The following is a 115,343-nucleotide window of genomic DNA, read 5'->3' as shown; positions in this document are numbered from 1 at the left end:
ATCTACGCTAAAAATCACCTTTATAGGTGGCATAACGACCATCATTATATGGACAAACCTTCATGAAGTATTAGCTTTATCCTTTAAAAGTCCAATGGTTACACTTACAACTGTAGGGAAATTAGTGGCTATTATGGGCATTGCAGCTTCTTTAGTACTGCTTTGTGTATCACTATTAGACTGGCTATATCAAAAACATGATTATGAAAAAAATCTTAAAATGTCCAAGCAAGACATTAAAGATGAATATAAAAATAGTGAAGGTGACCCGCTCATTAAATCCAAGATCAAACAGCGTCAGCGTGAAATGGCGATGCGCCGTATGATGTCAGAGATTCCAAATGCAGATGTTGTCATTACGAACCCGACTCACTATGCAATTGCACTTAAATATGACGAAGATAGTATGGAAGCACCACGTATTGTCGCAAAAGGTACAGACTTTGTTGCACAAAAAATTAAGTTGATTGCAAAAGAGCATGATATCATTATGGTCGAAAATAGGCCATTAGCACGTGCGATGTATGACCAAGTGGATATTGGTGATCAAGTACCAGATGAATTTTTTAAAGCAGTAGCCGAAATACTCGCTTATGTGTATCGTATTAAGCGAAAAATTTAAAACCTTTAGTAGGAGGGACATAAATGAAAGTTCGCGATATAGGGGTTTTAGGTGCGGTTATTTTAATCGTAGCGATGCTCATCATTCCTCTTCCTCCGTGGATGTTAAGTTTCCTCATTGTTATCAATATTACATTAGCATTACTTGTATTGTTAACAGCAATGAGTATGAAGGAAGCATTAGATTTTTCTATTTTCCCATCAGTAATTTTGCTGTTAACACTGTTCCGACTCGGACTAAGTGTTTCGACAACTCGTGCCATTTTAGCAAAAGGTGATGCAGGTTCGGTTGTCGAAACCTTTGGTGATTTCGTAGTAGGAGGGAACATACTTGTTGGTCTCGTTGTATTCTTAATTCTTGTATTAATTCAGTTTATCGTTATTACAAAAGGGGCGGAACGTGTCGCAGAGGTAGCAGCACGTTTCACACTCGATGCGATGCCAGGTAAACAAATGAGTATCGATGCGGATTTAAATGCAGGGGTCATTTCAGAACGTGATGCGCGTGAGCGTCGTGATAAAGTGTCCGGGGAAGCGGATTTTTATGGTGCGATGGATGGTGCGACCAAGTTTGTAAAAGGGGACGCCATCGCCTCAATGGTCATGGTTATTATCAACTTATTATTTGGGATTATTATTGGGGTTGTCCAAATGGGCTTACCGTTTGCAGAAGCGGCAACACATTTCTCAAAATTAACTGTTGGAGATGGAATCGTATCACAAATACCAGCGCTTCTAATTTCAACCGCAACAGGAATTGTTGTTACACGTGCATCTTCTAAAGGTAGCCTTGGTGAAGATATTATGGGACAACTTTTTGCGCAAGCAAAGTTGCTGTATGTTGCAGGTGGTACCATTATTTTACTTGGTTTATTTACACCAATACCAAATTGGATTACGCTACCGATTGGCTTAACTCTTATTTTAGGTGCGTACAGAATGGAACATAAAAAACCAGAAGATGAAGAAGAATTACTTGAAATTGAGGAAGAAGTGGCAACTGACGGCATGAAGAGTCCTGAAAATGTTGTGAATTTATTGAATGTTGATCCAATTGAATTTGAATTTGGTTATGGTTTAATTCCTTTAGTCGATGCTGCACAAGGCGGGGATTTACTTGACCGCGTAGTCATGATTCGTCGTCAGCTAGCGCTAGAGCTAGGAATTGTCATCCCAGTTGTCCGTATTCGTGATAACATTCAGCTTCAACCAAATGAATATCGCATAAAAATTAAAGGGAATGAATTAGCAAAAGGTGAACTTTTACTAGATCACTATTTAGCGATGAGTCCAGGAGACGATGATTCCATTGATGGAATTGAAACGGTTGAACCGTCGTTTGGTTTACCGGCAAAATGGATTACAGACCAAGTAAAAGAGGACGCTGAAATGCTTGGTTATACTGTAGTAGATCCGCCAAGTGTTGTTTCAACACACTTAACCGAAATGATTCGCGCAAATGCATACGAATTATTAGGTCGTCAAGAAACAAAACAATTAATCGATCACTTACGAGAAACACATCCAATCTTAGTAGAAGAGTTAACACCAGCTCCATTATCAACGGGTGAGATTCAAAAAGTATTAGCAAAATTACTACGTGAAAGTGTGTCAGTACGTAACTTACCGATTATTTTTGAAACATTAGCAGACTATGCAAAATTAACGAGTGATACCGATATATTAACTGAGTATGTACGTCAAGCGTTGGCTCGTCAAATTACAGCACAATATAACGGAGACGGATCGTCGTTGAAAGTAATCACTGTTTCAGGTAAAGTCGAGAAAACCATTGCTGATAGTATTCAACAAACAGATCATGGAAATTATTTAGCGATGGATCCGCAAGAATCACAAATGATTTTAGAGTCGATTGCGGCTGAAGTAGAGCGAGTGTCGTTCATGGAGCAATCAGCTATCGTATTATGTTCTCCAGCTGTACGTATGTACTTACGCCAGTTGATAGAACGTTATTTCCCTCAAATACCAGTTTTATCTTATAATGAGTTAGATGCTGCTATTGAAATTCAAAGTGTTGGGGTGGTGAATGTTGATTGAAAATGAAAAAGTATAATGCATCTTCCATACCTGAAGCAATGAAGCTCGTACGTGCTGATTTAGGAGAGGACGCTGTCATTCTAAATTCCAAAGTAGTTGTAACGAAGAAATTTTTCGGACTTATTAAAAAGAAAAGTTTTGAAGTACTAGCAGGTATTGATCGCATAGAGCCGAGTTTTTCGGCTCCTGCCACAGCCCAACCTACATTTAAAATGAAGGAAAATACGAAGTTACAAGAAATCACCAATGCGATGCAAGCTCAAATTCAGCAAAATCATGTGGAGCATAAGACAGTAACTCTAGATGACACAGGGATTCCTAAAGAATTGAAAAAAGAAATTGCGGATTTAAAGTCTTTAATGCAATCGATGCATAAAAAGACTACACAAGCTCAATACCCAGATGAACTCTTACCTTTCATTGAATATTTAAGGCAACAAGAGCTAAGTGAGGAGCTCATCACAACGATTGGTGATGAGCTTTTTACGCATTTTAAAGAAGCATCTGATATAAATTTCTCACAATGCAAACTCATTACAAAAAAAATATTACGCAAAAAACTTGAATTATTGGTATTTAGTGGGTTATCGTATGAACGTAAATACATTAATGTGTTAGGACCTACTGGAGTTGGAAAAACAACAACGATTGCAAAAATGGCTGCTAGAGCCGTATTAGAAAAAAAGAAAAAAGTGGGCTTTATTACCACAGATACGTATCGTATTGCTGCTATTGAACAATTAAAAACTTATGCGGGGCTACTGCAAGCGCCTGTTGAAATCGCCTATAACGCAACAGACTATGAAAGAGCTATTCAAAAACTCTCACATTTAGATTTAGTTTTTATAGATACTGCGGGTCGAAACTATAAAGAAGTAAAATATGTAGATGATTTGCAACGTCTCATCAAGTTTGATGAAGATGCAGAATCCTTTTTAGTACTTTCCATGACAGCCAAAGAGAAAGATATGGTAACAATTATCGATCAATTTCATCAATTACCAATTGAGAAGTTCATTTTCACTAAAATAGATGAAACAAATTCTATTGGCGCAATGATTAATTTAATGATTAAATATAATAAAGGACTTGCTTACTATACAAATGGTCAAGAAGTACCAGAAGATATTGAAGAAGCTGGTTTAGAAGCAGTACTTAATATGTTTTTCCAAGGTGAAGAAAAATGAGAGACCAAGCAGAATCATTGCGCTTGAAAATGCTGAAAACCAAAGGTGATTTAGGAAGATCAATTGCAGTCGTGAGTGGTAAAGGTGGTGTCGGAAAAAGTAATTTTTCTACTAATTTTGCAACGACGTTAGCAAAAAAAGGAAAGAAGGTTGTCCTTGTTGATATGGATATCGGCATGGGGAATATTCATATTTTAATCGGAAAAAGTGTTTCGTATAGTTTAAGAGATTACTTACAAGGTGATAAGTTATTGGATGAAGTGATATTTGAAGGGCCTTCAGGTTTACAGTACATTTCTGGTGGTTCGGGTATGTCGAGCTTATTGGAATGGTCGGAGGACATGTTTAATCGCCTCATCCATGCATTTGAAGAGCTCCAAAAAAACTTCGATTATATTCTATTTGATATGGGTGCTGGTATAACAAATTGGTCGTTGGATTTACTAACGTCTGTAGATGAAATTGTTGTCATTTCGACAGCTGAACCAACGTCTATTACTGATGCCTATTCAATGATGAAATATATTCATCTAAGGGATTCAGATAAACAATTCTATATTCTATGTAATCGTACTTTTTCAAAAGAAGAAGGACTTGAAACACTGAATCGTTTGAAGCTAACGATGAAAAGTTTCCTAGGTAAAGATGTGATTGTATTAGGTTCTTTGCCAGAGGACGCAGTTGTTCGAAAAGCTGTGCGTGAACAAGTACCATTTTCAATCGCTTATCCAGACGCATTAATAACGAAGACGCTCCATTTAATTGTTGCTCGTTTTATTGAGCACCGTGTAGAAGAAGTTCATGCACATGAGCAGACATCAAATAAATTCTTATCTAAACTTAAAAGTATTTTTTCGAAAGGACGTGATTAATTGGACTTCTCAGGTAAAAGCAAACTATTAGTAGTAGATGATTCTGCTTTTATGAGAAAGCTAATTAGTGACTTTTTTGTTGGAAACTTGAAGGTTGAAGTAGTTGGTACGGCGCGAAATGGTAAGGATGCTTTGATGAAAATTAAAAAATTACAGCCAAATGTCGTAACAATGGATATTGAAATGCCTGAATTGAATGGACTGGATGCATTAAATGAAATTATGACAGTTTGTCCAGTGCCGGTAGTAATGCTTTCAAGTACGACGCAGCACGGGGCGGAGAATGCATTGACGGCAATTGAATATGGGGCGGTTGATTTTGTCACAAAACCTAGCGGAACCATTTCACTTGATTTGCATAAAATCCAAGATGAACTTGTTCGTAAAGTTGAACAGGCGGCATTAGTGCCTATCTCCAAATTAAAAAAACCTTCTAGGAAAAAGCAACAAGAACCGACACTAATACTTAATAATAAAAAAATCGAACCTTTCAATAAAGGTAGAATTACATCTTCCGCAATTTCAACTGCTGAAACCAAGAAGCAAAGAGTTGAATGGAGCCGAACAAGTAAAAAAGTAGTACTAATTGGTACATCAACTGGGGGACCTCGTGCCTTACAAGCGGTGATTACGAAAATCCCTAAAAATATTCAAGCACCTATATTAATTGTTCAACATATGCCTGCTGGTTTTACAAAATCATTAGCCACTCGTTTAGATCAATTGAGTGAAATTGTGGTAAAAGAAGCGGAGCAAGGAGATATTTTACAAAATGGTGTTGCGTATATAGCTCCAGGTGGTTACCATTTGAAGTTAAAAAAATTGGGTACCTCTTTTGGGATTGTTCTTGATAATCATGAGTCACCAAGATCAGGACATCGGCCATCCGTAGATGTGATGTTTGAAGATGCTAGCCAATTTAACGAATTTGATAAAATAGCAGTTATTATGACTGGGATGGGTTATGACGGTTCAAAAGGGTTGAAAGTACTAAAAAATTCCGGAAATGTGATGGCTATTGCAGAGTCAGCTGAAACTTGCATAGTGTATGGTATGCCGAAAGCTGCGGTGGAAACGCAACTTGTCGATGAAGTAGCTGATATAGATGATATTGCACAAATTATAATGAAATATTTGCCTTAAAAGGGGTGTCCTCTTATGGAAGTCAATCAATATTTAGAGATGTTTATCGAAGAAAGTAAAGAGCATTTGCAAGCTTGTAGCGAACATTTATTAGAGTTAGAGAAAAATCCTAATGATTTAACGATTGTAGGAGAAATTTTCCGCTCGGCCCATACACTGAAAGGCATGTCAGCGACAATGGGTTATGAAGATTTAGCAGATTTAACACATAAAATGGAGAACGTATTAGATGCGATTCGCAATGAGAAAATCCATGTTACACCTGAAATTTTAGACGTTGTGTTTGAATCTGTTGACCATTTAGAAGATATGGTAATGGGTATTGCAAATGGTGGTGACGGGAAACGTGATGTTTCTTCGACTGTTGCAAAATTGAAGCTTATTGAGTCTGGGGAGTCTGTAATAGCTGAAGTAGCTGCCACTGCAGTCGCTGTTACGCCTGTTGCAAGTGCACTTGAATATGATGGTTTTGAACAAACTGTTATTACGCAATCCTTTGAACAAGATTTCAATGCATTTGAAATTACTGTGCGCTTACGTGAAGATTGCTTATTAAAGGCCGCACGTGTGTACATGGTCTTTGAAATTTTAGAGAAGGACGGAGATGTCATTAAGTCATCGCCAACCGTTGAAAAACTAGAGGACGAACAATTTGATCAACTGTTTTATGTAGCGTTTGTGACGAAAGAGTCTGCAGAAGATATGCAGAAAAAACTTCTGAAAGTTTCAGAAGTAGAGGAAGTAATCGTTGTACCAATCACAATCGAACAATTTAAGTATTCAGAGCGTGAAGAAGAAGTTATAGTAGAGGTTGTTGAAGCTAAAACAGAACATGCTGTAGGTCCTTCAGTATCGACGCCTGCTAAAGCACCTGAGAAAGCTACTCCTGTCAAAGCTGGACCTGTTGGGAATAAAACAATCCGCGTAAATATTGAGCGACTGGATATTTTAATGAACTTATTTGAAGAGCTTGTAATTGATCGTGGTCGATTACAGTCGATTGCTACAGAAGTCAATCACAATGAGCTTAATGAAACAGTTGAACGAATGAGCCGTGTAATGGGTGATCTACAAACAATCATTTTAACGATGCGTATGGTACCAGTAGAAACGGTATTCAACCGCTTCCCGAAAATGATTCGTCAGTTGTCTCGTGATTTAAATAAAAAAATTAATCTAGAAATTATTGGTGCGGAAACAGAGCTTGATCGTACAGTAATTGATGAAATTGGTGATCCGCTTGTTCACTTAATTCGTAATTCTGTAGATCACGGTGTTGAAAATCCTGCTACGCGTTTAGCGAAAGGTAAGCCGGAAGAAGGTACAGTAGTTCTTCGTGCCTACCATAGTGGCAACTATGTCTTTATTGAAATTGAAGATGATGGTGCAGGCATTAATCGTGATAAAGTACTGGAAAAAGCGATTTCTAAAGGTGTTGTGACGCATGAACAATCACTATCCATGTCAGACAAACAAATTAACGAGTTAATTTTAGCTTCTGGCTTCTCTACAGCGGATGTGATTTCGGATGTATCAGGCCGTGGTGTTGGTTTAGACGTTGTGAAAACAACGATTGAATCATTGGGTGGTAATATCTCAATTGAATCTACACAAGATGTAGGCTCTATTTTCTCTATTCAATTACCATTAACATTATCGATTATTTCTGTCATGTTAGTAGAAATCGAAAAAGAGATTTATGCAATTCCATTATCATCGATTATTGAAACATCGATTATTCGTTCTTCAGACATTATGAATGCGCATAACCAAAAAGTGATTGACTTCCGTGGTAAAGTTGTACCGCTTGTATTCTTAGAGGAAATCTTTGAGGTACCTAGTAAAGAGGTTCAGGACGATGAATTCCGCTCAGTGGTTATCGTTCGTAAAGGTGAGAAGCTTGCTGGTTTAGTTGTTGATTCATTCATTGGCCAACAAGAAATTGTGTTGAAATCATTAGGTAACTATTTAACAAATATCTTTGCAATTTCAGGTGCGACAATTTTAGGTAATGGGAAAGTAGCATTAATCGTAGATTGCAATGCACTGATCAAATAAGGCGAATGAATAAGAGAGGTGTTAACCATGACAAACGCAATTGAACAAGAAAGTATTAAAGTGATTGTTTTCCAATTAGCAGATAAAGAATATGCGATCCCTGTGTCACATGTACAAGGAATTGAAAAGTTAATGCATATTACGAGAGTACCGAAAACGGAGAAGTATGTAAAAGGTGTAATTAACTTACGTGGTGTCGTTACACCGATTGTCGATTTACGTGAACGTTTTGAACTACCAATTTCAAAAAATGAAGAGACAACGCGTATCATCATTATTTCTTTAGAAGATATGGAAGTCGGCTTTGTTGTAGATTCAGCAAACGATGTGCTAGACATTGCAGCAAATTCCATTGAACCACAACCAGAAGTAGTCGGCTCATTAGGAGAAGAATTCATTTCCGGCGTGGCAAAATTAGATAAGCGTTTATTGATTTTATTGCATTTAGAGAAGGTATTAAATCCACTAAAGTAGGGATGACATATGGCATATAATCAGAAAATTACGTCACTACATTTAGACGTATTAAAAGAGATTGGGAATATTGGTGCTGCACATGCCGCAACTGCACTTTCCGATTTGCTTGATAAGAAAATCGATATGCGCGTCCCTAAGGTAGAAATGGTGTCATTTAATGACATGATGGAACTTGTAGGGGGATCTGAAAACGTCGTTGTCGGTATTTTCTTACGTATTGAGGGCGATGCGGAAGGTAGTATGTTCTTTATTTTACCAATTGAGCAAGCAAATCGTTTTATTCGACGTCTAATTCATGATGAATCGTTCGACTTTAAAAACCCACCAGTTTCTGAATTAGGTTTATCCGCAATGCAAGAAATGGGTAATATTTTATCAGGTTCATATTTATCAGCGTTGTCGGATTTTACAAATTTGAAAATTTACCCGACAGTGCCGGGCTTAAGTGTAGACATGTTTGGTGCAATCATTAGTATTGGCTTAATCGAATTATCGCATGTTGGTGATAATGTCATCGTAATTAACACATCCATTTTTGAAGACGGAGTTGAAGATCTCGAGACAGTAAGGGGTCATTTCTTCTTATTACCTGATCCAGATTCATTTGAAGCGATTTTTAAAGCTTTGGGAGTTTCATAGTCATATGTTAAACAGTGGACAAGTTATAAAGGTTGGAATTGCACAAATGGATGTAGCAAAATTGCCAAACACGATCAGGACGTCTGGTCTTGGGTCTTGTGTTGGCGTTATCTTATACGATGAGTCGAAAAAAATTGCAGGTTTGATACATGTCATGCTCCCAGATTCTAAACTAGGAAGATTAGAATCGATTAATGTTGCAAAATTTGCCGATACAAGTATTTCTGCAATGATCGATTTATTGAAAATAGAAGGCGTTCAAAAATTCAGACTGAAGGCAAAAATTGCTGGAGGTGCACAAATGTTTCAATTTACGTCAGATAAGGATTCAATGCGTATCGGTCCGCGAAATGTAGAGGCAGTAAAACAAGAATTGAAGCGAAATTCCATTCCTTTAATTGCTGAAGATACAGGCGGCAGCAGTGGTAGAACAATTGAGTTTGATCCTACAACATCGAAATTACATATTCGAACGGTCAACCAAGGGGTGAGTGAAATATAATGTTTGGTTCTATTTTTTATAACTTATGGGCAGCGCTTATAGCGTTTTCAATGTATTTTTTTATCACGTTTCAAAGTTCCCATTTCCCAATTCGAATTTTGATAGGCTCGTTTGTGACGGCCATTCTTGTGTTTCTTGCTATGTTTCCCGTACGTTATCTGGTGTCGTTCATCTTATACACACCTGAAAGTGATGAAAGTCTAATAGATGACGAGCATAATGAAGAAGTACAAGATGAGAGTAATCTTGTAAAAAAACAAGAAAAGCAAGTGACCAATACAACGGTAGAATTCCAAGATGAAAACACAGAAGAGATAGCACAAGTTGTTCGTACAATGATGCATCGAGAAGAAGAACAAGTGAATCTATGATAAGAATGGGTTGTCTCAATTGTATCTTGAGACATCTCTTTTTTTTTGCGGATAAGTACAATGGATTATTTGTTAATATTATGTTTGGTAAGTTATGAAATTATCATCGAATTTTGGTACAATATAGGGAAGAATAGCATCGGTTTTTAAGAGAGGTGGATTCCATGGCACAATTAATTCTAAACGATGAACAAAAAATCTGGAATAGATGGATTAATGACCGTGATCCAGATGCAGGTGATTTACTAATAAAAAAGTATACTTCCCTTGTGTCTTATCACGTGCAAAGAATTGGTGCTAGTTTACCGAAGAATGTTTCGCGAGATGATTTAATGAGCTTAGGCATGTTAGGTCTTTTTGATGCGCTCAATAAATTTGATATTAATCGGGATTTAAAATTTGATACGTATGCTTCTTTCCGAGTTAGAGGCGCTATTATTGATGGATTACGGAAGGAGGATTGGCTTCCAAGATCGGCAAGGGAAAGAGCGAAAAAACTAGATGCACAAATTGAACATTTAGAACAGAAATATATGCGTCATGTTACGCCCGAAGAACTTGCTGAACATATGGAATTACCAGTCGACGAAGTATATCAAACTGTACAAGAGCACTTTTTTTCGAATGTACTATCCATTAATGAACAACAGGACCAGGAAGAAGCTGAAGGGAAGGCATTTGTCATTCGAGATGATACAACAAAGACACCCGAACATGTTGTCGTGAAGTCTGAGTTGCTTGGTGATTTAGCAGCCAATATCCAAAAGTTAAATGATAAAGAGCAACTGGTATTAAGCTTATTTTACACCGAAGAAATGACACTAACTGAAATCGGCGAAATGTTAGAGCTTTCAACTTCACGTATTTCTCAAATACACTCCAAGGCGTTATTAAAGTTGCGCAAATTATTAGCCAATGAAATGATTAATATATAAGTATATAGAGAGAGTCAGTGCCATTGAAGGAGGGATTTCCGTGAGTTTAAAAGGTGTCGAGTTACAAATAGCTATACCAAAAACGTTTGAAGCGGGTAAAATGGCTGATCAGGCTCAGCAACAGGCTTTAGCCCATCAAGCCAATGCAAATGAGGCATTGAAAAAGGAACTAGAGCGCAAGCAAAAAATTGTGAACACCTCAGAAAGTATGGATGAAATCAGTGAAGAAGAAGAGGCCGGTGTTGAGTACATACATGGTACTCGTAAAAAGAAAAAGAATAGTGACGAAAAACCAGAGAAGCAAGCTCAGCATCCGTTTAAAGGAAATTTCGTGGACTTTAGTGGATAGGGGTATAACATGACAACCATATTAATCGTAGTGCTATTTGTATTACAGCTTCTGTCGTTTTTCACCATGATTATTCTGAATACAAAGCTTGCTAAATTCAAAGATTTAGAGAGAAAGCAAGAGCGTTTAATGCGTGAGATGGACGATACAATCAGTGTATATTTAGCGGAGATGAAAGACGAAAATAATCGTCTTATTAGCGAACTGCAGGTAGTACCAAAACCGCAATCTATTATAGTGCAACAGCCGATAGAACCAACTGGCGAAGTTGTTAAGCAGCATAGGGCACAAGAAAAACAACAAGTGAGAACTGAGGTATCTGCTAAAGAGATAAACTTGCAGGATTTTGAAGTTGAGCCACGTGTTTTAGTTCCGAAAAAAACGGCAGCAAACGCCTATAGTCGTCAACAATATGCACCTAATAATACTGTAAACCAAGAAGCCTCTGTCGCGACATTAGATGTAGTGAGTAAAGAAAAGCAAAAAGAGCGTACATTTGAAGAACAAGTCGTACAGTTGTCGAAAGAAGGAAAAACCGTAGAGGAAATCGCCAAGCAACTTCAGAAAGGGAAGACAGAAATCGAACTTTTATTGAAATTCCACAGCTAAAACAGTTGCGGATACGTATGCCCTATGGTATATTAGCAAATGGTGTTATCAATACACACGTATTTTGATGTAGTAAGTGGTGCTCTGATAATCAGAGTAGCTTGTTGCAGACGATAAATGCGGAGGAAAAAAACCAAACATTCTAGGAGGAAATTCACATGTCAGTAATTTCTATGAAACAATTACTTGAAGCTGGTGTACACTTCGGTCACCAAACTCGTCGTTGGAACCCAAAAATGAAGAAATTTATCTTCGTTGAACGTAACGGGATCTACATTATCGATTTACAAAAAACTGTTAAAAAATTAGAGGAAGCTTACGACTTCATGCGTCAAGTTGGTCAAGACGGTGGTAAAGTTCTTTTCGTTGGTACGAAAAAACAAGCACAAGAAGCGATCAAAGATGAAGCAGAACGTTCAGGCAACTACTACATCAACCAACGTTGGTTAGGTGGTACTCTTACTAACTTCGGTACTATTCAAAAACGTGTTGCACGTATGAAAGCTATCGAAAAAATGGAAGAAGAAGGAACTTTCGAAGTTCTTCCTAAAAAAGAAGTAATCCAACTTAAAAAAGAACACGAACGTCTAGTTAAATTCTTAGGCGGTATCCGTGATATGCACAATCTTCCGGACGTTATGTTCGTGGTTGACCCACGCAAAGAACGTATCGCTGTTGCTGAAGCTCGCAAATTAAACATTCCTCTAGTAGGAATTGTTGATACAAACTGTGATCCAGATGAAATTGACTACGTGATCCCTGCAAATGACGATGCTATCCGCGCTGTTAAACTTTTAACTGCTAAAATGGCTGACGCATTAATCGAGTCAAAACAAGGTGAAGAAGAAGCTCCTGCAACTGAAGCAGCTGCTGAGTAATTCACGTTTACAAAAAGGTGATAAGTGGCTCAAACCCCTTATCACCTTTTTTAGAACTTACATCTAATTAATTTTCAACCAACTAAGGAGGAAACACTAAATGGCAAACATTACTGCACAATTAGTAAAAGAATTACGCGAAAAAACTGGCGCTGGTATGATGGATTGTAAAAAAGCGTTAGTACAAACTGAAGGCGACATTGAAGCTGCAATCGACTTCTTACGTGAAAAAGGTCTTTCATCAGCTGCTAAGAAATCTGACCGCATCGCTGCTGAAGGTACAACTTACATTTTAGCTCAAGGTAACGAAGCAATTTTAATCGAAGTAAATGCTGAAACTGACTTTGTAGCTAAAAACGATAAATTCGTAGTATTAGTTGAAGAACTTGCGGCACAATTACTAGCTGCTAAACCAGAATCTGTAGAAGCGGCTCTTGAGCTTGTAAATGCAGAAGGCGTAAAAATTGCTGACCAAATCTCAACTGCTATTGCTACAATCGGTGAAAAAATCAGCCTACGTCGTTTTGAAATTAAAACAAAAACTGATGCAGATGCATTCGGTTCTTACTTACACATGGGTGGGCGTATTGGTGTATTAGTAGTTCTTGAAGGTTCTACTAATGAAGCTGCTGCAAAAGACTTAGCTATGCACATCGCTGCTATTAACCCAACTTACGTTTCTCGTGACGAAGTTTCTGCTGATGAAGTTGAAAAAGAGCGCAAAGTGTTAACTGAACAAGCTCTTAACGAAGGTAAACCAGAAAATATCGTAGCGAAAATGGTAGAAGGCCGTCTGGGTAAATATTTCGAAGACGTTTGCTTACTTGACCAAACTTTCGTTAAAAACCCAGACCAAAAAGTACGTGCTTTCGTAGATGCAACTGGTGGTACTGTAACTGGATTCGTACGTTACGCTGTTGGTGAAGGTATCGAAAAACGTGAAGATAACTTTGCTGAAGAAGTTATGAACCAAGTTAAAGGTAACTAATTAGACTAGTCTAGCCTAATCAAATAATTTCTAGACAAAAAATGGGGAACACAACATAGCGTGTTCCCTATTTTTCAGGAAAAGAATGGGGAATCGAAAGAGTTTAGGATTCGATTTGTCTATTACTAGAAATTATTGTTATATATACTATAATGAATAAAGAGAAGAAATGCTTTTAAATAAATGTCTGACGGAGGTTTACAATGAGTGTGCCACAATATAAACGAGTAGTCATTAAACTAAGTGGTGAAGCGTTGGCTGGAGAAGCTGGCTTTGGTTTATCACCAAAAATTATCAAGTCTGTTGCAGAAGAAGTGAAAGAAGTAGTAGACCTTGATGTAGAAGTTGCTGTTGTTGTAGGTGGCGGTAACATTTGGCGTGGGAAAATCGGTAGCGAGATGGGTATGGACCGCGCAGCAGCGGACTATATGGGAATGCTGGCAACAGTTATGAACTCTCTAGCATTACAAGATGCTCTTGAGAAAATAGGAATTGAAACAAGAGTTCAATCATCTATCGTGATGACGCAAGTAGCTGAACCATATATTCGCCGTAAAGCAGTTCGTCATTTAGAGAAAAAACGTGTTGTGATTTTCGCAGCGGGTACAGGTAACCCATTCTTTTCTACAGATACAACTGCGGCATTACGTGCAGCTGAAATCGATGCAGACGCTATTTTAATGGCAAAAAATAATGTGGATGGTGTCTATTCAGCAGATCCAAGAGTCGATGCGACTGCTGTGAAATACGATACACTCACGTACTTAGACGTTATTCAACAAGGTTTGCAAGTAATGGATTCAACGGCTTCAACTTTATGTATGGATAACGATATTCCGTTAATTGTCTTCTCAATCATGGAACAAGGTAATATTAAACGTGCTGTACTGGGTGAAAAAATTGGAACGGTTGTTAGGAGGAATATATAATGGCTAAACAAGTAATGGAACAAGCTAAGGATAAAATGAATAAAACAATTGCTGCTTTTTCTCGTGAATTAGCATCAATCCGTGCAGGTCGTGCAAACGCATCTTTATTAGATCGTATCACTGTAGATTATTATGGTGCTCCAACACCTATTAACCAAATTGCAGGCGTTGCTGTACCTGAAGCACGTCTTCTAGTTATTACACCTTATGACAAAACCATTTTAGGTGATATCGAAAAAGCGATTATGAAATCAGATATTGGCATTACGCCAACAAATGATGGTACCTTAATTCGTTTAATGATTCCTGCTTTAACTGAAGAGCGTCGTAAAGACCTTGTTAAACAAGTGAAAAAAGAAGCGGAAGAAGCAAAAATTGCTGTACGTAATGTACGTCGTGACGCAAATGACGATCTGAAAAAACTTGAAAAATCTGGTGAAATCACAGAAGATGATCTACGTGGTTACGGTGAAGATATTCAAAAGTTAACAGATGATTTCATCGTTAAAGTAGACCAAGTGGCGAAAGAGAAAGAAAAAGAAATTTTAGACGTGTAAGCAGACGCTCTACAATTCTATGATGGAACTTTTTGATGAGATGAAGACGTCCTATATATTACAGGACGTCTTTTCTTTTTATCTTCATTGGACGCCCGCTGAGTGTTTGTTCTAATATAGAGGATAAACGCATAGTCAATTAAAAGGGAAAAAAAAGACAAAGAGACCTTATGTTTGTTATTATTAATAAGTATACGTCCGATTAGTTGTAGTGGGGGAATTAGTATGTTTAAAAAGCTATTAGGAAAACAAATAAATATAGATACACTATCATTGGAGGAACGTATTGCTCTTTCTAAAAGCGAGCCTATTCCTGCTCATGTAGCGATTATAATGGACGGAAACGGACGTTGGGCAAAAAAACGTGCGATGCCTCGTGTTGCTGGGCATCACGAAGGTATGAAGACAGTACGTAAGGTAACGAGATTTGCATCTGACCTAGGCATTAAAGTGTTAACGGTTTATGCGTTCTCGACAGAAAATTGGAAGCGACCAAAAGCTGAGGTCGATTTTTTAATGCGATTACCGGTTGAGTTTTTGGGCTCTTTCTTGCCGGAAATGATGGAACGCAATGTGCGGGTAGAAATGATTGGTGATCCAACGTTGCTTCCAAAGCATACACAAACTGCATTATTCGAGGCGATGGAAGAAACAAAAAATAATACGGGTCTCATATTAAATTTTGCGTTAAATTATGGTAGTCGCTCCGAAATGGTCAGCGCCATGAAAAATATGATGCAAAAAGTACAGGATGGACTGCTATCGATTGATGAAATTGATGAAGCATGTATGACTTCACATTTAATGACTGCTCATTTACCTGAACCGGACTTATTAATCCGTACAAGTGGTGAAGTAAGACTAAGTAATTTTATGTTATGGCAGCTTGCTTATACTGAATTTTGGTTCACTGATACTTTATGGCCAGATTTTAGCGAGGAGACCTTATTGGAAGCGATTGAGAACTATCAAAAACGTAATCGTCGTTACGGTGGGTTGAAGGGAGAAGAAACAACTTGAAACAACGAATCATTACAGCGATTATTGCAGCGGCCTTATTTATCCCGTTTGTTATTTATGGGAAGGTGCCATTTACATTACTTGTACTAGCAATAGCTGTAGTAGGCTTTTATGAGATACTGAAAATGAAGGGTATTTCTATTTTTTCTATACCTGGTGGGATTGGATTGCTCACACTAGTGTTACTCGTAATCCCGAATAAATGGGCAAATGATGTATTAGACGTTATTGGTTATCCTACGATCTTAATGGTCGTGTATGGCTTGATGATTTTACTGCTTATATATGTCGTGCTAGTGAAGAATAAAATGACATTCGATGAAATAGGCTTTATTTTGTTAGGTGCATTTTACGTCGGTATGGGCTTCCATTACTTAATCGAAATACGTGGCAATGGTCTAGAGTGGGTTGTATACTGCTTGTTAGTCGTATGGACGACGGATTCTGGTGCTTATTTTGTCGGTCGTAAATTTGGAAAGAACAAGCTATGGCCTGAAATTTCACCGAAGAAAACTGTAGAAGGCTTTGTCGGTGGGATTGTGATTGCCGTGATTTTCGCAGTTGGTATGCAAATGATTTATCCATTAATGAATGGCTATGTCTCCCTGATTCTAATTACGATATTTGCCTCTATTATCGGACAAATGGGCGATTTAGTAGAATCGGCGATTAAACGTCATTATGGCGTGAAGGATTCCGGGAATATTTTACCAGGTCACGGTGGGATTTTGGACCGCTTTGATAGTCTATTATTCGTTGTGCCGTTACTACACTTTTTACATCTTTTCAGTAGTTAAGAATCTGCGTATTCATGCCCAAAGAGGGTGGCGTTTTAGTCAAGATACAAAAGGGGACAAATTGTTGTGAAAAAAATTAGTTTATTAGGAGCAACAGGCTCTATTGGGTGGCAAACCTACGATATATTAATACAGCAACCAGAAGCGTTTCAATTGGTTGCCTTTTCTTCAGGGAAAAATATCGAAAAAACACGTGAGATGATTGACGTATTAAAGCCGGAGCTTGTATCTGTGCAGTTTGAGGAAGATGCACGTGCTTTGCAAAAGGTTTATCCGAACACTCACTTTACTTATGGAGCGAAAGGGCTTGTAGAGGTCGCTACACATCCGGATTCAACGGTACTTGTAAATGCCGTACTTGGCAGTGTTGGCTTAGAATCGACATTAGCTGCAATTCGTATGGGTAAAACAATTGCTATTGCAAATAAAGAGACACTTGTTACAGCGGGTCATTTAGTCATGGCTGAGGCGAGAAAATATAATGTGCCCATTTTGCCGGTAGATAGTGAGCATTCAGCGATATTCCAATCAATGAATGGCGAAAATCCAAAAAATATTGAACGTTTGATCATTACAGCTTCTGGTGGTAGTTTCCGTGACAAAACGCGCGATGAATTAAAACATGTAACGGTAGCAGATGCCCTTAATCATCCAAACTGGTCAATGGGTGCGAAAATTACAATCGATTCGGCCACAATGATGAATAAAGGGTTAGAAGTCATTGAAGCGCACGTATTATTTGATATGCCGTATGATAAAATTGATGTGCTTTTGCATAGAGAAAGTATTATTCACTCACTAGTTGAGTATCATGATACAAGTGTCATTGCGCAGCTTGGGACACCAGATATGCGCGTACCGATTCAATATGCACTGAGTTATCCAGATCGTATTCCACTACATAACGGTCAACGTCTTAATTTAGCACAAATTGGTCAACTTCATTTTAAGGAAATGGACTTTGAGCGTTATCCAGCACTGCGTTTAGCTTATGAGGCTGGACGTATGGGTGGAACAATTTTAACAGCAATGAATGCAGCGAATGAAGCGGCAGTTGCGGCATTTTTACAAGGGAAAATAACGTTCCTTGAGATTGATGAAACAATTGAGCGTGTGATGCAGGCACACAGCAATATTTTAGTGCCAGATTTAGAAACGATTTTACATGTTGATAGTGAGACAAGGAAAACAGTATTGGCCATGGTAAAATAACAAAAGAAACGCGTCGTTAACTATTCGCTATTGAAGGTGGGGTATTATGCAAACAGCTATTGCATTTATTTTAATATTTGGCTTGCTCGTCTTCTTCCATGAGCTTGGCCACTTCCTGTTCGCTAAACGTGCAGGGATTATGGTGCGAGAATTTGCCATTGGTATGGGGCCGAAAATTTTCGCCATGACAAAAGGCGAAACGCTTTATACGTTACGTTTGCTACCAATTGGTGGTTATGTACGTATGGCTGGAGAAGATATGGATAGCACGGAATTACAACCAGGCTACCGAGTTGGGCTAATTGTTAATGAGGATAATATGGTTGAAAAAATTATTTTTAACCAAAGTAATAGACAATTACCAGATCTTCTATTTTTAGAAGTGGAACGTGCTGATTTAGAGCGTGATTTGTTTATTGAAGGTTATGACGAAGAAGAACAACTAGTACGCTATCACGTGTCAAGAAATTGCGTTCTTGTAGAAAATGGTAAGGAAACAATCATTGCGCCGTATGATCGTCAATTTAATTCGAAGTCGGTTGGTCAACGTTCAATGACGATCTTTGCAGGACCTTTGTTTAACTTTATTTTAGCATTTTTCATCTATTTGCTTATAGGGTTATTGAACGGGGTACCGACGTATGAGCCGATTATTACAGAAGTTGTGGAAAACGACCCTGCGGCACAGGCGGGAATGCAAGCTGGTGATAGAGTAACAGCGATTGACGGACAAGTTGTTGAAAAATGGCAGGATCTAGCTGGAATTGTGCAAGAAAGCGCAGGCGAAACGATTAATGTAACCGTTGAACGAAGTGGTCAACAGGAAAACTTAACGATGACCGTGAAAGAAATGAAAACGGAAACTGGCGATAAATACGGCCAAATTGGTGTTAAATATGAAAGCCCGCGTGAATTTAATCCGTTAAAGGCTGTTGTCCAAAGTGCACAGAATACGTACGATATGACTATTCGTATATTTGAATTACTAGGTGAGCTAGTTACAGGTCGATTAACGATTGATGCGCTATCAGGACCGGTGGGTATATATAAAACGACTGAGGAAGTTGCGAGTTACGGAATTTTCTATTTAATGAACTTTGCAGCGATGCTAAGCATTAACCTCGGTATTATGAACTTATTACCACTACCAGCACTTGATGGTGGCCGTTTACTATTCTTCGGTTATGAGGCTGTACGAGGCAAACCAATCGATCGACAAAAAGAGGGCATGGTCCATTTTGTGGGGATCGTACTACTGATGATTTTAATGGTAGTTGTAACATGGAACGATATTCAACGATTTTTCTTCTAGTGTAAAATAGCTTTGAGCGTATATGACTCCAATCATTGCGTTCAAAGCTAAATTTGATTATGCTAGAGTATGAACATATATATTGAAAAAGGTGGAACACTTAATGAAGCAAAGTAAAACATTCATCCCGACGCTACGTGAAGTACCTGCTGATGCGGATGTTAAATCACATAAGCAATTACTACGTGCAGGGTTTATCCGTCAAAATGCCAGTGGTATTTATTCATACCTACCACTCGCTAAACGCGTATTAACAAAAATCGAAAATATTATCCGTGAAGAGATGGAAGCTATTAATTCTATTGAATTACTAATGCCTGCATTACAATCGGCAGAGCTATGGCAGGAATCTGGTCGTTGGGAACAATACGGTCCAGAGCTTATGCGTTTAAAAGATCGTAACAATCGTGACTTTGCACTAGGTCCGACACATGAGGAAGTAATTACAACATTAGTACGTGATGAAATTAAATCTTATAAAAAATTACCGTTAACACTATATCAAATCCAAACAAAATTCCGCGATGAAAAACGCCCGCGCTTTGGTTTATTACGTGGCCGTGAATTTATTATGAAAGATGCGTATTCATTCCATGCAACTCGTGAAAGCTTAGACGAAACATATGATGATATGTACCGTGCATATTCAAATATCTTCTCTCGTCTAGGCTTAAACTATCGTGCAGTTATCGCTGACGCTGGTTCGATTGGTGGTAAAGGCACACATGAGTTCATGGTGCTTTCTGAGATTGGTGAAGATACAATTGCTTACTCAGATACTTCAGATTATGCAGCAAATATCGAAATGGCTGAAGTCATCACTGAATATAAAGCGCCTGAAGCTACATTAAAAGCGCTTGAAAAAGTAGCAACGCCAGACCAAAAAACAATTGATGAAGTATCTGCTTTCTTAAATGTTGATGCATCAAACGTTATTAAATCATTAGTATTTGATGTAGATGGCGAATTAGTCGTTGTACTTGCTCGTGGTGATCACGAAATCAATGATATTAAATTGAAAAATGCACTTGAAGCTAGTTCTGTAGAGCTTGCAAGTGAAGCAGCAATTCGCGATTTACTAGGATGTGGAGTAGGTTCAATTGGACCGGTAAAATTACCAGTAGACGTTAAAGTTATAGCAGATAAAGCAATTAAATCGATTAGTAACGGCGTTGCTGGTGCAAACGAAGACGGCTATCACTTTGTAAATGTTAATCCAGAACGTGACTTTGCCGTGAATGATTACTTAGATATTCGTTTCATTCAAGAAGGTGACCCTTCTCCAGATGGGCAAGGTATCATCAAATTTGCAGAAGGTATTGAGGTTGGGCATATTTTCAAACTGGGCACAACTTACTCTGCAAAAATGAATGGGACGTTTTTAGATGAACAAGGAAAAGCACAACCATTCATCATGGGTTGCTATGGTATTGGGGTTTCTCGTATTTTAGCAGCGGTTGCTGAACATTTCCAAGACGAAAATGGCTTCACGTGGCCAACGCAATTAGCACCGTACGATATTCATATTGTGCCTGTTAATACGAAGGACGAAGCACAAGTAGGCTTAGCAGAAGAATTATATGGTTTACTAAAATCTTATCGATATGATGTACTATTAGATGACCGTGTTGAACGTGTAGGGGTTAAATTTGCAGATGCAGATTTAATCGGTTTACCAGTACGTGTAACTGTTGGTAAAAAGGCATCTGAAGGCATTGTTGAAGTGAAAATCCGTCAAACAGGCGAAACATTCGAATGGAAAAAAGAAGAGATAATCGATCACTTAAACGAATTTTTCCGTAAAAACTAATACATGATGGGAGGAAGGTACACATAGAGGTACTTTCCTTTCTTTTTCAATATTGAGCTGGACGCAAAGTTTTCTGTGATGGAAGCGGAGCGACAGGAATGAATATGGATCAAATAGAAAGTAGGTGTCACCCGTTGGAACAGCAACAAGAAGCAAGGCTGAAATTTCAAATGCTCTTGCAGCAGCTAGAGTTAACAGATGATGTCTATATGTCCTTTTTTGAAGGGGGCGAATTATCTCGTTTAACTGTGCACAAAAAAAATAGACTTTGGCATTTTACCATTACACTACGTGATATTTTACCCTTTCCACTTTATCAATTATTCCGCACGCATTTAGCTGAAAAATTCGCAGCCATTGCACAAGTGAATACCACTTTTGAAACGATTGACAAAACAGTGACAGAAGAACTCATTCAAGCGTACTGGTTAACTGTAGTTGAGCAAATTGATGATATGGCACCAACATTAAAAAGTTGCCTTATATCACAAACTCCGGCTTGGAATGGGCAAAAAATAACTCTTTCTTGTATGCAAGAAATGGAGTTGATGATGCTCAAAACGAAGTATGCAGAAAAACTTTCAGCGAGTTATGGGCAATTTGGTTTTCCACCGATTGCCATGGATTTTATTCTACAAGAAGAAACAGAGGAAATGCGTGCGGCCCAAGAAGCCTTCGTTGAGCAAAAACGTATAGAGGAAATTGCACTTGCCCAACAAGCGATGGAGGATTTCCAAAAACGTGAGCAAGAGAAGAAAGAAAATCCAGCGCTTGCATCTCTTGGCGACCGACCGCTCCAGCTTGGTATGCATATTAAAGACGATGAAATTATGGAAATTAAGCGTATCGTAGAAGAAGAGCGTCGTGTTATTATTGAGGGCTTTGTCTTCGATGCGGAAATTAAAGAGCTGAAAAGTGGCCGTTCCTTATTACAAATTAAAATTACCGATTATACAGATTCAATAGTTGTGAAAATGTTCTCTCGTGATAATGATGATGCTACACTCATGCAACATTTGAAAAAAGGTATGTGGGTAAAAGTACGAGGCTCTGTACAAACGGATACGTTTATCCGTGATTTAATCGTTATGGCGAATGACATCAATGAAATTAAAAAAGAAACTCGCCAAGATTTAGCACCCGATGGCGAAAAACGTGTGGAATTGCATCTGCATACACCGATGAGTCAAATGGATGCAGTTACACCAGTTGAGCGACTAGTTGCGCAAGCGGCGAAATGGGGTCATCCAGCTGTTGCAATAACGGATCACGCTGTTGTGCAATCTTTCCCGGACGCGTATGCAGCTGGAAAAAAACATGGTATCAAAGTTATTTATGGCTTAGAAGCGTATTTAGTGAATGATGGTGTTCCAATTGCATATGCCCCGCAGCACCGATCTCTAGAAGAAACAACATATGTAGTATTTGACGTGGAAACGACAGGACTCTCAACGGCGTATGATACGATCATTGAGCTTGCAGCTGTCAAAATTCAAGGCGGGCATGTCATAGATAAATACGAAAGTTTTGCAAATCCACATCATGCCCTTTCAGCGACAACCATTGAATTGACAGGCATTACAGATGATATGGTGCGTAACGCCCCAGAAGTCGAGCAAGTTATCAAGGAATTTCACGCATTTATTGGTGATGCAATAGTAGTTGCGCATAATGCATCGTTTGATATGGGCTTCTTGTACACAGGCTATAGAAAATTTGGCTTAGAAGGTGTCGTTCATCCAGTCATTGATACGTTAGAGCTTGCGCGTTTGCTGCACCCAACGATGAAAAATCACCGTTTAAATACGCTTTGTAAAAAATTCGGTATCGAATTAACGCAACATCACCGAGCTATTTATGATACAGAGGCGACAGGTTATTTACTGCAGCACTTGTTAAAAGAAGCGGATGAAATGGGCATTAAATATCACGATGATTTTAATAAGCACATTGGTGGCGGCGAGGCTTATAAAAAGGCAAGACCGATGCACTGTACAATTCTTGCGGTAAATAACGTCGGCTTGAAAAACTTATTTAAAATTGTAACCCATGCACATACAAAGACATTTTACCGTGTGCCACGTGTTACTCGCTCTACATTGGAAATGTACCGTGAAGGACTAATCATTGGATCTGGCTGTGATAAGGGTGAATTATTTGAAACGATGATGCAAAAATCACCAGAAGAAGCTGAAAAAGTAGCGGCGTTTTATGATTATATTGAGGTACATCCAAAACCAGTATACGCACATTTAATCGAGCGTAATATTGTGCGAGATGAATGGACGATCGAGGATATTATTCGCAAGCTTGTGAAACTTGGGAAGAAACTAGATAAACCTGTTGTTGCAACGGGAAATGTCCATTATTTAGATCCGACTGATGGAATGTTTAGACAAATTTTAGTCGGTTCGCAAGGTGGTGCGAATATTTTAAATAAATCAAAGTTGCCTGAAGTGCATTTTAGAACGACAAACGAAATGCTAGCAGAGTTCGACTTTTTAGGGCCAGATATTGCGAAGGAAATTGTTGTCACAAATACGCAAAAAGTCGCAGCGATGATTGGCGATGTGAAGCCTATCAAAGATGATTTATATACACCGAAAATTGAAGGCTCTGATGATGAGGTTACGAATTTAACGTATGAAATGGCACACCGTATATATGGTGAAGAATTGCCGGAAATAGTTAAGGCACGTATTGAGAAGGAATTGAAGTCGATTTTAGGGCATGGATTCGGGGTAATTTATTTAATTTCGGCGAAACTCGTGAAAAAATCATTAGCGGATGGCTATTTAGTTGGTTCGCGTGGTTCAGTTGGTTCTTCACTTGTGGCTACCTTTATGGAAATTACTGAAGTAAATCCATTGCCACCGCATTACATTTGTCCAAACTGTAAACATGCAGAGTTCTTCGACGACGGTTCGGTTAGTTCTGGCTATGATTTACCAAATAAGGATTGTACGGAATGTGGAACACCTTATAAAAAAGATGGGCAAGATATTCCGTTCGAAACGTTTTTAGGATTTAAAGGGGATAAAGTTCCTGATATCGATTTAAACTTCTCTGGTGAATATCAACCACAAGCCCACAATTATACAAAAGTGCTGTTTGGTGAAGATTACGTATTCCGCGCTGGAACAATCGGTACGGTTGCAGAGAAAACGGCGTATGGCTACGTAAAAGGTTATGCAAATGACCATAATTTACATTTTAGGGGCGCTGAGGTAGACCGTCTAGTGCAGGGGTGTACAGGCGTTAAACGTACTTCAGGGCAGCATCCGGGTGGGATTATCGTAGTGCCGGATTATATGGATATTTTTGATTTCACACCAGTACAATTCCCGGCGGATGCACAGGATTCAGAGTGGCGTACAACACATTTTGATTTCCACTCTATTCACGACAATATCTTAAAACTAGATATTCTTGGGCACGATGATCCGACCGTGATTCGTATGTTGCAGGATTTATCCGGCATTGACCCAAAAACGATACCGACAGATGATCCGTTCGTGATGAAAATTTTTAGTTCACCTGAATCACTTGGTGTGACTGAAAAACAAATCGGCTGTAAAACAGGAACACTTGGTATCCCCGAATTCGGTACGCGCTTTGTGCGCCAAATGTTAGAAGATACGAAGCCTTCGACGTTCTCAGAGCTTGTGCAAATTTCTGGACTCTCACATGGAACCGATGTATGGCTAGGTAATGCACAAGAGCTGATTCACAATGGGACGTGTGTGTTAAAAGAAGTAATTGGCTGTCGTGATGATATTATGGTGTATTTAATTTATCAAGGACTTGAACCATCACTAGCCTTCAAAATTATGGAATCGGTGCGTAAAGGGAAAGGTTTATCAGACGAGTTTGAAGCAGAAATGTTGGCTAATAAAGTACCTGGTTGGTATATCGATTCATGTAAGAAGATAAAATACATGTTCCCGAAAGCCCATGCTGCTGCGTACGTGTTAATGGCCGTGCGTATTGCATGGTTTAAGGTGCATTTCCCGATTCTATATTACGCAGCCTACTTCACGGTCCGTGCAGATGATTTTGATCTAATCGCGATGACTCAAGGTTCACAAATGATTCGTTCTAAAATCGATGAAATCAACATGAAGGGCTTAGATGCATCAACGAAAGAAAAAAATCTACTGACAGTGATGGAACTAGCGCTCGAAATGTGTGAGCGTGGTATGAGCTTCCAAAAAGTCGATTTGTATCGTTCGCAGGCAAGTGAGTTTATTATTGATGGAAACTCATTAATTCCTCCATTTGATGCGATTCCTGGACTTGGTACGAATGTTGCGAAAGCTATTGTAGCTGCGCGTGCAGATGGAGAGTTCTTATCGAAAGAGGATTTACAGCAACGTGGACGTGTGTCAAAAACGCTAATAGAGTATATGGATCAACTTGGCTGTTTAGAGGGCATGCCAGATGCAAATCAGTTATCGCTGTTTTAAGGTGAGTTTTCTTTAATTTACAAGTGGATGAACTTCATAATTAAGGAAGTTTGCAAATTGGTGTAAACTGTGCTATTCTTATAGTAATAATTTGTTGATAGTTTTCCAGCAAAAGAGTGGGGCATTCCCGCTCTTTTCTGTTGTTATATCGTATAAAACAAATTTTTTGAGACTAACAGCTGGTAAGACCGTCAAATTTCACCAAAATAAATGGTGAAATTTGTGTTTTATTGTGCCGGAAATTGAAGAATGTCAGGAGGATACTATGAGCAAAGTACCATCTGTAATTGAAGAACTCGTTACACCAATCGTTGAAGAGTTAAACCTCGAATTAGTGAATGTCGAGTTTGTTAAAGAGGGACGTGACTGGTTTTTACGTGTTTATGTGGATACACCTGAGGGTGGAATTGACATCAGCCAATGCGCTCAAGTTAGTGAACGACTAAGTTTATTATTGGATGAAAAAGATCCAATTACACAAAATTATTATTTAGAAGTATCATCACCAGGCGCAGAGCGCCCATTAAAAAAAGATACAGACTTTGAAAAAGCAATTGGGAAGTTTATATATGTGAAAACATATGAGCCCATTAAGGACATGAAAGAGTTCCTAGGCTACTTAACATCATATGATGAACATACATTAGTAATGGATGTGCGAATTAAAACGCGCAAAATTACAGTAACAATTGAACAAAAAGAAATCGCATTGGCTCGCCTTGCCATTGATTTTTCAGCATAATGCATATTTAGGAGTGAAAATAAAATGAGTAGTGATTTGTTAGATGCGATAACTGCGCTAGAAGAACAAAAGGGAATTTCAAGAGATGTGTTAATTGAAGCTATTGAAGCTGCATTAGTAACAGCTTACAAGCGCAACTTTAACCAAGCTCAAAATGTTCGTGTAGACTTAAACTTGGACAAAGGCTCAATGCGTGTGTTCTCACGTAAAGATGTTGTTGAAGAAGTAGAAGACGACCGCTTACAAATTTCTCTTGAAGATGCTAAAGCTATCAATCCTGCATACGAACTTGAAGATATCGTGGAGCAAGAAGTAACACCTCGTAATTTCGGACGTATCGCTGCACAAACTGCTAAACAAGTCGTAACACAACGCGTACGTGAAGCGGAACGTGGTATAATTTACGAGCAATATGTAGACCGTGAAGACGATATCGTAACAGGTGTTGTAGAGCGTTTAGATGCACGCAATATCTACGTTGGGCTTGGTAAAGTGGAAGCGGCATTACCACAAAATGAACAAATTCAAGGTGAAACGTATAACCCGCACGATCGTATTAAAGTGTATATTACAAAAGTAGAGCGTACGACACGTGGTCCACAAGTAATCGTATCTCGTACACACCCAGGTTTACTTCGTCGTCTATTCGAAATGGAAGTCCCTGAAATTTACGAAGGCATCGTAGAAATTAAATCGATTGCTCGTGAAGCAGGAGACCGTTCTAAAATTTCTGTTTTCGCACATAACGAAGAAATTGATCCAGTGGGTTCATGTGTAGGTGCAAAAGGTGCACGTGTACAATCAATCGTCAACGAATTAAATGGAGAAAAAATCGACATCGTTGAATGGTCAGAAGATCCAGTTGTGTTTGTAGCAAATGCGCTAAGTCCATCTAAAGTATTAGATGTGCAAGTAAACGAAGAAGAAAATTCAACAACTGTTGTCGTGCCAGACTATCAATTATCATTAGCAATTGGTAAACGTGGACAAAATGCTCGTTTAGCGGCGAAACTTACTGGTTGGAAAATCGATATTAAAAGCGAAACAGATGCACGTGAGTTAGGTATTTATCCTTCTACTACAAGTACATTCATACCAGTTAAAGATGAAGAGAGCGACTACGAAGACGTAGCGGTTGACTTATATCAAGACGACGAAGAATAAGTAAGAAAACCAGTGTGAACAGTCTGAAATATGACTGATCCGCCTCTTACGAAGCTTCATAAGGGAAAGGTGATTCTTATGTCGATTAATAGAAAAGTGCCTCTTCGAAAATGTGTAGCAACTGGAGACATGCTACCGAAAAAAGAAATGATTCGTGTTGTTCGTTCGAAAGAGGGCGAAGTAAGCGTAGATGTTACTGGGAAAAAGCCTGGACGTGGCGCTTATGTTTCAAAGTCAGAACAAGCGGTTGACATCGCACGTAAGAAAAATGTTTTAGGGTATCAACTTGATGTGAAAATTCCTGATGAAATCTACGAAGAACTACTGACACTGATCCGTAGGGAGTCGATTTTATGACGAATCAAGCAATATTCAATTTGCTTGGCATTGCAGCGAGAGCACGCAAAGTTATTTCAGGAGAAGAGCTAGTAGTTAGAGAAATCAGGAACGGTAATGCTAAAATAGTACTGCTTGCAAATGATGCTTCTAAAAACTCTAGCAAAAAAATTCAAGATAAATGCACGTATTACAACGTTGAGTATCATGTGATTGGCGATCGTTATGATTTAGGACATGCTACAGGTAAAGAGGCCCGCGTGGCTTTGGCTATTACCGACCAAGGTTTTGCAAGCAAATTGTCTAGTCTACTCAACGAAAAATAATCGGGGGTGAGCGGATGACCAAAATTAGAGTTCATGAATATGCGAAACAAGTGAATAAATCGAGTAAAGAGGTTATTGAAGCACTAAATAAAATTAATGTGAGTGTGACGAATCATATGTCTATGCTAGAAAACGACACTGTGACAAAGTTAAACCAATCATTTAAAAGACCTGCTGAAAAACAAGAGTCTAAACAACCTACTCAAAGAGTTTCACAACAAGCTACTAAAGGGCAACAAAAACCACAGCAACCGGTGAAAAAACAAGAAGGTACTAAGCAACAACCTAATTCGTTTAAGCCTCGTGCTACCAATAACAATCAGCAACAACCGCAACAAAACCAGCAACAAAACCAAAATTCGTCTAACGAAAAATCTAAGAATGTAAAAGGTAATCAAAATAGAAATATGACACAAAATAATAATAACAACAACAATAATAATAACCGTAGAGGCGGCGGTTTCAATCAACGTCCAAAACCAGGGATTCATGGTGGTAAACGCCGTCATCCAAAAACACACCAACCTACATTACCGGTGAGACAAAAAGAATTGCCAGAAAAAATTACTTTTGTCGAATCATTATCTGTAGCAGAATTAGCAAAAAAATTATACCGTGAGCCATCTGAAATCATCAAAAAGTTATTCATGCTTGGTGTAATGGCAACAATAAACCAAGAGCTAGATAAGGATGCAATTGAGTTAATTTGTACAGACTATGGTGTAGAAGTAGAAGAAGAAATCCGTGTAGATATTACGGATTTAGAAACGCACTTCGACCAAACTGAAGAAGTAAACGAAACTGTATTAACAGAACGTCCACCAGTTGTTACGATTATGGGGCACGTTGACCATGGTAAAACAACTTTACTTGACTCTATTCGTCATACAAAAGTTACTGCTGGAGAAGCGGGCGGTATCACACAACATATCGGAGCTTATCAAGTAACAGAAGGCGACAAAAAAATTACGTTCCTAGATACACCTGGACACGCAGCATTCACAACAATGCGTGCACGTGGTGCAAGAATAACGGACTTAACAATTTTAGTTGTAGCGGCTGATGATGGTGTTATGCCACAAACGGTTGAAGCTATTAACCATGCGAAGGCAGCAGAAGTTCCAATTATCGTAGCGGTAAACAAAATGGATAAACCTTCAGCAAACCCTGACCGCGTTATGCAAGAATTAACAGAACATGGTTTAGTACCTGAAGCTTGGGGTGGCGAAACAATTTTCGTACCAATCTCAGCATTAAAAGGTGATGGTATCGATACATTATTAGAAATGGTATTACTTGTAGCTGAAGTTGGAGAGCTAAAAGCAAATCCAAACCGTTTAGCACTTGGTACAGTAATCGAAGCACAGCTTGATAAAGGTCGCGGATCAGTAGCAACACTTTTAGTACAAGATGGTACTTTGAAAGTTGGAGATCCAATCGTAGTCGGACATGCATTTGGTCGCGTACGTGCACTAGTTAATGACAAAGGCCGTCGTGTTAAAGAAGCAGGTCCATCAACGCCTGTAGAAATCACAGGTTTAAATGATGTGCCGCAAGCTGGTGACCGTTTCGTCGTATTCGAAGATGAGAAAACAGCTCGCCAGGTTGGTGAAACACGTGCGATGACAGCGATTCAAGCACAGCGTTCTGAAAAACAACGTGTAACGCTTGATAACTTATTCGAACAAATGAGCCAAGGTGAGATGAAGGAATTAAACTTAATCGTCAAAGCTGACGTACAAGGTACGGTTGAAGCGATGGCTGCTTCACTTATGAAAATCGATGTAGAGGGCGTAAACGTGAAAATTATTCACACTGGTGCTGGAGCGATTACAGAATCAGATATTTCACTTGCAGCTGCCTCTAATGCTATCGTAATCGGCTTTAACGTTCGTCCGGATGTTAATGCGAAGCGTGCAGCAGAAGAAGAAGGCGTAGACATTCGTTTACACCGTGTCATTTATAAAGTAATCGAAGAAATCGAACACGCGATGAAAGGTATGCTTGACCCAGAATTTGTAGAAAAAATTATTGGCCAAGCTGAAGTTCGTCAAACAATTAAAGTATCAAAAGTTGGTACAATTGCTGGATCTTACGTAATTGAAGGTAAAGTAACACGCGATTCTGGCGTACGTGTCATCCGTGACAACGTCGTGATTTTCGAAGGTGAACTTGATACATTAAAACGCTTCAAAGACGAAGTGAAAGAAGTTGCAAGAGGATACGAATGTGGTATTACGATTACGAACTTTAATGACATAAAAGAAGGCGACATTATTGAAGCCTACGTTATGGAAGAAGTTAAACGTGCTTAATGATTGTATACGCAGAGGTTGAATTCATTATTCAAACTGCCCATTCGTTAAAGGAAAAACGCGCTGTACTCCAGCGTATGATTACACGCACTAAGCAGAAATTTAATGTTTCTATCGCGGAAGTCGACCATCAAAATGTATGGCAACGTACGAAATTAGCGCTAGTTGCTGTTTCTTCTTCGAAAGAAGCAGCAGAGCGTGAAATCAATCACGCGCTTCAATTTTTACAGTCGAATCCGTCATGGGAACAGCTTAATGTGTGGCGAGACTATTTATAGGTAGGACGGGGTATCTGCGCTTGTCGCGCAAATATCTGGACAACGAAATTGAGGTGACTAACTATGTCTCTACGCTCAAACCGTGTTGCTGAGCAGATGAAAAAAGAGCTTGGCGAAATTATTAGCCGCAAAATTAAAGACCCGCGTGTTGGCTTTGTAACTGTTACTGGTGTTGATGTAACAGGTGATTTACAACAAGCGACTATTTATATTACGTCTTTAGGTAATGAACGTGAACGTGAGGAAACATTAAAAGCTTTAGTAAAAGCTTCAGGTTTCATCCGTTCAGAAATTGGTTCACGTATACGTTTACGTCGTACACCAGAGTTACTCTTTGAATTTGATTCATCGATTGAATATGGGAACCGAATTGATTCATTATTACGCGATTTACACAAAGAATAAGAAAAATGAAAAGTCTGCCACATGCATGTTCATGCAGGCAGACTTTTTTCTATTACTGAGGAGGAAAAACATGAACGGTATTTTACCACTTTGGAAGGAACGTGGCATGACGAGTCATGATTGCGTTTTTAAATTACGGAAAATTTTACGCACGAAAAAGGTGGGGCATACAGGAACACTTGATCCTGGTGTGGAAGGTGTATTACCTATTTGTATTGGGCAAGCGACTCGGATTGCTGAATACTTAACAGACACGGGGAAAACATATGAAGCAGTTATTTCAATTGGCCGTACGACGACGACAGAGGATGCAGAAGGTGAAACAGTCGAAGAAAACACTACGCATAAGTCATTCACGCGTGCACAGTTGCTTGAAGCACTAGCATCGTTAACAGGAGTGATTTCCCAAACGCCACCAATGTTTTCTGCAGTAAAGGTGAATGGTAAACGTTTATATGAATACGCGCGAAAAGGCGAAACGGTGGAAAGACCAACACGTCAAATAACGATTCACGCACTTGAGTTATTAGATGACGCGGACGTATATGAAGGTGAAGAAATTACGTTTCCTGTGCGCATTGCATGCAGCAAAGGTACGTATATTCGCACGTTAGCTGTTCAAATCGGGGAGGCTCTTGGCTACCCTGCACATATGGCAGAGCTTGTACGTACTGCTTCAGGTACATTTACGAAGGAGAATTGCTATACACTGGCACAAGTGGCAGAACTAATGGAAGCTGAAAACGTCGATGTTTGTATATTACCGGTTGAATACGCACTTTCAGAATATCCGTATATCGAGATTGATGAGTCAAATAAAAAAGAAATTTTAAATGGACAAGTGCTTCCTATCGATGCATTATTAAAGATACATGATAAAATTGTATTTGGGATTCAAGGGAAAGCATTCGCGGTTTATCAGGCCCATCCGACAAAGGAAGGATTCATGAAGCCACATAAAATGTTCCCGACGATAGAGTAGGAGGAATTTTGGTATGGAGGTTATTCATTTAAAATACCCACATCAATTACAACAGCGAGAAAGTATGCAGCCATACTCACTTGCACTTGGCTTTTTTGACGGTGTGCATTTGGGACATCAGGCTGTTATTGCAACAGCGAAGCAAGAGGGAGACAAGCGACAAATTCCGACGGCAGTCATGACATTTGACCCTCATCCTTCATTAGTGCTAGGTGGACGTAATGAAAAAGTTTTTTACATTACTTTATTACAACAAAAGCTTCAGCTATTTGAAGAGCAGGGCGTTGATGCGGTATTTGTTGTACATTTCACATCGGATTTTGCAAAGTTATCACCGGGTGAATTTGTTGATACATTTATTCGTGCGTTAAATATTCAGCACGTTACGGCTGGCTTTGATTTTTCATTTGGTGCGTTTGGTAAAGGTACAATGGAAGATATGCGTACACTAAGCAAGGGCGATTATGGTGTAACTGTGGTCGATAAAAAAGCGGATAATGTAGAAAAAATCAGCTCAACACGTATTCGCAAGCTTCTGCAAGAGGGCGATATGGAAGCAGCACGCATACTACTTGGCAGACCTTTTGAAATAAAAGGCATAGTTATACACGGTGATAAACGTGGTCGTACAATTGGTTTTCCAACAGCCAATGTACAAGCGCTAGAAGGTGTGTTTATTCCTGCAAGCGGTGTATATGCAGTACGTCTAAACGTGCAAAATAATTGGTATGATGGTGTTTGTAATGTAGGCTATAAACCAACATTTAAGGACCCGAATGACAAACAATTATCGATCGAAGTACATATTTTTAACTTCGAGAAAAATATATATGGCGAAGAAGTAAAAGTGGCATGGTATAAACGTATTCGCAGCGAGCAAAAATTTGATGGCATTGAAGCTTTAAAGACGCAAATTGAGCAAGATAAAGAACAAGCAATCCAATATCTCAAGGACTTATCAGCACTTTAATATGATTTAGCAAATGTTTTATGTTACGAAAGAGTAGAGGTAGGTATAAAATCATTGCGGCGAATTGGATTGCTTGCTTGGCTATTCTTTTTATGGTAACATTCATAAGTGCATAAAGTGCTTAACCTTAGCTCGGTGTATCGAGTACTCCAACGTTCACTGTGCTATTGGGGATAAACAATTATTTAGGAGGTCAATACAAATGGCTATTACAAAAGAACGTAAAAACGAATTAATCGCTGAGTACCGTACTCACGAAAGTGACACTGGTTCTCCAGAAGTACAAGTAGCAGTTTTAACAGCTGAAATCAATGCTTTAAATACTCACTTACGTACACACAAAAAAGATTTCCACTCTGAGCGTGGTCTTCTTAAAATGGTAGGTCGTCGTCGTCACTTACTTAAATATCTTCGTGAAACAGACGTACAACGTTACCGTGAATTAATCACTCGTTTAGGCTTACGTCGCTAATTGACAAACAAAAAGCGGGATTATTCCCGCTTTTTCTTTATGCAAAAAAAGATTCCTAAATAAATTGGCAAGTATAATAATCCAATGTATCATTAAATAATGAAATATTTAGCATAGAACAAGCATTTTTGGTACACTTACTATTAATACATACAGATGAGTAAGTGTTTTTTATAATAGAGAGGGGTTCATTGAATGAACGAAAAGAAAGTCTATTCATACGAATGGGCTGGCCGTCCACTAGTTATTGAAGTAGGACAGTTAGCAAAACAAGCAAACGGTGCAGCATTAGTACGTTATGGCGATACATCAGTATTAGCAACAGCGACAATGTCAAAATCACCAAAACCATTAGATTTCTTCCCATTAACAGTAAACTACGAAGAACGTTTATATGCAGCAGGTAAAATTCCTGGAGGCTTTATTAAACGTGAAGGTCGTCCTTCTGAGAATGCGATTTTAACGAGCCGTTTAATCGACCGTCCAATCCGTCCAATGTTCCCAGATGGTTTCCGTAACGAAGTACAAGCTATTTCTATGGTTATGTCAAATGATCCAGATTGTTCAGCAGAGATGGCTGCAATGATTGGTTCATCTTTAGCATTATCTATTTCAGATATTCCATTCGACGGACCAATCGCAGGTGTTCAAGTTGGTTATATCGACGGCGAATTCGTTGTGAACCCAACTGTCGAACAGTCTAAATATTCAACTGTACACTTAACAGTGGCAGGAAATAAAGATGCAATCAACATGGTTGAAGCAGGAGCTTTAGAAGTACCTGAAGAAATTATGCTTGAGGCAATTATGTTTGGTCATGAAGAAATTAAAAAAATGATCGCTTTCCAAGAGCAAATTGTAGCTGAAGTTGGTAAAGAGAAAAAAGAAATTACTTTATTCGAAATCGACGAAGCAATTCAAGCTGATATTAAAGCTGCATGTGAAACAGAAATGCATGACGCAATTCAAACAGTTGAAAAACATGCTCGTGAAGAAGCAATACAAGCTGTAAAAGAACGCATTGTTGCTTCTTATGAAGAACAAGAAGCTGATGATGTAACGATGAAACAAGTCCACACGATTTTAGATAAAATGGTGAAAGACGAAGTACGTCGTCAGATTACAGAAGATAAAATTCGTCCTGATGGTCGTAAATTAGACGAAATTCGTGCACTTTCTTCTGAAACTGGTTTACTACAACGTACACATGGTTCAGCATTATTCACACGTGGTCAAACACAAGCCCTTTCAATTTGTACATTAGGCGCACTTGGCGACGTACAAATTATCGATGGTTTAGGTGTAGAGGAATCTAAACGTTTCATGCACCACTATAACTTCCCGCAATTCTCAGTAGGGGAAACTGGCCCAATTCGTGGACCAGGCCGTCGTGAAATCGGTCACGGTGCTTTAGGCGAACGTGCATTATTAGCAGTTTTACCAGATGAAAATGCATTCCCATATACAATTCGTTGTGTATCTGAAGTGCTTGAATCAAATGGTTCAACGTCTCAAGCATCAATCTGTGCTTCTACTTTAGCAATGATGGATGCAGGTGTACCTTTAAAAGCACCAGTGGCAGGTATTGCAATGGGTCTTATTAAAAAAGGTGAGAATTATTCAATCTTAACAGATATCCAAGGTATGGAAGATCACCTTGGTGATATGGACTTTAAAGTGGCAGGTACAGCTAAAGGTGTAACGGCACTTCAAATGGACATTAAAATCGATGGTTTATCACGCAATATTCTAGAAGAAGCATTAACACAAGCAAAAATTGGTCGTATGCACATTCTAGAATCGATGCTTGCAACACTTGCAGAGCCACGTGAAAAATTATCTGCTTACGCACCAAAAATCCTTATTGTGAAAATCAATCCTGATAAAATCCGTGACGTAATTGGACCAGGTGGTAAACAAATTAACAAAATCATCGAAGAAACTGGCGTAAAAATTGATACAGAACAAGACGGTACAATTTACATTGCTTCTGCAAATGAAGAAATGAATGCTCGTGCTAAACAAATCATCGAGAATATCGTACGTGAAGCAAAAGTAGGTGAATACTACTTAGCAACTGTAAAACGTATTGAAAAATTCGGTGCATTCTGTGAAATCTTCCCTGGTAAAGATGGTTTATTACACATCTCTGAAATCCAAGAAGAGCGTACAAAAGAAGTTGAAGACGTACTAAAACTTGGCGATCAATTACTTGTGAAAGTCATTGAAATCGACAAGCAAGGTCGTGTCAATATATCACGTAAAGTAGTCGTGAAAGAAGAAAAAGAACGCGCTGAGCAAGGTGAATAATTAGCATAAACAAAAGGCTGCGCTTTATACGCAGTCTTTTTTAATGGAAAGAGGGAAGTTATTTGGTACAAGTACACACATGTCAAAATGGCGTGCGAATTGTATCTGAGCAAATTGACCATGTGCGATCAGTTACACTTGGGATTTTTGTGGATGCAGGCTCACGCTACGAATTACCAGAAGAAAATGGGATTACACATTTTATTGAGCATATGCTTTTTAAGGGAACAGCAACACGCTCAGCCCGCCAAATTGCCGAAGCATTTGACCGTATTGGTGGAGAGCTAAATGCCTTCACATCAAAGGAAAATACTTGCTATTACGCAAAAGTATTAGACCATCATGCGGAGCTGGCGGTTACGATTTTAGCAGATATGTTCTTTCACTCTACATTTGCAAAGGAAGAATTAGAGAAGGAACGCCAAGTAGTACTAGAGGAAATATTAATGAGTGAAGATGCGCCAGACGACGATGTCCACGAAAAGTTATGGGAAGTCATGTATCCAAATGATGCACTTGGCCGTCCGATTTTAGGCACACCTGAAACGTTAAAAACATTTACAGCTGATACGATTCGTACGTATATGGCGAAGCATTATGGGCCAAAATCGGTAGTTATCTCGGTAGCAGGTAATATCTCAGCAGAACTACTGGCAACAATTGAGGACTTATTTGGACAGTATGAGGCGTCACCTTTAGCGGTAGTGCCTGTGTTAACGAAGCCCGAATTCAGTCCTGGCGAAATTGTGAAACTGCGTGATACGGAGCAAGCACACCTAGCTATTTCTTACCCTGCAATCGGTGTGAAGGATCCAGATATGTATAGTTTTATTGCACTGAATAATATTATTGGTGGCAATATGAGCTCTCGTTTATTTCAAGAAGTGCGGGAGGAGCGTGGCTTAGCTTATTCAATCTTCTCTTATCAATCTTGCTATGCAGACGTAGGTGCATTTACGATTTATGGTAGCACGAGTCGTGAACAACTGCCACAGCTACAACATACGATTGATGCAACATTGCTGGATATTGTAGCTGGTGGCGTGACGGAAGAAGAGCTTGATAACGCCAAGGAACAACTAAAAGGCAGCTTTGTACTTGGTTTAGAAGGAACGGGGTCACGTATGAACCGTAACGGTACTAATGAACTTGTACATCGCAAACATCGTTCTGTGGACGAGATTTTAGATTCTATAGATGCCATTTCAATGGAATCTGTAGATCGCCTCATTTCAAAAATTTTAAAAGCAGAGCCAGCAATTTCGATTATTGGGCCGAAGCTATAACTAATAAGGGATTATTCACCGAGATCTAGGTGAATAATCCCTTTTTTAGTGAAAATATTTCTCAATTATCTATTGTCTTTCTCAATTAACTCTGATAATATAAGTGATATTGAAAATCATTATCACTTAATTGGAGGCAATTATTAATGAAAAAGTTTGCAGGGGTAGGTCTACTAGCGTTATCGTTAGCGCTTTTTGGCTGTACAGAACAAGAAGAAAAAAGTAAAGATTCAGTTGAAGTAGAATCACAGGAACAAGCAGCAAAGGATCCTGTTGTTGAGACAGATGTATTTAAAGATGGTGTTGATGAAGGGAAATTCCAAGAGGCATTAGCGACATTCCCAGAAACGGTACCAGACAAAATTGTGACAACTTCGGTTCCTTTAACAGAGATGCTTCACTTACTTGACATTGTACCTGTAGGCGTGCCGACATCTACAAATCCAATTCCAACAGACTTTGATGCAATTACTCGTATTGGTTCCCCGATGGCACCAGATTTAGAAGTAATCACAAGCTTACAAACAGAGTTAATTGTTGGTGCATCTTCATTACAAGAAACTCTTGATAAAGCATTAGTAGGAATGAATTTACAAACAGCGTATTTGCCAACGGATTCATATGAAGATTTAAAATTAAGTTTTAAAGTCCTAGGTACATATTTTGGAAAAGAAGAAAAAATGAATGAAATTCTACAAAGTATCGTAGCAAAAGAAAAAGAATTAGAAACACTAGCGCAAGGAAAAGAACTGCCGTCTGTTATGTTGGTTATGGGTACATCTGATTCGTTTATGGTCATGAACGATAAATCATATTTAGGCAGTTTAGTAGAGCGACTGGGTGCAGATAATATTGCGCAGTCCGTATTAAAAACGGAATCAACGTATTCTGCGATTAACTTAGAAGAAATTGTTGTCGCAGATCCAGATATGATTTTTGTTTTGGCATCAGCAGATCATGGAGCGAGTGAAGATAAATTCAAACAAGAAGTTGCTCAAAATAGTGCGTGGACACAATTATCAGCATACAAAAACGATAAAATCTATATGCTTGATTACAGTACTTTTGGCGTAACATCGATTGCCAATGTCGACACAGCATTAACAACAATTGCTGATTACTTCTTTAACGATAATCAGTAGATAAATTCTCCTTATATACGTGATGAGATAAATACGCTTTTATGCAGAGGTGTTTAAACGCAAACTGACTAAAGTTATGCTTCTGACGGATGTCACGGATTTTGAGAGGAGTTAATTATGCAGGCATAATTCAAAATCCGGACGCATTTACGTTAAGGCGTAACTGATATAAAATGAGGAGTTTCATATGATAAGTACAACAAGAAGTCGCACAATTGTCATCATAACGTTTGTGCTAGCGATTATTGCAGCGATTATTGCGATGGGGTTAGGCAGTGTGCACATTTCAATTCCAGATATTTTAAAAACAATTTTTAATGGTCGTGAAGAAGGCGTTTATACAACGATTATTTGGGATATTCGTCTGCCTCGTGTTCTACTAGCACTCATTATTGGTGCGAACATAGCCATATCAGGAGCCCTTTTACAAGCGGTAATGGGCAATCCACTTGCAGATCCTGGGTTAACGGGAGTTACAAGTGGTGCGGCTGCATTTGTGCTAATCATTATGTTAGCAAACCCTGAATATACACATTTAATCCCACTAGCTGCATTTGTCGGTGGGTTACTAGCAGCGGGCATTGTGTATGCCCTTGCTTGGCGTCGTTCGGGCATTTCGCCAATTACGATTATTTTATCTGGGGTGGCGGTTAATGCCTTATGTGGCGGGATTATTGGTTTTCTATCGATCTTATACAGTGACCGTTTGCCATCAGCAGTGCAATGGTTGAATGGTAGTTTAGCTGCAAAAGGGTATGCCTCTTTACAAATGATTTATGTGTATGCCATTATCGGTTGGATATTATCGATTTTTGCTATTCGCAAGGCAAACATCATTCGTTTAGGCGATCAAGTTGCAACGAACTTAGGTGAAAATGTGACACGGATACGTATCACGCTGTCTATTTTAGCCGTATTTTTAGCAGCTATTTCAGTAGCGGCTATCGGTATGATTGGTTTTGTTGGCTTAATTGTTCCGCATATGGCACGTTTACTTGTCGGCTCAGATTATAAATATATGCTGCCGATGAGTATGGCAATGGGAGCGATCATTTTATTGATTGCCGATACAGGTGGTCGTACTTTGTTTGCACCTCTTGATATTCCAGCGGGGATATTAATGGCTGTCATTGGTGGTCCTTACTTTTTATACTTAATGAGAAAGAAGGCGTTTTAATGTTAAAAATTGAACAGCTATCGATTCGTTACGAGCAAAAAGAAGTTGTCCATGATTTTTCATTTGATGTCAAAAAAGGTGAGGTATTATCGATAATCGGACCAAATGGCTCGGGTAAGTCAACTATTTTAAAAGCGGTTGCACGTATGCTTCCTTACAGCGCAGGTACTGTTACGTTTGACGGAGAAAATATGAAAAAATTGTCGTCAAAAGAAATTGCCAAGAAAATGTGTATTTTGAGTCAGCGCAATCAAGCACCTTCAGATATTACAGTTCGTAATTTAGTATCATATGGTCGTTATCCACATAAAAAGTGGTTTGAACGTTTGGATGATGAGGATTATGCAATTGTCGATTGGGCACTTGAAAAAACGCAGCTGACACATTATAGAGATCAGTCCATTGCCGCGTTATCAGGCGGAGAATCACAGCGTGCTTGGATTGCGATGGCATTAGCTCAGAAACCTCAAATATTACTATTAGATGAACCAACAACCTACTTAGATATTGCGCATCAACATGAGGTGTTAGAGCTAGTTCGTGAACTCAACCGTGATACTGGCATGACGGTGGTCATGGTACTCCATGATTTAAATCAAGCTTCAAGTTATAGTGACCGAATTGTTGTTGTAAAAGATGGATACCGCGCAGAAATTGGTACGCCTGAAGATGTCATGACAGAGCATATGATACAATCCATTTATAAAATGGAAGCGGAAATTCAGCATGTCACGTGGGATACAGCCCCGCGGATTCAATTAAAAAATACAGTTAAATGTTAGGAGTTTTCACTATGCAAAAAACAATTGATATGGAACAAATTAGAAAAGATTATGAAACATTTATTCAAGGAAGAAAAAGCTTTTTGCTTAGCTTTGTAGACAAAGAAGGGAATCCATTTAGTAGTTCGGCAGCTTTTGTGCGAGTAAATGGTAAGTTTTATGTTTATGTTAGCCGAATTGCAGAGCATCATCAGCTGCTAGATCAAGCACAAGTTGTAGATGTATTATGTGTAGCAGATCAAGCAGTGACACAGAATCATTTTGCGACAGAGCGCGCACGCTGGCAATGTACGCCTAAGAATTTAGGCAATGAAGGGCATGAGGAAGTGTTTGCAGCATTCGATGAGGTTCATAGCGCGAATATGATGAAACTGTTACGTACACTTGATTTCTCATTATTTGAGCTAACACCAGTAAAAGGACGTTATGTTGTAGGGTTTGGTAAAGCGTTTGACATTGATTTTGCAGAAGATACGTTAACACATGTAGTGATTGACAAGAAATAGAGTATACGATTAACTACATTTTTTAGCATATTTAAAATTTACGCCACGAATCCCTAGAAGTACGGGTTCGTGGCGTATGTTATTTTTAGTAAATATCCTGTTTTTTATAGTGCACAACACATTTTTGAAAGCTTAAAATAACTGGTATGATGCTAAAGCATGTCGGTATAAGAATGATGAAAGGTGGGGGGGACACTAAAGATAAGTAATAATGAATAGGAATGTTAATGGCGAGAATTATAAAAATAACACCAGATGTAGCATAAATTCTAGAATTGCTGTATTTAGGACAATAATGTACATAAAATTGCAAACTTATTAACCAAACCATACTACTAAAAAATGCGAGAAATATAGCAAAATATTCAATGGTGTTATTAGTCGAATTTTGATGTAAAAAATAACTAGGAATAATAGCACTAAAAGCAAGCAAGGACATGCCAGAGCAAAATAGAAAGTCAACGAATAGCTGTGTTTTTTTCGACAGAGGTAATACATTCACAAATACTGTCCACTTACTCTGTTTGTCCTGCTCGTACATGCTCTGAACGAGTAGTAAAAGGAGAGTAGTAGGAACTAATAATAACGAAAAGCTGTTGAAAAAGTGCGCACCAAAGAGTGTGGAGATTATGCAGAGTAGGACTAGTAGCAAAAAGAAGGGTTTTTGTGCTGTCATTCGATGCCAAAGTAAGGCTTTCATCATAAATCCCCCCTTAAAAATCTTTTCGTTTATAAATAATGACCGCTATTACATAAGAAAATATTAAAAGGATGAGCCCGATAATAAGTGCGACATAACTGAAATATTTCACCTCTATGAGCTGAAGTAAAATCCCCCCGATATAATTCTCAAAAAAATCCCCCGACAACAACGCTAAAAAGGAAAAAGTAAGCATAATATAACGTCCGAAAAATGAGCCGAATTGTATGTAAATAGGTAGCATTATTGCTAGGAAACCAAAACCAATCGTAACAACTATACGCAGTGTTAAATATACATCGGTTATAATGACAAAATCAGAAAAATGTGTAATGAAAAATGCTAAGGGCATGGTAATTGTTAAGCCGCCAAGCATGAGCGTAATGCCGAGCAAATATTTACTGCACACAATAGCATTTTTTGTAAGTGGTAACGTATTTGCAAATTGGTCCCAATTGCACTGCTCGTCATAGGTGAGTGTGGCAATGACATGTATAATTGCCATCAATGCTATAAAAGGCAAAAGTAAAGCCCCCTGCTGTATAAAGCCCACTATAAATACAATGAATAAAAATAAAATAATCTGATTTTTTAGTTTATGTTGGGCGATCATTAAATCCTTTACAAATAAGGCAGTCACGTTAAAATCCCACCTTTCACATAAAAGAGCATAACATCTTCAATAGAAGGCTTTTCAAGAATGAACGCTTCGCTCACTTCATATTTGCGAACGAGTATTTCGACTCCGAAAGCCCCGTTACGTTGGCCGACAATGGCATGCTCTGGTAATGCTGATGCCTCTTCTATCGTGCCTTTGAAAATTCCATATTCATGCAGTAATACATCCTTACTTTGACTAAATAAAATTCCCCCATTATGGATAAACGTAATATAATCCGCAATCTTTTCTAAATCACTTGTAATATGTGAAGAGAATAAGATGCTGTGAGTATTATCTTGCATAAACTCTAAAAATAGGTCAAGAATTTCATCACGAATAATTGGATCTAGCCCGCTTGTAGGTTCATCTAAAATGAGTAGCTTTGGATGATGTGAAAGCGCGAGAGCAATGGAAAGCTTCATTTTCATGCCGCGAGAAAGTTCTTTTACTTTTTTCTTTGAAGGCACTTTAAATTGGGTAAGACGTTCAAAGTAGTACGCTGAATCCCAATTTGGAAAAACCTTTGCCATAAATTTGTCGAGCTGCGTGGCATTTAACACTTCTGGTACATGCAAATCATCGAAGACGACACCGATGTCACTTTTTATCTCAAGTTCGTGCTCGATGTGGTCTTTTCCAAATAATAAGATTTCTCCGTGTTTCTTCTTTAGTAAATTGAGCACACATTTTATGGTCGTCGATTTGCCTGCGCCGTTTTCCCCAACAAAACCCATTACTGTTCCTTGCGGCAAAGAAAAGCTAACATTTTTAAGTGCAAATCCCTCGAAACTTTTATGTAAATCATGAATTTCTAAGGCGTTCATTTAGTTATCCTCCTCTAATAGTAATGATAATAACTCCTGCAATTCTTCTTTTGTAATCCCAGCTATTTTTCCTGTTTTTACGGCTTTTTGCAAATGTTCTTCAATTTGGCGTAATAATTCCTCGCGTAAAAAATCCTGATTACGCTCTGTCACAAAGCTTCCTTTTCCTGCAACGGTTTCAATAAAGCCGTCCCGCTCCAAATCGGCATATGCTCGCTTTGTTGTCATGACGCTAATTTTCAATTCTTTTGCAAGTGCACGAATTGAAGGAAGTGTATCGCCAGCTAGCAGTTTATTTGCTAAAATCGCTAATTTTATCTGTGTAGTTATTTGTTCATATATAGGTTTGTCGCTCGCGTTGCTTAAATGAATGTGCATTTTAAAGTATTCAACTCCCGCATTCCAACTGTATATGTACACTATATACAGTTTTTCCTTATTATACAACTAATTTGTCGGTCTAAAGTTGGGCACGAATTGCAAAAAGGTGGCATATATTGGGGTAACGGCATAAGGAGGGAGATGAGGCATGTTACTGTCAGAAATGGTGGATAAAGAATTAATTCAAGTAGAAGGTGGCGTACACTTCGGCATACTGGCACATACGGAATGTCTATTAGACGTGCAAACTGGAAAGATACATGGTTTTGAGATGACAAAAGAGAAAAACCTATTCCAAAAAAAGAAAGTAAAAGTTACTGAAATGATTCCATGGAATGAGATTATTTTAATAGGTGAGGATCGAATTTTATTCAATAAAACAACTACTGTTCAGTCAGAATTTTTAGATTGAGGTGAGCTTTTGGAAAACGAGAAATGGCTTGTCATAGGGGAAGACTCTAGACTCAAAGAATTAGCGACAATGCTGCGAAGTCCTTCACGCACAGTATTCTATAAAAGAACTACTGTATGGAATGAGGAATTAAATAAACTCGTGCTGGAATTCCAGCCGAATAAAATAATTTTACCGATAATCCCGTTAAAAATAGAAGTCGAGCAGTTATACGGGACATCTAGAGTGAAGTTTTATACAGGGCGCCTCACAATGCATTGGAAGCATTTGCTTGAAAAAAATGAAACAAATTGCTATTTGCAGCAAGAGACTTTTATTTGGCAAAATGCGAGGTTAACAGCGGAGGGATTTATCGCCACGTTTTACGGACTCGAGCAAAAATGTATTTACGGACAAAACTTTACAATCGCAGGCTTCGGCCGTACCGCCAAAATGCTCGCTTCTTTACTCGTGAAAATGGGTGCTAATGTGCATATTGTTGCGCGTTCGGTTGTACAGGTGAGCGAAGCAAAAGCTTATGGCTATAAAGCGACAAATTTAGATGATCGAAAATGGTCCATTCATGACAGTATCTTCATTAATACGATTCCTGCAAAATGGGTAACAGAATCGTTTCAAGAGGACGTACCGGCTGTCATGTATGATTTAGCATCAGAACCTGGCTGTTTAGATATAGACTCTGAACAGTTACAGACGTATGTCCTATTGCCGTCATTACCTGGGAAATACTTTGCGCATGATGCTGCTACAATTTTGTGCAAGGCAATAGAGGAGGAAGAAAATTGCTAACGGGGAAAAGGATTGGTTTAGGTATAACAGCTTCGCACTGTACGTATGAAGATGTCGTGCCAAAAATTCAGAATTTTATCGATGCGGGTGCGACTGTTGTACCGATTATTACGCACTCGGTGTTACATGCAGCAACACGTTTTGGGACAGGTGAGGAATGGATTGCGAAAATAGAAGAATTGACAGGTGAAAAGGTCGTTTCTTCCATTAAAGAAGCGGAGCCGTTTGGGCCATCCAATCCATTAGATGCAATGGTCATTGCACCAATGACAGGCAATAGCATTAGTAAATTTGCTAATGCAGCAACTGATAGCCCGGTATTAATGGCAGCGAAGGCGACTTTGCGCAATGGTTCACCGGTTGTGTTAGGCATATCTACAAATGATGCACTTGGTTTAAATGGTCCAAATATTATGAAGCTCATCAACGCAAAGAACATTTATTTTATCCCGTTTGGGCAAGATTCACCGCACGGTAAACCGAACTCATTAATTTCTGATTTTAATCAAATGGTAGAGACTGTACATGCAGCAATTACGCAGAAAAAACAATTACAACCTATGTTGATACAATATTTCAAATAATTCCTCTATTGAACACAATTTTCAGTATTTTTGTGATACAATAGCACACATTATGGAACTTGTATTCAGGGAGAGATGACAGATGACAAAGCAGTTAACAGTTGCGGTTGTAGGGGCAACAGGCGCAGTAGGTTCAAAAATGATGGAGCAATTAATAAAACGTAAATTTCCTATCGGAGAGATTAAGTTTTTAGCTTCTGCACGTTCAGCAGGTAAGCCAATCGAATTTAATGGCAAGACATATACAATTGAAGAAGCTACACCAGAGGCATTTGAGGGTGTAAATATCGCATTATTCTCAGCGGGTGGTTCAGTATCAGCATTACTTGCACCTGAAGCAGCAAAACGTGGAGCAGTAGTAATTGATAATACGAGCCATTTCCGTATGGATCCGACAGTACCACTTGTTGTACCTGAAGTAAACCGTGAAGATCTTGCAAAACATAAAGGAATTATTGCAAATCCTAACTGTTCAACAATCCAAATGGTTGCTGCACTTGAGCCAATCCGTGCAGCATTTGGTTTAACAAAAGTAATAGTATCCACATATCAAGCTGTTTCAGGAGCAGGTATTTCTGCGATTGAAGAATTAAAGGCACAAAGTGAAAACTGGGATGCGGGTAAAAACGTAGAAGCCAATATTCTACCTTCTGGTGGCGACAAACGTCACTATCCAATCGCTCGTAATGTCATTCCACAAATCGATAAATTTACAGACAATGGCTTTACATACGAAGAAATGAAAATGATTAATGAAACGAAAAAAATCATGCACGCACCTGAACTTTCAGTAGCAGCAACTTGTGTACGTGTACCAGTCGTTTCAGGACACTCTGAATCTGTTTATATTGAACTAGAGAACGAAGCGTCAGTGCAAGAAATCTTTGAAGTATTACGCAATGCACCTGGCATTGTATTAGAAGATGATATCTCTACACAAACATACCCAATGCCAATTTACGCTGAAGGGGAAGATGCTACTTTTGTAGGCCGTATTCGACAAGATTTAGACAATAAAAAGGGCTTCCATCTATGGATCGTATCTGACAATTTATTAAAAGGTGCCGCGTTAAATTCTATTCAAATTGCAGAAGCAATGCTTGAGGATAACTTACTATAAGAGGGGTGTTAGGATATGAATATAGGACGAATTGGAACGGCTATGATTACGCCGTTCAAAGAAGATGGTACAATTAACTATCCAGAACTTGAACGTATTATTAATCACTTAATTAATAACGGTACGGACTGTATCGTTGCTTGTGGTACAACATCTGAAAATCCAACGATGACAACAGAAGAGAAAATTGAGGTTGTTCGTTTCACAGTAGAAAAAGCGGCAGGGCGTGTACCTGTAATTGCTGGAACAGGTGATAACGAAACAGCTTATTCGATTGCCATGACACATAAAGCAGAAGAAAACGGCGCTGATGGCATTATGCTTGTAGCCCCGTATTACAATAAGCCAAACCAACGTGGGATTTATGCTCACTTTGAAAAAATTGCGAAAGAAACAAGGCTTCCTGTCATGCTGTACAATGTACCAGGACGTACGGGCATTAACGTTGCATATGAAACATCTGTTGCATTAAGTAAAATCCCAAATATCACATGGATTAAAGAAGCAAGCGGTAATTTAGATCAAATGGGCGATATTATTGAAAATGTTGACGCTGCGGATGATTTCTTGGTGTATAGTGGGGATGACGGTTTAACATTACCACTACTTGCAATTGGGGGTGCTGGTATTATTTCAGTAGCTTCACACGTTGTTGGGAATGATATGCAGTTAATGATAAAAGCGTTTAATGAAGGGAATCATGAGCTAGCAGCAAAAATTCATCGTGCGTTATTACCACTTGTGCGCGCGCTGTTTGCACAGCCTAATCCATCGCCAGTGAAATACGCGATGACAAAGCTAGGCTTTGACACTTTAAATGTACGACTTCCAATGGTAGAAATGACAGATGAAGAAAAAGCAAACTTCGACCAGGTTTGGGATACGTACCAAGAAAAAGCGAAAAACTATAGATAAAGATGAGCCGGAGTTGATAAAAATCAACTCCGATTTTTTATGTTTAGGAAATTATAGATTTTGTTGCTTTGGATATCCAAAGGCGCTGTTTTAATCTAGGACAAAGCGTAACATCCTAAAGGTCGCTGTCAGTTCTCAGGGGCGAAAGTGGTGTAACTTTTATTTTTCCGTTTCGGGCTCGCAAGTAACTGTGGATTACACGATGTGAGTTATTTTGAAAAGCCACATGGATGTGTCGTTTTTGCCAATCGGATGTGAACAAGCGGATTAGCACATTTGTTCATGAAATCTACAACAAAATAGTAACGAAAGAAATAAAATACATGTTTCTAACACGAAACCTATATTTTTAATTTGTGCAAAAGCTCTGCAAACCGTATAATGAAAAATAAGTGGTTGCTGTTCGGGATATTCAACTTTATTCAGCAGATTTTTGTATCGAAAGCAAAGCGGCAGATACATAAATCCCCTATTTGTAAGTAGAGGATGATATGCATAACAAAAAAAACTTTCTATTCAGTGGACGTAAAGGCGTCGGCTGAATAAAGTCGAGCCTCCGGCGAATGTCACAGATTTTGAAAGGTTGAAAAGGGTGTTAGCTTAAGTACGTCGCATACATGCGACAACAGCTAACTGTCCTGCATTATGCAGGCCTAGTACGATTCAAAATCCGGACTAAATTCGCCAAGGCGAATTTTATTAGGAGGAAATAAATTGACAAAAAAGAAAAATGAATTGATTCGTATCATTCCACTTGGTGGTGTGGGCGAAATCGGTAAAGCAATGTACGTAGTAGAAATTGATGAAGAGCTATTCGTTGTAGATAGTGGTTTAATGTTCCCAGAAGACGAAATGCTTGGAATTGATATCGTGATTCCTGATATTACGTATTTAGAGGAAAATAAAGAGCGTGTGAAAGGGATTTTCTTAACACACGGTCATGAAGATGCAATTGGTTCAATTGCGTATGTTTTACAAAAAATAAAAGCGCCAGTTTACGGATCTAAGTTAACAATTGCGCTTGCAAAAGAACATTTAAAAGAATTGCCTGCACCACATCAGGTGAAATTCTTTGAAGTAACAAATCGAAGCCGTATGAATTTCAACTCGACGTATGTGACATTCTTCCATACAACACATAGTATTCCCGACGCATTAGGAGTAGTGTTCCATACATCTGAAGGAGCGATTGTGCATACTGGCGAATTCAAATTCGATCAATCAGCTACAGGTAAATTTAAGCCGGATCTAGCGAAAATGGCACAATTAGGTGAAGAAGGCGTGTTTATTTTACTTTCTGAGTCATGTGAAGCAGAACGTCCAGGCTATACAACATCTGAATTTGTCATTGAAGAACAATTATCAAAAACATTCCATTCTTCTCCAGGACGTATTCTAGTTGCGGTTTATGCATCGAACTTTATACGTATTCAACAAGTGTTTACACAGGCACAAAACTCTTTCCGTAAAGTGGCGATTGTTGGGAAGCCTTTAGAAAAAGCAGTCGATTTAGGTGTGCAATTAGGCTATTTAACAGTGGGCGAAGATACGATTATTCCAATCTCAGATATGCAAAAATATCAAGATGATGAAATTATTATTATCGCAACAGGTAACAAAGGCGAACCACTTGATGCGCTAGAAAAAATCGTGCGTAAGCATCATCGTGATATTAAAGTGAAAAAAGACGATACAGTGCTGATTACATTTACACCATCGCCAGCAATGGAAGTGCAAATGGCAAATACGATGAACCAATTGGCAAAAGCAGGGGCTGAAATTTTAACTTCAAGCAAGAATGTTCACGTTTCAGGGCATGGTAGTCAAGAAGATTTAAAATTAATGTTGAACTTAATGCAACCAAAATACTTTATCCCTGTACAAGGTGAATACCGTATGCTGATTGCACATTCGAAGCTTGCTCAGCAGCTAGGTATGCAAAAGTCGCAAATTTTCATCGCAGATAAAGGTGATATTGTCGAATACAAAAACGGCAAAATGCGTATGAGTGGTCGCGTTCAAGCTGGTAACGTTCTAATCGATGGTATTGGAGTTGGCGATGTTGGTAATATCGTTCTCCGTGACCGTAAACTACTATCCCAAGATGGTATTTTCATTGTCGTTGTAACGTTAAATCGTGCACAAAAGAAAATTGCATCAGGTCCAGAAATTTTATCTCGTGGCTTTGTATATGTACGTGAATCAGAAGCGTTAATGACAGAGGCGTCTGAAATTGCAAGAACAGTTATTGAAAAGTACGTGGGTAAAGACACGTTTGAATGGACAAACATTAAACAAGAAATTCGTGATACATTAAATACGTATCTATTCCAAAAAACAAAGCGCCGCCCAATGATTATCCCTATCATTATGGAGTATTAAAATAAAAGCTCGAAGCATACACTTTAAATAAGAAGTGCAAGGAAAAAGGATTTTCTAACCGATAGTAACGGTGGGGAAATCCTTTTTTTTGAAAGGAAATGGTTCTACATGTTATTATTTCCTACATATATAAGAATGGATTGCAAAAGAAGGTGAAGAGATGGCTAATAGCAGACGAAAGAAAACAACGAAAGGGAAACCAACAAGCGATAAAAAAGAAATGCACCCGCTTATGTACGAAATTTTAGGTGTAGTTTTTATTGCCGCGGCCGTTATAATGATTTTTGAATATGGTATGATTGGGCGGATTTTGCAAACGATGGCGATGTTCCTTTTGGGGAATTTACATTTTGCTGTTCCGTTTATGTTGGTTTTTATCGCTGTATTATTGATGATTGGACGTAAAAAAGTATCATTAAAAGATCGGCTTATTATCGGAATGGTGCTGATTGTTGCAAGTTTAACGATTTTTAGCCATAGCATACTTTTTGAACAACTATCAAAATCGAGTGGACTATTATCTGATTCGGTGCTGAGAGAGTCTTGGCGAATTTTAATCGATACAGATGGTGTGGTCCATCGCAGTAATGCACTTGGTGGAGGTATGGTTGGGGCACTACTCTTTAGTGGGCTTCATGTTTTATTTGAAGCTACAGGAGCAAAGGTTGTTGCATGGGTGATTTTGTTCATCGGTTTAATTTTAGTTACTGGAAAGGCACTTGTACCAATCCTAGCTGAAAAAACACCCACTCTATTTGAGAAATGGCGAAAAAAACGACAAGAAAAGAAAAAAAGCAAGCCAAATAAACCGAAAAATAGTCGACGTACAAGAACGGAAAGCGCAGATGAGGTTGCAGCAGATGATGCACCTATTCCCACCCAACAGGAGGAAGAGTCGCGTGAGCCGATAATTTCTGCTTTTACACAAAATGTTACAAGTCAGTATGAGGACGCGTTTTCTAATCCAACAAGCGGGGAAATGGAAGAAGTAGAGTTAACGGATGATGTACACATTGAAAATACGACAACTGTCGAAAATGCCGATTACCATCTTCCTTCATTCAATCTTTTACAATTGCCACCACAGCACGATCAAAGCGGTGAGTATTCAGTTATTCAAGCTAATGCTAAAAAGCTTGAGCAAACATTGCAAAGCTTTGGTGTAAAGGCGAAGGTTACAGAAGTGCATTTAGGACCAGCTGTTACGAAATATGAAATACTTCCAGATGTCGGTGTGAAAGTAAGCAAGATTGTGAACTTACAAGATGATTTAGCATTGGCACTAGCAGCAAAGGATATTCGGATGGAAGCACCAATTCCAGGGAAATCTGCAATTGGAATTGAAGTACCCAATAGTGAAGTGGCCATTGTGACATTAAGAGAAGTCCTAGAGTCAAAAGAAAGCGGGAAGCAGGATGCATTATTGCAGGTTGCGTTAGGCCGTGATATCACAGGACAAGCAGTACTTGCTGAGCTCAATAAAATGCCACATTTACTTGTAGCAGGTTCGACAGGTAGTGGGAAAAGTGTGTGCATAAACGGCATTGTCGTATCAATACTAATGCGTACAAAGCCACATGAAGTAAAACTCATGATGATTGACCCGAAAATGGTTGAGTTAAATGTCTACAATGGTATTCCACATTTACTTGCTCCTGTTGTGACAGACGCTAGAAAGGCTTCACAAGCACTCAAAAAGGTCGTATCTGAGATGGAACGACGATATGATTTGTTTTCACATACGGGTACACGCAATATTGAAGGTTATAATGCTCATGTGAAAAAGGCTAATGAGGAAACAGCAGAGAAGCACCCGAAAATACCATATATTGTGGTTATTGTCGATGAGTTAGCGGATTTGATGATGGTTGCGTCAAATGATGTAGAAGATTCAATTACACGATTAGCGCAAATGGCTCGAGCTGCTGGAATTCATTTGATTATTGCGACGCAACGACCAAGTGTGGATGTCATTACAGGTGTCATTAAAGCAAATATTCCTTCTCGTATTGCTTTTGCGGTTTCATCTTCAATCGATTCTAGAACGATTTTAGATATGGGCGGAGCAGAGCGACTACTTGGACGTGGAGACATGTTATTTTTACCAGCAGGCGCTTCGAAACCAACACGTGTGCAAGGTGCCTTTGTATCGGATTCGGAAGTTGCAGCGATTGTTGATTTTGTTATAGAACAGCAAATAGCTCAGTATCAAGAAGAGATGATTCCAACAGAGGAGGTGGAAGTATTTGAGGAAACGGATGAATTATTTAATGATGCAGTACAATTAGTTGTGAGTATGCAAACAGCATCAGTGTCGATGCTTCAAAGACGTTTCCGTATCGGATACTCTCGTGCTGCTCGCATTGTCGATCAAATGGAACAGCGCGGAATTGTAGGCCCGCCAGAAGGTAGTAAGCCTCGACAAGTATTAGTGCACGAGTATGATCATTAAAAAGTTGTTTATTAAAAGTAATAATTTTTTGACGTAATGTTCAATATTTGCTAAGAAAAATGCTATTATACAACAGAATTTTGCAAAGCTATTTATTTCACTTTGTAATAATGGTATATTAATGAACGATTAGTAGGAATGTTGTACATCAGATGTCTGATCTCTGATTTTGGTGGTGATTATAAGTGACTATTAAAGCAGATCATCGTCATTTATATCTTCAAGTGATTGATCGTTTGAAATCTGACATTGAAACGGGTGTTTTCACAGAAAATGAAAAATTGCCTTCAGAATTTGAATTATCAAAATTACTTGGAGTCAGTCGAGCGACGCTAAGAGAGGCGCTCCGATTGTTGGAAGAGGAAAATGTCATTGTGCGTCGTCATGGTGTGGGGACTTTTGTTAATCCCAAACCACTATTTACATCGGGCATTGAACATTTATCGAGCATTTCTTCTATGATTGAAACAGCAGGTATGGAACCAGGCTCACGCTTTTTAAAGGCAACTGAAGAAATACCTTCTGAAGAAGATTTAAAACGCTTCCAATGTGATGAAGAAGATAAAATACTCACGATTGAACGTGTTAGAACAGCAGATGGTGAACCGGTAGTGTATTGTATCGATAAACTACCAGCGAGCTCCCTGCCTACTGACTTTGTAAACAATAAAGAAGTTTCACTTTTTTCTGCACTTGAACAATCGGGCAAGATTCATGTTGCATACGCTGTGACCTATATAGATCCAGTAGGGTATCATGAAGTAGCATCACCGATTTTAAATTGTGGTCGTGAGACGGCACTTTTAGTATTAAAGCAACTGCATTACGATGATCACGATCAAGTAGTGCTCTATTCAAAAAATTATTTCCGAGCTGATAAATTCAGCTTCCATGTAGTACGAAAACGGGTGTAGAACATTTCTAGAAATTTCCTGCTAATTACAATATCTTTGGGGGGTACCAAAAATGAGAAAACGTAAATTTGGTTTAGTATTATCATCAGTATTAGCTGCAGGTGCGATTTTAGGTGCTTGTGGTGCGAAAGACGAAGAGCCTGAAAAAGAAAAAGATGACGTTTCAAAAGGCGATACGCCAACAGAAGAAGCATTCTCAATTGCAATGGTAACAGACGTTGGTGGGATAGATGACAAATCATTCAACCAATCTGCCTGGGAAGGTGTTCAAGCTTACGGTAAAGAACATAACCTAACAGAAGGCGACGGCGGTTTTGCCTATTTACAATCAAAAGACCATTCTGATTATGATCCAAACTTAAACGCATTATTACGTCGTGACTTCAACCTAGTTTTTGGTGTTGGCTTTATGATGGCTGATGCTATCGAAGCTATAGCTTTAGATAACCCAGAAGCTAAATTTGCATTAATTGATGCTGAAGCAAAAGCAGATAACGTTGTTTCTGTACTGTTTAAAGAGCAAGAGGGTGCTTTCTTAGCAGGTGTTGCTGCTGCGAAAATGTCTCAATCAGGTAAAATCGGCTTCGTAGGTGGCGTTGATATTCCAGTTATTAACCGTTTCCATGCTGGTTTTGTTGAGGGGGCAAAAGCTGTAAATCCAGATATCGAAATCCAAGTAAAATACACAGGTGCTTTTGATAAAGCAGACCTTGGGAAAATTACTGCAAACAGCATGTACTCTTCAGGTGTAGATGTAATCTTCCATGCTGCTGGTGGAACTGGTAATGGCGTATTCTCTGAAGCAAAAGAACGTAAGAAAAAAGACCCTAACGCAAATGTATGGGTAATCGGTGTTGACGCTGACCAATACGAGGAAGGGAAAATAGATGATACTACAAACATTACTTTAACGTCAATGTTAAAAGGTGTTAATGCAGCAGTAGTTGATATCTCTAATAAAGCTAAAAATGGCGAATTCCCTGGTGGAACAACGATTACTTATGGTTTAGCTGAAGATGGTGTGAAACTTGCTGATTCTCGTGGTGCCATTCCAGAAGATGTACAAGCAGTAATTGATGAATATAAAACGAAAATTGTTAGTGGTGAAATCGTAGTTCCAGAAAAAGTGGAAAAATAGTTCATCTCTGAATCATCATAAGGGCCTTTTGAAGACCCTTATGGTGATTTTTCTAATCTATCGTTATTGTTAGAAAATTTCTAATTCTCTGCATGTATTTAATGGTTGTTTCTATATTACCTATTACATATAAAGCGAGTTTTATATGAGAGTATCGTAAGTTTTAGATAGAGAAAGTAGTAAGTTAGTAGATGAAAGGTTTCAAACGATGACTTTTCATGTATTAATTTTTAATTACAAATAGAGCCTAAGGGAGTGAATATATTGGAATATGTGATTGAGATGCTTGGAATCCGTAAAGAATTCGGTGGTTTCGTAGCAAATAATAATATCACCCTCCAACTGAAAAAAGGCGAAATCCATGCACTGCTTGGTGAAAATGGTGCTGGAAAATCGACTTTAATGAACGTTCTTTTTGGTTTATATCAACCAGAGGGTGGCGAAATTCTTGTTCGTGGGAAAGCTGTAAAAATTACGGACCCGAATGTTGCCAATGATTTAGGAATTGGCATGGTGCATCAACACTTTATGCTCGTGGAAAATTTCACAGTTACAGAAAACATCATTTTAGGTGCAGAGCCTACTAAAATGGGAGTCATCAATATTAAAGATGCGGCGAAGAAAGTAGCAGAGATATCTGAAAAGTATGGTCTTGACGTTGATCCAAATGCAAAAATTGAGGATATAACAGTTGGAATGCAGCAACGTGTAGAAATTTTGAAAACGCTTTATCGTGGTGCAGAGATTTTAATCTTTGACGAGCCGACTTCTTCATTAACGCCACAAGAAATTACGGAACTAATCCAAATTATGAAGCGCCTTATCGCTGAAGGAAAGTCGATTATTTTAATTACGCATAAATTAAAAGAAATCATGGAAGTATCTGACCGTGTGACAATCATCCGTAAAGGAGAAGGTATTGGCACAGTTGTAACGGCTGAAACAAATCCTAATCAATTAGCTGAATTAATGGTTGGACGTCAAGTGGAGTTCAAAACCGTTAAAACGGAAGCGCATCCAACAGAGGAAGTACTGTCAGTCGAAAATTTAGTTGTTACGGATTACCGTAACATTAATAAAGTAAAAGGTTTGAACTTAAACGTTCGTAAAGGCGAAATTGTTGGGATTGCAGGTATCGATGGCAATGGTCAATCAGAATTAATCGAGGCTATTACAGGTCTTCGAAAAGTGAAAAGTGGTACTGTGAAGCTTAATGGCAAGGATATAACGAACATGAAGCCACGTAAGATTACAGAAGAAGGTGTTGGGCATATTCCACAAGACCGTCACAAGCATGGTTTAGTACTGGATTTCCCAATTGGTCACAATATAGCTCTTCAAACGTATTACCAATCACCTATCGCAAAAGGCTTTGTTATGGATTACAAAAAAGTATCTGAAAAAGCACAACAAATCATGAAAGAATTTGATGTGCGTACTGGTAATGGTGAAATGACACCAGCTCGTGCACTTTCGGGTGGTAACCAACAAAAGGCAATCATCGGTCGTGAAATTGACCGTAACCCAGATTTATTAATTGCGGCTCTTCCTACACGGGGTCTTGACGTAGGGGCGATTGAATTTATTCACTCGAGATTAATCGAACAACGAGATAATGGGAAAGCGGTACTCTTAATTTCATTTGAATTAGATGAAGTGATGAATGTCTCTGACCGTATTGCCGTTATTTACGACGGTCAAATTGTAGACGAGTTAAATCCAAAAGAAACGACAGAGCAAGAGCTTGGTTTATTAATGGCTGGGCAAAGTAAAAATAGTAACGCGAAAGTAGCGAAGGAAGGGAACGAATAACATGTCGAATCGTGTCATTAATATACTCGTTCCTATCGTCTCCATCATTATCGGTCTAATTGTAGGAGCTATCGTCATGTTAGTCAGTGGCTATGACCCTGTGCAAGGTTATCTAGCATTATGGACAGGTATTTTTGGAGATTCATATTCAATCGGGAACACAATCCGTCAAATTACACCGTATATATTGGCAGGTCTTGCAGTAGCATTCGCCTTCCGAACAGGATTATTTAACATCGGGGTTGAAGGTCAGCTGATTATAGGTTGGCTAGCAGCCGCATGGGTAGGGTATGCATTTGAACTACCAAAAATTATTCATTTACCATTAGCATTACTTGCTGCGGCAGTAGCAGGTGCATTCTGGGCCTTTATTGCAGGTTTCTTAAAAGCGAAATTTAAAGTTCATGAAGTAATCGCGACAATTATGTTAAACTACACAGCGCTTTATATTGCGAATGCTGTGATTAAATCTTTGTCAGACGGTGGCTTTAAAACAGAACGTATCCAGGAAACAGCTTCTTTACGTTCTCCGTTTTTAAGAGAGCTTACAGACAATTCAAGTCTTCACTACGGGATCATTGTTGCACTTATTATGGTAGCTGTTATGTGGTTCATTTTAGAAAAAACACCACGTGGTTATGAATTAAAAGCAGTTGGCTTTAACCAACATGCCGCTGAATATGCAGGGATGAGTGTTAATAAAAACATCATTTTAGCAATGACAATCTCAGGTATGTTCGCTGGTCTTGCTGGTGCGATGGAAGCACTTGGAACATTCCAAAATGCAGCGATACAAGCAGGCTTCACAGGTATCGGGTTTGACGGAATCGCTGTGGCCTTACTTGGTGCGAACACGCCACTTGGGGTCATTTTCGGCGCTACATTATTTGGTTCACTAAAATACGGCGCACTAAACATGCCTAACGCTGCAGGCATCCCAGAAGAAATTGTGTCCATTATTATCGCATTAATTATCTTCTTCGTAGCATCAGGCTATATTATTCGCGTAGGTTTACAAAAGTTAAGTAAGAAAAAGGAGGGACAATAACATGACCTTTTTAGAAATGTTATATTTCATTATTCCCTCTGCTATTTTTTATGCAACCCCTTTAATTTTCACAGCAATCGGTGGCGTATTCTCTGAGCGTTCGGGTGTTGTAAACATCGGGTTAGAAGGTTTAATGATTGTTGGTGCTTTTGTCGGCATTTATGTGAACTTAGAGTACGCTGCTACATTCGGTGCTGCAACCATTTGGGTAGCCATGCTTGCAGCAGTAATCGGTGGTGGGATTTTCTCACTTCTACATGCCGTGGCGTCAATCTCATTCCGTGCCGATCAAACAGTATCGGGGGTAGCAATTAACTTATTAGGGTTAGCCGTACCGTTATTTTTAGTTAAACTGATATATGATAAAGGTCAAACGGATATGATTACCCAAACGATTAGTCGTTTCAACATTCCTTATTTAGAGGATATCCCGTTCTTCGGACCATTATTATTCCAAAACGTTTATAGTACATCGATTTTGGCATTTGCAGTAGCATTCGGTGCTTGGTTTATTATTTATAAAACACCTTTTGGCCTACGTCTTCGTGCAGTTGGAGAACACCCAATGGCAGCTGATACAATGGGTGTAAACGTAAATAAAATGCGTTATATCGCAGTTGTTATTTCTGGGGCACTTGGTGGTCTTGGGGGTGCGGTTTATGCACAATCAATTACGAATGATTTCTCGCATGCTACGATTGCTGGTCAAGGTTTCATGGCGCTTGCGGCGATGATTTTTGGGAAATGGCATCCAATTGGAGCTCTTGGTGCGGCGTTATTCTTTGGTTTAGCGCAAACATTAAGTATTACCGGGGATCAAATTCCGTACGTACAAGACATTCCATCTGTATTCCTACAAATCCTTCCTTATGTCTTAACAATTTTTGCATTAGCAGGATTTATCGGAAAAGCAAATGCACCAAAAGCAAGTGGGCAACCATATATTAAAGGCAAACGATAAAATTAAAGACTGAGCAAACGAGCTCAGTCTTTTTCGTACATACTACGTAAATCTTTTTGCAATTGTAGACAATAGACATGTATAGTATCTGTAGAACATTGTTATATTAAGAAAGATAGGAGGGTTCCATATGTTTAAAACAATACCTTTTGCAAAAGGTGTCAATCTGCATATACGACAGACAACCCAATTTAAAACCGTTAATTTTTCATTTAAATGGAGAAGCCCATTAACAGCTGAAAGCGCATCCGAGCGTACCGTATTAACCAATGTATTGCAGCACAGCAATGCAAAATATACGACAACAGCTGCATATCGTAGTTTTTTAGACGATTTATTTGGCACAGTGCTTTATTTTGATACATCAAAGCGTGGCAATGAACATACTGTGCTCATGAACGTGGAAACAGTAAATGATCAATATTTAGCGAATAGTAATGTGCTGAATGAAGTATTGGATTTATTACACATAGCTATATTTGAACCGAATTTAGAAAATGGTGTATTCAAAGAGTCGATAGTATCTCGTGAGAAGCAGATGGTCATACAGCGTATCGAGTCCATTTTTGACGATAAATCACGCTTTGCACAACAGCGCCTCCAACAAATTCTACGTCCTAACGAACCGGCATCTATTTCTGCAAATGGTACGGTGGAGGAAATCGGGAAAATCACACCAACATCCCTATTTGCTGCATATGAATCGATGCTTACAAACGATAAAATTGATATTTATGTAGCTGGTGATGTCAATGAAGATGAAATAGTGGCAAAATTAAAACAAGTATTACCATTCAAAGATCGTACACCAGAAGAAATACCAGCTGTTTTACCGCAACAACATCCGAAAGATGATTATGTGCGTGAACAACACGAAACGAAGCAAGGGAAGCTACACATAGGTTTTAGTACACCAGTACGTTTTGGTGATGCTGACTTCGCAAAAATGCAGATTTTCAACGGTGTATTCGGTGGTTATCCACATGCTAAATTATTTATGAATGTCCGTGAAAAAGAAAGCTTAGCCTATTATGCATCGAGCTCTTACGCATCGCATTACGGCTTAATATTTGTTGTATCAGGTATAGAAGCTAAAAATGAAGAAAAAGCGCTTTCACTTATTAAAGAACAGTTAGCTGTTATCCAAGCTGGCGACATATCGGATTTAGAATTAGAACAAACGAAAGCGATGCTCACGAATCAGTTAAAAGAGGCGCTCGATTCTGCACGCGGTCAAATTGAAATTTACGACCAATATAAAGATTTGCCGGAAGAATTCACCGTTGAAGCTTGGGTAAATAAATGGAAAGCTGTAACGAAGGAAGATGTCATTGAAATGGCGAAACAAGTTCAGCTAGAAGCGGTCTATTTCTTAAGTGGGAAGGAGCAAGCCGCACAATGAAAACAATTGAATTTAAACAACTAGATGAAACACTTTACTACGAAAAATTGGAAAATGGTTTAGATGTCTATATTTTGCCCAAAAAAGGTTTTTCAAAAACATTTGTTACGTTTACAACCAAGTATGGTTCGGTCGATCGTACATTTGTGCCAATTGGTGCTACAGAAGAAATCACTGTACCAGACGGCATTGCACACTTTTTAGAGCATAAAATGTTTGAAAAAGAAGATGGTGACGTGTTCCAAAAGTTTAGTGAGTACGGTGCATCAGCAAATGCCTTCACGTCATTTACACGTACAGCGTATTTATTTTCTGCAACTGACCATATTTATAAAAGTACAGAGACTTTATTGAACTTTGTGCAGGAGCCATATTTCACTGAGGCTACAGTTAATAAAGAAAAAGGTATTATTGGTCAAGAAATTACAATGTATGATGATCAGTCAGACTGGCGTTTATATTTCGGAACGATTTCAAATATGTATCATAATCACCCGGTGAAAATTGATATTGCCGGTACAATTGAATCGATTGATGGCATTACGGCTGAGCATTTATACACTTGTTATAACACTTTCTACCACCCATCAAATATGCTTCTTTTTGCAATTGGTGCAGTAGACCCAGAAGAAATGATGACGTATATTCGTGAAAATCAAGCGAAAAAACAGTTTGAAGCGCCAACACCAATCCAACGATTTTTTGAAGATGAGCCGACAGAAGTGGCAGTCAAAGAAGGTTCATTGCATATGGATGTTCAAAAGCCAAAGATATATGTAGGCCTAAAAGCGAAGGAAACGAATCTTTCGGGGCGTGAAATGTTAAAACATGAGCTGTCAGTACAAATTGGATTAGAGCTTATTTTCGGTCGTACATCTGATTTTTACACGCATGTGTATGATGAGGGCCTAATCGATGAAACATATGCTTTCGATTTTACGTTGGAAAAAGGCTTTGGCTTTGCAATGATTGGTTCAGATACGACGGAACCAGATGTTCTTGAAAAGGCTATTAAAGCGGAACTTGCAAAATATGAAGGGAAATCATCATTTGTTAGTTCTGATTTAGAACGGATTAAACGTAAAAAAATTGGATTCTTCTTACGTGCATTAAACTCCATTGAATTTATTGCGAACCAGTTTACACGTTATTCATTTAATGACATGAATTTGTTTGATGTTGTACCGGTATTAGAAGAGTTAACGACTGAAGATATAGTAGAAGCATTTAAATCAATTCAAGGCGAATCACAGCAAACGGTTTTCAAAATTTTGCCGACTGAGAAGAATGCATAATGAAAAAGTTTGCACTCGTGCTCGGAGCATCAGGAGAGATTGGTCGTTCTATTTGCCATAGCTTGGCTGATGATGGTTGGTCACTCTATTTGCACTATACGCACAACAAGGAAGCGACAAAAGCTTTATATAAGTCGCTTTCTTCTGATTTTCCTACACAGGAATTTATGATTGTACAGGCTGATTTTACGGATAATATGGCAGCAGATGAACTCGCGTCGCAAATTTTTAGTTTGCAGGCGCTTGTTTTTGCGAGTGGCCAAGCACATTACGCACTCCTCGAAGATATACCAGTAGAAGACATGGAAGCGTTATGGCGTGTTCATGTACAAAATCCAATGCGTCTAACTGCGTTACTATCCTCGAAGTTACGTGTACATACTGTTAGTTATGTGCTCTTTATAGGCTCTATTTGGGGTGAGGCTGGCTCTGCTGGCGAATCTCTGTATGCAACGGTTAAAGGGGCTCAACACGCGTTTGTAAAGTCCTATGCTAAAGAAGCTGCATTATCCCGTATTCGAGTGAATGCTATTGCACCAGGCTTTATTAATACCTCGATGAACGGTCATTTAAATGATGAGGAATTGGGATATATTTTAGAAGAGATTCCACTTGGAACAGTCGGTGAAACGACAGATGTAGCGGAAATGGTACGCTTCTATCTGTCGGGGAAAGCGGATTATGTGACAGGGCAAATTATTAGATTGAACGGTGGCTGGTACATATAATTTCTCTTTTGACACATACTACGTGTGTAAAGGAGGAGGAGTTATGAGTATATTAGAAAACTGGCAAAAATGGACTTCTTTTTTAGGGCAAAATGTGACACAAGCAGAGTCAAGTGGGATGCCGAAAAAAATGATTCAGGAGGCCGCTGTTCAAATTGGTGAATATTTGGCGACAAATGTCGATCCTAAAAATGAACAAGAGCGTGTACTTTCTGACTTATGGGGTGTTGCTTCTGATGATGAGAAGCACGCACTTGCCAATTGTGTTGTGAAGCTTGTCCAAAATAAGAATGTGCATTAAAATCGGAGCGGCCGCTCGAGGAGTCAAAGTGACTTTTCGTACGGCTGCTTTTCAAATGCGAAAAGTAAATAAATCCTTTATTAGAATAATAAAGGATTTTGTGCAAGCTTATGAATGATACTTTGAAAAAAAGAGAAGAATTTTATAAATAACGCTAGAAATCGTTGTATTCGAACTTTCCATTACATAAAAAATCCGCTATGATGGAACTTATAAAGGATTTTTTACGTTATCTAAGTAAGAAGGGATCGATTACATTTGAGCGATTGGTACTTTGAATATGAAATTCAGGTGAATCGTCCTGGATTATTGGGAGATATTGCTTCACTCTTAGGGATGCTTCGTGTCAATATTATATCAATCAATGGTGTCGATGAAGGACGTCGTGGTATGTTAGTGCATACAGACAATGATGAGGCAATTGAGCGATTTCGCATGATTGTTTCGACAATGGAACATATCCATGTCACGAAATTTCGACAACCTAAACTCCGTGACCGTTTAGCAATTAGACATGGTCATTATATTCCTCGAGATGCTGATGAAAAAAATACATTTCGCTTTGTACGAGACGAGCTAGGTATTTTAGTTGACTTTATGGCGGAATTATTCAAAAAGGACGGGCATAAGTTAATTGGAATACGTGGAATGCCACGTGTCGGTAAAACAGAATCAATTGTAGCTGCAAGTGTATGTGCAAATAAGAAATGGATTTTTTTATCATCTACAATGATAAAGCAAACAGTAAGAAATAAACTTGCTGGCGATGAATTCAGTGACAATAATATATTTATTTTAGATGGCATTGTTACACGACGTTCGACAGATGAGCGTCACTTGCAACTTGTCCGTGAGATGATGAGTATGTCTTCTATTAAGGTAGTAGAGCACCCAGACATGTTTGTACAGCATTCAGAGTATAAGATTGAGGATTTCGATACCATTATTGAATTGCGAAATGACCCAGATGAAGAAATTACTTATGAGATAATGGAAAAAAATCAAATGATGTCCGAATCCAATGAATTTGGTGGATTTAATTTTTAATTTTATTCAATGGGAGTCTCCTGCCACGTTGGATAGAGAATTAGTGCAGTTGTTGTAAACTTTTCAGTGTGCGTAATAAACGTTAACTGAATAAAATTAAAACCTCTGGCAGATGCCACAAATTTAAAAAGGAGAGAATCGTGCAAGCACGATTCAAAATTTGTGCAGCGAATACGCCAAGGCGAAATTGATATTAAAGTAGGTGTTAATTGTGACTGAATTAGGTACTCGACTGAAAGAGGCGAGACTGTCCAAAGGCTATAGTTTGGATGATTTACAAGAAATAACGAAAATTCAAAAACGTTATTTAATGGGTATTGAAGAAGGCAACTATTCAATGATGCCAGGTTCATTTTATGTGCGCGCATTTATAAAACAATATGCGGAAGCTGTTGGTTTAAACGCTGAAGAGTTATTAGAAACATATAAAGGTGATGTACCGGGGGCTCAGAATGAGCAGGTGTCACAATCGATGTCACAGAGCCCGAGTAGACGTAAACTTAAGGGCCCTTCTAATAAAATGATGGAAGCGATGCCGAAAATAATTGCAGCTTTATTTATTGTCGTGATTATTGTAGCAATGTGGGTATTATGGCAATCTAAAAGTAATGCAGGTACACCAAAAGAGGAAGAAATATCACCAGAAGTGCAATACGATGAAAACCCTAAACCAATTGATAGTGAAAAAGAAAAACAAGAGAAAGAACAAGAAAATGCTACAAATAAAGCTGACGACGATAAACCTGAGGAAGAGGTAGTAGAAGTTAAACAAGCTATTTCAACGGGTACAATCGAAGCAGACGGAGAAACGACTTCATATACATTAACTGGTACAGATGTGTTTAATATTCGTATTGAAGTTTCAGGCCCTACATTTGTTGGTGTTCGTGACCAAAACCAAACGGAGTTGTTAGCTGATACACGCGTATATAATGCAGGAGAGGTTGTTACACTAGATGCAACTGCTCAAACATATGCACGTATTCGTCTTGGGGATTCAACACAAGCAAAGGTTTATATTAATGACGAGCTTTTAACGTATGCACAACAAAAAGTAACGCAAAACATCGTCATCAATTTCAATAAAGAACAGTAGTCACCACATGGTGACTACTTTCTTTCATCATGAAAGGTGTTAGAGAAATGAATATTCCAAATAAAATTACCATCTCTCGTATTATACTTATTCCGTTTTTTGTCATTGTTATGATGTTTGACTTCGGATGGGGAACAATGTCGTTATTTGGCGCAGAGATGCCTATCCATCATTTTATTGGCGCTCTTATTTTTATTATTGCTTCTACGACAGACTGGGTAGATGGGTATTATGCGCGTAAATACAATCTTGTGACGACACTCGGCAAGTTTCTAGATCCACTTGCCGATAAATTACTTGTATCTGCAGCGTTTATTTTAATGGTAGAGCTTGGCATGGCGCCAGCTTGGATCATTATTATCATTATTAGCAGAGAGTTTGCAGTGACAGGGTTACGTTTAATTTTAGCAGGTGAGGGTGAAGTCGTAGCGGCTAATCAACTTGGTAAAATTAAAACGTGGGCACAAATTGTTGCGATTGCCGCAGCTCTTTTACACAATACAATTTTCACATTAATTGGGATTCCGTTTGATACAATCATGCTATACATTGCGTTGTTCTTTACGCTTTGGTCTGGATGGGATTATTTCTATATAAATCGTCGTGTTTTACTCGAGTCTAAATAAGAGGGGTCTTGTTAATCATGAATGCTGAAATCATAGCGGTTGGTTCAGAGCTACTGTTGGGGCAAATTACAAATACCAATGCAAAATTTATTTCCAGTCAACTGTCTGAACTTGGCATTAACGTGTTTTATCATACAGTTGTAGGTGATAATTCGAAGCGTCTAGATGAGGCTATTACGGTAGCTGAATCAAGAGCAGATTGTCTTATTTTCTCGGGTGGGCTCGGACCAACTAAAGATGATTTAACGAAGGAAACGATTGCCCGTCATCTTGGTGTAGATTTAGCATTTGATGAAGTAGCATTGACCTATATTAAAGAGTTTTTTGCAAGACGTGGTCGTGCAATGACAGACAATAATCGGAAGCAGGCGCTTGTATTAGAGGGTAGTGATGTGCTAGCAAACCATCATGGAATGGCTCCTGGGATGATTTTGACGAAGAATGGGCGTACGTATATTTTGCTTCCAGGACCACCAAAAGAGTTGGAGCCAATGTTCCAATTTGAAGCAAAACCAAAGCTCGTAGCTTTGTTAAATACTGATGGGGTCATTTCATCTCATGTAATGCGGTTCTATGGGATTGGTGAAGCAGAGTTAGAAGATCGCGTGCAAGATATTTTAGATGCGCAAACAAATCCAACTGTTGCACCACTAGCGTCTGACGGAGAAGTAACATTACGTGTGACGGCCAAGGCAGAAACAGAAAGCGAAGCACAGCGACTGATTGCGGCGAAAGTGGCTGAAATTCAAGCAATTGTTGGCGACTATCAATATGGTATGGATGATGATTCACTTGCCTCTAAAACAGTGGAAATGCTGTTAGATAATGAGCTTACGATTTCTGCAGCGGAAAGCTTAACTGCAGGTTTGTTTCAATCAGAACTTGCTGAAATTCCAGGTGTAGGTGGCTCGCTCATTGGTGGGGTAGTCACATATACAGAAGGCTCAAAGGTGAAGCAACTTGGCATTTCTCAAGAATTATTAGATACGCATGGGATTGTCAGTAGTGAATGTGCATCAGCGATGGCTAGTGCAGTACGCACAAAATTCAATACAAATATTGGTATAGGTCTTACAGGTGCAGCAGGGCCCACAGCGCATGATCATCAGCCAGTAGGGACTGTTTGGATTGGTATCGCCATCAATGATGAAGAGCCCATTACGTATTTGTTACATTTATCAGGCATGCGCAATACGAATCGTTTACGTGCCGTGAAATTCACATGTCATTACTTAATGCAACTGCTTGTGGAACGAGGCTTTTCAAAACGATAACGAAATAGTAGAAAATAAAAATTTGGATAGGGAAAACTTATCCAAATTTTTATTTTGAAGAAAAATCGAATAAACGTTCGCTTTTTTCTTGCGTGTTTTCTCAAAAACAAGTATAGTAGAGATAGACAAAAACAGTGAACAGTTTCAAAGGAGGAAATACATTGAGCGATCGTAAAGCAGCCTTAGAACAGGCGTTAAAACAAATTGAAAAGAATTTCGGTAAAGGGTCAATTATGAAACTTGGCGAAAGAACAGATTTAGAAATCGCAACGTCTTCAAGTGGTTCATTAGCACTTGACGCAGCATTAGGTATAGGTGGTTATCCACGTGGGCGTATTATCGAAGTATACGGTCCAGAATCTTCAGGTAAAACAACAGTAGCACTACACGCGATTGCTGAAGTACAAAAAAATGGTGGTCAAGCCGCATTTATCGATGCTGAGCATGCCCTAGATCCGATTTATGCTCGAAACTTAGGTGTCAACATTGACGAATTACTATTGTCTCAACCGGATACAGGGGAGCAAGCGCTTGAAATTGCTGAAGCATTAGTACGTAGTGGTGCCGTCGATATCATCGTTATTGACTCCGTAGCAGCTCTTGTCCCTAAAGCTGAAATCGAAGGCGATATGGGTGACTCTCACATGGGGTTGCAGGCACGTTTAATGTCTCAAGCACTTCGTAAGCTTTCTGGTGCTATTAATAAATCCAAAACAATTGCCATTTTCATTAACCAAGTTCGTGAAAAAATCGGTGTAATGTTTGGTAATCCGGAAACAACTCCTGGTGGACGTGCCCTTAAATTCTATAGTTCAGTACGATTAGAAGTTCGTCGTGCAGAAGCGATTAAACAAGGCAATGACATAATGGGTAACCGTACAAAAATTAAAGTCGTGAAGAACAAAGTAGCCCCGCCTTTCCGTACAGCTGAAGTCGATATTATGTACGGTGTAGGAATTTCAAAAGAGGGTGAAATTGTCGATTTAGGTGTGGAATTAGATATTGTACAAAAAAGTGGTTCTTGGTTTGCATATGCCGATGAACGCTTAGGGCAAGGCCGTGAAAATGCCAAACAATATTTAAAAGAAAATCCTGCTGTATTAGAAGAAATCGTCGGTAAAATCCGTGCTTCTTATGGCATTGCCGCTGCAGCTTACACAATTGCAGCACATGATGAAGAAGACGAAGATGAAGAATTACTACTTTTATTAGAGAACGAAAAAAAATAATCATCAAAACACTCATCATGATGATGGGTGCTCAGGTTGCAAGTAAACTCGATCAGAATCGAATTTACTTGCATTTTTTTTGTTTTAGAAGGGAATAAATATGTTTATGCAGGTGTGTTGATTAACCTATTTTATCCAATACTAATAATAGAAAAGGTTGATATCCGCTACGGGCTTCTCGCTTTCCAGCGGGCGAGCGTCGAGCCGCTTCCTCCGCGTTGCTCCCTGCAGGGTCTCGCCTGTCTCGCTTTCCCGCGGAACGTGAATGTCAGATTATCTAATAATGGAAATTGCATTTTTGTTAGAATGTTTTTGGGGAAAATACTTTTTCAATAACTTCGATTTTTGTAGATAACCCTTTTCTTGATAGCATTTTAGTTCTTCATCTTTTAAACATCTCTTCATTTACATGAGAAGTTCATATGTATTCCGCAAATCATTTCGTTACATAATGACAAAAAGCGAATCAGCCTCATACTGATTCGCTTAACAATATTATTGTTTTTCATTTGCATTCTTTGGGGAGTGAACTTATTCTGATAATTCGTTTTCATCTTCCGGAATAGGTCCGCTTACATAATAATAGTAGAGAGCCATGAAGACTATTCCACCAATCATATTCCCTAGCGTTACAGGGATGATGTTGTAAATAGCTTTACCAATTGATATTGTATCAGGGTGATCTACTACAAGTGCTACCGCAAATGTACTCATATTCGCTATACAATGCTCATAGCCAGAGATAAAGAAGCAGAATACTAATAACACCATTGTGAATAGCTTAGGACCGTCGCCTTTTAATGTCATTGGTATATAGAAAGCTAAACAAATAAGCCAGTTACATAGAATAGCTCGGAAGAAAAGTTGTAACACTGGTGCATTCATTTTCGTTTCGGCTACACTCATCAAGAAGCTGTTCACATCTTGTGAAGCGAATAATCCTGATAAGGATATGAACCCAGCAAATATAAGCGCGCCGATTAAGTTCCCGCTGTATGTAGCAATCCACATTTGGACGACTTTTGTCCATGACATCTTGCCACGGAGAGCGGCGTAAGTGAAATAAAAGGTATTTCCTGTGAATAAGTCAGCACCAGCATAAGCAATGAGAATAATTGCGACACCGAATGTTATAGCAGCCATTGGATAGGCCATTGGTGAGTGTTCTAAATAGAATAAGTTCCCTGCTTTAAATGCGACGATTACACCGAATCCAATAAATCCGGTTGCAAGGATGGCACGTAGCAGATATTTAATAATGCTTTGATCGAATATTTTTTGTTTTTTGAGAGCCAATTTCTCGACTTCTCGAAGAGCTGTCTGTTCCATAATACCTCCTATTAGCTTGCGCTACTAGTAGTGTAACCAAAGTTAAATCGCACTATGTAGCGTTTAATTAAATACAGTTAAGCTAAAATTACATAATTAGATTACATCTATGAATTTGAAGAAGATGGACAAATGGGCTTAGCAAAAGGGAAAGGTGAAATAATAAAAATGCAGGGAAAATCGAAAATACCCAAAAAATATAATAGAATTTTACGATGATGTCAACCGAAAAAACTTGTGTAAACACTGATAATGCTTCACAAGGATGAATGTTTTTTGTCCCAAAAATGTTTCGACAGGTTCTAAATAGACGGGAGAACTCGTACAAGCGTAGTGTATTCAGCCAACCGACAAAAAGAAACTATATCGTGAACGAACAATTTCATAAGGGAATATTTAAACTAGAGAATTTCATTTTTTATTCAGCTCGGAAGTGAGGTTACAAACTAGTAATCCCTATCATATTTCTTTTAGCAGTAGTAGATTTTATTCCTTAAGCAACATTGTTGTCATACAAATTAATATTTTCTTGAGTTTTTCGAAAACAATTCTATGTTCACTCTATTTTGGTAGTTTATAGTTCTAGAATGTGACTATTTACGTAGTTAGATAAACGTAGTAAAAGTATGAAATATAAATTATATTATTGGATGATATTAACTTTTTATACAATGAAGGCGAACATGTGCCCGTCAATCCTTGACAGAGCTAATTGGTAGATATACAATTAAATATGTATAATTTCTGAATTATGACTTTGAAAATAGGCAGTACATTTTTGATGTATGCGCCGACTGAAAACGTATTACTCAAATAGCAATTGGAGGTGTTCATATGGATGGAATTACTATCATCTCCGCTTTGCTTGGACTCATCGTTGGTGCTGCTGTTAGCTATATCTACATGAAAAAAGTGAATGACTCCAAAATCACTGGTGCAAAAAATGTTGCCGAAACAATCGTTGACGAAGGAAAACGAGAAGCGGAAGCATTAAAAAAAGAAGCACTACTTGAAGCCAAAGATGAAACTCACAAATTTCGAACTGAAGCGGAAAATGACATTCGTGACCGTCGTTTAGAACTTCAGAAACAAGAGAACCGTTTATTGCAAAGAGAAGAAAATCTTGATCGCAAGGATGATGCTCTGAATAAGAGAGAAGCAGGCCTGGAGCGTAAGGAAGAAGCTCTTACCGAGAGACAACAGCATATTGAACAGATGGAGAGCAAAGTGGACGAGCTTGTTGCAACACAAAAATCCGAGCTAGAACGAATTTCTTCGTTAACAAGAGATCAGGCGAAGGCCGTTATCTTAGGCGAAGTAGAAAAAGAGCTAGCAACAGATATTGCTGTTATGACGAAGGAATCTGAAACACGTATAAAAGAGGAATCTGATAAAAAGGCACGTGAAATTTTATCACTGGCACTGCAACGTTTTGCAGCTGACCACGTGGCTGAAACAACTGTCTCTGTCGTTAACTTACCAAATGACGAGATGAAAGGTCGTATTATCGGTCGTGAAGGTCGAAATATACGTACACTTGAAACATTAACAGGTATTGATTTAATTATTGATGATACACCAGAAGCAGTTATTTTATCTGGCTTCGATCCAATCCGTCGAGAAACGGCTCGACTTGCACTGGAAAAATTAGTGCAAGATGGCCGTATTCACCCGGCACGTATCGAGGAAATGGTAGAAAAATCTCGCCGTGAAGTGGATGAACAAATCCGCGAAACAGGGGAACAAACGACATTTGAAATGGGCATTCATAATCTACATCCAGATTTAATGAAAATTTTAGGTCGTATGAAGTATCGTACAAGTTACGGACAAAACGTTTTAAAACATTCAATAGAAGTAGCACATTTAGCAGGTTTACTTGCTGCTGAGTTGGGCGAAGATGTAGCATTAGCTCGTCGTGCAGGTCTATTACACGATATAGGTAAAGCTATCGATCATGAAGTAGAAGGTAGCCACGTAGAAATAGGTGTAGAACTTGCTACGAAATATAAAGAACATCCAGTAGTCATTAACAGTATTGCTTCTCACCATGGTGATACAGAAGCAACATCAGTTATTGCGGTATTAGTTGCTGCAGCGGATGCTTTATCAGCCGCACGCCCAGGAGCTCGTAGTGAGACTCTTGAAAACTATATCCGTCGACTTGAAAAACTAGAAGAGATTTCTGAAAGTTACGACGGCGTAGAAAAATCATTTGCTATTCAAGCAGGTCGTGAAATTCGCATTATCGTCCAACCAGAAAAAATTGACGATTTAGCTTCACACCGCTTAGCTCGTGATATTCGTAAGCGTATCGAAGACGAACTCGACTATCCAGGACATATTAAAGTGACGGTTATTCGTGAAACACGTGCCGTTGAATATGCGAAATAAAAAATAATAATAGAAGTTCTGTGAGACTTAGGTCTTGCAGAGCTTTTTTTGTGTCAAAAAATATATTGAAGGAATTATAGGGGGATTCAATGAGCTTATCATTTTTTTGAAAATCATATCATAAGAATAGATATGGGATAGCTTTGTAAAAAGGTAAGCATTATGACAGTTGTGAATCATTTAGATATTGATAAGTATTGAAATAAAAATAATAGAAAGCTGTGATACGTTTGATTGATATACACACGCATATTTTATTCGATGTAGATGATGGTCCAGGAACAGAACAAGAATCATTACAAATGCTGAAACAAGCAGTACAGGAGGGAATTACGGAGATGATTTCAACTTCGCATGCCCTCAATCCTCATTATGATGTTGCCTATTCAACAGTAGAATCAAAATTAATGCATTTACGTAAATTAATTGAACAAAATGAACTACCCCTTACGCTACATAGCGGGCATGAGATTCGCTTAAACGATCAATTAGTGAATTTACTAGATCAAAAACAAGTACATGTTTTAGCAAATACAAATTATGTGCTTATAGAGTTGCCTTCGAGTATGATTCCAGCTTACACAAAAGATATGATTATCGCACTTAAATCGTCGGGCTATACACCAATCATTGCGCATCCTGAACGAAATAGAGCAATTGCGGAACAACCTATGAAATTAGAGTTGCTAATTCGAGAAGGTGCATTTGCGCAAATTACTGCGGGGAGTCTTACTGGACATTTTGGGAAGGCTGTTCAAAAACTATCATTAGAACTTGTACGAGCAAATTATGTTCATACGTATGGTTCAGATGCACACAATTTAACAACAAGGCCATATCATTTTCAAGAGGGCCTTTCCTATTTGGAAAAGAAAAAGGAATTAGATGCCGTTGATATCTTCCTAGAAAATAATTATAGGGTTATTAGCAATCAGCCAATTATTATGTTAGAACCAGCAGAAATCACAAGTAAAAAATGGTGGCAAATCTAATGAAAAAGGATGGTCGTAGTAGGGATATGTGATCATATTTCTAGAAAATGTTGATTTAAGAAAAATATAGAAATTATTTATTTTATTTAAAGAAATGAAAATATGCCCATGATAGATTAGCATGCAATTGATACTATTTTTAATTAGCAAAGGATGTGCCATCAGTTGTCTAAAATAATTTCATGGGTAGCGGTTTTAGTTTGGATGACCATCATTTTTTATTTGTCACATCAACCAGTCACAATATCAAATGGGCTGAGCGTAGGACTTACAGAGGTAATTGTTCAGAAAGTGGAAGGTATTGCATCGGATTATGAGTTTAACATGGATAGCGCCAATCACATTATGAGAAAGAATGCTCATTTTTTTATGTATTTTGTGCTGGGTCTATTTGTCATAAGTGCCTTGTGGAAAAGTGGAGTGGCTCGTTATCGTGGATTTAGGCTGGCTTTACTTATTTGTGGGTTGTATGCGATTTCCGATGAAGTGCATCAGTATTTTATAGAGGGCAGGGGTCCACAGTTGAATGATGTGCTGATAGATAGTGCTGGAGCATTTGTAGGCATTAGTTTGTTTTGTTTTACTAAATTGATGTTGAGTCGTCGACGTTTCCACTAAGTGTTTGTTGCTTAGTGGTTTTCTACTATATAGGTATCAAATACTGAAATGTTCATCGAAATTATTTCAGATGATTTTTCTTTCGATGCTAGTAAGGTCCTACAGAATGTTCTTTCGTGTGCAGTGCCTTATGTAGGGGCAGTAGAGGGGGAGTCATTACAAGCGAGGAGGCTTGCAACTTGTCCGCGTAAAGGGAGTGGGATTCGTCTGCAAGTACCTATTTTGGTATAGAACCTATATTATTTGAAGAGAATGGTTTTCCGTATAAAGCGGAAGGGCCGTTTTTTTATGCATATTACTACTGTACTTTGAATATAAACCTAAATAAGTCCCGAGTCATTTTACTAGAAGTTGGTTGAAGTGAATCTACTAACAGAAAAGTGGTGGGCTCAAAATTATGAAGGGGAAGTCTTATAATAATTGCCCCAGTTATGAATAATTTGAGGAGGTCAATAATATAATCAAAAGTGAAGAGAAGGACAAAAATCTCCTTGGACGATCCTATAAAACATAATTGAATGCTAACTTTTTGAAATAACAAGAGCACTGTAGCAACATATTTGATTGAAAATATACTAGAAGATGTTCTGATAAGGGGTGAAGGTCATTGGAGACTACAATCAATTTACAAGATTTACTGACAACCATTCGAAAACGGTGGTTTCTTATTTTAAGCTTTACAGTTTTTGCAGGAGTTACAGCTACAATCATTAGCTACTACGTATTAACACCAATCTATCAATCAGAAACGCAAATATTAATTAATCAAAAAAGTACTAATATCGAACAATATCAATGGGTACAAAATAATGAAGCAGATTTACGATTAATAAATACCTATAATATCATCATTACAAGTCCAATTATATTATCGAAAGTCATAGAAAAACTTGATTTAGATCAGACACCAAATAGCTTAGCGGAACAAATTACAGTGACGAGTGCAAATAATTCACAAGTTGTCAATCTTGTAGTTATCGATAACGAGGCATCTATGGCTGTAAAGATTTCGAATACGTTGGCTGAAGTATTTCAAAATGAAATCCCCCTATTAATGAATGTTGATAATATAAAAATTTTATCAGAAGCTAAACTAGTCGATAACCCTACACCAATAAAACCAAATAAGCTCCTGAATATTACGATTGCCGCTGTAATTGGTTTAATGTTAGGTACTATTTTAGCGTTTTTACTAGATTTTCTGGATACAAGGTTTAAATCGGAACAAGAAGTTGAAGAAATTTTAGGATTGCCAATAATAGGGTTAGTTGGTGCTATTGGTTTAGAAAAAGAAACGAAAAAGTCTAAGAAATCAGATAGAGTGAGGGGGAGCTAATTATATTGGGCTTGAAGAAAAACAAAAAATTAAAATCGTCGTTGATGGCACGTAAACTGGTGACAGTGACAGATTCAAAATCACTCATATCTGAGCAATTCCGAACGATGCGTACAAATATTCGATTTTCTATGCCTGATCAAGATATAAAATCGTTACTCGTCACTTCATCTATAGCGGGGGAAGGTAAATCTACAAACGCTGCAAATCTCGGTGTAGTTTTTGCTCAAGAAGGTAAACGGGTCCTCATCATAGATGCGGATATGCGTAAACCAACTTTGCATCATACATTTAGAACTTTAAATAGCAGTGGCTTATCCGATGTGTTAACGAGGCAGCAGATTTACTTTAATGTGATCCAAAAAACATCAGTGGAAGGATTAAGTGTTATTCCAAGTGGTCCTCTTCCACCGAATCCAGTCGAATTACTATCTTCGAAGACAATGGATATACTTATGCAAGATCTAAGAAAAGATTATGACATCGTAATTTTGGATGCACCTCCGTTATTATCAGTATCAGATGCACAGATTTTATCTAATAAATGTGATGGTACTTTATTAATTGTGAATATGGATGTAGCGCAAAAAGTAGATGTTTTAAAAGCAAAGGCTACACTTTCTTCTTCAAAAGCGAAAATTTTGGGCGTTGTACTAAATAATATTAAAATACCAAAGAATCATTATTATTATCAGACGTATGGTTCATAAAAAGAAGCGGTTGCTGCTGAGATTGAGTACTTTATCTAACATCAACTTGATAGATCATACGAAATGAGGTCATACGGTGAGTAAGCAACTTTTGCATACGAACATATTAAATTACGATTTAACTACTCTTGATTGGTCATCATATACAAAAATTGTCGAAAAAATCCACCATTATTTAGAAGGGGCAGAGGATCTTCCGACTGGATGGCTTCATGCACCGCTTGAAAATCAGGATGCATTATTTGTTCATATTGAGGAGACAGCGCTTGAGATTCGTAATTTTGCGGATGTACTTATTGTCATAGGAGTGGGTGGTTCTTTTCTTGGTGCCCGTGCGGTGCAAGATGCATTGACGCCTTATTTTGGTGCACATCATGATGGAATTGAAGTAATCTATGTGGGCCAAAATATGAGTGGAGCTTATATTAAACAATTACTAGAAAATGTTGAGAATAAGAGTGTATACGTGAATGTTGTGTCTAAGTCCGGTGGAACGATGGAACCAGCACTGGCTTTTCGAGTTGTACGTCAGTATATGGAATTACAGTATGGGGAAAAAGCGGCAGAACGTATTATCGTGACAACAGATTCCACAAGTGGAATTTTGAAGAAAATAGCAGATTCTTCAGGCTATCGACAATTTGTTATTCCTTCTAATATAGGTGGTCGGTTTTCGGTATTAACTGCTGCGGGTCTTTTACCTATGGCCGTTGCAGGGGTTGATATTTATAACTTAATGTTAGGTGCGAAGGTTGCAGCACTAGAGTTTCAAGAGTCACAACTAGAGCATAATGAAGCGTACCGATATGCGGTGTTACGTCATGCTTTATATGAACAAGGATACAAAATTGAATTACTAGCTTCATTTGAACCTGCCTTAAATAAGTTTCACGAATGGTGGAAGCAGTTGTTTGGTGAAAGTGAAGGTAAAGAGAAAAAAGGGCTTTATCCCTCAACTGTTAATTTTTCGACAGATTTACATGCGATTGGTCAATTTATTCAAGATGGGAGCCCGATTTTGTTTGAAACATTACTTCACTTCCATGAAATTGATGATGATTTGGCAGTACCTTATGATATTCGCGATGAGGACGGACTAAACTATTTAGCGAATCGAACATTTAATGAAATTAACGCCATATCAAAAGAAGGCACAGCACTAGCCCATTCGGAAGGGAATGTACCGGTTATACAGCTTGAATTACAAAAGCTTGATGCTTATCATGTAGGCTTTCTAATTTATTTTTTTATGAAGGCATGTACTATGAGTGCTTATTTACTAGGGGTCAACCCATTTGATCAGCCAGGAGTAGAAACATATAAACTTAAAATGATGGAACTGTTACAAGAAAGTAAAGTGTCCAAATAAAGTGATGATTTGATTAAACAAATTTTCAAATTACGAAGAAGCCCTAAAAGTATTTTATGACTTTTAGGGCTTCTTTAAAAGTAAGAGTCGTAATCTTGCTGCTTGCAGAAACAGTACTAGTCTCTGTTTGTGAATTTTTAGGTTCGCCACCAAAGTTTGGGGACGACATCTGTTTAAAGGGCATGTAAATGACAAAATGCTTGTTGATTGGAATAGAGGTTGGACGTCCCTTAGAAAGTGCCCGGCTGGAACAGGAATCAATCACAAGTATTGGTGATGAACCATTATCACTAGAATTTACAGCAAATGGGAATATAGTTATGTGGTTTTAGCATATATATTCAATTATAACTATTTGCGATATTAATAATATTTGATTAGACAGCGTTTAAGTGTGTGGAATCTTCACTACATCAAGGGAAAAGATATCGATTGTATTTAACTGGACCTTGCAATAAGTACTAAACTCACTCAGATATATGGATAAATGAATTATTTGCGCTAAAAGTAGGGAGAGAATATTTTGATGAATGAGAAAAAAATATTGTTTTTGTGCCAGTATTTTTATCCTGAATATATCTCTTCTGCCACACTCCCTTTTGACACTGCAGTGGCTCTTAGGAAGGCTGGTTTTACTGTCAGTGCATTGACTGGATATCCGAAAGAGTACAACTTAACCAAAAAAGTCCCCATTAAAGAAACCTATGAAAATATTGAAATAAGTAGATTGAAATATATCCAACTTAAACGTAGCAATTTCATCGGCCGAATAATTAATTATTTTTCTTTTACATTTTCTGTAGCCTTACGTTTTAGACAATTGAAAAAGTATGAGGCAATCATCGTTTACTCAAACCCACCCATATTACCGTTAATTGCAGCGATGGCTAATAAATTTTTCAACACAAAAGTCGTTTTTGTAAGCTACGATGTGTACCCAGAGATCGCTTATTTTACAAATACTATTTCCAAAGATAGTGTAATGAGCAAAATGATGCGGAGAGTTAATAAAAGCGTTTTTAAACATGTAAATAAAGTAGTTGCTCTATCAAATGAGATGAAAGCCTATCTACTAAAACATAGAGCAGCGTTATCAGAACATCAAATTGAAGTAATTCCTAATTGGTATGAGGATAAAGGATTTTCTAATGCCACTAAAATACCTGAAAATAAACGATTAGATTCTATAAAGACAGATGAAAATCTGATTGTATCGTACTTTGGCAATATGGGAATATGTCAAGAATTGGATCCGATAATTGAGGCGATTCGCCAATTGAAAGAGGATAGGAATGTTCAATTTCTTTTTGCGGGACATGGAATTAAAATGGATCACTTAAAGAGTGTCGTAGAAACAGAGAATCTGAAAAATGTACGTGTTTTTGATTTTTTACATGGACAAGATTTTCAAGACGCTCTAAGTATAAGTGATTGCTTCATTGTAAGTTTATCAGATGAGTTGACTGGCCTAGCTGTCCCAAGTAAAACCTATAGTTACATGATGGCTGGTAAACCTGTAATTGCGATTATAGGGGCGGATTCTGATATAGCTAGAGATTTAATAGAGCATCATGCAGGTTACGCGATGCAAGTAAAAGATAGCTCGAAACTAGTAAATGTTATCAAAGAACTCCTTCATGATCGAGTGCAACGTGAATATATGGGAGAGAATTGTAGGAAGCTTTACCTTGAAAAATACACGACGGAAAAATGTACTGAAAAATATGTGAATCTTATGCAGAAATTATTGGGGGAATAAGTATATGTTTAAAGACAAGATATTACTAATAACGGGCGGCACAGGTTCTTTTGGAAATGCAGTGATGAAGAGATTTTTAAATACCGATATTAAAGAAATTCGTATCTTTTCAAGAGATGAGAAAAAACAAGATGATATGCGGAAAATTTATAAAAATGACAAATTGAAATTTTATATAGGCGATGTTAGAGATTTAGCAAGCTTGAAAAATGCTATGCACAATGTAGATTACATCTTTCATGCTGCTGCGCTAAAGCAAGTTCCATCTTGTGAATTCTTTCCTTTAGAAGCGGTGAAAACAAATGTGCTTGGAACAGATAATGTTTTGACTGGTGCAATTGAAAGTGGTGTCAAAAAGGTAATTTGTTTGTCTACAGATAAAGCAGCCTATCCTATTAATGCAATGGGCATTTCAAAAGCAATGATGGAAAAGGTAATTGTCGCAAAAGCTAAAACAGTTGATCCCGAGAGAACATTAATATGTGGTACTCGCTACGGAAATGTGATGGCTTCACGTGGTTCGGTCATCCCACTATTTATAGATCAAATTAAAAAAGGTCAATCACTAACAATCACAGATCCTCAAATGACGAGATTTTTAATGAGCCTCGAAGAAGCAGTTGAGTTAGTATTATTCGCATTTGAACATGCGGAGGCTGGGGATATTATGGTGCAGAAATCGCCTGCATCAACGATTTGGGATTTAGCCCAAGCCATCAAGGAGCTATTCAATGCAGATAGTAAAATTGACATTATTGGTACTCGTCATGGTGAAAAACTTTATGAAACTTTACTTACTAGGGAAGAACATGTGGTTGCACAAGATTTAGGAGAATTTTACCGAGTGCCTGCTGATAAAAGGGATCTAAATTACGATAAATACTTCGTAGATGGTGATCAAAAACTGTCCATACAAGAGGAGTACAACTCTCACAACACAGAAATGCTAAATATTCAGCAAATTAAAGAAAAGTTATTAAGGCTTGATTTTATTCAGGAAGAGTTGAAAGGTTGGGTCTATGATGAAAATATTAGTGACAGGTTCAAAGGGGTTTATCGGTAAGAATCTCATAGCAAAGCTTAAAAATCATAATTATACTGATATTCTTGAATTTAGTAGAGAAACAAACATAGCATTATTAGATGAATATTGTAAAGAAGCGGATTTTGTTTTCCATCTTGCTGGCGTAAATCGGCCGAAAGACCAATCAGAATTCATGGATGTGAACTATGGTTTTACATCGATTCTTCTTGATACATTAAAGAAATACCAAAATACTTGTCCTGTAATGATCGCTTCATCTACTCAAGCAGAACAAAATAACCTTTATGGAATTAGTAAAAAAGCAGGAGAGGATTTGCTTTTCGAATACAGTAAAAAAACAGGTGCAAAAGTTCTTGTCTATCGATTGCAAAATGTATTTGGGAAATGGAGTAGACCGAATTATAACAGTGCTGTAGCAACATTTTGTCACAATGTTGCAAATGATTTACCTATAAAAGTAAATGATCCAATTCTTGAAATGAAGCTAGTTTATATTGATGATGTTGTGGAAGAATTACTTCAAGCATTGAATGGCAATGAGAATTTAGTTCAAGGCTATTGCGAAGTGCCAATTGTTCACACGATCACGCTAGCGGAGATTGTTGATTTGATTTATTCATTCAAAAAAAGTAGAGAAGAACGTTCCATTCCAAATATGTCCCATGCGTTTACCAAAAAACTATATAGTACGTTTTTGAGTTTTTTACAAGAAAATCAGTTTAGCTATGATCTTAAGATGAATGTAGATCAAAGAGGGTCATTCACTGAATTTATTAAGACACCAGACAGAGGCCAAGTATCTGTAAATATTTCAAAACCAGGTGTAACAAAGGGTAACCACTGGCATCATACAAAAAACGAAAAATTTTTAGTTGTAAGTGGTCATGGTGTAATTCGATTCAGAAATATTGATTCGAATGAAGTCGTTGAGTACTTTGTCAGTGGAGATAAATTGAGAGTGGTTGATATTCCGGTTGGATACACTCATAACATTGAAAATTTAGGTGACACAGAGATGGTAACAATCATGTGGGTAAATGAACTATTTGATCCTGAGAAACCAGATACAATCTTCTTGGAGGTATAAGGTGAAAAAGCTAAAAGTGATGACAGTTGTAGGGACACGTCCAGAAATTATTAGGCTCTCTGCTGTCATAAATAAATTAGAAAAATCAAATTCCATAGAACATGTATTAGTCCATACGGGTCAAAATTACGATTATGAGTTAAATGAAGTTTTTTTTAACGAATTCAATTTAAAGAAACCGGATTACTTCTTAAATGCGGCAACTGGAACTTCAATTGAAACAATCGGAAATATTCTAGTTAAGATTGATCCTATTTTAGAGAAAATCCAACCAGATGCCTTCTTAGTATTAGGTGATACAAACAGCTGTTTATGTGCTATTGCAGCAAAGAAAAGACATATTCCGATATTTCATATGGAAGCGGGTAATAGATGCTTCGATCAAAGAGTACCAGAAGAAACAAATCGAAAAATTGTAGACCATATTTCAGATATCAACTTAACGTATAGTGATATTGCAAGAGAGTATTTACTAAGGGAAGGGCTACCAGCAGATCGAATTATAAAGACAGGGAGTCCAATGTTAGAAGTACTTAATTCAAGAAAAGTAGACATTGAGAAATCAGATGTATTAGAGAGATTGGATCTTGAAGAAATGCAATATTTTGTAGTCTCTACCCATAGAGAAGAAAATATCAATTCAGAAACCAATTTTTTAGATTTAATGGATAGCTTAAATGCGATTGCAGAAAAATATCATCTGCCTGTCATTGTCAGTACACACCCTAGAACGCAAAAAATGATTCATGCGAAGGGGATCGAGTTTAATTCTTTAGTGAGAACAATGAAACCTTTAGGATTTAATGATTATGTAAAGCTTCAACTGAAAGCCAAAGCCGTATTAAGTGATAGTGGAACGATTAGTGAAGAGTCTTCTATTCTTGGATTTAGAGCACTTAATATTCGGCAAGCACATGAAAGGCCCGAAGCAATGGAAGAGGCTGCGGTCATGATGGTAGGGCTGAAGAAGGAGAGGATCTTACAAGGGTTAGAAATTTTAAAGGCACAAGAGAATGACGATTTAAGAAGAGTTGTAGATTATAGTATGCCAAATGTGTCAGATAAAGTGCTTAAAATTATTTTGTCTTATACGGATTATGTGAATCGTGTGGTTTGGGGAGAGAATTAATGAAAGTATTACAAATTAATACAGTTTGTGGAGTAGGAAGTACGGGAAGAATAGCAACGGATATCAATCAAATTTTAATAGAGCAAGGGCATGAAAGTTACATTGCCTACGGTAGAGATTTTCCAAAGAATTGTGATACAGCAATTAGAATTGGAACAAAAATGGATAACTATGCACATGTTGCTTTAACAAGAATCTATGACAAACATGGATTCGGCTCTAAAAAAGCTACTGAAGAATTTATAACTAAGATTGAAAAATTGGATCCTGATGTGATTCATCTGCATAACATTCATGGGTATTATATCAATATTGAATTGTTATTCGATTATATAAAAAGAGCTAACAAACGTGTCATATGGACTTTGCATGATTGTTGGGCTTTTACGGGACATTGTACTCATTTTGATTATGTTGGTTGTACAAAATGGAAAAAAGGTTGTTTTAATTGTCCTGAAAAAGCTTCATATCCAGCTAGTGAATTTTTGGATAATTCAGAGTCTAATTATTTAAGAAAAAAGGAAATTTTCACTGGTGTAAAGGATTTAACAATAGTAACCCCATCAAAATGGCTAACAGGCTTAGTAAAAGAATCGTTTTTAAGGGATTACCCTGTTGTTGTAATTAATAATGGAATTAATATAAATGTTTTTAAACCTACAGCAAGTACATTTAGAGAGATGCATCATCTAAATGATAAATTCATAATATTGGGAGTCGCGAGTAATTGGGGTAGAAAAAAGGGCTTCGATTACTTTATAGAACTGTCCAGTTTTCTAGACGAAGATGAAGTAATAGTATTAGTAGGGGTATCAGAAAAGCAAAAGAAAGAACTATCTAAAAAGATTATTGGCATCATAAGAACGGATAGTGCTAAAGAGTTAGTTGGAATATATTCTGCAGCTGATGTTTTTATTAATCCAACTTTAGAAGATAATTTTCCAACAACGAATTTAGAAGCATTAGCCAGTGGAACACCTGTTATTACGTTTGATTCAGGAGGAAGTACTGAAAGTCTTGATGAAACATGTGGACTAATTATTGAGAAAAAAGAAACTATTGAAATAAAGAATTATATAAAGAGATATCGTGAAGAGAACTTTATTAAATCTAAAAGTTGTATAGAAAGATCGAAAATGTATAATGTGGAGAATCAATATAGAGAATATATGAAATTATACTTAGGGGAGGATAGTAAGGTAATACAAAAAGAGGATTTAGTAAAATCATTTTTATAAATCCTATATTAGTACTATTTAAAACATCTTTAATAAGAATCTAAGTTAATATATATGTTTTGAGGAGAGAAATAATGAAGAGGATTTTAGTTGTTATAGATAATCTTAATAGAGGAGGTATAGCATCTGTTGTATTAAATATCTCTGAAGTAATGGATAAAGAAAAGTTTAAATTCGATTATATTACTTATCAAGAACCAGATATTGATATATCGAATAGACTTGAAAAGTTCAATAGTAAGTACTTTGTAGTTAGGAGATTGAGTGAAACTTCTCCTTTAAAATATGTTAATCAGATTAGACAAGTAATAAAAAAAAACGGGCCATATGATGTGATCCATGCACACACCTCTAGTTTTATATGGTTAGCCTGCTTAGCAGCTAAAATCGAAAAAATACCTATAAGAATTGGGCATGCTCATGGGTCAAAAAACGCGAAAAAATTTTTATTTAGTAATGTTTTTTATTTTATTTTAAGATATTTTAATCGTAAATTCTGCACAGAAATGATTACCTGTGCAGAATCTTCAGGAGTTTATGTATTTGGAAAGAATTATAAATTTTTACCAAACTTCATAGATCATACACAGTATGGAAGTATGAATATTGAAGAAAAGTTTGATTTCATGGATAAATATAATATTCCCCAAAATACAATTATCTTTTGCTTTATTGGCTATTTAGGGGGAGAAAAAAACCCAATGTTTGCGCTGGAATTATTTAAGGAAATTTTAAGTGGAAATACAGCTTATTATCTCCTAATTGCTGGGGATGGACCTGCAAATAATGAAATAAAAGAATTTATAAAAGATAACCACATGACGAAAAATGTGATTATGTTTGGAAATACAAATGAAGTGAAAGAAATTCTTCAAATATCGAATATTATGCTAATGCCTTCTATTACTGAAGGAATGTCAATAGCTGCTATAGAGGCTCAAATATCAGGTGTTAATTGTATTATTTCTAGTGGCGTACCAAAGACAAATGATATAAAAGCTGGTTTATTTCATCAATGCGAAACATTAGTTGTGAATGATTGGATATATATGGTGAGTGAAGTTCTGAAGAAAGAGCATACCAAAAGTCACAATGAGGTAATACAAGCATTGATAAATATTGGATATGATAAAGAAAGTGTAAAAAGAAGGTTAGAAAGTATATATTAAAAAAGATTTTAATTATTGTTCATTACCAAAAGTCGAGGATAATATTTTATTAAAGATTGTATCAATTCCAATGTATAGTGAAGAGTCTTAATTATTGAAAAATATGTATTATTGAATTTTTTTCTTTTAAATATTAGAAAAATTAATTATTGAAGTAGGAGCTAAAATTATTAAGTATTTCAAACCTTAGGAGAATTATATGAGTGAAATAATAAAAAATAATCTTATTTTAACTGAAAAGCAAAGAATTATGGGGAAATATTTATTGATATTACTGAATATATTAATTAATTCAGTTATTTTATTTATAGCATTTTTAATAATAGATTATACATTTCAGAAATGGTTATTACCTTTCGCTGTATTATCCGTAACTCAGTTATTACTTAATATTATTACAATTAAGAAATTAGAAGGAATGTTTTTCTCATTAACTACATTATTCTTAATATTTTCTTTTATCACTCATCTAGGGATTGTAGTAATTTTTGGTTTCAACATTCAAATAGATTTGCCTTGGAACCCATTGTTAACTATTTCAGAGAATGTGTTTAGGGATGCATGTTATTTTTCTCTTTGTAGCCACTTTTTTTTAACGTTGGGAATGGCTATAGTACTATCTAAAAAGAAGAGCCATAAAACGCTTTTACTTGAGCCCGATGATAATAAAGGTTTAAGAAATCAGTTATATTACACAAAAAATATTGGTATGATTCTCTTTTTAATTGGAATTATCCCTATGTTATATATTGATATTTCTAAGATTAATCTATTTCTAAATGGAAATTATTTGGATACTTTTCAGGTTGGGGCACCTGGTTTTGTCTATATAATCGCTAGTTTTACTGATGTTGGAATAATGATGTTGTTGCTGGGGAATAAAGATAATAAAAAAAAGGCTACGCTAATATTCGGTATCGTAATCATTTATAAAGGCATCTTAATGTTTACTGGAGGTAGAGGAGAACCAATATTATTTTTACTTTCATTATTTTTTATTTATTTTAGATTTATAAGAATAAAAAAAATAAAACCTAAACAGTTTATTTTCAATTTAATTTTAGTATATATATGTGGATTTGTATTAACTTTCATAAGTCAAATACGTATGATGTCAATTAATAATATTGAAACTATGATGCAGCTTATGAAAAAATCTTTTATTGATTTTTCGCCTTTTTCAGTCATCGCAGAGTTTGGTGGTACGATAATTACTCTGGGTATTTCTATGGATTTCTTTTCATCTACAGGGGATTTTCAATATGGTTCAAACTATCTAGTCTCTTTATTGAATATATTTCCTAATTTAGGTGGTGTATTAGATTTTACTATTCCAAAAACTATTTATGTAAATAATTTCCCTCCTTTTTTAAGAACCTTTTTAGGTGGATCCTATTTAGGTGAAATTTACTATAGTTTCGGAATATTAGCTCCTTTTTTTGTAACTATTATCGGAATGGTTGTTGGATATGTTTCTCTAAAAATACAAGATCTTTTTAACCAAAATCGGTTTATACTAATGTCAATTTTATTAATACTATTTCCAAATTTATTATGGTGGACAAGAGCGTATTTTGTAGATATGATCAGAGAATTTGTCTGGACATCTGTTTTTATCATGATTTTTTTTATGTTATTCGAAAATAAATATAAGTTGAAAACAAAAATAGAAATGAATCCTCTTAAAAAGTTAAATATATAAGTTGAACTTATGAAACCGGCATGCAGTTGCCGCTGTGCTTTCGTCGCAAATAAACATTAGCCAGGCGCGAATGTCCACAATATTGCTTACTTGCTCGGATTTTTGGTAGTTTTACATTTTTATTGGTCTTAATATTCAAAACAGATGCCCATCGTGTGATGCTTGATCAACTATCGTTGATGAACATACAAGTGGGCTTTCGTTTTTACCCTAAAAAAATTGTTTGACAGAATAAATATACCGTAATAAAAACTGGAAATCCCTCATAATGTTTAAGTGAAATGAATAAAATAGATGGGGGACCTAATTACTTGTGTTGGTACTAGCTTGAATAATTTTGGTTTTAATTTATTAATCTGTTAATTGTCTATACTAGATGATAACGATTTAGAATGAAAAAACTAGTAGAAAGCTTGCTTAAATCAAGTGAATTAATGGATAAAACAGATTCGGACTACTTCTATGCTAGCCCTATAGTCCACCAGTTGGAGAGTGATTTTATTGCAAAATATTTTAGTTAGTATTAACTGTATAACCTATAATCATGAAGAATTTATAGCGGAAGCAATTGAAAGCTTTTTAATGCAAAAAACAAATTTTAATTATGAAATATTGATCCATGATGATGCATCTACTGATAGTACAGCAGAAATAATAAGAGAGTATGAGAAAAAATATCCGGATTTGATAAAGCCAATATATCAAAAGGAAAATCAATATTCAAAAGGAAATCCAGTAGATAGGATTAATATGAGGAGAGCAAAAGGAAAATATATTGCGATATGTGAAGGTGATGATTATTGGTTAGATCCATATAAATTGCAAAAACAGACAGATTATATGGAAAAACATCCTGAATGTAGTTTGTGTGTTCATGGTGGCGAAGTAGTGAATGCATCTGAAAAAAAAACTATTTCATATAATAGTGCTAATAAAGGAAATAAAGATTTTCGGGTTGAAGAAGTGATTGAAGGTGGTGGCGCTCTTTTCATTACTAATTCTATGTTCTATCCATTTAAATTTCATTCTGAAAGACCCAAATTTCTCGATTTAACATCTGTTGGGGATTACCCTTTAGCTATTAACTTATCTCTTTTAGGGACAGTACATTATTTGGATGAATTTATGTCAGCATACCGAGAAGGAGTTAGTGGGTCTTGGACAGATAGAAACATGTCGTCCTTAAAAAGGAAGACGGAGCATTATGATGAAATCGCAAATATGCTTGATGAAGTAAATCAATATACAAACTATCAATATGAAAATTCCATTAATAAGAGAAAATATACGGATCAGTTATTCCTTTTATTGGAACAGGGGAAGTTTAGGGAAGCAAAAACAGGTAAATACAAGGATATATATTTAGAATTAGGTTATAAAAAAAAAATTTTCATATTCATGGATCAATATTGTTCAAGTATCTCAAAAGTTTTAAGAGTAGCTAAAAGGAGATTAATTAGATGAGCTATGAAATAACAAAATCTAGAATATTTTCATCGCTACTGTGGAAACTCATGGAACGCGGAGGGACACAAGGTATTCAATTTATCGTAATGATAGTAATAGCTCGTTTTTTGCTCCCAGAAGATTTCGGATTGTTAGTATTAGTAGCAGTTTTTATTACAATCGCGGGGGTATTAGTTCAAAGTGGATTTAATATAGCTTTAATTCAAAAAAAAAATGCTGATGAGGTAGATTTTTCTTCAGTTTTTTACTTGAATTTATGTATAGCTTTCATATTATATGGGGTTCTTTTTTTGAGTGCACCAATTATCGCTAGGTTCTTTGAATATCCGCTACTAATAATCGTTTTAAGAATTCTATCCTTAACTTTGTTTTTAGGTGCCATCAATTCAATTCAAAATGCTGTGATTGCGCGGAATCTGCAATTCAAAAAACTATTCTTTAGCAGTTTAGGTGCAGTTATTGTATCAGGAATTATCGGTATTATATTAGCATATGCTCATTTTGGTGTATGGGCATTGGTGTGGCAGCAATTAATAAATCAGCTTTTGGTTACAGTTATTTTGTGGTTTACAGTTAAATGGAGACCGAAATTGCTCTTTTCTATTGAAAGGTTAATAGAGTTATTTTCATTTGGCTGGAAATTATTGGTGTCATCATTGATAGATACTTTATATAACAATTTAGGAAGTATCCTAATAGGTAAAATGTTTAGTCCAGTATTATTAGGCTTTTATAGTAGAGGAGAACAGTTTCCTAGTCTCATTGTAAGTAATATAAACGGATCCATACAGGCAGTCATGCTTCCTGCGTTGTCATCTTATCAAGAAGATAGGCAAAGAGTAAAAGAAATGGTGAGAAGATCAATTGTTACGAGCTCATTTATTGTATTTCCAATGATGGTAGGACTAGCTATTATCGCTGAACCGTTAGTAAAGATTCTATTAACAGATAAGTGGCTGCCTGCTGTTCCATTTTTACAAATATTTTGTGCTGTTTATGCCCTATGGCCTATACATACAGCGAACTTACAGGCTATAAATGCCTTAGGGCGAAGTGATGTTTTTTTGAAGCTAGAAATCGGAAAAAAAATATTAGGTCTCTCTATCCTCGCAATAACTATACCTTTTGGTGTTCACGCAATGGCTTTAGGTGTATTTATTAGTGGGGTTTTGTGCACTTTTATTAATGCTTATCCTAATCTGAAATTACTTAATTACAGTATTCAAGAGCAGTGGAAGGATATAATACCATCTTTACTTTTATCACTAGTAATGGGATTTGTAGTATTTTGTGTAAAACTATACATGATGCCAGCTTTGTTAACAATTATAATTCAAATATTTGTAGGAACTATTCTATATGTTGCATTAGCAAAATTGTTTAAACTAGAATGTTTTACTTATCTATTATTGGCCTTGAAAGATATGCTAGAAAATAAAAAGAAAACAAAATTAATAATAAATAATGAGGTGCGATAGAATGAAAAAACTTTTAATGCTTGGTGGTGCACATTCACAAATACCAGCTATCAAACGAGCAAAAGAAATGGGCTATTATGTTATTACTTGTGATTACTTTGAAGAAAATCCTGGTCATCAATTTGCAGACGAGTACTATAATGTAAACACAACAGACAAAGATGCTGTTTTATCTTTAGCGAAGTCATTAAAAATAGATGGAATTGTATGTTATGCGACAGATACAGCATTACTTACAGCGACTTATGTAGCTGGAAAATTAGGCTTACCTTCTCACCCTTATGAATCTGTAGAGATCCTAACAAATAAGGATAGGTTTAGAGAGTTTTTGAAGGAAAATAATTTTAAAGTCCCTAGATTTAAAGGATATAACTCATTTGAAGAAGCTAAGGATGATGTTCATAATTTCAAAATACCATGGATGGTAAAGCCGATTGATTCGTCAGGCAGCAGAGGAGTTTCAAGAATAGATTCAATAGATCAACTACAAGAAAAAGTAGAGAATGCTTTATATTTTTCGAAAGCAAAACGATTTGTAATAGAAGAGTATATCGAAAAAAATGGTTTTCAAATTTCGGGAGATTGCTTTTCAGTAAATGGGAAAATAGTATTTCGTAGTTTTGCAAATACTCATTTCGCATTATCGAATCTAAATCCATTTGTACCAATAGCTGCTAGTTGGCCGTATATTATGCCTGAACATATTCATAATAAGATTCATGATGAAATTCAAAGAGTATTGGATTTATTGCAAATGAAAACAGGGACTTTTGATTTTGATATTGTAATTGATGATAGAGAAAATGTTTACTTAATAGAGATTGCTGCAAGAAACGGGGGTCAATGGATATCTCAAGCTACAAAATGTGCAACTGGTATTGATTTGATTGAATATACAATTAGGGCGGCATTAGGTGAAGATTGTAACGATTTAACTATGGTAGAGACAAAAGGGTTCTGGGGTATGTACATTATCAATAGTCAGAATTGTGGTTTATTTAAAGGTGTTGAAATTAATGAAGATATTAAAAAAAATAACATTGTTGAATTTGAATTATTAGTAAAACCGGGTGATCAAATTTATGCCCTTACAGGAGCCCATGAGACTGTAGGATTATTGATACTGAAATTTTCATGTTTAAATGAAATGATAGAAAAGATGGAGAATATGACAAATTTGGTGAAGGTAATTATAGAAGATTCATTAATAAAAAGTAGGTGAATTAAAATACGCAATACTTAGAAAATTATATTGAACATTAATATAAATTGAACTGAAAATTCGAGAGAGTAGGTAGCACTATATACTTTCCCGCCTAGCAAATTTTTCTGTGACGAAAGTGCAATGACAGAAGCATGCCTCCTGAACGTGAAGAATGAGTCCGCACTGCCAGCGCGAATGTATAGGAAATGGTATATAGGGTCCTTAAGTTCAACTTATTTATTTTATAGTGTATATCAAAAAAAATCCAATGAGCGCATCAACCTTTTTTGTAATTCAGTCTTGGTTTTTTTGTATGAATATTAACAGTAAATTTTTTCGCTTTAATAAGCTGAATATTCAGTTTGAGGAGGGGGTGGGACTTATGGTACATGAAACAAATATAAAAGTAATATTAATTACTATGGAAATTTCAAAGGTAATTAATTCGTTAATTGAATCAGGAATTAATATTATTGGAGTTATTGAATCTAAACGAAAAAATACTAATAAGCAAACAAAGGAAATGGAAAATTTTTGTTTGGAAAATGGACTGCCTTATTATTTTATGAATGAGGGATGTAATAACAGATTAGAGAATTGGGTTAGAAAGTTAGAACCTGATTTAGTAGTTATAAATAGGATGTCTGAATTATTAAAAAAGAATATTTTGGAAATCCCTAAAAAGGGGTGCATTAATCTTCATCCAACCTTACTTCCTAAATACAGAGGGGGATTTCCTCTATTTTGGACTTACTATAACTATGATTTAAATCAAGGAGTAACCGTCCATTATATTGATGAAGGAGAAGATACTGGAGATATCATATATCAAAAAAATTATCGTATGACTTTAGGAACTACTGAGGAAGAATTATTAGAAGACTTAGTATACAAAATAGGAACTGAAGTATTAATAAAATCAATTTTAGATATTGAGAATAATTGTGCTCCGAGGATAAAACAAGCTAAAACAAGTCCAACAGTACGCGCTAGACAGATTAAGACATGTGAATATAAGAAAATCATTGATTGGGAAGAATGGGGAATTGAGAGGATTTGGCATTTGTTAAGAGGAACCCAAAATTGGCTTAATGTTTTTGATTTTACTGAGATTCAAGGTGAAGTGTTAAAATGGAAAATATTGAAATATGTAAAAGGAGATGTTAAACCACAACAAAAACTAGGGAAAGTCTATAAAGAAGAAGATGCTTATTTTGTATATTGTAGACATGGGAAAATTTTCATGGAACTAAGTATAGAAGTGTAATACGCAGTTAATTGCTAAGTTATTTTGCCTATATTCAATGGTGTTTAGAAATAAGAAAGCGGAAGATATACATGAAATATGTGGATTGCGAAACTATGTTTTGTTACGAAAGCGAAGCGGATTAATACTTGCCCGCGAAAAGCAAGCATCCCATAGCTGAAATCATCCTGTGAATTCAGAGGTAATGATGAAAAATTAATAAAATCTTACACGAAATGTATTATATAGAGAAATACGTAAAGGTAAATGAAGCTGTTACTTGTGAGAGTGTACAAATACACATCGAAGTATTGAACCACTGAACCACTGAACCAAACTTAATACTACAAATGAGGTGTATAAAAATGAAAAAACTTTTACTACTTGGTGGGGACTATTATCAGATCCCAGCTATTAAAAAAGCAAGAGAATTGGGTCATTGTGTTATAACTTGTGATTATACAGAAGAAAACCCTGGTCATCAATATGCTAATGAATACTACAATGTCAGTTATACCGATAAAGAAGCGATTCTAGGTTTAGCCAAATCATTAAAAATAGATGGTATCTTTTGTTTTTCTACAGATGGCGCAGCACCAACAGCAGCCTATGTGGCTGAGAAGTTAGGTTTGGCAACAAATCCATATAAGTCAGTAGAAATAGTGTCTAATAAAGATAAGTTTAGGGCGTTTCTAAAAGAAAATAATTTTAATGTTCCTAGGGCTAAAGGGTATCATTCATATGAAGAAGCAAAAGCCGATTTTCATAACTATAAAATGCCAGTCATGATTAAACCAGTGGATTCGTCAGCAAGCAGAGGTGTTTCAAAAATTAACTCTTTGGACCTTCTTCAAGAAAAAGTGGAGATTGCTCTAAAATTTTCTCAAGGTAAACGTTTCATTATAGAAGAATTCGTTGAGAATTATGGTTATCAGGTCGAGGGAGATGGTTTTTCTGTTGATGGTCAGCTTGTATTTCGATGTTTTGCTAATGGACATTTTTTATCAAAATCGATAAACCCTGTAAATCCGTTTGCTCCAACAGGTCCGAGTTGGCCCTCCAATATGCCTGAACATATACAAAAAAAAATTCATGATGAAATTCAAAGATTATTAACACTATTAAATATGAAAACGGGTGCCTATAATTTTGATATTCAAATCGATGATCAAGAAAATATTTATCTTTTGGATATGGGGGCAAGAAATGGAGGTCATTTAATTCCGCTTGTAACAAAATATGCAACAGGTGTGGATATGATCGAATATACGATTAAAGCAGCATTAGGTGAAGATTGTCGTGATCTAAAAATGGTTGAACCACATGGCTATTGGTCTTCTTATTTGTTAAATAGTCAGAATAGCGGAACTTTTAAGGGGATTGAAATTGATGATGAATTTAAGAAAAATAATATTGTTGAATATGATTTAACAGTAAAAATAGGTGACAAGATTTCCGCTTATACAGGGTCCCACACTAAGCTGGGAACAATGGTACTGAAATTTAATTCAATGGAAGAAATGTTAGAGAAGATGGACAATATGGCAAGTTGGGTAAAGATTATTGTTGAAGATTCATTAGTAAAAAATAGCTGAGATTGAAAAGGGGAAACTATGAGACCAATTCAAGTAACTCAATCATCAATGCCAAATTTTGAAGAGTTTTCTGAGGAAATTAGAGGTCTATGGGAGAGTCGTTGGCTGACAAATATGGGGATAAAACATACTCAATTAGAGTCTGAGTTGGAACATTATTTAAAAACGACTCATGTAACGCTTTTTTCCAACGGCCACCTTGCTTTGGAATACGCAATTGAAGCATTGAATTTAACGGGCGAAGTGATTACGACTCCTTTTACATTTGCTTCCACAACACATGCAATCGTAAGAAATGGGTTGACACCGATTTTTTGTGATATCAACCCAAATGACTACACGATTCAAGTGGACATGCTAGAGCGTTTGATAACAGATAAAACATCGGCTATTATCCCAGTTCATGTTTACGGTAATATTTGCAATGTTCGTGAAATTGATAGAATAGCAAAAAAATATAAACTTAAGGTCATATATGATGCCGCGCATGCTTTCGGAGTTACAGTCGATGGTGAAGGAGTAGCTAACTTTGGTGATGCCTCTATGTTCAGTTTCCATGCTACAAAAGTCTTCAATACAATAGAAGGCGGAGCGTTAACTTTCAAGGATTCTAATTTGAGAAATGTCATAAATGCGTTTAAAAACTTCGGCATTACTGGAGAAGAAACAGTAGAGAGCGTTGGTGGGAATGCTAAGATGAATGAATTCCAGGCGGCTATGGGCCTATGTAACCTCCGAAATGTAGATCAGGAGATTATTAAGAGGAAGGCGGTATTTGAGCGTTATATGGAAAACCTTCGTGATATTAAAGGGATTAAACTATCTCAGGCTCAGAATGGTGTGAAAAGTAATTACGCATACTTTCCTGTTGTATTTGATGGGTTTCAACTTTCCCGAGATGAAGTTCATGCTGCATTAAAAAATGAAAATATTTTTTCTCGCAAGTATTTTTACCCTTTAACAAATAGTTTGGAATGCTATCAAGAAAGGTTTTCACCTGATGAAACACCTGTTGCTAAATATATAGCAGAAAGAGTGTTAACACTTCCTCTTTACGCAGATTTAAAGCTAGAAGAAATTGATAGAATCTGCGGAATTATAAAAGCAAAAGTTACTAGTATTCATTAAATTCTTGGAAGGAATGTTAAGAATGAAAGTAGCGCTTATGCAACCTTATTTTTTCCCGTATCTAGGTTATTACCAACTCATCAATTCAGTAGATGAATTTGTTGTTTTTGATAATGCTCAATATGTTAGAAGAAGCTGGATGAATAGAAATAGAATATTAAATGAACACAAAGAAAGTTCTTTTATGACTGTCCCTGTAAGTAAAGCTCCTAGAGAAACCAAAATTAAAGATATCATCATCAATAATCATACTAATTGGCAAGAGAAAATTTTTCACCAATTATTATATTATAAAAACGCTCCGTATTATAATAATGTTTTAGATTTCTTGAATGAATGTTTTATAAAAAGCAACAGTAATTTAAGTGAATTTAATACAATACTCCTAAAAAAAACATGCACATTTTTAAGTGTAAAAACAGATATAACAATATTGTCTGAAAAATTTCCTACTATTGAATCTGCGAATATGGCAGATGAGTGGGGTATTAAAGTGTCTAAAGCATTAAATGCTACCACCTATATTAACGCTATTGGTGGTAAAGATCTTTATAGTCAGCAAAAATATCAAGATAATGGCTTAGGTATAAAATTTATTAAGCCAAGCTTATCCTCATACAAACAATTTGATAAACATTTTGTTCCTGGCCTCTCAATTATTGATGTCATGATGTTTAATGATTTAAATGCAATTAAGGATATGCTAGAAATGCAAGAATTAATTCGATAGTTGTTGTTATATATATTATAAACGACCTTAGTAATAATGGAGTTGAACTTAAGTGTCTATTACCAATTTGAAAGTCATTTTAATTACTATGGGCGTTTCTAAGGTAATTAATACGTTACTTGACTCTGAGATTAATATTATCGGGGTCATTGAATCGAAAAAAAGAAACGTGAATATGCAACACGAGGAATTGAAAAATTTTTGTTTAGAAATTGGGTTGCCTTATTATTTTATGAACGAGGGATGCAATGATCGTTTAGAGAAATGGGTTAAGGAACTTGAACCAGATTTGATCGTTATCTCCGGAATGTCTGAATTATTAAAAGGGAATATCTTGAATATCCCTAAAAAAGGGTGTATTAATCTACACTTAGCGTTACTGCCTAAATACAGAGGGTCGCATCCGATTTTTTGGACGTATTATAACCATGATTTAAATCCTGGTGCAACGGTTCATTATATTGACGAGGGAGAAGATACAGGAAATATTATCTGTCAAGAAAGTTATGATTTGCCTATAGGATCGACAGAGGAAGAAATGATACGTTTAAGCTCCAACCTTGGTTGCAAGTTACTTATAAAATCGATTCTTGAAATTGAGAATAATTGTGCACCGAGTATTAAGCAACCTATCGAAAGCCCAACAGTTAGAGCTAGGCAAATTCATCCTGATGAATATAAAGAAATTGTCAATTGGAAGGAATGGGAAATAGAGAGAATTTGGCACTTGTTAAGAGGGACACAAAATTGGTTCAATGTTTTTGATTTTTCCGAGATTCAAGGAAACGTTTCTAAGTGGCGTATATTGAATTATTCTAAAAAAGATGTTAGATCTCGCTTGGATTTAGGGAAAGTATATAAAAGGGATGATCTCTATTTTGTCTTGTGTGGACTCGGTTATATTTACATGGAAATAAGTTTTGAAGGAGAAGTATTGCTTCTATTTTTGGGTTTATTTAAAAATGTTTTTACCTTTTAACAAGATGCAAAGGAAATATTATATCAAAGTAACAAATGAGGAAGGTAAAATAATGAGAGTAGCTATTATGCAACCGTATTTTTTCCCTTATATCGGTTATTTTTCTTTGTTACAGGCGGCAGATATGTTTGTTATTCTTGATACTGTGCAATTTCAAAGAAAAAGCTGGATGACGAGAAATAAAATTATTTCTTTAAAAGGTGATAGCACGTATATAAAATTACCAGTGAAAAAGGCTCCTTTAGATACTTTAATCAATCAAATTGATATTAATAATGAAGTAGATTGGAAAACTACATTGTTTAATCAATTATTAGTCTATAAAAAAGCGCCCTTTTATACGGAAACAATGGACATAGTGAAAAATATTATAAATGCAGATACTAATAAATTGGTAGATATCAACAAAAATATATTGCTTGAAATCATTAATTATCTTAAGTTGGATTGTAAAATTGTAGTGTTTTCTGAGATGGGACTTAAAGTGGAGGAAGTAAATAACGCTGATGAATGGGCATTGAATATTACAAAAGCATTAAATGCTGAGGAATACATTAACCCACCAGGTGGAGTCACTTTTTTCAATAAGCAAAAGTATAAAGACAGTGATATTGATTTGAAATTTATTAAAAACAATTTAAAGCAATATAAGCAATATCATTTAGATTTTGTACCCGGATTATCAATCATTGATGTCATGATGTTCAACAGCATAGAAGAGATTCATAAGATGCTAGCTGATTACGAGGAGATTCAATGATTTTCAAAGCCCTAGAAAAAGAGGTGTATATCGGATGAAAGGAATTATTTTAGCTGGAGGTTCAGGTACTCGACTTTATCCTCTGACGAAATCTATTTCTAAACAAATGTTACCCATTTACGATAAACCGATGATTTATTATCCGCTCTCTGTATTGATGCTTGCAGGTATCAAAGAAATTCTAATCATTTCTACTTCTAGAGATATTGAAGGATTTAAAGAGCTTTTAGGAGATGGTAGTAAGTTAGGGATAAACTTTGAATATGCTGTGCAGGAAAATCCTAATGGCCTTGCAGAAGCCTTTATTATTGGCGAGCAGTTTATCGACAATTCTCCAGTTGCGTTAGTTTTAGGTGATAATATTTTCTATGGTTCTAATTTAAGCGAACGTTTAAAAGAAGCGGCTGCTTTATCTACAGGGAGCATTATATTTGGTTGCTATGTAAATGATCCAAGGGCCTATGGTGTCGTAGAGGTAGATGAGCAGAAAAAGGCCATTTCAATAGAAGAAAAGCCGGAATTCCCGAAATCTTCATACGCAGTTCCAGGTTTATATTTTTTTGATAATAAAGTTGTGGATATCGCAAAAAACGTAAAGCCTTCAGCACGAGGAGAAGTGGAGATTACTTCTATTATAGATGTCTATCTGCAAAGAGGTGAGTTAATGGTTGAGCTGACAGGCCGAGGCTTGGCTTGGTTAGATACAGGCACGCATGAATCATTACTAGAGGCTTCTAACTTTGTAGAGGCTATACAAAAAAGGCAGGGGCTATATATTGCGTGCATTGAAGAAATAGCATACAGAAGAGGGTATATAACAAAGAAACAGTTGGTAGATCTTGCTGAACCTCTTATGAAGACAGAATACGGTAAATATTTGGTGGAAGTTTCACATTCATTACACAACTCTCATGTAACAATGTAGAGTTTTTTTATTGCGATCGAACATGTTCAAAAGAGGTGAGATAGATGACAAAGAAAAAAATTCTGGTTACGGGTGGAGCAGGGTTTATTGGTGGAAATTTTGTTCAATATATGGTTGGAGAGTACCCAGAGTATGCAATATATAATTTAGACGTATTAACATATGCAGGTGACTTAACAAAACACCGTGATATAGAAAAGAACGAGAATTATCATTTTGTTAAAGCAGATATTGTAGACTATGATGTGATTATTGCTCTTTTTGAGAAAGAAAAGTTTGATGTTGTGGTACATTTTGCTGCAGAAAGTCATGTAGATCGATCCATCACAAATCCAGGGGTTTTTGTTTCGACGAATGTACTTGGAACACAGGCGTTATTGGATGCTGCACGGCAAGTAGGAGTGACAAAATTTGTGCATGTCTCTACAGATGAAGTATACGGTGAATTGGATTTTGACCCGACCACTTTTTTCACTGAAGATACACCGTTACAACCAAATAGTCCATATAGTGCAAGTAAAGCATCTTCTGATTTTTTAGTTCAAGCGTATCATCATACTTACGGGGTGCCTATTAATATTACACGTTGTTCTAACAATTATGGCCCGTATCACTTCCCAGAAAAGCTTATTCCTTTAACGATTTCGCGTGTATTAAATGAAGAAAAGGTTCCGATATATGGTGATGGTCAAAACATTCGGGACTGGTTACATGTCTTTGATCATTGTGCGGCCATTGATTTAGTATTGCATGAAGGTGTAAATGGAGAAGTATATAATGTTGGTGGACATAATGAACGTACTAATTTAGAAGTAGTCAATACAATCATTAATACATTAGGGAAGTCAGAAGAATTGATAACGTTTGTTGCAGACCGTTTAGGGCATGATCGGCGATATGCAATTGATGCAACGAAATTAGAAAAATTAGGATGGAAACCGATATATAATTTTGAAACAGGAATTGCCCAAACGATTCAATGGTACTTGGAAAACAAGGAATGGTGGGAGCAAATTATTAGTGGGGAATACCGAAATTATTTGGAAGTGAAATCAACCTATCTCCTTAATAGCAATGGATAAAATCGGTTAATCACCACACCTGAAAAAATAATAAAGTCATTTAATCACTAAGAAGGCACATAAGATGAAAGAATTCATCCTATTCAAAACGCAAACTCAGTTAGGTTTGCGTTTTATTTTGCGATTGACGCAGGAAAAATGGTAAACTTAGATTGTTATATATAGAAAGTGTGGTCTTGTAAAATGAAAGTACTATTTATTGGTGATATCGTCGGTTCGATTGGCCGCGATGCAGTGGAAAAATATTTACCACGTTTAAAGAGAAAATATAGTCCAGATGTTGTTATTGCGAATGGTGAGAATGCAGCAGCTGGTCGTGGCATAACGCGTAATATTTATAATGATTTATTGCAAATGGGTGTGGACGTTATTACAATGGGTAACCACACATGGGACAATAAAGACATTTTTGATTTTATTGATGATGCGGATTATTTAATTCGTCCTGCAAACTTTTCAAGTGAAGCGCCTGGTAAAGGCATGGTACAAATTTCGAAAAATGGCGTTACATTGTCGGTGATTAACTTGCATGGTCGTGTATTTTTACCGCCACATGAAGATCCATTTGCGATGGCAGAGGAATTGGTCGAAGAAGCACGTAAAACGTCACCACTAGTATTCGTGGATTTCCACGCCGAAGCAACAAGTGAAAAAATTGCGCTTGGCTGGCATTTAGACGGGAAGGCTTCAGCGGTTGTTGGAACACATACACATGTGCAAACAGCCGATGCACGTATTTACCCGAAAGGTACAGCGTATATTACAGATGTTGGTATGACTGGCCCGTATGATGAAATTTTAGGGATGACAAAGGAAAGCGTACTTTACAAATTCCAGACAAATATGCCTTCACGTTTTGAAGTTCCGAAAAATGGGCGAGATGTGTTAAGTGGTTTCTTTGTTGAGATTGACGATAAAACAGGGAAAGCAGTACGCTGCGAACGTGTATACATTAATGAAGATTATCCGTTCCGAGGGTAATGAGACGAGCTACCTTACAATATATATTGTAAGGTAGTTTTTTCTTTTGTTAGGAAGTGTACAAGTTTGATTCATGACCAAAAGCTGGTGATGAACCAGAAATTTATTTATATGGATAATTTTAGAAAAGTGATGTAAAATTTTACTGCGTGGGGGTTTGTTGTTAATCATAATTTTAGAGGTGCGCTGATGCCTGTATAATAAGTGATTTGCAATGTGATTCAGGGTGTTTAATGTGATGGAGGAGCAATACCGCATCTCCATGTTGTTTGAGTGTGTTAATAGTTTATAGAAAGTTTTTAACCTTTCATTCTATTTCCAACATGCAAAGCATAAAATGACCTACGGACAATAACTTGACGTCCAATTAAGGCTCATACAGATATTGAGCGTAAAACACTATTCGCGAAACGGGGAGGAATAATTGTGGATTCATTAAAAGTATCATCACGCTCTAATCCAAATTCAGTTGCAGGTGCATTAGTCGCGGTAATAAGAGAAAAAGGGCATGCAGAAATGCAGGCAGTCGGGGCAGGTGCACTTAACCAAGCCGTGAAAGCAGTGGCCATCGCACGCGGATTTGTAGCGCCAAGTGGCACAGATTTAATTTGTGCTCCGGCGTTTGCAGATATTACGATTGCTGGCGAGGAACGCACAGCTATTAAGCTGCTGGTGGAAAAACGAGTTCGTTTATAAAATTTAAAATGAAGTTAAATGCCTTGCACTTGTTGCAAGGCATTTTTTAGTTGTCGAGGTATGAAAGTTCAGACTAGTGGCGTTATTGCTCGGGTAGCAAGGGAATTACTCTAGTCAGACCGATTAGCGCTCAATCTCCTAATAGAATAGTTGATTCGATTAAAAGAAAACAACAAAAATTATTCCTTGAATCCAGTAAGTTATGTTTTTTATACGTAATTGATCTGAAAATTACAATATTTCGAACGTGATTTTCAGTCAAAGGTCTGAATTTCGATAAAATCGTGGAATAACGATAGTCCAGACTGTTTCTTCGTGTTAAACTGATGAAGGAAAAAACAATAGTACACATTGGATTTAAGGAGTTGTTGACATGTTACATCAGCTTTCATGGAAAGTCGGTGGGCAACAGGGTGAAGGGATTGAGAGTACAGGTGAAATCTTCTCAATGGCAATGAATCGTTTAGGGTATTTCCTATACGGTTATCGTCACTTCTCTTCTCGAATTAAGGGTGGCCATACGAATAATAAAATTACAGTTCGTCCAACAGAGGTACGTTCAATTGCGGATGATTTAGATATTTTAGTAGCGTTCGACCAAGAAACAATCGACGTTAACTATAAAGAACTAACAGAAAACGGCATTATTTTAGCAGATGCAAAATTTGAACCAGTTAAACCAGAAGACTCTAAAGCGCCTTTGTTTGCAGTACCATTTACTGAAGTGGCTGCAGAGCTTGGCACTACTTTAATGAAGAACATGGTAGCGATTGGTGCAACAGCTGCGCTACTTAACTTAGAAAACACAGTGTTCCAAAATGTTGTCGATGAAATCTTTGGCCGTAAAGGCGAAGCAGTTGTTGAGAAAAACATGGAAGCTATCGCACGTGGACGAGAAATGATGACTGAACTTATAGGCGACCGTGCAGGTGAGTGGGAATTAGCGCCTGCAGACGGTAAACGTCGAATGTTCATGATTGGTAACGATGCGATCGCGATGGGTGCTCTAGCAGCGGGTGTACGCTTTATGGCGGCATATCCAATTACGCCAGCTTCTGAAATTATGGAATACCTCATTAAAAAATTACCGAAATTCGGTGGTGCGGTTATCCAAACAGAAGATGAAATTGCAGCAGCTACAATGGCGATTGGTGCTAACTTTGGTGGTGTTCGATCATTTACAGCATCAGCTGGTCCTGGTCTATCCCTAATGATGGAAGCAATCGGCCTTTCAGGTATGACTGAGCAACCACTTGTCGTGATCGATACACAACGTGGTGGCCCATCAACAGGTCTTCCGACGAAGCAAGAGCAATCCGATTTAATGGCGATGCTTTATGGTACACACGGTGAAATTCCAAAAGTCGTTATTGCACCTTCTACAATGGAAGAAGCGTTTTTTGATACGATTCAAGCGTTTAATATTGCAGAAGAATTACAATTACCTGTTATCTTAATTACAGACTTACAATTATCACTTGGTAAACAAACGGTTGAGGCATTTGATTATAGTAAAATTGATATTCGTCGTGGGAAAATTGTGATGGAAGATATCGAGGAAGCGGCAGATAAAGCTTACTTCAAACGTTTTGAAAATACAGAAGACGGTGTATCACCACGTGTATTACCTGGTCAGTTAAATGGTATTCACCACGTAACAGGTGTTGAGCATGACGAAACTGGGAAGCCATCTGAAGCAACAGGTAACCGTCGCACGCAAATGGACAAACGTTTCCGCAAGCTTGCAGCACTTAAATTTGATACACCTGTTTACAAAAATACACCACACGAAGAAGCAGACGTGTTACTTGTCGGATTTAACTCGACACGTGGGGCACTAGAAGAAGTTCAAGAGCGATTAAATGAGCAAGGCGTGAAAGTAAACCATGCGCATATGCGTTTAATCCACCCATTCCCATCTGCGGAAATGGCACCACTTGTCGCTTCAGCGAAAAAAGTAATTGTAGTGGAAAACAATTTCACAGGTCAATTAGCGAATATCATGAAAATGAATATTGGTGGCCACGACAAAATCGAGACAATCACGAAGTATGACGGTACGCCGTTCTTACCAGGTGAATTAGAAAATAAAGTGAAGGAGCTGCTTTCATAATGGCAACATTTAAGGATTTTCGTAACTCAGTGAAACCGAACTGGTGCCCAGGTTGTGGCGACTTCTCTGTACAAGCCGCTATTCAACGTGCAGCAGCAAACGTTGGCATCGAGCCAAATGAGCTAGCTGTAGTGTCGGGGATCGGCTGTTCGGGCCGTATTTCAGGCTATATCAATTCATATGGTTTCCACGGGATTCATGGCCGTGCTTTACCAATTGCACAAGGTTTGAAAATGGCCAACCGTGATTTAAACGTTATCGCTTCAGGTGGTGATGGTGACGGCTTTGCGATCGGTATGGGACATACAATACATGCCATCCGTCGTAACATCGATATCACATATGTAGTAATGGATAACCAAATTTATGGTTTAACTAAAGGGCAAACTTCACCACGTTCTGCTGCTGGGTTTATTACAAAATCAACGCCAGGTGGTGCGATTGAGCCATCACTAAAACCGTTAGAAGTGGCACTTACAAGTGGTGCTACATTTGTGGCACAAGGCTTCTCAACGGATATTAAAGAATTAACAGCAATCATCGAAGCAGGCATTAAGCATAAAGGCTTCTCGTTCATTAACGTATTCTCACCATGCGTGACTTACAATAAAGTGAACACATATGATTGGTTCAAAGAGAACTTAACGAAACTTGCAGATATTGAAGGCTATGACAATTCAGATCGTGGTATGGCCATGCGTACTGTAATGGAAAACGAAGGGTTAGTTACAGGTATTATTTATCAAGATACAGAAACGACTTCTTATCAAGAAAAAGTACCGGGTTACTCTGAACTACCGTTAACGGATATTGATATTAAGATGAGTGAAAATGAGTTTAATGATTTAGTAAAAGAATTTATGTAATAAGTAACAAAGTAAGCGACTATCTTTTAGTAGATAGTCGTTTTTCTTTTTGTGTGAATTAGGAATATTATAGAAAAATGGTGACAAGTGTAATGACAGTTGTTAACATTAAACTAATCTGAAAGGGGTGGTTCTGTTTGAAACGTTTTTTTAGAGAATGGACGTTATTTGAAAAGATTTGGTTAATTACGTTTGCAGCTATTAATATTTGGTTGTTCTTTGCATGGGATGATACGACACTGGGGCTGATTAGTTCAATGACTGGGATGCTTTGTGTAATCCTGGTGGCGAAAGGGAAAATTTCAAACTTCTTCTTCGGGATGGTGCAAACGTCTACGTATGCGTATATTTCGTATACATATGGCCTATACGGGGAAGCAATGCTAAACGGCTTGTTCTATTTCCCGATGCAGTTTATTGGCTTGTATATGTGGAATAAAAACAAAGCGTTACAAAAGGTCAAAGACGAGGACATTGTGATTAAACGGCTGACGAAAAAAGGCTGGGGCATTTTGGGGGTATCTGTCATTGTCGGGGCATTCATTTATATGGAGCTATTATTCTATTTAAATGCACAACAAGTACGCATTGATTCATTTGCCGTTGTGATGAGCGTAGCGGCGCAAATTTTAATGACATTGCGTTTTGCTGAGCAGTGGATCATGTGGGTGCTCGTGAATGTGTTGTCGATTGTCTTGTGGATTGTAACACTTACACAAAGTGGCGGTAATGACTACACAATGCTTGTCATGTGGACGGCGTTTTTAGTGAACTCAGTTTATGGTTGGTACAATTGGGAGAAGCTTGCCAAACAATCACAGACACTGGAGAAAGAGTAAGAGTGCTTTAGTTGAGGCCACTGAAAAAATTATTTCATTCGTATATTCAATATTTTCCTTATCAGAAAATGTTGCTTCTCCAATAACTGTTTTAATTGTCTTTCCATGCTTGTTTGCTTTTTCAATTAATACTTGAAGGTGTATTAGTCCTTTTATTATAAATGAAAGAGGATGTAAAATAATAATGTGATAGATTGCGTTGTTTGGAGAAGCATCACTCGACTCTTGTGGAAAAGCGAATGCCAAAGCGCAAAATCCTAAAGGTGAAATTTTAATAGAAATTTTCAGGAGTCTTGATTACGGAAATGTTAGATTCTTATTTTTGTGGTTAATTGGAAATTTTTAATTTCGGTACTAGCGTAGATTACTACATTTTTAGTTGATTGTGCGGAGGGTGCTCGAGTGCTCCTGCCGCTTCGCTTTCGTCGCAGAGCAAAGCTTCCAGCGGGAAATAGAAGAGGGCACTGAAAAACTCTAAACTAGAATTTGTTTATAGCATTTTTTTGCTTAGCATTATTTTACTATGCAAGGATTTAGCGCGGCGGCGAATGTCTTCCCGCGCGAAAGCAAAGCGACAGCAGCGTGAGACTCCTGCAGGAACAGCACAAGACGTAAGACGCAACAAACCGCGCGTAGCGAGGGTTGCGGCTTACGCTGTGCCTGCGGAAAGCGAACGCCAGAGCGCTATATCCTAATGATAGATTTTAATTAGAGTTTTATTGTGAGAACCACTTTTTTAGTGCCCTCAAATACAAGCGAACCAAGACCCTGCACGGAGCGTAGCGAGAGGTGCGCGGCTCGGTGCTTGCCCGCGGAAAGCGAGCATCCCGTAGCGGAAATCAACCGACCAATTTAATAGTAGTGGTGAAAATTGGATAATCAATACGCTGAGGGATTTTATGAGTAATCTACTTTTTCAGTTCCTTCCTCCAGTTAGCAGTCTTTTTTTGTGTGGAGAATTGAACAGAGTGCTACAATAGAAAGAAAAAAGAAGAGGCGATGCACGTGGATAACGTCATTGATTTTATTGCGAAAAAGAAGGAACGAGAGGCGCTTAAACGTGAGAGAGAGTTAGAGCAATACGTAGCGTTACATTGTACACTTGATCATCCGGAAAATATCGATGCACTTGTTGTTGCTAAAGATCTGGAAATGAAGGACCATACATTATTTTTAGGGTTTTTATCGATTTTAAAGGATGAGGAAATTGAGCCAATCAATATTTTTCAAGATGTCTTTACGTTAGAACCGATGCATTTTGAAAATACCTACAATATGAAGTGGTGGTCGGTTGTACAATTGGCCTTTACGTTTTTATCGATTTTAAAGGATAATGAGCCACATACATATGACGAATTTTTAGGGTTATAGCTCATTCAATATGTCGAATAACGTACATTTCACGTTCTTTAGTTGTTCTTCTACATTGTCATTCGTTATAATAGTAAAATGGGAATTCGAATGCACGGATTTCGTTTGAAAGGAGTTACTTGATTGCAATGAATGAAGAACAACGATTAGCCAGTCAACAAGTCAATCAACCAAAAACTAAAAACGAGCCTGAAAAGGATTATAGTAAATATTTTGAGAAGGTGTTTACAGCGCCTTCATTAAAAGATGCGAAAAAACGTGGGAAAGAAGAAATCAAGTACCATAAAGATTTTGACATTGCTGAAGAATTTGCAGGAATGGGCGTAGGACGCACTTTTTACATTCGTACATATGGCTGCCAAATGAACGAACATGATACAGAAGTGATGGCTGGAATTTTCATGCAGCTTGGCTACACGGCAACTGATATCATTGAAGAAGCAGACATTGTGCTATTAAATACTTGTGCGATTCGTGAAAATGCGGAAAACAAAGTATTTGGTGAGCTTGGCTTCTTGTTGAAATATAAACGTAAAAATCCAGAAATGCTGATTGGCGTTTGTGGTTGTATGTCACAAGAAGAATCTGTTGTGAACAAGATTTTAAAAACATATCCACACGTCGATATGGTGTTTGGTACGCATAATATTCACCGCCTGCCAAACATATTAAAAGAAGCTTATATGTCGAAGGAAATGGTTATTGAAGTTTGGTCGAAAGAAGGGGACGTGATTGAAAACTTACCGAAATCACGTAACGGCTCGATTAAAGCTTGGGTAAACATTATGTATGGCTGCGATAAGTTCTGCACGTACTGTATCGTACCGTATACGCGCGGAAAAGAGCGTAGTCGACGTCCAGAAGAAATTATTCAGGAAGTACGCGAGCTGGCAGCAGCAGGCTATAAAGAAATTATGTTGCTAGGGCAAAATGTAAATGCTTACGGGAAAGATTTTGAAGACATTAATTACCGCCTAGGTGATTTAATGGATGAATTACGTAAAATTGATATTCCGCGTATTCGCTTTACAACAAGTCATCCACGCGACTTCGACGATCAATTAATCGAAGTGCTCGCAAAAGGTGGCAACCTTGTTGAACATATTCACCTGCCAGTACAGTCCGGTTCAAATGAAGTGTTAAAAATTATGGCGCGTAAATATACACGTGAGCATTTCTTAGGGCTTGTCGATAAAATAAAAGCAGCTATTCCTGGTGTGACATTGACAACGGATATTATCGTCGGCTATCCGAATGAAACGGAAGAACAGTTTGAAGAAACGCTTTCTTTGTATCGTGAAGTGGGCTTTGAAATGGCATTCACTTATATCTATTCACCTCGTGAAGGTACACCGGCTGCAAAAATGGTCGATAATGTTCCAGAAGATGTGAAAAAAGAACGCCTACATCGTTTAAATGCGGTTGTTCAAGAATATTCTAGAAAAGCTTTAGCGGACCTAGAGGGCGAAATTGTAGAAGTGTTAGTTGAAGGGACAAGTAAACGCCGTGAGGATGTGCTTGCTGGCTACACTCGCAAAAATCGTCTTGTGAACTTCTCTGCACCAAAAGAGCTGATTGGTCAGTTAGTGAAAGTAAAAGTAGTAGAGGCCACTTCGTATTCATTACGTGGTGAATTTATTGAAGTAGTAAAAAATGAAAAGGTGGATGCCAAATGACACAAGTATTATACACAAAAGACGATTTAATCAAGAAATCACATGAAATTGCGAACATGATTGCCAATACACCAGAAGTTGAGTTTTTCAAAAAAGCAGAAGCTCAAATTAACGAAAATCAACTTGTGCGCGAACGTATTGCAAGTTTGAAGAGCTTACAAAAACAAGCAGTAAACTTCCAACACTTAGGTAAAGAAAAAGCCCTTAAAATGATTGAAAGTAAAATTGAGAAGATCGAAGAAGAAATCAATGAAATTCCAGTTGTTCAACAATTTAAAGAATCTCAAGTGGATGTAAACGATTTATTACAATTAGTGTCAAACACAATTGCTAATAACGTCACTAATGAGATCGTACGCTCAACTGGTGGCGATTTATTACGTGGTGAAACAGGCTCTCAAGTAGCTAATTCACAACCAGGAAGCTGCTCATAATTGTCAAACTGCTCGCACATTTGTGTTGAGCAGTTTTTTTGCGGATCCGTGAAAACCTTTATGCAACAGGATCTTAAAGGAATCTTTTACTAAAACTAAATACGTTCACCCAATGGGCGCTACTTGCATATGATGGAATGAGACAAAGCGAAGGAGGAATTGCGCTGAAACGTTTACGACAAATCGTGACGAAAGCTGTAGTTGCCAAAGGGAAAAAACGGACAGAGGAATCGGTAACAATATGTCCAACAAATAAACCGACGAGTATTCTGGGATGCTGGGTGATCAATCATACTTGTTCGGCAAAAAAAGTTGGGAAGTTTGTAGAAGTGTCAGGGAAATTTGATGTAAATGTATGGTATGCCTATAGTAATCATTCGAAAACAGCTGTATTTTCGGAGACTGTACACTATAAAGACAAAGTGAAATTACATTTTAGAGATGGTGAAGTCAGTGTAGGCGATGATGTGCATGTGCGTGTGTTACAAGAGCCAAACTGTATGGAAGCGGTCATTTCAAAATGTGGTACGAAATTTGAAATTGTAGTAGAACGTGAAGTTATTGTAGAAGTAATGGGTGAAACGACAATATGCATTAGCGTACATCCATTAGATTTTGAAGAGGAATGGAATTTCCAAGATGAAAGTTCATCATCTTCAAGCTCATCATCATCATCATCGTCGAGTTCAAGTTCAAGTTCATCTAGCTCGGGCGGTGACGGGAAATTCTTCTTAGAGTCTTCGTCATTTCCTGAGGAACGACCAAGATAGTAAACAGCATATGATTTTTTGATACATGCGGAATGCTTGCATCTTTACAAAGATGAAATAGGCGTTTCGCATGTATCTTTTGTTATAATAAAAGTAACTAAGGCAAGAGTGAGGGAAATTTGAATGACAACCTATACACCAATGATGCAACAATATTTACAAGTAAAAGAAGATTACAAGGACGCCTTTTTATTTTTTAGACTAGGTGACTTTTATGAGATGTTTTTTGAGGATGCAGTTAATGCCTCGCAAATTTTAGAAATTACGTTAACAAGCCGTGATGCAGGATCAAAAGATCGTATTCCAATGTGTGGGGTACCGCATCATTCAGCGAAGAATTATATTGAAACACTTGTGCAAAAGGGCTACAAGGTCGCAATTTGTGAGCAAACGGAAGATCCGAAGCAAGCAAAAGGCGTAGTGAGACGAGAAGTGGTGCAGCTGATTACACCAGGTACGATTATGGAGGGCAAGGCACTTGATGGGAAAACAAATCACTTTATCGGTGCCGCGGAACAGCTAGACAGTAAATCGTATGGCTATGCCTATCTAGATTTGTCTACTGGTGAGGCGGTCGCTTCGTCGATTGAAGGGGACGAAAAGGCGTTACTGATGCAAATGCAGGCGTACGGTATTCGAGAGCTCGTTGTAGCGGAAGAATTACAGACGTTATTTGCAGAGCATGCGATGAATTTAGGCATTGTTTTGTCTATAGAAGCAGATGAGATGGCAATGGACAAGGCAGCGGCGTATGTTGAAGCTGTGCCGACGAACATACAACATGCATGTCGCCGATTATTAGCGTATATCGACCAAACGCAAATGCGTTCACTATCGCATATTCAGGCATTTACGTTCAATGAAATGAAAAATTATTTACGTATTGATTCAAGCTCAAAACGAAATTTAGAACTCATTCAATCGATTCGTGGTGGCGATCAAAAAGGAACGCTATTGTGGTTACTAGATGACACAGTTACTGCAATGGGTGGACGTAAATTAAAGCAGTGGCTTCATCAACCGCTTGCATCACGTACGGCGATTGAAGCAAGACTTGAGGTTGTAACAGATTTACTTGAGGAATATTTTGTTCGTACAGAATTACAAGCTTCCCTTAAACAAGTATATGATTTAGAACGCTTAGCGGGTCGTGTGGCATTTGGTAATGTTGGTGGGCGAGATTTAGCTCAGCTTCGTGATTCACTGCGCCAAGTGCCAATGATTCAACATCAATTAGTGAATGCAAGTAAGGAAACGTTGCAAAAACTAGGGGCTATGCTTGATATTTGTGCAGATGTAGAGGCGCTTTTAGCCCATGCAATTACGGACAATCCGCCCATTACTATTAAAGAGGGCAACGTCATTCGCGATGGCTACAATGATCGTTTGGACGAGCTTCGTTATGCGTCTCGAAACGGCAAGGACTGGATTGCACAGCTTGAGCAGGAAGAACGTGTGAAAACGGGCATTAAAAACTTGAAAATCGGTTATAATCGTATTTTTGGATATTATATCGAAATTACAAAATCCAATATTCATTTGGCGGATTTAACGCGTTATGAACGCAAGCAAACATTGGCTAATGCTGAGCGTTATATTACGCAGGAATTAAAAGAAAAAGAAGCGCTTATTTTGAACGCTGAGGAAGAGAGCTTAACGTTAGAGTATGATTTGTTTGTGGAGATTCGTGAAGAGTTAAAGGCGTTTATCCCACGTGTACAGGCACTGGCAGCAAGTATAAGTGAACTGGATGTATTACTCAGCTTTGCGAGTGTATCAGAAAAATATCGTTTCACTAAACCAGAATTCCATACAGGTCGTGCATTGAAAATCATTGAGGGTCGTCACCCAGTTGTTGAAAAAATGCTCAATAAGCAAATGTACGTGCCAAATGATTGTGTCCTTGAAGAGAATCAGAATATGATGCTCATTACCGGGCCGAACATGTCTGGTAAGAGTACGTATATGCGTCAAGTCGCTCTCATTGTTGTGATGGCGCAAATGGGCTGCTACGTACCCGCTGAAAAAGCAGTACTTCCAATTACGGACCAAATTTTCACTCGTATTGGCGCTGCAGATGATTTAGCGGCTGGACAATCGACATTTATGGTAGAAATGTTGGAATCGCAACATGCCATTACCCATGCGACGCAAAATAGTTTACTTTTGTTCGATGAAATTGGACGAGGGACTTCTACGTATGACGGGATGAGCCTTGCCCAAGCGATGATGGAATACATTCACGATAAGATTGGTGCAAACACACTGTTTTCAACGCATTATCATGAATTAACAGCACTTGAACATGAACTAACACGCCTACAAAATGTCCATGTCTCTGCGACAGAAAAAAATGGTGCGGTCGTCTTTTTACACAAAGTTAAAAAAGGAGCAGCCGATAAATCGTACGGGATTCACGTGGCACAGCTTGCACAATTACCGGAAGAAATTTTAGCCCGTGCACGCGTACTGCTAGAAAATTTCGAATCAGGAAAAGAAGAGTCGGTTGTAGCGCCTGCACCTCAAGTGGTAGAAGAACAACCAATACAAATGAGCCTATTTGTAGAAGAAGAGCAGGTGCCAACAGTATCTCCTGCTGAACAAGACGTATTAAACAGCTTGGAGAAAGTTAATATTATGGGCACATCACCCATGCAGGCGATGAATATTTTATATGAGTTACAGCAGCAATTATTAAACACGAAAAAATAAAGGAGTGAAGCGCCATGGGGAAAATTCAAATTATGGACGAATGGCTGTCCAATAAAATTGCGGCAGGGGAAGTGGTTGAAAGACCAGCTTCTGTTGTCAAAGAGCTTGTCGAAAATGCCGTTGATGCAGGCAGTACGTCCATTGATGTTTTTCTGCTAGAAGCGGGGCTCACTTCGATACAAGTGATTGATAACGGAAGTGGAATGGATGAGGAGGATGCACTCATTTCCTTCTCACGTCATGCCACAAGTAAAATTCATCAGGAACATGATTTATTCCGTATTCGTACCCTTGGTTTCCGCGGGGAGGCATTAGCGTCGATTGCGTCTGTATCCAAAATGACGCTCATTACTTCAAATGGGGAGTCGGGTACGTATGTAGAGCTTGAAGGTGGGCATGTGGTATCACAAAAGCCAGGCCCTCTGCGTAAAGGTACGGATATAACAGTGGCTCAATTATTTTTCAACACACCAGCCCGTTTAAAATATATGAAAACGATTCAAACAGAGCTTGGTCATACGATTGATTTGATGAATCGTCTTGCGCTGGGCAATCCCAAAATTGCATTTAGATTGCTTCATAATGGACAGCAGTTATTGCATACGAACGGACGAGGCGATGTCCAACAGGTGTTAGCGGCGATTTACGGAGTACACAATGCGAAAAAGATGGTGCCGTTTTCGGGAGAATCGCATGATTACAAGGTATCGGGCTATATGTCGTTACCAGAAGTGACGCGTGCTTCGAAAAACTATATGTCGCTGTTCGTTAATGGCCGCTGGGTAAAGCATTACTTGGTGCAAAAGGCGATAGTCGATGCATATCATACGTATTTACCGATTGAACGCTTCCCGGTTGTGGCGCTTTATATTGAAGGAGACCCCTATTTAACGGATGTCAATGTCCATCCAGCAAAGCATCAAATTCGTCTGAGTAAAGAGCCGGAGTTATTGAAGCTTGTGGAAGAAACGATTCGGGAAACGATTCGTGGTGTCATACGTGTGCCGCAAATGGAGAAGAAGGAAAAGGTTGTAAAAGCCGAAACCGAGCAACTGAATATTTGGAAGCCTGCACCTAAGCTTGATGTTGGCAAAATGAATGCCATCGTAGAAAAATTATATGATGTGCAAACGGTGCAGGAGTCGAAATCGCTACAAGTCGAAGTACCTGAGGCTACAGCAATTGAGGAAAATTGGCATGCGGTGCCAGAAGAATCGACTATTAGAATAGAAGAATCTCCTGAAAAAAAGGGAGATTTACCGCAAGAAGAACTACAAGAAGAGCCAAAAGAAGAACCGAAAAAAGAGCCGTTTCCTGCACTTGAGGTAGTTGGGCAAATACACGGCACATACATTGTGGCACAAATGGAGGACGGTTTTTATTTAATCGACCAGCACGCCGCACAAGAGCGCATTAAATATGAATTTTTCCGTGAAAAAGTTGGGCAGGTAGATCCAAATGAACGCCAAGCATTACTGTTACCATTAACGTTTCACTATGCTGCAGACGAAGCACTCGTTTTGCGAGAAAATAGGCATGAACTTGAAGCAGTGGGCGTTTTCTTAGAGGAGTTCGGGCAGTCATCGTTTGTAGTTCGAGAGCATCCGAGCTGGTTCCCTAAGGGTGAGGAACAAGAAATTATTGAAGATTTAATCGAGCAAGTACTGACAACGAAAAAAGCAGATGTGAAAAAATTACGTGAAGATGCGGCCATTATGATGAGCTGTAAAAAATCCATTAAGGCCAATCACTACTTAACGAAAGAACAGATGGATGTGCTATTAAGTGATTTACGTAAGGCGGATAATCCATTTACCTGCCCGCATGGACGTCCAGTGTTAATACACTTTACGACGTATGAAGTGGAGAAAATGTTTAAACGAGTTATGTAAATATAGAAGCGGATTCGTGGCCGTGGGATAGGGGCGACCTTGAGCGCGGCACGAATGCCTAGATATCAATGATAAAGGGGGAAACTGAATGGGTGAATTCATACTAGCACTCGATCAGGGAACGACGAGTTCACGTGCGATTTTGTTCAATAAAAAAGGTGAGATTGTTCACGAAGCACAAAAGGAATTTCAACAGTTTTTCCCGAAAGCTGGATGGGTAGAACATGATGCCACAGAAATTTGGGGCTCAATTCTTGCGGTAATCGCTACGGTAATGACTGAAAGCGAACATGAAGCGAGCGAGGTACATGCAATTGGTATTACCAATCAGCGTGAAACGACGGTTGTATGGGATAAAAACACCGGGCAACCTATCTACAATGCGATTGTTTGGCAGTCTCGTCAAACGCAGGATATTGTCAATGATTTAAAGGAACGAGGACTTGAGAAAACGTTCCAGCAAAAAACGGGCCTGCGTCTCGATGCCTATTTCTCGGCAACAAAAATCAAATGGATTTTAGACAATGTAGAAGGTGCTCGTGAAAAAGCCGAAAACGGTGAATTATTATTTGGCACGATTGATTCGTGGATAGTGTGGCGATTATCTAAAGGGAAGGCCCATATTACGGATTATTCAAATGCTTCACGGACACTTATTTATAATATTCATGACTTGAAGTGGGACGATGAGCTTTGTGCAATTTTAGATATTCCGATGGCGATGTTGCCAGAGGTAAAAAACTCGTCGGAGATTTATACGACGACGGCGAAAAGTATTTTCTTTGGCGAGGAAATACCAATTGCTGGTATTGCAGGTGATCAACAAGCAGCGCTATTCGGTCAAACATGCTTTCAAAAAGGCATGGCCAAAAATACGTATGGCACAGGGTGCTTCATGCTTCTTAACACAGGTGAAGAGGCGGTTCGGTCGGAAAATGGACTCCTTACAACGATTGCGTGGGGACTTGATGGCAAGGTAACGTATGCATTAGAAGGTAGCGTTTTTGTGGCTGGTTCAGCGATACAGTGGTTACGTGACGGGCTTCGTATGATCCGTAGTGCCGCTGACTCTGAAACTTACGCGGAAAGAGTAGAAGATACAGACGGTGTTTACGTCGTGCCGGCATTTGTTGGGTTAGGCACCCCGTATTGGGATACAGACGCGAGAGGGGCTATTTTCGGCTTAACGCGTGGTACGTCAAAGGAACATTTTATCCGTGCGACACTCGAATCATTAGCGTATCAAACGAAAGATGTACTTCATGCGATGGAAGAAGCCGCTGGTTCACCAATACATGCATTACGTGTGGATGGTGGAGCTGTTGCCAACAGCCTTTTAATGCAGTTTCAAAGTGATGTATTGCAATTGGAAGTAGAGCTTGCCAAGATGAACGAGTCCACCGCGCTTGGTGCAGCATATTTAGCAGGAATAGCAACTGGATTTTGGCAAGATGAAGATGAACTTTCAGGACTTTGGGAGAGTGGCAAAACCTATATGCCGAAAATGGATAAAAGCCGAGCGCAGGCACTTTATTTAGGATGGCAAAAGGCAGTGGAGGCAACACGCATCTTTTAACTTTATTCAGTCAGCTGTAGAACTTAGACTGAATAAAGTTAAAGCCTCCGGCGGATGTCACAGATTTTGAATTGTGCCAGCACAATTCAAAATCTGGACGCATTGTTTTTCTGTGCGAAAGCGAAGCGTCAGCAACAATTACGCCGAGGCGTAATTGATAATATAACCGATGGGGGAAAATCATATGTTTTCATTTAAGCATCGTCCTAAAATTAAGCATTATCTTGAACAATATAGCTTTGATGTGCTAGTTATCGGAGGGGGTATTACGGGTGTAGGTATTGCACTTGATGCTGCTGCACGTGGTCTTTCGGTTGCGCTTGTTGAAATGCAGGATTTTGCTGCCGGTACTTCTAGTCGTTCCACAAAGCTAATACATGGTGGATTGCGTTATTTAAAGCAGTTTGAAGTTGGTGTTGTGGCAGAGGTAGGTCGCGAAAGAGAAATTGTGTATGATAATGCCGTGCATGTGACAACACCTGAAAGAATGCTGTTGCCGCTGTATAAACAAGGCTCACTAAGTCCTTTCACCACATCGATCGCATTAAAAGTATATGACCGTTTGGCAGGTGTGAAAAAACAGGAACGTCGTACGATGCTGAACGCACAGGAAACAATGGAACTTGAGCCACTGTTAAAGCAAGATGGGCTTGTAGGTGGCGGCTATTACGTCGAATATCGTACAGATGATGCACGATTAACGATAGAGGTGCTCAAAAAGGCAGTAGAAAACGGTGCTCTTTGTTTAAACTATGCCAAAGTAACAGAATTTCTATACGACAAGAAAAAAGTAGTGGGCGCAAAAGTTGTAGACGCGATCACTGGTCAATCGATGGATGTACATGCCGCGCAAATTGTGAATGCAACAGGGCCTTGGGTAGATGAAGTGCGTAATAAAGATAAAGAGTCGAATAAGAAGCAACTCCGCCTAACAAAAGGTGTGCATATTGTACTCGACCAAAAACATTTCCCATTACAGCAGTCAGTGTATTTTGATATTCCAGATGGTCGGATGGCATTTGCTATTCCACGAGATGGTAAAGCCTATATTGGTACAACTGATACAGTGTATGAAGGTGATCCAAAGCATCCCGTTGCAACGAAGGAAGATGTGGATTATTTAATCGCAGCGGCAAAATCAATTTTTCCGACAGCAACTATTACGACCGAGACGATTGAGTCTTCTTGGGCAGGGATACGCCCGCTCATTTATGAAAAAGGGAAAGATCCATCTGAAATTTCACGTAAAGATGAAGTGTGGACTGCACCGAGCGGACTGATGACGGTTGCAGGTGGTAAATTAACCGGCTATCGTCAAATGGCAGAAACGGTTGTCGATAAAATTGTGGCAGCGCATAAATTTAAACATGCGGATAAATGTTCGACACGTGAAATGTCATTGTCAGGTGCAAGGGGCATAAATGCCATCAATTTCTCAGACTATATAAGCTACAAAGCGAGAGAAGGCGTACAGTACGGATTGACATATGATGAAGCCAAGCAACTTGTGCAAAAATACGGTACAAATGTAGATGCATTATTCAATCAAGTGAAATTTTTGCATGAGCATGGAAGTACGATGCCGCTAGCTTTACATGCGATGTTGTTATACGGCATGGAGGCGGAGATGGTGAATACGCCAAGTGATTTTTTCATTCGCCGTACAGGATTATTATATTTTGATATTGAAGCGGTGAAACGTTATAAACAACAGGTGATGCATGTGATGCAACAGCATCTGGGGTATACAGAAAAGCAACGAGTAGAATACTTAGCACAGCTAGATGAAGCCATCGAAGAAGCAACGAATTTTGCAAACTAGAGGGGGAAATCTGATGGAACAACTGATGCAAATGTCGGATGGACATGTGG

105 protein-coding genes (2 of these 105 running past the window's edge) are annotated in these 115,343 nt (G+C 37.7%); 99 read left to right on the top strand and 6 right to left on the bottom strand.

Translation table 11 applies throughout. The annotated features are described in order from the left end of the window. The 39 genes from flhB to AEA09_RS13160 all read left to right on the top strand — a co-directional run. Nucleotides 1-622, top strand: the 3' portion of a protein-coding gene (gene flhB / locus AEA09_RS13350; protein ID WP_053584325.1) for a flagellar biosynthesis protein FlhB. 467 nt of this gene lie to the left of the window's left edge; the window shows 622 of its 1,089 coding nt (coding positions 468-1,089); its start codon lies off the left edge, out of view; the stop codon is at nt 620-622. Nucleotides 623-645: 23 nt separating this feature from the next. Continuing rightward, on the top strand, nt 646-2,679 hold the full coding sequence (flhA, locus tag AEA09_RS13345) for a flagellar biosynthesis protein FlhA (protein ID WP_053584324.1): 2,034 nt from the start codon (nt 646-648) through the stop codon (nt 2,677-2,679). Then, on the top strand, nt 2,676-3,866 hold the full coding sequence (flhF, locus tag AEA09_RS13340; RefSeq protein ID WP_053584323.1) for a flagellar biosynthesis GTPase FlhF: 1,191 nt from the start codon (nt 2,676-2,678) through the stop codon (nt 3,864-3,866). The genes flhA and flhF overlap by 4 nt, the downstream gene beginning before the upstream one ends. Continuing rightward, nucleotides 3,863-4,738: a MinD/ParA family protein gene (locus tag AEA09_RS13335; RefSeq protein ID WP_053584322.1), complete on the top strand. Its 876-nt coding sequence runs from the start codon at nt 3,863-3,865 to the stop codon at nt 4,736-4,738. The genes flhF and AEA09_RS13335 overlap by 4 nt, the downstream gene beginning before the upstream one ends. Further along, nucleotides 4,739-5,881 (top strand): protein-glutamate methylesterase/protein-glutamine glutaminase, encoded by a 1,143-nt coding sequence (locus AEA09_RS13330; RefSeq protein ID WP_082332653.1) that lies wholly within the window; start codon nt 4,739-4,741, stop codon nt 5,879-5,881. 15 nt (nt 5,882-5,896) lie between these two features. After that, nucleotides 5,897-7,939, top strand: a complete 2,043-nt coding sequence (locus AEA09_RS13325) for a chemotaxis protein CheA (RefSeq protein WP_053584321.1) — start codon at nt 5,897-5,899, stop codon at nt 7,937-7,939. Nucleotides 7,940-7,966: 27 nt separating this feature from the next. Further along, nucleotides 7,967-8,413, top strand: a complete 447-nt coding sequence (locus AEA09_RS13320; RefSeq protein ID WP_053584320.1) for a chemotaxis protein CheW — start codon at nt 7,967-7,969, stop codon at nt 8,411-8,413. Between the two features lie 9 nt (nt 8,414-8,422). Continuing rightward, complete coding sequence (locus AEA09_RS13315) at nt 8,423-9,055, top strand: chemotaxis protein CheC (RefSeq protein ID WP_053584319.1); 633 nt, start codon at nt 8,423-8,425, stop codon at nt 9,053-9,055. A gap of 4 nt (nt 9,056-9,059) precedes the next feature. Then, complete coding sequence (locus AEA09_RS13310; RefSeq protein ID WP_053584318.1) at nt 9,060-9,557, top strand: chemotaxis protein CheD; 498 nt, start codon at nt 9,060-9,062, stop codon at nt 9,555-9,557. Further along, on the top strand, nt 9,557-9,928 hold the full coding sequence (locus AEA09_RS13305; protein ID WP_053584317.1) for a hypothetical protein: 372 nt from the start codon (nt 9,557-9,559) through the stop codon (nt 9,926-9,928). The genes AEA09_RS13310 and AEA09_RS13305 overlap by 1 nt, the downstream gene beginning before the upstream one ends. A gap of 164 nt (nt 9,929-10,092) precedes the next feature. Continuing rightward, a complete protein-coding gene (locus AEA09_RS13300; RefSeq protein ID WP_053584316.1) occupies nt 10,093-10,863 on the top strand; it encodes a FliA/WhiG family RNA polymerase sigma factor in 771 nt (256 codons plus the stop codon). A gap of 40 nt (nt 10,864-10,903) precedes the next feature. Continuing rightward, nucleotides 10,904-11,212 carry a hypothetical protein gene (locus AEA09_RS13295; RefSeq protein ID WP_053584315.1) on the top strand — a complete coding sequence of 103 codons (309 nt, stop codon included), beginning with the start codon at nt 10,904-10,906 and terminating at the stop codon, nt 11,210-11,212. A 9-nt stretch (nt 11,213-11,221) separates the two neighbouring features. Further along, a complete protein-coding gene (locus AEA09_RS13290) occupies nt 11,222-11,821 on the top strand; it encodes a hypothetical protein (protein ID WP_053584314.1) in 600 nt (199 codons plus the stop codon). Nucleotides 11,822-11,979: 158 nt separating this feature from the next. Beyond that, nucleotides 11,980-12,699: a 30S ribosomal protein S2 gene (rpsB, locus tag AEA09_RS13285; protein WP_053584313.1), complete on the top strand. Its 720-nt coding sequence runs from the start codon at nt 11,980-11,982 to the stop codon at nt 12,697-12,699. Nucleotides 12,700-12,799: 100 nt separating this feature from the next. Further along, nucleotides 12,800-13,687: a translation elongation factor Ts gene (gene tsf / locus AEA09_RS13280; protein ID WP_053584312.1), complete on the top strand. Its 888-nt coding sequence runs from the start codon at nt 12,800-12,802 to the stop codon at nt 13,685-13,687. A gap of 203 nt (nt 13,688-13,890) precedes the next feature. After that, nucleotides 13,891-14,616, top strand: a complete 726-nt coding sequence (pyrH, locus tag AEA09_RS13275; protein WP_053584311.1) for a UMP kinase — start codon at nt 13,891-13,893, stop codon at nt 14,614-14,616. Beyond that, nucleotides 14,616-15,173, top strand: coding sequence for a ribosome recycling factor (frr, locus tag AEA09_RS13270; protein WP_053584310.1), 558 nt, complete (start codon nt 14,616-14,618; stop codon nt 15,171-15,173). Before pyrH ends, frr begins: the two co-directional genes overlap by 1 nt. A 225-nt stretch (nt 15,174-15,398) precedes the next feature. Beyond that, nucleotides 15,399-16,193, top strand: a complete 795-nt coding sequence (locus AEA09_RS13265; RefSeq protein ID WP_053584309.1) for an undecaprenyl pyrophosphate synthase — start codon at nt 15,399-15,401, stop codon at nt 16,191-16,193. Beyond that, on the top strand, nt 16,190-16,990 hold the full coding sequence (locus AEA09_RS13260; protein WP_053584308.1) for a phosphatidate cytidylyltransferase: 801 nt from the start codon (nt 16,190-16,192) through the stop codon (nt 16,988-16,990). Before AEA09_RS13265 ends, AEA09_RS13260 begins: the two co-directional genes overlap by 4 nt. A 66-nt stretch (nt 16,991-17,056) precedes the next feature. Further along, a complete protein-coding gene (dxr, locus tag AEA09_RS13255; protein ID WP_053584307.1) occupies nt 17,057-18,202 on the top strand; it encodes a 1-deoxy-D-xylulose-5-phosphate reductoisomerase in 1,146 nt (381 codons plus the stop codon). A 46-nt stretch (nt 18,203-18,248) separates the two neighbouring features. Continuing rightward, complete coding sequence (gene rseP / locus AEA09_RS13250; RefSeq protein ID WP_053584306.1) at nt 18,249-19,514, top strand: RIP metalloprotease RseP; 1,266 nt, start codon at nt 18,249-18,251, stop codon at nt 19,512-19,514. A gap of 103 nt (nt 19,515-19,617) precedes the next feature. Then, nucleotides 19,618-21,324 (top strand): proline--tRNA ligase, encoded by a 1,707-nt coding sequence (locus tag AEA09_RS13245; protein ID WP_053584305.1) that lies wholly within the window; start codon nt 19,618-19,620, stop codon nt 21,322-21,324. Between the two features lie 134 nt (nt 21,325-21,458). Next, nucleotides 21,459-25,790, top strand: a complete 4,332-nt coding sequence (locus AEA09_RS13240; RefSeq protein WP_156312201.1) for a PolC-type DNA polymerase III — start codon at nt 21,459-21,461, stop codon at nt 25,788-25,790. A 265-nt stretch (nt 25,791-26,055) separates the two neighbouring features. After that, a complete protein-coding gene (gene rimP / locus AEA09_RS13235; RefSeq protein WP_053584304.1) occupies nt 26,056-26,532 on the top strand; it encodes a ribosome maturation factor RimP in 477 nt (158 codons plus the stop codon). Nucleotides 26,533-26,556: 24 nt separating this feature from the next. Next, complete coding sequence (nusA, locus tag AEA09_RS13230) at nt 26,557-27,696, top strand: transcription termination factor NusA (protein ID WP_053584303.1); 1,140 nt, start codon at nt 26,557-26,559, stop codon at nt 27,694-27,696. Between the two features lie 78 nt (nt 27,697-27,774). Then, nucleotides 27,775-28,053, top strand: coding sequence for an RNase P modulator RnpM (gene rnpM / locus AEA09_RS13225; protein ID WP_053584302.1), 279 nt, complete (start codon nt 27,775-27,777; stop codon nt 28,051-28,053). Further along, nucleotides 28,050-28,358 carry a YlxQ family RNA-binding protein gene (locus AEA09_RS13220; RefSeq protein WP_053584301.1) on the top strand — a complete coding sequence of 103 codons (309 nt, stop codon included), beginning with the start codon at nt 28,050-28,052 and terminating at the stop codon, nt 28,356-28,358. The genes rnpM and AEA09_RS13220 overlap by 4 nt, the downstream gene beginning before the upstream one ends. Before the next feature lie 14 nt (nt 28,359-28,372). Next, nucleotides 28,373-30,673, top strand: coding sequence for a translation initiation factor IF-2 (infB, locus tag AEA09_RS13215; RefSeq protein ID WP_053584300.1), 2,301 nt, complete (start codon nt 28,373-28,375; stop codon nt 30,671-30,673). Next, on the top strand, nt 30,673-30,951 hold the full coding sequence (locus tag AEA09_RS13210; RefSeq protein ID WP_053584299.1) for a DUF503 domain-containing protein: 279 nt from the start codon (nt 30,673-30,675) through the stop codon (nt 30,949-30,951). The genes infB and AEA09_RS13210 overlap by 1 nt, the downstream gene beginning before the upstream one ends. Nucleotides 30,952-31,014: 63 nt before the next feature. Then, nucleotides 31,015-31,356, top strand: coding sequence for a 30S ribosome-binding factor RbfA (rbfA, locus tag AEA09_RS13205; protein ID WP_053584298.1), 342 nt, complete (start codon nt 31,015-31,017; stop codon nt 31,354-31,356). Between the two features lie 70 nt (nt 31,357-31,426). Beyond that, entirely contained in the window at nt 31,427-32,338 is a 912-nt protein-coding gene (gene truB / locus AEA09_RS13200; RefSeq protein WP_053584297.1) for a tRNA pseudouridine(55) synthase TruB, read from the top strand. Nucleotides 32,339-32,351: 13 nt separating this feature from the next. Next, complete coding sequence (ribF, locus tag AEA09_RS13195; RefSeq protein WP_053584296.1) at nt 32,352-33,308, top strand: riboflavin biosynthesis protein RibF; 957 nt, start codon at nt 32,352-32,354, stop codon at nt 33,306-33,308. A gap of 202 nt (nt 33,309-33,510) precedes the next feature. Next, nucleotides 33,511-33,780, top strand: coding sequence for a 30S ribosomal protein S15 (gene rpsO, locus AEA09_RS13190; RefSeq protein WP_053584295.1), 270 nt, complete (start codon nt 33,511-33,513; stop codon nt 33,778-33,780). A 195-nt stretch (nt 33,781-33,975) separates the two neighbouring features. Next, on the top strand, nt 33,976-36,090 hold the full coding sequence (gene pnp / locus AEA09_RS13185; RefSeq protein WP_053584294.1) for a polyribonucleotide nucleotidyltransferase: 2,115 nt from the start codon (nt 33,976-33,978) through the stop codon (nt 36,088-36,090). Between the two features lie 62 nt (nt 36,091-36,152). Continuing rightward, nucleotides 36,153-37,376, top strand: coding sequence for a M16 family metallopeptidase (locus AEA09_RS13180; protein ID WP_053584293.1), 1,224 nt, complete (start codon nt 36,153-36,155; stop codon nt 37,374-37,376). A gap of 146 nt (nt 37,377-37,522) precedes the next feature. Then, nucleotides 37,523-38,518 (top strand): ABC transporter substrate-binding protein, encoded by a 996-nt coding sequence (locus AEA09_RS13175; protein ID WP_053584292.1) that lies wholly within the window; start codon nt 37,523-37,525, stop codon nt 38,516-38,518. A gap of 187 nt (nt 38,519-38,705) precedes the next feature. Continuing rightward, a complete protein-coding gene (locus AEA09_RS13170) occupies nt 38,706-39,695 on the top strand; it encodes a FecCD family ABC transporter permease (RefSeq protein ID WP_053584291.1) in 990 nt (329 codons plus the stop codon). Then, nucleotides 39,695-40,477 (top strand): ABC transporter ATP-binding protein, encoded by a 783-nt coding sequence (locus tag AEA09_RS13165; RefSeq protein WP_053584290.1) that lies wholly within the window; start codon nt 39,695-39,697, stop codon nt 40,475-40,477. The genes AEA09_RS13170 and AEA09_RS13165 overlap by 1 nt, the downstream gene beginning before the upstream one ends. A gap of 11 nt (nt 40,478-40,488) precedes the next feature. Beyond that, nucleotides 40,489-40,983, top strand: coding sequence for a pyridoxamine 5'-phosphate oxidase family protein (locus AEA09_RS13160; RefSeq protein ID WP_053584289.1), 495 nt, complete (start codon nt 40,489-40,491; stop codon nt 40,981-40,983). Nucleotides 40,984-41,068: 85 nt separating this feature from the next. Here the strand turns inward: AEA09_RS13160 and AEA09_RS20660 are convergent, their stop codons facing one another. The 4 genes from AEA09_RS20660 to AEA09_RS13140 are packed head-to-tail and all read right to left on the bottom strand — an operon-like array spanning nt 41,069 to nt 43,546. Continuing rightward, on the bottom strand, nt 41,069-41,659 hold the full coding sequence (locus AEA09_RS20660; protein WP_425412006.1) for an ABC-2 transporter permease: 591 nt from the start codon (nt 41,657-41,659) through the stop codon (nt 41,069-41,071). 37 nt (nt 41,660-41,696) lie between these two features. Next, nucleotides 41,697-42,323 (bottom strand): ABC-2 transporter permease, encoded by a 627-nt coding sequence (locus AEA09_RS13150; RefSeq protein WP_053584287.1) that lies wholly within the window; start codon nt 42,321-42,323, stop codon nt 41,697-41,699. After that, a complete protein-coding gene (locus AEA09_RS13145) occupies nt 42,320-43,168 on the bottom strand; it encodes an ABC transporter ATP-binding protein (RefSeq protein ID WP_053584286.1) in 849 nt (282 codons plus the stop codon). The genes AEA09_RS13150 and AEA09_RS13145 overlap by 4 nt, the downstream gene beginning before the upstream one ends. Next, nucleotides 43,169-43,546, bottom strand: coding sequence for a GntR family transcriptional regulator (locus tag AEA09_RS13140; protein ID WP_053584285.1), 378 nt, complete (start codon nt 43,544-43,546; stop codon nt 43,169-43,171). It lies immediately after the preceding gene. A gap of 151 nt (nt 43,547-43,697) precedes the next feature. On the opposite strand from AEA09_RS13140, the gene AEA09_RS13135 reads away from it, so the two are divergent. From AEA09_RS13135 to recA, 21 genes are all read left to right on the top strand, one after another. Further along, complete coding sequence (locus AEA09_RS13135; protein ID WP_053584284.1) at nt 43,698-43,961, top strand: YlmC/YmxH family sporulation protein; 264 nt, start codon at nt 43,698-43,700, stop codon at nt 43,959-43,961. A gap of 9 nt (nt 43,962-43,970) precedes the next feature. Further along, nucleotides 43,971-44,750, top strand: coding sequence for a dipicolinate synthase (locus AEA09_RS13130; RefSeq protein ID WP_053584283.1), 780 nt, complete (start codon nt 43,971-43,973; stop codon nt 44,748-44,750). After that, nucleotides 44,744-45,334 (top strand): dipicolinate synthase subunit B, encoded by a 591-nt coding sequence (locus AEA09_RS13125; protein WP_053584282.1) that lies wholly within the window; start codon nt 44,744-44,746, stop codon nt 45,332-45,334. Before AEA09_RS13130 ends, AEA09_RS13125 begins: the two co-directional genes overlap by 7 nt. A gap of 82 nt (nt 45,335-45,416) precedes the next feature. Beyond that, nucleotides 45,417-46,454 carry an aspartate-semialdehyde dehydrogenase gene (locus AEA09_RS13120; RefSeq protein ID WP_053584281.1) on the top strand — a complete coding sequence of 346 codons (1,038 nt, stop codon included), beginning with the start codon at nt 45,417-45,419 and terminating at the stop codon, nt 46,452-46,454. 15 nt (nt 46,455-46,469) lie between these two features. Beyond that, a complete protein-coding gene (dapA, locus tag AEA09_RS13115; RefSeq protein WP_053584280.1) occupies nt 46,470-47,369 on the top strand; it encodes a 4-hydroxy-tetrahydrodipicolinate synthase in 900 nt (299 codons plus the stop codon). A 714-nt stretch (nt 47,370-48,083) separates the two neighbouring features. Then, complete coding sequence (locus AEA09_RS13110) at nt 48,084-49,751, top strand: ribonuclease J (RefSeq protein WP_053584279.1); 1,668 nt, start codon at nt 48,084-48,086, stop codon at nt 49,749-49,751. A gap of 160 nt (nt 49,752-49,911) precedes the next feature. Beyond that, nucleotides 49,912-52,203, top strand: coding sequence for an FtsK/SpoIIIE family DNA translocase (locus AEA09_RS13105; protein WP_053584278.1), 2,292 nt, complete (start codon nt 49,912-49,914; stop codon nt 52,201-52,203). A gap of 185 nt (nt 52,204-52,388) precedes the next feature. After that, nucleotides 52,389-53,117, top strand: coding sequence for a GntR family transcriptional regulator (locus tag AEA09_RS13100; protein ID WP_053584277.1), 729 nt, complete (start codon nt 52,389-52,391; stop codon nt 53,115-53,117). Between the two features lie 52 nt (nt 53,118-53,169). Beyond that, nucleotides 53,170-54,255 carry a BMP family lipoprotein gene (locus AEA09_RS13095; RefSeq protein ID WP_053584276.1) on the top strand — a complete coding sequence of 362 codons (1,086 nt, stop codon included), beginning with the start codon at nt 53,170-53,172 and terminating at the stop codon, nt 54,253-54,255. A 264-nt stretch (nt 54,256-54,519) separates the two neighbouring features. After that, nucleotides 54,520-56,067 (top strand): ABC transporter ATP-binding protein, encoded by a 1,548-nt coding sequence (locus tag AEA09_RS13090; protein WP_053584275.1) that lies wholly within the window; start codon nt 54,520-54,522, stop codon nt 56,065-56,067. Nucleotide 56,068: 1 nt separating this feature from the next. Next, entirely contained in the window at nt 56,069-57,115 is a 1,047-nt protein-coding gene (locus AEA09_RS13085) for an ABC transporter permease (protein WP_053584274.1), read from the top strand. 1 nt (nt 57,116) lies between these two features. Then, the gene (locus AEA09_RS13080; RefSeq protein ID WP_053584273.1) at nt 57,117-58,076 is read left to right on the top strand and encodes an ABC transporter permease; all 960 of its coding nucleotides are present in this window, start codon (nt 57,117-57,119) and stop codon (nt 58,074-58,076) included. A gap of 130 nt (nt 58,077-58,206) precedes the next feature. Continuing rightward, on the top strand, nt 58,207-59,478 hold the full coding sequence (gene yfmF / locus AEA09_RS13075; protein WP_053584272.1) for an EF-P 5-aminopentanol modification-associated protein YfmF: 1,272 nt from the start codon (nt 58,207-58,209) through the stop codon (nt 59,476-59,478). After that, the gene (gene yfmH, locus AEA09_RS13070; RefSeq protein WP_053584271.1) at nt 59,475-60,773 is read left to right on the top strand and encodes an EF-P 5-aminopentanol modification-associated protein YfmH; all 1,299 of its coding nucleotides are present in this window, start codon (nt 59,475-59,477) and stop codon (nt 60,771-60,773) included. Before yfmF ends, yfmH begins: the two co-directional genes overlap by 4 nt. Further along, complete coding sequence (gene ymfI, locus AEA09_RS13065; protein WP_053584270.1) at nt 60,773-61,501, top strand: elongation factor P 5-aminopentanone reductase; 729 nt, start codon at nt 60,773-60,775, stop codon at nt 61,499-61,501. Before yfmH ends, ymfI begins: the two co-directional genes overlap by 1 nt. A gap of 43 nt (nt 61,502-61,544) precedes the next feature. After that, nucleotides 61,545-61,802, top strand: a complete 258-nt coding sequence (locus AEA09_RS13060; protein WP_053584269.1) for a DUF3243 domain-containing protein — start codon at nt 61,545-61,547, stop codon at nt 61,800-61,802. Nucleotides 61,803-62,060: 258 nt separating this feature from the next. After that, a complete protein-coding gene (locus AEA09_RS13055; RefSeq protein WP_053584268.1) occupies nt 62,061-62,849 on the top strand; it encodes a DUF3388 domain-containing protein in 789 nt (262 codons plus the stop codon). Nucleotides 62,850-63,051: 202 nt separating this feature from the next. Beyond that, the gene (locus AEA09_RS13050) at nt 63,052-63,945 is read left to right on the top strand and encodes a helix-turn-helix domain-containing protein (protein ID WP_211263251.1); all 894 of its coding nucleotides are present in this window, start codon (nt 63,052-63,054) and stop codon (nt 63,943-63,945) included. Between the two features lie 47 nt (nt 63,946-63,992). Continuing rightward, nucleotides 63,993-64,571 (top strand): CDP-diacylglycerol--glycerol-3-phosphate 3-phosphatidyltransferase, encoded by a 579-nt coding sequence (gene pgsA, locus AEA09_RS13045; RefSeq protein WP_053584266.1) that lies wholly within the window; start codon nt 63,993-63,995, stop codon nt 64,569-64,571. A 17-nt stretch (nt 64,572-64,588) separates the two neighbouring features. Continuing rightward, nucleotides 64,589-65,845, top strand: coding sequence for a competence/damage-inducible protein A (locus AEA09_RS13040; RefSeq protein WP_053584265.1), 1,257 nt, complete (start codon nt 64,589-64,591; stop codon nt 65,843-65,845). Between the two features lie 161 nt (nt 65,846-66,006). Then, on the top strand, nt 66,007-67,074 hold the full coding sequence (gene recA / locus AEA09_RS13035; RefSeq protein WP_053584264.1) for a recombinase RecA: 1,068 nt from the start codon (nt 66,007-66,009) through the stop codon (nt 67,072-67,074). A gap of 531 nt (nt 67,075-67,605) precedes the next feature. On the opposite strand, the gene AEA09_RS13030 is transcribed toward recA, so the two are convergent. Beyond that, complete coding sequence (locus tag AEA09_RS13030) at nt 67,606-68,403, bottom strand: formate/nitrite transporter family protein (RefSeq protein WP_053584263.1); 798 nt, start codon at nt 68,401-68,403, stop codon at nt 67,606-67,608. 834 nt (nt 68,404-69,237) lie between these two features. On the opposite strand from AEA09_RS13030, the gene rny reads away from it, so the two are divergent. The 30 genes from rny (at nt 69,238) to pnuC (ending at nt 103,040) form a co-directional block, all read left to right on the top strand. Next, nucleotides 69,238-70,797 carry a ribonuclease Y gene (rny, locus tag AEA09_RS13025; RefSeq protein WP_053584262.1) on the top strand — a complete coding sequence of 520 codons (1,560 nt, stop codon included), beginning with the start codon at nt 69,238-69,240 and terminating at the stop codon, nt 70,795-70,797. Between the two features lie 221 nt (nt 70,798-71,018). Then, the gene (locus AEA09_RS13020; protein WP_245622843.1) at nt 71,019-71,789 is read left to right on the top strand and encodes a tyrosine-protein phosphatase; all 771 of its coding nucleotides are present in this window, start codon (nt 71,019-71,021) and stop codon (nt 71,787-71,789) included. A gap of 165 nt (nt 71,790-71,954) precedes the next feature. Next, nucleotides 71,955-72,407, top strand: coding sequence for a VanZ family protein (locus tag AEA09_RS13015; RefSeq protein ID WP_211263250.1), 453 nt, complete (start codon nt 71,955-71,957; stop codon nt 72,405-72,407). 48 nt (nt 72,408-72,455) lie between these two features. Next, nucleotides 72,456-72,638, top strand: coding sequence for a hypothetical protein (locus AEA09_RS19975; RefSeq protein ID WP_156312162.1), 183 nt, complete (start codon nt 72,456-72,458; stop codon nt 72,636-72,638). Between the two features lie 376 nt (nt 72,639-73,014). Next, nucleotides 73,015-73,743, top strand: a complete 729-nt coding sequence (locus tag AEA09_RS13010; RefSeq protein ID WP_053584259.1) for a YveK family protein — start codon at nt 73,015-73,017, stop codon at nt 73,741-73,743. Between the two features lie 44 nt (nt 73,744-73,787). Further along, the gene (locus tag AEA09_RS13005; RefSeq protein ID WP_053584712.1) at nt 73,788-74,453 is read left to right on the top strand and encodes a CpsD/CapB family tyrosine-protein kinase; all 666 of its coding nucleotides are present in this window, start codon (nt 73,788-73,790) and stop codon (nt 74,451-74,453) included. 76 nt (nt 74,454-74,529) lie between these two features. Next, complete coding sequence (locus AEA09_RS13000) at nt 74,530-75,822, top strand: glucose-6-phosphate isomerase (RefSeq protein WP_053584258.1); 1,293 nt, start codon at nt 74,530-74,532, stop codon at nt 75,820-75,822. Nucleotides 75,823-76,348: 526 nt separating this feature from the next. Continuing rightward, entirely contained in the window at nt 76,349-77,581 is a 1,233-nt protein-coding gene (locus tag AEA09_RS12995) for a glycosyltransferase family 4 protein (RefSeq protein ID WP_053584257.1), read from the top strand. Between the two features lie 4 nt (nt 77,582-77,585). Next, entirely contained in the window at nt 77,586-78,644 is a 1,059-nt protein-coding gene (locus tag AEA09_RS12990) for a polysaccharide biosynthesis protein (protein ID WP_053584256.1), read from the top strand. Next, nucleotides 78,604-79,713, top strand: coding sequence for a capsular polysaccharide biosynthesis protein CapF (locus AEA09_RS12985; RefSeq protein WP_053584255.1), 1,110 nt, complete (start codon nt 78,604-78,606; stop codon nt 79,711-79,713). Before AEA09_RS12990 ends, AEA09_RS12985 begins: the two co-directional genes overlap by 41 nt. 1 nt (nt 79,714) lies before the next feature. Beyond that, nucleotides 79,715-80,842 carry a non-hydrolyzing UDP-N-acetylglucosamine 2-epimerase gene (wecB, locus tag AEA09_RS12980; RefSeq protein ID WP_053584254.1) on the top strand — a complete coding sequence of 376 codons (1,128 nt, stop codon included), beginning with the start codon at nt 79,715-79,717 and terminating at the stop codon, nt 80,840-80,842. Next, nucleotides 80,842-82,080, top strand: coding sequence for a glycosyltransferase (locus tag AEA09_RS12975; protein ID WP_053584253.1), 1,239 nt, complete (start codon nt 80,842-80,844; stop codon nt 82,078-82,080). Before wecB ends, AEA09_RS12975 begins: the two co-directional genes overlap by 1 nt. Before the next feature lie 74 nt (nt 82,081-82,154). Continuing rightward, nucleotides 82,155-83,249 carry a glycosyltransferase gene (locus AEA09_RS12970; protein ID WP_053584252.1) on the top strand — a complete coding sequence of 365 codons (1,095 nt, stop codon included), beginning with the start codon at nt 82,155-82,157 and terminating at the stop codon, nt 83,247-83,249. Nucleotides 83,250-83,448: 199 nt separating this feature from the next. Continuing rightward, on the top strand, nt 83,449-84,951 hold the full coding sequence (wzy, locus tag AEA09_RS12965) for an O-antigen polysaccharide polymerase Wzy (RefSeq protein ID WP_053584251.1): 1,503 nt from the start codon (nt 83,449-83,451) through the stop codon (nt 84,949-84,951). A gap of 492 nt (nt 84,952-85,443) precedes the next feature. Continuing rightward, nucleotides 85,444-86,415, top strand: a complete 972-nt coding sequence (locus AEA09_RS12960) for a glycosyltransferase family 2 protein (protein WP_245622842.1) — start codon at nt 85,444-85,446, stop codon at nt 86,413-86,415. Next, nucleotides 86,412-87,896, top strand: a complete 1,485-nt coding sequence (locus AEA09_RS12955; protein ID WP_053584250.1) for a lipopolysaccharide biosynthesis protein — start codon at nt 86,412-86,414, stop codon at nt 87,894-87,896. The genes AEA09_RS12960 and AEA09_RS12955 overlap by 4 nt, the downstream gene beginning before the upstream one ends. Before the next feature lies 1 nt (nt 87,897). Next, on the top strand, nt 87,898-89,118 hold the full coding sequence (locus tag AEA09_RS12950; RefSeq protein WP_053584249.1) for an ATP-grasp domain-containing protein: 1,221 nt from the start codon (nt 87,898-87,900) through the stop codon (nt 89,116-89,118). A gap of 364 nt (nt 89,119-89,482) precedes the next feature. Then, nucleotides 89,483-90,367, top strand: a complete 885-nt coding sequence (locus AEA09_RS12945) for a methionyl-tRNA formyltransferase (protein WP_053584248.1) — start codon at nt 89,483-89,485, stop codon at nt 90,365-90,367. A gap of 344 nt (nt 90,368-90,711) precedes the next feature. After that, entirely contained in the window at nt 90,712-91,941 is a 1,230-nt protein-coding gene (locus tag AEA09_RS12940) for an ATP-grasp domain-containing protein (protein WP_053584247.1), read from the top strand. An 18-nt stretch (nt 91,942-91,959) separates the two neighbouring features. Further along, the gene (locus tag AEA09_RS12935; RefSeq protein ID WP_053584246.1) at nt 91,960-93,069 is read left to right on the top strand and encodes a DegT/DnrJ/EryC1/StrS family aminotransferase; all 1,110 of its coding nucleotides are present in this window, start codon (nt 91,960-91,962) and stop codon (nt 93,067-93,069) included. 22 nt (nt 93,070-93,091) lie between these two features. Then, entirely contained in the window at nt 93,092-93,799 is a 708-nt protein-coding gene (locus AEA09_RS12930; RefSeq protein ID WP_053584245.1) for a WbqC family protein, read from the top strand. Between the two features lie 52 nt (nt 93,800-93,851). Further along, nucleotides 93,852-94,778, top strand: coding sequence for a methionyl-tRNA formyltransferase (locus AEA09_RS12925; RefSeq protein WP_053584244.1), 927 nt, complete (start codon nt 93,852-93,854; stop codon nt 94,776-94,778). A 52-nt stretch (nt 94,779-94,830) separates the two neighbouring features. After that, complete coding sequence (locus tag AEA09_RS12920) at nt 94,831-95,538, top strand: WbqC family protein (RefSeq protein WP_053584710.1); 708 nt, start codon at nt 94,831-94,833, stop codon at nt 95,536-95,538. 34 nt (nt 95,539-95,572) lie between these two features. Further along, nucleotides 95,573-96,463: a glucose-1-phosphate thymidylyltransferase RfbA gene (gene rfbA / locus AEA09_RS12915; protein ID WP_053584243.1), complete on the top strand. Its 891-nt coding sequence runs from the start codon at nt 95,573-95,575 to the stop codon at nt 96,461-96,463. Nucleotides 96,464-96,507: 44 nt separating this feature from the next. Next, the gene (rfbB, locus tag AEA09_RS12910; RefSeq protein ID WP_053584242.1) at nt 96,508-97,545 is read left to right on the top strand and encodes a dTDP-glucose 4,6-dehydratase; all 1,038 of its coding nucleotides are present in this window, start codon (nt 96,508-96,510) and stop codon (nt 97,543-97,545) included. Between the two features lie 183 nt (nt 97,546-97,728). After that, nucleotides 97,729-98,526: a TIGR00282 family metallophosphoesterase gene (locus tag AEA09_RS12905; protein WP_053584241.1), complete on the top strand. Its 798-nt coding sequence runs from the start codon at nt 97,729-97,731 to the stop codon at nt 98,524-98,526. Nucleotides 98,527-98,952: 426 nt separating this feature from the next. After that, entirely contained in the window at nt 98,953-99,222 is a 270-nt protein-coding gene (locus tag AEA09_RS12900; protein ID WP_053584240.1) for a stage V sporulation protein S, read from the top strand. 373 nt (nt 99,223-99,595) lie between these two features. Then, on the top strand, nt 99,596-101,335 hold the full coding sequence (locus tag AEA09_RS12895; protein ID WP_053584239.1) for a 2-oxoacid:acceptor oxidoreductase subunit alpha: 1,740 nt from the start codon (nt 99,596-99,598) through the stop codon (nt 101,333-101,335). Next, on the top strand, nt 101,335-102,201 hold the full coding sequence (locus tag AEA09_RS12890) for a 2-oxoacid:ferredoxin oxidoreductase subunit beta (protein ID WP_053584238.1): 867 nt from the start codon (nt 101,335-101,337) through the stop codon (nt 102,199-102,201). Before AEA09_RS12895 ends, AEA09_RS12890 begins: the two co-directional genes overlap by 1 nt. Nucleotides 102,202-102,338: 137 nt before the next feature. Then, a complete protein-coding gene (pnuC, locus tag AEA09_RS12885) occupies nt 102,339-103,040 on the top strand; it encodes a nicotinamide riboside transporter PnuC (protein ID WP_053584237.1) in 702 nt (233 codons plus the stop codon). Here the strand turns inward: pnuC and AEA09_RS12880 are convergent. Next, nucleotides 103,017-103,286 (bottom strand): hypothetical protein, encoded by a 270-nt coding sequence (locus tag AEA09_RS12880; protein ID WP_053584236.1) that lies wholly within the window; start codon nt 103,284-103,286, stop codon nt 103,017-103,019. The genes pnuC and AEA09_RS12880 overlap by 24 nt on opposite strands. A gap of 753 nt (nt 103,287-104,039) precedes the next feature. Between AEA09_RS12880 and AEA09_RS12875 the strand changes: the two genes are divergently transcribed. From AEA09_RS12875 to AEA09_RS12835, 9 genes are all read left to right on the top strand, one after another. Then, on the top strand, nt 104,040-104,411 hold the full coding sequence (locus AEA09_RS12875) for a 2-oxoglutarate ferredoxin oxidoreductase subunit beta (RefSeq protein WP_245622841.1): 372 nt from the start codon (nt 104,040-104,042) through the stop codon (nt 104,409-104,411). A 128-nt stretch (nt 104,412-104,539) separates the two neighbouring features. Next, nucleotides 104,540-106,087 (top strand): tRNA (N6-isopentenyl adenosine(37)-C2)-methylthiotransferase MiaB, encoded by a 1,548-nt coding sequence (gene miaB, locus AEA09_RS12870; RefSeq protein WP_053584234.1) that lies wholly within the window; start codon nt 104,540-104,542, stop codon nt 106,085-106,087. Beyond that, nucleotides 106,084-106,521 carry a YlbF/YmcA family competence regulator gene (locus AEA09_RS12865; RefSeq protein WP_053584233.1) on the top strand — a complete coding sequence of 146 codons (438 nt, stop codon included), beginning with the start codon at nt 106,084-106,086 and terminating at the stop codon, nt 106,519-106,521. Before miaB ends, AEA09_RS12865 begins: the two co-directional genes overlap by 4 nt. Nucleotides 106,522-106,658: 137 nt before the next feature. Beyond that, complete coding sequence (gene cotE / locus AEA09_RS12860) at nt 106,659-107,291, top strand: outer spore coat protein CotE (RefSeq protein WP_281176728.1); 633 nt, start codon at nt 106,659-106,661, stop codon at nt 107,289-107,291. A gap of 123 nt (nt 107,292-107,414) precedes the next feature. Then, the gene (mutS, locus tag AEA09_RS12855) at nt 107,415-110,003 is read left to right on the top strand and encodes a DNA mismatch repair protein MutS (RefSeq protein ID WP_053584232.1); all 2,589 of its coding nucleotides are present in this window, start codon (nt 107,415-107,417) and stop codon (nt 110,001-110,003) included. Nucleotides 110,004-110,017: 14 nt separating this feature from the next. Then, nucleotides 110,018-111,895, top strand: coding sequence for a DNA mismatch repair endonuclease MutL (gene mutL / locus AEA09_RS12850; RefSeq protein ID WP_053584231.1), 1,878 nt, complete (start codon nt 110,018-110,020; stop codon nt 111,893-111,895). A gap of 88 nt (nt 111,896-111,983) precedes the next feature. Further along, nucleotides 111,984-113,471 (top strand): glycerol kinase GlpK, encoded by a 1,488-nt coding sequence (gene glpK, locus AEA09_RS12845; protein ID WP_053584230.1) that lies wholly within the window; start codon nt 111,984-111,986, stop codon nt 113,469-113,471. A 184-nt stretch (nt 113,472-113,655) separates the two neighbouring features. Beyond that, nucleotides 113,656-115,293 carry a glycerol-3-phosphate dehydrogenase/oxidase gene (locus AEA09_RS12840; protein WP_053584229.1) on the top strand — a complete coding sequence of 546 codons (1,638 nt, stop codon included), beginning with the start codon at nt 113,656-113,658 and terminating at the stop codon, nt 115,291-115,293. A gap of 13 nt (nt 115,294-115,306) precedes the next feature. After that, nucleotides 115,307-115,343 carry the 5' portion of an alpha/beta fold hydrolase gene (locus AEA09_RS12835; RefSeq protein WP_053584228.1) on the top strand. Its footprint extends 878 nt past the window's final position, so 37 of the gene's 915 nt are visible here — the first part of the coding sequence; the start codon lies at nt 115,307-115,309; its stop codon lies beyond the right edge, outside the window.

The organism is Lysinibacillus contaminans (assembly GCF_001278945.1).
In the GTDB taxonomy this organism is placed as follows: domain Bacteria; phylum Bacillota; class Bacilli; order Bacillales_A; family Planococcaceae; genus Lysinibacillus; species Lysinibacillus contaminans.
Note: the sequence above shows the minus strand (reverse complement) of the source record. Positions and strands in the feature narration are given on the sequence as shown.

Bases quoted from the DNA above. Each gene is read 5' to 3' on its own strand.
- AEA09_RS13095 (WP_053584276.1), top strand. From the start codon at position 53,170: ATGAGAAAACGTAAATTTGGTTTAGTATTATCATCAGTATTAGCTGCA.
- AEA09_RS13210 (WP_053584299.1), top strand. From the start codon at position 30,673: ATGATTGTATACGCAGAGGTTGAATTCATTATTCAAACTGCCCATTCG.
- glpK (WP_053584230.1), top strand. From the start codon at position 111,984: ATGGGTGAATTCATACTAGCACTCGATCAGGGAACGACGAGTTCACGT.
- AEA09_RS13135 (WP_053584284.1), top strand. From the start codon at position 43,698: ATGTTACTGTCAGAAATGGTGGATAAAGAATTAATTCAAGTAGAAGGT.
- dapA (WP_053584280.1), top strand. From the start codon at position 46,470: ATGAATATAGGACGAATTGGAACGGCTATGATTACGCCGTTCAAAGAA.
- AEA09_RS13080 (WP_053584273.1), top strand. From the start codon at position 57,117: ATGACCTTTTTAGAAATGTTATATTTCATTATTCCCTCTGCTATTTTT.
- truB (WP_053584297.1), top strand. From the start codon at position 31,427: ATGAACGGTATTTTACCACTTTGGAAGGAACGTGGCATGACGAGTCAT.
- AEA09_RS13290 (WP_053584314.1), top strand. From the start codon at position 11,222: ATGACAACCATATTAATCGTAGTGCTATTTGTATTACAGCTTCTGTCG.
- AEA09_RS13040 (WP_053584265.1), top strand. From the start codon at position 64,589: ATGAATGCTGAAATCATAGCGGTTGGTTCAGAGCTACTGTTGGGGCAA.
- AEA09_RS12875 (WP_245622841.1), top strand. From the start codon at position 104,040: ATGCACGTGGATAACGTCATTGATTTTATTGCGAAAAAGAAGGAACGA.
- rimP (WP_053584304.1), top strand. From the start codon at position 26,056: ATGAGCAAAGTACCATCTGTAATTGAAGAACTCGTTACACCAATCGTT.
- wzy (WP_053584251.1), top strand. From the start codon at position 83,449: ATGAGTGAAATAATAAAAAATAATCTTATTTTAACTGAAAAGCAAAGA.
- AEA09_RS13160 (WP_053584289.1), top strand. From the start codon at position 40,489: ATGCAAAAAACAATTGATATGGAACAAATTAGAAAAGATTATGAAACA.
- rpsO (WP_053584295.1), top strand. From the start codon at position 33,511: ATGGCTATTACAAAAGAACGTAAAAACGAATTAATCGCTGAGTACCGT.
- AEA09_RS13145 (WP_053584286.1), bottom strand. From the start codon at position 43,168: ATGAACGCCTTAGAAATTCATGATTTACATAAAAGTTTCGAGGGATTT.
- AEA09_RS13170 (WP_053584291.1), top strand. From the start codon at position 38,706: ATGATAAGTACAACAAGAAGTCGCACAATTGTCATCATAACGTTTGTG.
- AEA09_RS12895 (WP_053584239.1), top strand. From the start codon at position 99,596: ATGTTACATCAGCTTTCATGGAAAGTCGGTGGGCAACAGGGTGAAGGG.
- AEA09_RS13320 (WP_053584320.1), top strand. From the start codon at position 7,967: ATGACAAACGCAATTGAACAAGAAAGTATTAAAGTGATTGTTTTCCAA.
- AEA09_RS12890 (WP_053584238.1), top strand. From the start codon at position 101,335: ATGGCAACATTTAAGGATTTTCGTAACTCAGTGAAACCGAACTGGTGC.
- AEA09_RS12920 (WP_053584710.1), top strand. From the start codon at position 94,831: ATGAGAGTAGCTATTATGCAACCGTATTTTTTCCCTTATATCGGTTAT.
- rfbA (WP_053584243.1), top strand. From the start codon at position 95,573: ATGAAAGGAATTATTTTAGCTGGAGGTTCAGGTACTCGACTTTATCCT.
- AEA09_RS13220 (WP_053584301.1), top strand. From the start codon at position 28,050: ATGACGAATCAAGCAATATTCAATTTGCTTGGCATTGCAGCGAGAGCA.
- AEA09_RS12990 (WP_053584256.1), top strand. From the start codon at position 77,586: ATGTTTAAAGACAAGATATTACTAATAACGGGCGGCACAGGTTCTTTT.
- AEA09_RS13085 (WP_053584274.1), top strand. From the start codon at position 56,069: ATGTCGAATCGTGTCATTAATATACTCGTTCCTATCGTCTCCATCATT.
- nusA (WP_053584303.1), top strand. From the start codon at position 26,557: ATGAGTAGTGATTTGTTAGATGCGATAACTGCGCTAGAAGAACAAAAG.
- AEA09_RS13005 (WP_053584712.1), top strand. From the start codon at position 73,788: ATGGCACGTAAACTGGTGACAGTGACAGATTCAAAATCACTCATATCT.
- frr (WP_053584310.1), top strand. From the start codon at position 14,616: ATGGCTAAACAAGTAATGGAACAAGCTAAGGATAAAATGAATAAAACA.
- AEA09_RS13315 (WP_053584319.1), top strand. From the start codon at position 8,423: ATGGCATATAATCAGAAAATTACGTCACTACATTTAGACGTATTAAAA.
- yfmF (WP_053584272.1), top strand. From the start codon at position 58,207: ATGTTTAAAACAATACCTTTTGCAAAAGGTGTCAATCTGCATATACGA.
- rnpM (WP_053584302.1), top strand. From the start codon at position 27,775: ATGTCGATTAATAGAAAAGTGCCTCTTCGAAAATGTGTAGCAACTGGA.
- tsf (WP_053584312.1), top strand. From the start codon at position 12,800: ATGGCAAACATTACTGCACAATTAGTAAAAGAATTACGCGAAAAAACT.
- AEA09_RS12945 (WP_053584248.1), top strand. From the start codon at position 89,483: ATGGTACATGAAACAAATATAAAAGTAATATTAATTACTATGGAAATT.
- AEA09_RS12930 (WP_053584245.1), top strand. From the start codon at position 93,092: ATGAAAGTAGCGCTTATGCAACCTTATTTTTTCCCGTATCTAGGTTAT.
- AEA09_RS20660 (WP_425412006.1), bottom strand. From the start codon at position 41,659: ATGACAGCACAAAAACCCTTCTTTTTGCTACTAGTCCTACTCTGCATA.
- AEA09_RS12865 (WP_053584233.1), top strand. From the start codon at position 106,084: ATGACACAAGTATTATACACAAAAGACGATTTAATCAAGAAATCACAT.
- AEA09_RS12950 (WP_053584249.1), top strand. From the start codon at position 87,898: ATGAAAAAACTTTTAATGCTTGGTGGTGCACATTCACAAATACCAGCT.
- rny (WP_053584262.1), top strand. From the start codon at position 69,238: ATGGATGGAATTACTATCATCTCCGCTTTGCTTGGACTCATCGTTGGT.
- AEA09_RS13165 (WP_053584290.1), top strand. From the start codon at position 39,695: ATGTTAAAAATTGAACAGCTATCGATTCGTTACGAGCAAAAAGAAGTT.
- mutL (WP_053584231.1), top strand. From the start codon at position 110,018: ATGGGGAAAATTCAAATTATGGACGAATGGCTGTCCAATAAAATTGCG.
- mutS (WP_053584232.1), top strand. From the start codon at position 107,415: ATGACAACCTATACACCAATGATGCAACAATATTTACAAGTAAAAGAA.
- AEA09_RS13305 (WP_053584317.1), top strand. From the start codon at position 9,557: ATGTTTGGTTCTATTTTTTATAACTTATGGGCAGCGCTTATAGCGTTT.
- rpsB (WP_053584313.1), top strand. From the start codon at position 11,980: ATGTCAGTAATTTCTATGAAACAATTACTTGAAGCTGGTGTACACTTC.
- rseP (WP_053584306.1), top strand. From the start codon at position 18,249: ATGCAAACAGCTATTGCATTTATTTTAATATTTGGCTTGCTCGTCTTC.
- AEA09_RS13060 (WP_053584269.1), top strand. From the start codon at position 61,545: ATGAGTATATTAGAAAACTGGCAAAAATGGACTTCTTTTTTAGGGCAA.
- AEA09_RS12935 (WP_053584246.1), top strand. From the start codon at position 91,960: ATGAGACCAATTCAAGTAACTCAATCATCAATGCCAAATTTTGAAGAG.
- AEA09_RS13310 (WP_053584318.1), top strand. From the start codon at position 9,060: ATGTTAAACAGTGGACAAGTTATAAAGGTTGGAATTGCACAAATGGAT.
- cotE (WP_281176728.1), top strand. From the start codon at position 106,659: ATGAGACAAAGCGAAGGAGGAATTGCGCTGAAACGTTTACGACAAATC.
- AEA09_RS12940 (WP_053584247.1), top strand. From the start codon at position 90,712: ATGAAAAAACTTTTACTACTTGGTGGGGACTATTATCAGATCCCAGCT.
- pgsA (WP_053584266.1), top strand. From the start codon at position 63,993: ATGAATATTCCAAATAAAATTACCATCTCTCGTATTATACTTATTCCG.
- AEA09_RS12840 (WP_053584229.1), top strand. From the start codon at position 113,656: ATGTTTTCATTTAAGCATCGTCCTAAAATTAAGCATTATCTTGAACAA.
- AEA09_RS13300 (WP_053584316.1), top strand. From the start codon at position 10,093: ATGGCACAATTAATTCTAAACGATGAACAAAAAATCTGGAATAGATGG.
- AEA09_RS13335 (WP_053584322.1), top strand. From the start codon at position 3,863: ATGAGAGACCAAGCAGAATCATTGCGCTTGAAAATGCTGAAAACCAAA.
- infB (WP_053584300.1), top strand. From the start codon at position 28,373: ATGACCAAAATTAGAGTTCATGAATATGCGAAACAAGTGAATAAATCG.
- AEA09_RS13265 (WP_053584309.1), top strand. From the start codon at position 15,399: ATGTTTAAAAAGCTATTAGGAAAACAAATAAATATAGATACACTATCA.
- pyrH (WP_053584311.1), top strand. From the start codon at position 13,891: ATGAGTGTGCCACAATATAAACGAGTAGTCATTAAACTAAGTGGTGAA.
- ribF (WP_053584296.1), top strand. From the start codon at position 32,352: ATGGAGGTTATTCATTTAAAATACCCACATCAATTACAACAGCGAGAA.
- ymfI (WP_053584270.1), top strand. From the start codon at position 60,773: ATGAAAAAGTTTGCACTCGTGCTCGGAGCATCAGGAGAGATTGGTCGT.
- AEA09_RS13325 (WP_053584321.1), top strand. From the start codon at position 5,897: ATGGAAGTCAATCAATATTTAGAGATGTTTATCGAAGAAAGTAAAGAG.
- AEA09_RS13175 (WP_053584292.1), top strand. From the start codon at position 37,523: ATGAAAAAGTTTGCAGGGGTAGGTCTACTAGCGTTATCGTTAGCGCTT.
- AEA09_RS13245 (WP_053584305.1), top strand. From the start codon at position 19,618: ATGAAGCAAAGTAAAACATTCATCCCGACGCTACGTGAAGTACCTGCT.
- AEA09_RS13030 (WP_053584263.1), bottom strand. From the start codon at position 68,403: ATGGAACAGACAGCTCTTCGAGAAGTCGAGAAATTGGCTCTCAAAAAA.
- AEA09_RS12995 (WP_053584257.1), top strand. From the start codon at position 76,349: ATGAATGAGAAAAAAATATTGTTTTTGTGCCAGTATTTTTATCCTGAA.
- AEA09_RS12975 (WP_053584253.1), top strand. From the start codon at position 80,842: ATGAAAGTATTACAAATTAATACAGTTTGTGGAGTAGGAAGTACGGGA.
- AEA09_RS13140 (WP_053584285.1), bottom strand. From the start codon at position 43,546: ATGCACATTCATTTAAGCAACGCGAGCGACAAACCTATATATGAACAA.
- pnp (WP_053584294.1), top strand. From the start codon at position 33,976: ATGAACGAAAAGAAAGTCTATTCATACGAATGGGCTGGCCGTCCACTA.
- AEA09_RS12905 (WP_053584241.1), top strand. From the start codon at position 97,729: ATGAAAGTACTATTTATTGGTGATATCGTCGGTTCGATTGGCCGCGAT.
- miaB (WP_053584234.1), top strand. From the start codon at position 104,540: ATGAATGAAGAACAACGATTAGCCAGTCAACAAGTCAATCAACCAAAA.
- flhA (WP_053584324.1), top strand. From the start codon at position 646: ATGAAAGTTCGCGATATAGGGGTTTTAGGTGCGGTTATTTTAATCGTA.
- AEA09_RS13120 (WP_053584281.1), top strand. From the start codon at position 45,417: ATGACAAAGCAGTTAACAGTTGCGGTTGTAGGGGCAACAGGCGCAGTA.
- AEA09_RS13105 (WP_053584278.1), top strand. From the start codon at position 49,912: ATGGCTAATAGCAGACGAAAGAAAACAACGAAAGGGAAACCAACAAGC.
- AEA09_RS19975 (WP_156312162.1), top strand. From the start codon at position 72,456: ATGTTCATCGAAATTATTTCAGATGATTTTTCTTTCGATGCTAGTAAG.
- AEA09_RS12955 (WP_053584250.1), top strand. From the start codon at position 86,412: ATGAGCTATGAAATAACAAAATCTAGAATATTTTCATCGCTACTGTGG.
- rbfA (WP_053584298.1), top strand. From the start codon at position 31,015: ATGTCTCTACGCTCAAACCGTGTTGCTGAGCAGATGAAAAAAGAGCTT.
- AEA09_RS12985 (WP_053584255.1), top strand. From the start codon at position 78,604: ATGAAAATATTAGTGACAGGTTCAAAGGGGTTTATCGGTAAGAATCTC.
- AEA09_RS12970 (WP_053584252.1), top strand. From the start codon at position 82,155: ATGAAGAGGATTTTAGTTGTTATAGATAATCTTAATAGAGGAGGTATA.
- yfmH (WP_053584271.1), top strand. From the start codon at position 59,475: ATGAAAACAATTGAATTTAAACAACTAGATGAAACACTTTACTACGAA.
- rfbB (WP_053584242.1), top strand. From the start codon at position 96,508: ATGACAAAGAAAAAAATTCTGGTTACGGGTGGAGCAGGGTTTATTGGT.